Raw genomic sequence first — 115,343 nt, 5'->3', positions numbered from 1 at the left:
TGCAGCGTCTTCTCCTCGGAGCCGAAGGCGTCGAACAGGTCCAGCGCCATCTGCCGGTCGTTCCCTTCGTCGTCCCATTGCAGCAGGACTTGCAGCGGAATGGTGACCTGCCGGGCTTCCTCGAACATGCTGCGGGGCACGTAACTTCCGGCGAACAGAAGGGCGGCCGAGATGCGCGGCTCGACCACCGCCAGCCGGACGCCGATGGAGATCACCCCTCCCGAGTACCCCACCGGGCCGCCGATCTCGGGCAGTGAAAGAAGGGCGTCCAGGGCGGCCCGCCATTCCGGCACCGCCCTTTCGACCAGCGGGAGGACGAGCCGGTCGACTATCTCGTCGTCGACCGGCTCGCCGGCCGTCACCGCCCGGCGCAGGTCGGCGCGGGCCTGTTCGGCGGCGGCCGAACGGGGCCGGTCACCGTTGCCGGGGAGCTCGATGGTGGCCGCGGCGAAGCCCTCCGCCACGGCGTGCCGAGCCCGGCCCACCAGTCGGGGGTACATCTGGCGGAGTCCGCCGGGATGGCCGATCAGGATCAGCGGCGCCGGTGCGGATGCGGATCCGGGCGTCCACAGGATGCCGGGGATCTCGCCGAGGGTGAATTCGCGTTCGAGGACGCCGTCGTCGAGGCGCTGTTCGGAAGTGAATTGCATGGTCGTGCCTTTCGGGAGTGCTCTCGAGCGGCGCTCCCGGACGACCTATCGCCCGACCGTGACCCCAGAGGGGAGCACCCATGTAGATACTGCGTTCACGGGTACCACCTCCTCCTTCTCTGGCACGGCTTACGGAAAGGTAGCAGTGGTCGCCGATTGCCGCTAGCGAATTCCAGGTGTCGCCGGATGGGGGCCGACGCAGCCGAGGATGAAACAACCCGCCGGCCAATTCGCGAACGGCGCGGACATGGGCTTGCCCAGGCAGGACAGCGGGTTGCATCCCGGGTAGGCCATCGGGCCGATACCGAGTGCGGCGAGAGTCGCGTCCGGATTCGAGATCATCGGATCGGACAGCTGGACATCCGATTGCTGTTCGTACGGTGCCGCGGCGGGTATGCGGGGTTCCAGGAAGGCGGCGCCGACCGCACGCAGGACATCGTGTGGGAAGCTCAACGCGCTCCCCGGAACCGTCACACCGGTCCAACTGACCATCAAACCGAGGCTCGGCACGATGAAGTTGTCCTGGCGCATCATTCCCGACATCTGCATCGCATCCGGCGGCAGCCCGGGAAAGTAGTTCGCGCAGTCCGGCCCGTTCACCACGAACAGGAAGCCGTAGCACGGGTTCGTCGGCGTGGGACGGCCGGCCTGCGCGAGATAATCCGCCGAAATGATCCGGTGACCGTCCCACTGGCCGCGATTGGTGAGCAGCAGACCCAGCTTGGCGAAATCGTCGGGCGGCAGCAGCAGATGCGCGTAACCGTAGGTGTTTCCACTGCGGTCCCGCCCCCAGAAGTAGTCGGTCGGCGGAATTCCCAACGGATCGAGCAGCTTTCGCTGCGTGTAGGCCTGGAAGTCCTCGTCGACCGCACGCTGGATGACGTACACGAGCAGATCGACAGCGCGCTGGCTGTAGCGCCACTCGATGCCTTGCTGTTGATCGATCGGCATCGCCAGCGCCTGCGCGACCACATTCGGGTCGATCTGCGCCAGTCCGGTGATGCCCTCGGAGGCCACCGCCACCCGCATGCCGCTGGCTTCGATGAGCAGATTCCGCACGGTGATCGCGCGATGTGCGGAATCACCGAGTTCGGGCGGTAGATAGGCGCCGATCGGGTCGTCGAGCCGCAGTCGCTGCTCATCCACCGCGATCCCGGCCACCATCGAAACCACGCTCTTGGTGCTGCTCCAGAGATTCCACGGCACACCGGCGGCGCGCGCGTGGTTCGGGCCGGTCGCGATCAGGCAATTGTTCCGGAAGATCTGCAGCGTCGTGCGCGTCGAATCCGCCGCGAGCGCCACCGCCCGACGCAGCGCCGCCGAATCGAGTCCGACCTCCTCCGGCGTGGCCGTTTCGGGTACTCGTCCGCTGCTGACCGCGCAATGCTTCAGCCCGTCCGGCTCGGCATGCGCCAGCACAGGTGCACCGATCCCGAGCATCGACACGGCCACCGTAATGGTAGCCACCGCAATGCTTCTCATACCTCGACCCACGCAGGCCTCCGCTCTCGACGAACTCCACCTGGCTCATCGCGCCCACCTCACACCCGGTTACTTCTTCGGGTGCCCCTACTTGTAGGGGGCGGACCTGCACCGTCATCGCAGCTGCCTGCTCAGAGCGACGTAGGTCCGTTGCGATAGCAGCTTCGAAACGTGACGGCACGCCCAGCGTGCGTTCGAGGTCCCCCGGCGAAGACCGCGACCGAAACGGTGCGCGACCGCGCAGTACTGTGAATCGTTCACCTGCGGCGACGGGTGTCCGGCTGGACGAGAGAACTGATTAGACATGAGCGACGAGCGACAAATCCTCACCCCCGGCGACACCTGCTGGCAGATCGCGCGGGCCGATCGGCTGGCGTGCATTGTCGATGCGGCGGACTATTTCCGCCATGCCAAGTCCGCGATGTTGCAGGCCCGCAAGCGCATCGTGCTGATCGGCTGGGACTTCGATACCCGAATCAAGTTCGAACCGGGGGAGAAGACCCTCGAAGGGCCCGATCGGCTGGGTAAATTCCTGTCCTGGCTGCCGAAACAGCGACCAGATCTCGACATCTACCTGCTGAAATGGAATGTCGGTGCGTTCGCGGCGATCAGCCGCGGGATGACCCCGATCTTCGTCGTCAATTGGATAACCGATCGGCGGTTGCACCTCGAAATGGATGGTGCGCACCCGATCGGTTCGGCGCACCATCAGAAGATCGTGGTGATCGACGACACACTCGCGTTCTGCGGTGGTATCGACATGACCGTCGATCGCTGGGACACCAGCGACCATCGGGACGACAACCACTACCGAACCGAGCCCAACGGCCGCCGGTACGGACCATGGCACGACGCGACCACCGCCGTCGACGGTGATGCGGCTAAGGCGATCGGCGAATTGGCCCGAGCCCGGTGGAAGGCGGCGACGGGACAGCAATTGGCCGCGGTCGACGCGATCGCCGGTGACACGCCGTGGCCGGAGGGGCTGGAGCCGACGATGCGGTCGGTGGATGTGGGTATCGCGCGGACCTTCCCCGAACTCGCCGACCGCGCCGAAGTGCGGGAGATCGAGGCGTTGTATCTGGCGGCGATCGCGGGCGCCGAGCGGTCGCTGTACATCGAGAGTCAGTACCTGGCCTCGCGCACTCTCGCCGAGGCGATCGCCGCTCGGCTGCGTGAGCCGAATGGTCCGGAGATCGTGCTGGTGCTGCCGCGTCACGCCGACGGCTGGCTCGAGCAACAGGCGATGGACGGGGCGCGTCGCCGTTTACTGCAGCTGTTGTGGAAGGCCGATACCGAGAACCGGTTCGGCGTCTACTACCCCGTCACCGAGGCCGGTGCGCCGATCTACGTCCACGCCAAGGTATTGGTGATGGACGATCGGCTGCTGCGGGTGGGATCGTCGAACCTCAACAACCGTTCGATGGGCTTCGACACCGAATGCGATCTGGCCGTCGAGGTCACCCCCGCCACCGTGGACGGTGATCTGCTGCGGGAAACCATCCTCGGTATCCGCCGCCAGCTGATCTGCGAACATCTCGACGCCGAACCCGCGAAGTTCGACGCCACACTCGCCGAGACGTCGTCTCTTCTGCGCACCGTCGAGAGGTTGCGCGGCAACGGCCGGACCCTGGTGCGGTTCGAGCCGGGGACCGTCGAGGACGAGGACAGCCCGCTCGCGGAGAACGAACTGATGGATCCCGAACGCACGCCACCGAGCCTGCGCGACAACCCGTTGCTGATCCGGAGTATCCGCAGGCTGAAGACAGCGGTGGCGGTGCGCTGATCTACGTGCCGGACGCACGGGTCGAGTTCCTCCCGCCTGAGCGGACATCCACCGGGTGGGAAACGGAGCCGAGGGGCGGTCCGATTGGGCTGCCCCCTTTCGGTGCGCCTGGAAAGCGCGCCCATGGATAGCCGGTCCTCGGTGGACTCACAAGGCGTTCGTCGACCCTTCTTTCCCGCGGTTCTCTGGCGGGGTACCGGAAAGGGAGGCGAGCAGCTGCGTGAGTGCGTGGCGATCGTCGGCACATAGCCGGTCGGTGTAGGGGGCCAGGGCCGCGCGGATCTCTTCTTGCAGCCGTTCGACGAGTTCGCTGCCCGTTGGAGTGATGAACACATCGACCACCCGGCGATCCTCCGGCGATTTGCCTCGTGCCACGAGGCCTCGGCGCTCGGCCCGCTCGACGAGACCGGACATCGTCGACTTGTCCAGCCCGAGGAACACCGCCAGATCGGTCATCCGCGGCCGGCGGTCGCGCAGAAAGCCGAGTAGCCGCAACTGCGTGAGGGACAGGTCGTGCTCCGAACCGATGCGGGTGAGCACGGCCATCACCCGGAAGGACGTCCGAACGAGGGCATCCTCGAGCGCATCGTCAGGTCTCATGCCGTGATCGTACTTGACATAGTTTGCATTACCAATCAAACTCCAATTAGTTGGTAATACAAACAACCCTGGGAGTCGCCATGCACGCCGCCGTTGTCTCCAGCTTCGACGCTCCACCCCGATACGGCGAGTACCCCGCCCCGGTCGCCGAGGGGGAGAACGAGATGGTCGTGGACGTTCTCGCGGCCGGTTTGCACCACCTGGTCAGGGCTCGGGCGAACGGCACGCACTACAGCAGCACCGGCAGGCTCCCGTTCGTTCCCGGCGTCGACGGCGTCGTGCGCGACCGGCACGGAAACCTCAGGTACGCGGTGCTGGACGACAGTGACCTGGGCATGTTCGCCGAACAGACGGTGATCGATCCCCGTCGCAGCGTGGTACTACCGGGCGACGTCGACCCGGTGCACATCGCCGCCGCGATGAACCCGGCGATGTCGTCGTGGGTCGCCCTGCGCCGCCGCATCGCGTTCCAAGAGGGGCAGCGCGTCCTCGTTCTGGGTGCCACCGGTAGCGCTGGACGCATGGCCGTGCAGATAGCGAAGCAATTCGGTGCCGCATACGTGATCGCCGCCGGACGCAATGTTTCCCGGCTCGCCGCGCTGCACGATCTCGGCGCGGATGAGACGGTGACGTTCGAGCAGACCGACCGCGCCGCCGACGTCGACGTCGTCCTCGACTACGTGTGGGGAGAACCTTCGGCCCGTGCGATGACCGCGATGATCACCGCACGCCGCGACCGCTCCGCCCCGCTGGACTGGATTCAGATCGGATCCGTCGCCGGCCAGACGAGTCCCCTCCACTCCGCGCTGCTGCGCGCATCCCGGCTACAGATCTGCGGCAGCGGGATCGGCTCGGTCTCCTCCCGCGACATCCTCGCGGAGCTTCCGGAACTCGCCGTCGCGGTGCACACCGGTGCGATCGACGTGCAGGCGCGTCCTGTGCCCCTCGCTCGGATCACCGAGACGTGGAGCGCGGAGACGGAGGACCGCATCGTCTACCTCCCCTGACACGAGGTCAGCCCGTATCCACCGACGCACGGAGAGTCCGCCCCGAGGGCACATGGGTTGCCTCCGGAAGCCACGGTTGCGCGGGTTCTGGCCAGGCCTCGCATGGCGGCGTAGTTGGGCGTAGAAGTGCAGCCGGCCGGCATCCGAGCTGACACGGTGCTGCCTCGGGCAGTTCGCCCCGAGACAGCACGCGGTGTCCGCTGTCAGCGCTTTCGACCAATCCCATGCCCCGGTGGACAGCGATTGCCGCAAGGAGTGCATGGCCGGCTCCGCATCCGGGTTGCTACTGGCGCAGATTGCGGTCGAACAGGGCCAGTAGTTCGCGGTAGTGCCGTTCGGAAGCTTCGAGGTCGTGGGCAGAGGTGTCGGCCTGGGTGTAGCCGTGTTGTGCCCCTTCGTAGACCTCGGTGCGGTAGCGGACGCCAGCGGCGGCGAGTGCCTTGTCGAACTGCTCGATGTGTTCGGGAGTCATATGGTCGTCCTCGCCGGCGTGGGCGAAATACAGCTCCGCGCTGATGTTTCCGACGACAAGATGCGGACTGTCCGAGGTATCGGTGACGAGCGGGCCGCCATGGAAGCCGGCCACCGCCGCAACCCGATCGGGGAACATGGCAGCGACCAGCACCGCCAGCCGCGCCCCCATGCAGTAGCCGGTGACGCCGACCTTCCCCTCGGAGACACGCGGCGAGGCTGCCAGCCACTCGAGGTAAGCGCCGGCATCGGAACGCAGACGCTCCGGTGTCAGCTCGAGGATCATCGGGAAGACCTGCTGGAAGATCTCCGGCCGCTCCGCCGGGTCGATCAAGTCCGGCAACTCGATTACCGGTGCCCGCCCGTGCCGGTAATAGGCGTTCGGAAGCAGGACGGTGTAGCCGTGGGCGGCAATACGATCAGCCAGCCTCCGCAGGCTGGGCCGCAGTCCGAAACCGTCCTGAATCACCAGTACTCCCGGATGGGCGGCACCATCGTCGGGGTAAGCGAGATATGCGTCGGCGACGCCATCGGGTGTCTGCACTTCGACCGGCGCACCATGCGTTGCAGTCATCGTTGAATCCTTCTGTCGTGGTTGATGTCTTGTGATCAACACGACGAAGGCGGAGCCCGCGCAATACCGCAGAAGCCTCGATCGTCAAACCGGCCGACAGCGGCCCGCGCGGCGTTCAGAACAGCGCCGGGTAGCCAATCCGTGTGTGGCGCATCGCCGTCCCGGTAGTCATCGCCTCACACCGTAGCCGACCGGAGAGGGCATATGTCAACTCTGAGGTTCAGCGTGGCCCAGCCGGTCCGTCCACCCATGGAGAATCGGGATTCCCGCCGGGCTCACCTTCGGTGCCTGATCCCTCGCCCGCACTCTTCTCGATTCGCCGCGGTTTGACCATGCGCCGGGTGCCGGCGGCCGGCGCGTCGTCACCAGCTCGTTTCCGCCGCAGCGCGTCGAGATCGACGACATTCCCCTCGGGCTCGGCGCTGCCCGGATCATTCACGGGGGCGGGGTGCCGCCCCGCGCCTGGGTCGACCGGCCACCAGCCTGTCTCCCGCTGCAGTTCCGATCGCAGTACGGGCTTGGTCGGTGCGGGATCGTAGACGGAGCCACCTTCCGAGCGCCAAGTCTTCTGGAGACGCTCGCCGGCCTCTTCCGCCACGCGCCGCGGGCGACGCGGTAGTCGGGTGACGTTCGACGTGCCGTCTCCGGGGGTCTCCACAGCCTTGCTTCCTTCTTCCGACTTCCTGCGCAGCAGTTCCTCGTCGAAGCTCTGCCCGCCGGGACCTGTCGAGGATTCCCGTCCCGGCACTTCTCGCTCCGACATCGAACTAGCAGCCGACGAGTGCCACTGCACCCGTCGGTGCCATGACCGCTGGTAGTTCGAGCTGATGTTTCCACTTATCGCTGATTGCGTCGCTCACGTCCATATTCTCCCTCAATAGGAAACCACTGAGGGGCCTCGGGCACGCCGGGTGGCCCTGGCTGGGGGAGGGGGAGGAGTGCAGGGCTGCCGCAGGGGCCGTCCGGTTCAGCTTCGGGTGCCGAGCGCGCCGGTCCAGATGGCCGTGTCGAGACCGGCACGCGCGGCCAGGGCGAACATGGCGGTGAGGTCGTTGTCGGTGCGTGGTCGGGGATCGTCTTCGGGGTAGTGCTGTACTTTCAACCGCACCATCGTCTCGGCGAAGGATCGAAGCACGGTCTCGGTGACAGCGCCGCGCTCGGCGTCGGCGAGCAGTTGATCACACAACTCCGGCATACCGGTGTCGGTGTTGTCGAACTCCAGCCGTTCGGCGATCTCGCCGACGGCGCCGGCCCGGGTCGTCAGGGCCGAGATGCCACAGTCGAGCCCGTCGTCGGCCAGATCGCCGGGGTAGGGGGCCCGGTTCCACGCCCCCTCGTCGAACCAGTAGATACAGCCGACCATGTAGTCATCGATCAGGTCCTGCAGGTAGCGCCGAGGTAACCATTCCGGTGCTCCGGCCAGCAGGTCGATGGCGGGCTCGTACCCCTTGACCCGGCTCGATTCGTCCTCTCCGACGAGCACGGCACGGCCGTCGCCGTACCACTTCAGCACCCACCAGGTACAACCGCAGTCGTCCCAGTGCAGGCCGTCATCGTCGATCCAATATCCCGCACGATGCTGCTGCGGCTCGAGCTCTTCGTCGCGATCGTAGGTAGCGACCGCTACCGCCGCCCACCGCGCCCACAGCAGCCGCGCCTCCGGCAGATCCTCGGGACGCCCTGGTCGGTGTAGCTTCGCCAATATCGTTCTCCTGGTCCGTGTTCGATGTCAGCTTCGACGCCGGGATGAGGCACATCACGACGATCGGCGTCTACTTTCACGGCCGGAGCGCTCATCGGGAAGCTCCCCGACGGTACCGCAAGGGGCTGCTCGACCTGCGTCAGCGCTGCGGCGTTCGGACCCTGACCACTCCTGGGGCGAACTCGGCGCGCCTCCGATGCGCGCTCGCTGCGGCGGACATCGGCTGCCGGCCCGCGTGCGTCCTCAGGTCGGGCTGATCGGCAGTCCGGGGCAGAGTTCGATGTAGGGCTGGTTCGGTATGCGCACCCGGTCACTCCAACTCCGAACGCTCATATTGAAAGTGAGCTTGGCGCACAGCTTCTCGGGATCGCCTTCGTAGGCAGGCCATACTCGCACCATCGTGTCCCAACTTCCGGAGGCGACCAGCGTCCCGTCCGGGCTGAACGCCACGCTGGCTATGTCGCTGGTATGGCCGATCATCGGATTGCCGAGCAGTTGTCCGGACTCGGTGTCCCACAACCGCACCGTCCTGTCGCGGCTGCCGGAGACGATTCGCTTACCGTCTGGGCTGAAGGCCACGCTCTTCACGATGTCGTTGTGGCCGATCGTCGGTTGGCCGAGCGGTTGTGCGGACTCGATATCCCACGACCGCACCATCCCGTCGTGGCCACCGGTGGCGAACCGCTTCCCGTCGGGACTGAATGCCATGCTGCCCACAGGGGCGCTGCCGCTGCCCGGCAGTTCTTCGATCTCGCGCCCGGATTCGACATCCCATAACCGCACGGTTCCGCCCCAGTCGGTCGCGACTCGCGTGCCGTCCGAACTGAAGACCGCATTCGCCGTGCCGACCTCGTCTTCGATCGGCAGTTCCCGAATCCTCCTGCCGGACTCGGCATCCCAGAACAGCAACTTCTTGTCGGAAGCGGAGATGACGCGTTTACCGTCCGGAGTGAAAACTGCGTTCGGCACGGCGTTGTCGATGCCGGTGAGCGGTTCCCCGATCGGCCGCCCCGCGTCGACATCCCACAATCGCATCGTCTTGTCGAAACTGACCGAGACGATTTTCCTGCCGTCGGGACTGAAGACCACGCGTTCGACGGCACCGGTATGGCCGATCAGCGGCTCTCCCAGCGATTGCCCGGATTCGATATCCCACAGCCGTACTGTCCCGTCGGAGCTGCCCGAGGCGATACGTCTACCATCCGGACTGAAGGCCACACTCTTCACCATGTCGCTGTGGCCGGTCATCGGCTGCCCGATCAGATACCACGCCCCGACGTCCCATATCCGGACCGTTTTATCGAGGCTGCCGGAAACGATTCGCCTGCCATCCGGGCTGAACGCGATATTCATGACGCCTCCGGTGTGGCCGAGCAGAGGCTCCCCGATCAATCGCCCTGTCCCGACATCCCACAAACGCATGATCCCGCCGTAATCACCGGTTACAACCCACCGCCCATCAGGACTGAACGCCAGACTCGACACATAGTCGGCATGACCGCTCAGCGGTCGCCCGATCGATCGGCTCGACTCGACATCCCACAAACGCGCCGTCCCATCGGAGCCCCCAGAAACGACGCGACGCCCATCCGGACTGAATGCCACGCTCTGCACGATGTCGGTGTGGCCGGTCATCGGCTGCCCGATCGGGAGGCGGGACTCGGCGTCCCACAGCCGCACGGTCCTGTCGAGACTGCCGGAGACCACCCGATGCCCGTCCGGGCTGAACATCACGCTGGCTACCGCGTTGGTGTGGCCGGTCATCGGCTGCCCGATCGGCCGGCCGGACTCGGCGTCCCACAACCGCACGGCGCCGTCCTGATCGCCGGTGACGACTCGCCGCCCGTCCGGGCTGACAGCCACATCGCCCAATATGCCGATATCGACATTCAGCGGCTGCCCGGCCGGTTGTCCGGATTCGACATCCCACAATCGCATCGGCCCGCCCAACTGGCCGGTGACGGCCCGGCGCCCGTCGGGGCTGAGCCGTTTGAATTGAACCACGAGGGGACGTGTGAGGATCTGCCGCGGCTCCCCGACCAGTTCACCGGAACGGGCATCCCACGACCGCAATCGTAAATCGAGATCGCCTGTGACCACCCGGCGCCCATCAGGACTGAACACCACATCCCAGACTTCCGACCCGGTGTCGACGATTTTGGCCGTCTGTCGCCGCTCATAGAGCGCACCGACGATAGCGCCCGCTGTCTCGGGGCTCGGTGCCAGGGCGTGTGCCGCGAGAATTTGTTGAACAGCTCGAATATCGCCACCGGACCGGCTCTGCTCGAACATGGCCTGCGCTTCCGCGATCAACTGTCGCCCGACCGCCTCGCGGGCGCGCGCCTCGGCCCGGGTGCTCGCGGCCTCCGCCCGTTTACTCTCGGTATCGGCTTGCCAGAACCCCGCTCCGGCCAATCCCGCCACCACGATGGCGACGACCAGCAACGCCGCCAGCGCTCGAGCCCGGCGCCGCAATGCCGTGAGGCGATCTTGTTGCCGACGGCGCGACGCGAGAAGAAATTCACGGGCGGGCTGGAGGCGTCGCTGATACTCCGTTTTGGCCGAGAGCGTTTCGGCTTCGGCCAGCCGGGTCCCTTCCAGCAGCCAGGACTGGTCACGACCGTTGCGCTTCCAGCCTTCGAGAGCACGTTCGAGGCGGTCGGCGGCCTTGAGGTCATCGGCCTGCGCACGGAGCCATCCGGCCAACGAATCCCACTGCCGCAGTAAACTTTCCAGTGCAACCTCGACGACTACCTCGCCGTCGCGGCGGTCCTTGACCAGCAACCGTTTGTCCACGAACCCCTCGATCAGCTCGTGCGCCTCCTCGGGGAGTTCGTCCCAGCGAGCGATGCGACGCATCGGCTGATCGTTGTCGGGATCTATGGTCGCCAACGCGGGGATGAACGCCGAGCGCAACACCTCCAACTGCCGCTGTCGTATCCGCGGGTCGGTGGACAGCAGCGATTCGACCTCGGTGTGGACGACCCGGTCGATACCGCCCATCGCGTTGTAATTCTCGACAGTCAGCGTTCCGCTCGCGGCATAGTCGTCGTAGAGTCGCGACAGCGTCAGTGCCAGCAGCGGCAGGGTGTCGGCGCCGTGATCACCGTCGGCCAGGAGCCGATCCACCAAGTCCGGTTCGACGCGCAGTGCCGCACTGTCGTCGGCACGAGCCGCCGGCCCGGTGATGACCTCCTTGAACTGGGTCCGCGGCAACGGCTCGAGCGCGTCGAAGACGAATCGCGGCACCGTCTTCATCTGCACGGCATTCTGTAGCTGCTCATAGCGATCGGTACGGATGGTGACCGCCGCCTTCATCGACACGTGCGGTGTGCCCACCTCGTCCGGTACGGCGAGCAGCGTGCCCAGTAGCGTCAAGAATTGCTCGCCCTGCGCCCCGGCGTCGGCGACGAACAGCTCTTCGGCTTGATCGACGGGTAGCAACAACGTCGGCAGGGGTGTATCGACGTCGTCGGACGGCCACCTGTCTCGCGCCGCATGCTGCATCTGGACGAGCCACTCACGTGCGCGATCGACATCGGGCAACGCGGATTTGATCTCCCCGAGTGTCGGAGTGGTCAACCCGAGACGAGTTCGGGTGGCGTAGATGACCGCGGCCAGGCCGTGAGCACCGGTGAGCGCTCGACGTTCCGGCCGCATGATGTCCAGTACGAGAAAGTGCCGATCCTCCCGAGCCAGCCGCGGCAACAATCCCGCGCGCAGAAACGACGATTTCCCCGTCCCCGACGCTCCCAGCACCACGAACATCGACTCGGCGCCGATCGACCGCATCCGCCGCAGATGTTCCAGACCCGCCATGACCTGCACCTCGCGTCCGAAGTACACGGCGGCGTCCACGGCATCGAAGGGGCGCCAGCCCCGGTATGGCGACCGGTCCGGCTCGCCGGCGGGCGGCCACGGAAAGTTTTCGGCACCGATCCCTGCGTCGCCCAGGCCGTCCAACAATCGGCGCAAGCCTTCGGTGCGCATTCGCACCGGCTCGAGTTGCCCATCGACCGGGATCTCGGTGACCGGACCGTCGCCGAACAGGTCGCACCGTTGCCATTCACGGGTCGGATCCGGATCGGTGAACGGTTCCAGCCGGGCGCAGTAGATCCGCTTGCCGAGATTCACCGCCGTCAGGTACTCGGCAACGCATTCGGTCGAGGTGTGCCAATCCCGCGAGGTCAAGCAGATCACCGCTTCGCAGCGTGCCAATCCCCTGCGGAGGGCATCTCGCCAACGGACACCCTGAGCGATCCCGGATTGCTCGTCGAGATCCAAAAAGATGTTGCCCGCCAACGCGGGGCGTTGCTCGACCAGCCATCGCAACAGCGCGACAGCCTGCACACTGTTCCGACTCGAATGACTCAGGAACAGCCGCGTCATCACGCCCCCCTTGATGGACAGACCATCTCGCGCTGGTCAACGTTACCGCACGCCGAATCGGAGCACCTTCCGCGCCGAAGGTACCGATGTCACGCAATCGGCTCCCCGGCAGGGGGTTTCGTCGTCGATTGATAATATTCGAGCCGCTGTCGGGTCACTGGATCGGCGGCGGGAATGGGGCGTTGATGGAGGTGGAGGACGTCCACTACTCATACGGCAGACGGTCGGTGCTGCGTGGCATCGACATTGTGTTGCCTGCGGGGACGCTGGTGGGCATCGTCGGGGAGAACGGGGCCGGTAAGTCGACGCTGTTGAAGGTTTTGTCCGGAGGGCTGCGACCGGACCGGGGGATGGTCCGGCACCGTGGGCGGTTCGGTTACTGCCCTCAGCAGGTAATCCTGAACGACGCCTTCACGGTGCGTCAGCACCTGAACTTCTTCGCCGCGGCCTATGCGATCCCGGACCTGCGACGCGCCGAGGAGACCATGGAGATCTTGCGTTTCTCCGAGTATGCCGGTGAGCGGGTCGGGACGCTCAGCGGCGGCACGCGGCAAAAGCTCAATTTGACGCTCGCGGTGATGCATGATCCGCAGGTCTTGCTGCTGGATGAGCCGTATCAGGGTTTCGACTGGGAGACGTATCTGCGTTTCTGGGATCTGGTCGCGGAGTTCCGTGACACCGGACGGTCGGTTCTGGTTGTCTCGCATCTGGCTCACGACACCGGCAAGCTCGATAAGGTGTGGCGGTTGCGCGACGGCGTCTTACGAGACGGACAGGAGCAGGCCGAATGAATGATGGTGTGCGGCTGTTCGTGATCGCCACGCGCTTCGCTCTCATCGAGCATGCTCGCAACCGGTTCGCCATGCTGTTGGTGGCCGTCTTCCTCCCCATATTGATCACCGTGGTCCGCGTGGCCGTCACGGACATCGAGGTGCCGTTCCGGCTTCGAGACACCGGTCTGGTTCTGCGCGCCAACGGTAATGAACTCGCTCAGGTCAGCGGCGCCCTGATGGCGGTCTCGCTGATCATAGGTTTCATGATGTTCGCGGCCACTTTCAGCAGTGGCGCATTCGACCGGCGTCTGTCGATGGCCGGGTACCCCCGAGCGGCGCTGGGTTCGGCGAAGATCGCCTGCCTGGTGGTGGCCTCGGTGGTGGTTTGCGGGTACGCCACCGCGGTCATTTGCTGCTACTGGTCGCCGCGGCAGCCAGTCCTGCTCGCTGCGGCGCTTTTCGGCTCGGCGATGACTTATGGGGCGTTGGGTGTGGCCCTCGGCGCACTGCTGCGCCGCGAGGTGGAGGGGATGTTCGCCATCGCGATGATCAGCTGTTTCGATATGGCCGTGCAGAACCCCATCGCCAGTGCTGGGGCCGACAGCGAGTTCGTGCGCTGGCTGCCCTCTTATGGGGCAATGCAGGCTTCGACCACGGCCGGTTTCTCCGACGCCACGCCGATGACGGGTTTCGCCGTGCAACTGGCCTGGTTCATCGCGAGCGCCCTCGTCGGACTGATCGCTTTCCATCGGCGCACCCGCTCCTCTCTTCGACCCACGATGTGGATGCGCATCCCCGGCCCGATGGGGTCCGGGCAATCTGCGAAGCACTGAGGAGGCGTCCCGCGCGACCACACGGTGGAGGCGCGGGACATCACTCTGTTCGGCCGGGTGCGGGGCTTACGACGCGGTAGGCGCCGGTTCGGCGGCCGGGAGGTAGACCTCGCGGCGCAATCGTTCGAGATCCGGCGCTGTGGTAGCGGAGGTGTGCGTGTACCGATCGCTCTCACGCCCCCAGAGCCCCACGCTCGTGATGTTCACATACATCTCCGCGTATTCCTTCCCCTGACCCGATAGGCCGGGAAGAACACGCAGGAGCGCGGGGACGTAGTGGATCACCGCCTCGAGCTGAGCGCGCTGATCCGCTACTTGGCGCCGCACCTGGTCCACGGCTTCGTCGCGAGTGCAGCCGGTTTCGTGATGGACCGCCCGCACCAGGTTGTAGGGAACTCGGTCTGCCTCGTCCTGATCCAGTCCCACCAGGTCGTTCTCCACGAAGGTGACCCAGAAGGCGAGTTCCTCGAGACGGCGGATGACGGGGTGTTCGCGCAGCGACGGCGGTAGTTCCCGGTCGTGGTACACCTCCATGCAGGCGATGGCGGTTTCGATCCCACTGGTCGACATCCGCATCGGCAGGTAGTCGGCCGTGGAAGGGATGTAGCCACTGATGCGATGGTGCGCTTCGCGTTCGGCGGCTTCGAACCACTCCTCGATGCCGTCGAGGAACCGCTTCTGCCAGCGGATGGTCCGGCCCTCGCGCAGCCGCGGCCATATGCTCGCCCACGCCGTCGGAATCGCGCCGGGCCGCCACGGTTTCTCCGGGTCCTGGCGCAGCGTTGCCACCATGCCACGTCGCAACGCGGTCACGGCTTCCGGGTCCGTCAGCTGCGGATCCTCGAAAAGGTCATCCCATGCGAGGACCAGCACGGCCATCGCGTAGGCGGTCTGTTCACGGACCGCATTCGCTGCTGGGGCCAACGTGTGCGCAGGGATCCGGATCGCCCCTGTCCACCGGTGGTAGTCCGCCTCGGCGGAGGAGACGGCAAGGCCGGTGTCCACCAGCCAGTTCCGCAACCATCGCGCGAGTTGCGGCGAAAGCCCATTGCCATGAGTTCGAGGTGGCTGCGTCGACCGCTGGGGGACCGAGGGACCGGAAGCTCGCCGGTCGAGGATGGACCGGGCGTAGCCGGTTAGCGCGCGGCGAGCGCGCGGGTCGACGGGCAGAGTGGCGAGCTGACCGGCGGCCCGGTCCATGAACTCGTCGGCCACCGCCTGTGCTTCGTCCACGGCGCCGCAGGCGATGACGAGCTCGCGGGCACGCGCAGCTTGCTCGAGCGTCATTCTGCTCTGCAACAGGCGAGCAAGACTTCGGTCGCGGGCGGCCGCGCGGATCACGGGCAGTGTGTAAATGCCCGCGGACAGGTCCGCGTTGACGGGCTTGCCCATTTCCTCGGCGGTGGAGGTCAGATCGAGGATGTCGTCATACAGCTGGTAGGCCAGCCCGAAGTACCGGCCGAACTGGGCCGCCGCCTCGTGCTGATCGTCGGGCCGGCCGGCCTGCATCGCGCCCACCCGGCATGCCAGCGAGAGCACCGCCGCCGTCTTGCCGTCGATCGCGTCCAGGTAGGACTGCTCGCTGCGGGAGGCCACGTAGAGGTCGGCGGCCTCGATCACCATGCCCGCGCACATCTGCTCACCGGCGATTGCCCCCGCGAGGACCTCGCGCCGACCGAGTTCGGCCAGCATGCGCACACTCGTGAGCATGACGGAGTCCCCACCCAGCACAGCCATATGCGAACCCCACACCACATTGGCACTGGGACGGCCTCGACGCTCGTATGCGTGATCGATGACGTCGTCGTGGTAGAGCGAGCCCAGATGCAGCAGCTCGACGGCAGCGGCGGCCCGCACCACCCGGTCGTCGGCCGGGGCCGCGGGATCGGTGAGCAGGTAGTACGACAACAGGGTCAACGTGGGGCGGACCAGGCGGCGAGAGGTGTCCGGCCCTTCGTCTGTGAGCGCGGCCAGTTCAGGCCTACCCTCCAGCCGAACGGGTCCGAGTACGTCACGGACACGGTCCAGGTCCGCGTCCAGATGGGGGAAGACAGCCGAATCAATTTCACGTGGCACGCGGGCACTCCTGACTGGTTGCATCGGTCATCCAGAACACCGCCGATCAATGGCAATTCGACACCACTCGACGCGAAAGATGTTGGGATCGGCCAAAATTGATGCCTGCTCCGCAGTCGCGGTACGGCTCGGCCGGACATCGGCAGTGTGCGCGCGACCGCCTCGATGCCGCCAGCGCCGCGGCGGACCGTGCCGCTCGATGGCCGGAGCTCACCGGCACCTGCCCGAATCCACTCGATCGAAGACTCCGTCGATGGCGAATCGTTCTGCCGCGGTGCGGGTCTGATCAGCGGGGATGCAGGGTGATCCGGGCGTTGTCGGCGGGGCTGAGGCCGGTGTGATAGCGACGTGGGGGTTCGACGGGACCGGTGGCCGCGCCGATGCGACGATGCTCGAGGATGGTGCGGAACAGGATGCGCGCTTCGGTCAAGGCGAATTGGGCGCCCAGACAGCGATGCGCGCCGGCGCCGAAGGTCAGCCAGGTGCGGCCGTTCGGTGGCTCGTCGAGGAAACGTTCAGGGCGGAAGACCATCGGGTCCGAATAATGCCGTGGCGATTCGTGAATGAGGAGAATCGGGACTATGACGATGGCCCCCTTGGGGACGTGGACGCCGTTGACCACGGTGTCGCGCAGCGCGCGCCGACCGGTGAACGGAGACACCGGGCGGATTCGCATCGTTTCGGCGACCACGGCGTCGAGGTATGTGTCGAGCCGGGCGCGGTCGCCCGCGTCGACCGCCGTGTCGAGCTCGGCCATGGCTGCCGGGTGGGCGGCCAGCATGGCGGCAATCCAGCCGAGCGTGATCGCGGTGGTCTCGTAGGCGCCCAGCAGGATGCCACGCATATTGCGGGCCAACGCGGCGTCGTCGTGCTGATCCAGTTCGGTGCCGACATACCGCGAGAGCACATCTTTCCGGCCGTTCCCGTCACCGGGTGTGGACCGGCGCGCGACGATTTCCTCGATGATGAGGGCGTCGACCTCGGACTGTCGGCGGCTGAGCGGCGGGTAGGGCAACGTGTAGCCACCGATCAGTGGAGTGAGCAAGGTGACGGCGAGAAAACCGCGACTTTCGATTTCCCCGAACCACCGGATGACCGCCTGCTTCAGCCGGTCCCTGCGGGGCGGAGCCACGTCGCCGAAGACGACGCCGAGCAGCACGCCGATGGCCAAATCGTAGCCGACCTTCAGAAACTCGAACGGTTCACCAACAGGCCAGCTCGGCAGTTCGCGCTGGACCACCTCCACCATGAGATCCTCGTAGGACCGGAGTGCCTTGCTCTGGAACGGCGGCGCGAACAGTTGACGTTCGCGGCGATGTTCGTCACCGTCGAGGAAGATCAACGTCTGCTTGCCGAACATCATGTCGTGGCTGGAGAAGCGGCTCAGCACCTGCCCGACCGAGAAGTCGTCGTGGTTGGCGAACAGTCCTCGCACATCGTCCATGTCGTAGGTGACCAGCATGGTCGGAAATCCCGGCGGCGAGACGACGAACCGTTCGCCGAATTCCAGCAAGGGGGATCGGTGCGTACCGGGGCGCATCAGTCCACCGATTTGCGCGAGGTGGCGGGTGCGTAGCCGAGGGAGTTCACGCAGAGATATCGGGGCATGCGACATGTAGCCATCCTCAACCCCTTGCTCGGCGACTCGCAAACCTGAAATCCCCCCAGTGGCAATAGATACCGCTGACCCCGCGCGGCGGCACCTTCCTTACGCCGCGAAGCCCAGACCGAGCGCGACCGCGACCGGAATCAGGTACAACATCGGAAACGCCACGGTCTTGTACGAGCGGGCCCGCAGCACGGTGATCACCGCGCCTGCGAAGTACAGGATCAGGCCGACGGCCGCGGCGACTCCGATCGCGGGAACGAAGAGGCCGGCGATCAACCCGAGCGCTCCAGCCGCCTTGGCCGAACCCAGTGGCGTCCACCACGATTGCGGCACGCCGTATTCCACCAGCGGGTCCACGACGAACGCGGCCCGGCGCAGCAGCGAGACCGCCGAGAAGCCGACCCAGGCGGCAGCGACGATGGTGACGACGATGTAGGCAGTGTTCATGGGAATCTTCTCGGTTTCTCTTCGGTAAGTCCTGGTCCGGATGGGTTCGCCTGGATGACGACGCAGCGCGCCGGGGTGTGACATCCGGCAGCGCTCGTCGGAGGTCTCCGATCGCGGTGTCGGTCGCGCGTAGCCGAACAGCACACGCCGCTCCTCGAGACCGAACCCGGTTCGGCGATTGTCCGGTGGCCGCCGATTCGGTCGCGTGTTCGGGTGTGGCGACGTGGTGGTAGCCGAGCGCGCCGCCAGTCGGTGGCGGAAACGGCGCAGTCGGTGCAGATCGGCTCGTACGACTCCGGCTCAGTAAGGGCCGATGGCGAAGAAAACCGCATTCGGTCTGCGGAATTCGAACGGCAGTTCGTCATCCGACCAGTCCTGCTCGATGCCCCCATCGAGCTGTCCGACGCCCTCACCCACGATTACACGCCATGTCAGCGGCTGCAGTTTTGCGATCACCCGACAGGGAAGACTTCCGGGCACCCGGGTCCGGTGGACTTCGTAACGCACGGCCGTCGGATCACCGAAATTTCGCCGTTCGCTGCGGACCTCTTCCCTCGGCTGCCCGCCGCCGCGGCGGTTGACTCTGACATCGTGTGAGCCTGCAGACTCACTGGCGTGACCGACCCCTCGAAGCTGATGTCCATCGGCCGCTTTTCCTCGTTGAGCAGGATCAGCGTGCGGATGCTGCGGCACTACGACTCGAGCGGTGTGCTGACTCCCGCCGTGGTCGATGCCAGCGGATATCGCCGGTATTCGCCGGAGCAGCTGGATGATGCCGCCCGGATTCGGCAGCTGCGTGACGTCGGGTTCGGCGTGTCCGCCATCGGAGCCCTGCTCGCCGTGTTCGGCACTCCCGCGTATGCCGATGCGCTGCGATTGCAGCGCCGGACACTCGTGGACGAGGCCGCCTCGGCCAGGCATCGGCTGGCCCTCATCGAGCGCATGCTCGACCGTAACGAACTGGAGAACGTCTTGTCCGACATCGAGGTCGAATTGATCGACATCCCCGCGCAGACGCTGGTGACGCTGCGAGGGACAGTGGAAAACTATGCCGCCGAGGGGGAACTATGGGAGCGATTCGTGCCCGAGCTCCAGCGGCAGAACATCGCGATCACCGGTGCGGGCGGTTGCATAGAACACGATGGGGAATTCCGGGAGACCGATGTCGACGAATCGGTGTTCGTGGAGACCGCCGCAGGTGTCGAAGCCCGAAGCCCGCTCGTGGCGCTGCACTTCCCGGTTCGCCGCGCGGTGTGCGCGACAGTGACCGGACCGTTCGCCGAGATGATCCCGCAAGCACACGATCGAATCGCGGCCTTCATCAATGACAACGGTCTGCGGATCGCTCGTATCGACGACGACGTCTCGACCCACCACTTCAACATCTATCGCAACGACCCCAGCCAGGTGCCCGAGTCGGAGGCGATGATCTCGGTGACCGTCCCGGTCCGGTGAGCACATCCTCGCCTCACCGCCGTTGGTCGACTGTGGCGGCACGGGTGGCTCGGCGGGTGCGACAGTGCCGGTGACCGGCGGTGTCCGCGGACTGGTCGACGCGGTGGCGTAGAAAGCGCCTTCCCGCTGTTCGGTCGGCGCACGGGGCATGCGTGTGGATGCGGTAAGGCGGGGGTGCTGGGTCGGGCGGTGGTGCCACCCATTGGCCGCGGCAGCCGAACAAAAGACGGCCCACCTCATCAGGGCCTCGGGATATTGCCCTACGGGCTAGGCGTGTACTCAGACGTGGGCACCGAGTTGGCGGCGGCGCCACCGGAGGATGTGGGTGGGCGCATACCATGCGATTGCGTCGAGCGCGGGGAAGGGCGCTCGATCGGGGATATGAGGGAACCGCGCAGCGCAGCCCGGAAAAGCGAGAAACCCGCGCCGTAGCGCGGGTTTCCGGTCTGTCAGCTCTCAGATGGCGCGGACGCTCTGAGCCTGCGGGCCCTTCTGGCCCTGCCCGATCTCGAACTCGACACGCTGCCCCTCATCGAGGGACTTGAATCCGGAGCCGGAAATCTCGGAGTAGTGAACGAAAACGTCGGGACCGCCACCGTCTTGCGCGATGAACCCGAAGCCCTTTTCGCCGTTAAACCACTTCACACTGCCTTGCGTCATGTACTTTGTATTACTTCCTGTAGTAAGCCGAGCGATCACTTCGACAGCCCGTGCTCGTCATCAAGCATGCCACACCCCCGGCTCCCCATCACCACGACCACGGCCTTACACGCCAACACCCCGGGCCGGACACCGCTCCAGGTCGGCCCACACCGGCACCTCGACCGACCGCCGAGCATGCCGTGCCGTGCGATCACTGGAGACGGAACTCGCGCTCAGCTCAGTGTGAACGTCGCCGTACCCGAGATCTGTTCCATCTCCCTGTTGTTCGAGTCCAGCGCGACGATTCGAGCCTCCACCCGGCCGACGCCCGGCGCCGTGCCGAAACCGACGATCACGCCGTCCACTGTGTCTTGGACGACACCGTTCACGACGCGGTGCTGCTGGCCGTCCGCGTACCCGGTATCGAGGTTCTTGAAGCGCACAGCGACCTTCCAGTCCGAGCAGCCCTCCCCGGTCTGGGTGATGTTCACCCGCACGCCGAATGTGCCGGCCTTCTCCTGCTGCACGGTGGCCGCGTCGATGATCGCGGAGCAGCTGGTCGGCACCAGGCGCGTCAGGGTCGGTGTGAACGGAAAGCCCGGGTCATGCGGTATGGCGGTAGACGGCGCTGCGAACCCGGCCATCCCGGCGGCGGTCACCGCTGCGACGACACCTGCGCGAGCCAAAACCCGTTGCGGCTGCTTGTAATTCAGAGACATGCCCGGTTTGTCGGGTCACCGGCAGCCGGTGTTACCGCAGTCGTCGCGTTAGTAGAATCACTGTAACGCGGGACCGAAATCCGTTCCGACTCGCGATATCTCAGCTCCATCGCTTATCCGACGGGGGAACGCGGTGGACCGGCGAGCGGTGGAGACACGCGCGGCTCGCGCGCGATCGCCGGGTGTCCATGAACCGAACGATTCTCGACACCCTTGTTCGCTTGGTCGGTGGGGGCTGGTCAGCGGCGTGTCCGGAAGGCCCGGAAGGTGCCGATGACGAAGCCGGTCGCGGCGGTGAGGATGGTGGCGCTGGCGTTGCCGACGACCACGAGAACGATCACCGTGGCCACGATCAGGGCGAAGGCCGCCAGTTCGATCGTGCCCAGCCGCCGCGCCGGTCCAGGCTCGTCGGGGTGTGCGACTTCCGGGAGGTTGGTGAGACGCGAGACCATGAGGGTCGGGCTCCTGTCGTGTGGTTCCTGCCCCGGGGACTCCCATCCTGCTGTACAGGTTCGGGTGCGAGTCCTGCTGGGGGCGTCCCGGTTTCGAAGGGGTCGCACACTCCGCCGGCGCGCTGATCTGCGGCGGCATCCTGGTCGCTCTGCTGAGCACGCGTGATCCCGAATATTTCCCCGAGAACGTGCCGCTGGGGCGCACCACCATAGCGATTGTCGTCGCTGCCGCGGCGGGCGTGGCGATCGGCTTCGACTCCACGCTATGGCCGGCCGGGATCTTCGCCGCGGTGCTGATCCTTCCGATCACCTGGCTATTGCTGGCCGACCTCGGCCCAGCCGACCTTCGTAACCTGAGGGCCCTACCTGGCCTGCTCGTCGGCCACGGTATCGCCGTCTTCTACGTGTTCGCCCCCGCAGAACAACAGCCCCGCCCCGGCACGGGCATTCTCGTGGTGCTGGTCGCGGTCAACCTCGCGCTGGTCACACTGCTGGGCCGCATACTGGCCCTGCGCCCAGCACCCGAGAACACCGCCAACCTCCCCACAGTGCCCGGCCCGGACTCCCTCACCCGGTAGCGAGACGAGATTTATTTGTCCCTGCGCCCCTGGTTACAAAGGCGCTAGGCACGTGTGGCCGGAGGCCGGAATGGTCACAGGCGCGTCCGACCGTGGTCAATGGCACCCGGCTGTGACCGTCGGCGGCAGCGACGCCCTCGGAGCTGTGCCGCAGCCGATCGGACCTTCGAAGAATGCGGTGGTTACTTCTTCCTCAGTCCATCCAGGGCCTGCTGGGCTTGGTTTCTGGCGATCGTGCCGAGCTCATCGAGGTTTACCGAGGGCTCGCCGTGCTGGCGCAGGATGGGGATTCGTACTCGCACCGAGACGTTGCTGTCCTGCACGCCGACGACGTAGTCCATTCCAGTGGTGTAGCTGGAATCCGATACCGCGGTGTGCCAGTAACCCTGGGCGCCGATTCCGGTGACCTCGCCGGAACCCGCCCCGGACCCGGCAGTGGTGTCCTGGCGTTTCCAGTCGTCATAAGCGGGTGCGGTTCCGGCCGTTGTGAACTCGACACGGAGGTCGATGGCCGCTTGATTCCAGTGGACACCGTCGCTGGCGAGGCTCTTGTAGCTGAATTGGCATGACAGGCGGCCGGTGTCATAAGCGCTCGGCGGGGTTTCGTGATGATAGGGCGGCTGGTCCGGTGTGGACGACCACTTGTGCAGTGGGGCAGGGTCGACCAGATCGCACGCATCGGCGATTCCGTTCATCGAATAGATTCCCGGCTCCGGTTCCGGACGCGGAGTAGTCGTGGCGGTAGATGTAGTCGGCGGCGCTCCGGCGGGCGCCTCGACAGCGGCGGACCGACTGCCACTGTCGCCGTCGGCGATGATGATGCCGATCACCACACCGGCGCCCAGCGCCGCCACCAACGCCACGACACCGGCGGCGATCAGGCCTGGCTTACGATGACCGGCAGGCGAGGACGGGCCCTGCGGAACCGGCGGCTGATATCCCTGACCAGGTCGGCTGTAGTCGATGTCGGGCCGTGTCCAGTCGCCGCTCGACAAATGTGGTTGCCGCGCAGTGATATCGGAGTCGTCCGGAACGGGGTGGCCGGGTGTGTGCCGCGGGTCTGTCATCTCTCGCAGCCCTTCGATTCCTCGACGTACTCCCCGTCGAGACTCCTCGACTCAGCGCAGATCGTACTTCGCCGGTGGCCGTGTAGTCACCCGACCGTCCTCATCGGCCCGTTCGATTCGATGGTTGCTAGTTCTGTCGCAGTCCGGCCAGCACCTTGCGGGCTTGGGATCTGGCGGCCGAATCGAGTTCGTCCCTGTCCACCACCGGGGATTCCTTCTCGCGCGAGAGGTCGATCTCCACCCGCACCGCGACACCGCCGTCCCATACGCACATCACGAATTCGGCGTCCACGATGCCACCGAAGTTGTCGGCTTCGAACTGCCAGTAACCTTGGGTGCCGATGCCGGTGAACTCCCCGGATGTCACCACCGATCCGTCATCGGCGAGGTCGGCGGCGCTGCGTTTCCAATGGTCGTACGTTCGCGAAGCCGAGCCGTCCATGACATCAGCCCGGACCCTGACCGCCGCGGTGTTCATCGGAAAGGTGTCGTCGGTGGAATTGCCATAGTTGATCCGGCAATTCAGGATGCCGAAGTTGCCGGACGACGCAGTTTCCTCATGTTCGGGATCGCCGAGCGGCGCGGAGGCCCACCTGGTCAATGGGGTGCGATCGACAAGGTCGCATGCATTGGTGATCGCCTTCATCGAATAGGTCGCCGGTCCCGGCGGCGCGGTGGCCGAGGAACCGGCGGGAACGGTATCGCTGTCTCGATCACGCACGACGACGCCGATCACCACCCCGATCGCCAGCACCATCGCTCCCAGCCCGGCAACACCGGCAACAACCAACCCCGGCTTGCGGCGACCGGCCTGCTGCGTCGGATACGCCTGTGGCAAAGATTGTTGCGGCGGCCACTGCCCCCACCCGGCGTGCTGGTGCCCGACGACCGGCTGACCGGAGGGCGAAGCCGCCATGTGGGAGTAGACGCCCGAATCCGGAACCGGCCGACCATCTGGCGGCGAATCCGGTTGCCGCGCAATGAAATCGGGGTCGCCCGCCCGCACGTGATCACCCGAATCGTACGGAGCACCAGTCATTCCCGTAGCCCCTCCGGTCCTGGACGAACCCCGCCACGTCGTCGAGTCGGCCCTGATCATAACTGTTCGATCGAAACCGGTCGAACACGCTACCGCTCCTACGAGCAGGCCACCACCGCCCCGAACGGCAACGGCGTGTATTCAGCCCGGCCCAAGGCGGGGCGGAACACGTCGGTCTCGACAACCTGCCCTACGCCAGCGAGTTCGGTCGTCCCGACGATCCGTCATTTCGTGAGTCCGAGTAGTGCGGCGGTCAGGCCGTAGTCGGGACCGAAGTCCTGCATGTTCCCGGTGCGGCAACCGTCGGCTTTCATCTGCATGCGCTCGCAGAACAGGCTGACGATTTCACCGTTGAGGGCGGTGGGAATGATGAAATGGACTCGCGCTCGCTGGTTCTCGCGGTCGACGAGGTTGTCGATGTTCTGGAACACCAATGGCGCGAGGTCGGCGACTTCGGTGAGGCCGGAGGCGTTGTCGCGAAGCTGGCGGGTCACGGTCGTGAGTCCGGTCAAGGTGCCCGCGAGCTGGTCCTGGTACTGCCCGAGGGTGCCGGAGGTGTTGGCGAGAAAGGTGGTGAGCTGGTCGAGTGTGGCCTGTAGACCGGGGGATTGCTCGGCGAGCAGGCCGGACATCTGGGTCATCCGGTCGCTGAAATCGCGAACCGATCGATCGTTCTCGGCGAGCATAGTGGTGAGCTCGTTGAGCCTGATGATGATGTTCGCCACCGCGTCCTTGTTGTCGACGCCGACTTTCAGTGCGTCCGACAGCGCTTGGAGGGTGTCGCGGATCTTCGCTCCGTTGCCGTCGAGCATGGGAGAGAGCACGCGGCCCGACATCGGACCGAGGCCTTCGGTGCCGTCCTGCGGCTTCAGCGCGGCTGCGAACTTATCGATGGTCTTGATCATCGTGTCGAGCTCGACCGGGGTCTTGGTCTGTGACTTCGGCAGGTGGGCGCCGTCGGCGAGGGTCTCGCCCTGGGTGTAGACGGGGGTGAGCTCGATGTGGCGATCGGTGACGATAGAAGGCGAGATTATCGCGGCCACCGCATTTTTCGGGATCTTCACGCCGGATTCGATCGTCAGATGCACCTCGACGAGCGTGCCCTTCGGCGTGATCCTCTCCACCTTGCCGACCTCGAGCCCGAGCACTGTGACGGGGTTGCCTTCGTAGATACCGGCGATGTTGTCGAAGTCAGCGGTGATGTGCGTTGGATCCCGCAACGCTTCGTTCGCCGAATTCGGCAGCAGGGCGCAGCTGCCCACCGCGAGCGCTGCTGCGCTGATGACGAAAGCTTTGACCGGGCTGAATGTGGTCGCCGGACGGAATCTCAGCACGGGCATGCCTCGCTGTCTTGCCTGCCGCTCCATCGTGTGCCGGATGAAGATGCTCGGGTTGTCGGATATGGAAAACGGGGTAGTCCTGCGACTTTCCGCTGCGGTGTCTGCGATTGCGGACAGTGCTGGAGCGTGGGTTGGCGGCACACCCACGGTGATCACCAATACGGCGTGCATCCAAGGGAGCTTGCTTCCGGCTGCTCGGATTGGAGACCGCTTGCCCGTTCTCGACGCCGAGGATACATATCGGAAACGGTGTTGCTAATATGGCGGCGCGGATCTGCCGATGCGCGACCGAGGGTGTCCGCCGAACATCGCCCACGGAGCGGGCCGGGGTCTGCGGGATTCGTCGGCGACGGATTCGTTCGATCCCCGCCGTGGCTGTCAGGCGATGAGGCCCTGAACCTTCTTCAGCGACTTGTCCAGTGCGCCGACCAGGGAGTTCTTGAATACCCCGCCCATGGGGCCGTCGATCATGCCGCCGTCGATACTCGCTGTCACGTCGACTGCGGTGGTCTCGGCTTCGTCTCGCAGGCTGATGGCCAGTGCCAGTTTGACGCCTGCCCTGGTGGTCCCGCCCATGCTGATCGAGCGCGGCGCGTCGACGTGCTCGAAAGTCCAATCGATGGTCACCGGCATATTCATGACGCTGGCACCCGCCGTAGCGGTAGCGCCGCTGGCGATCTCGGTGGGGATGCCACTCTTCCACGACTTGTGAATCACCAGCCACTCGCCCCAGCGGGACAGGTCGCCCATGACCTTCCAGATCTCCTCTGGACGCGCCTTGTAGGTGGCGCTGGCCTGAACGGTGCGCATGCATTCTCCTGTTCTCGAAACATCTCGCGGCCCCGCTCGCGACAGGGCTGCCGTTTCCTCGGCAAGCTAATTCGGATACAACGTATCCGAATTATGCCGCTTCGCCAAGGCCGGCGGAAGGTCGCGGAGCCGCCCGCACTCCGCAGTGAGGAGTCGCAACCCGGCTCGAAGAGGGACGGGGAGCTGATGTCGGGGCGCATGCGGGGTATAGCGGCCACCGCGAGCCCGCCGCGTCGCCGCGAGGGCGAATGCTGTCCAGGCGATTGACCGCGATGCTAATATCGGAGACACTGTTACCATTATGAGTGGACGAGTTGCTGCCGATGGGGAGACCGACCCGGCCTCCATCGTTCGTGACACGAGCGGCGGCGGGGGTCCGAGTGTGACGCTGCCGCGGGGCGCGGATCGGTTGAGCGCGCGGGCACACGGCGTCATGCGGACCCGTGCGGCACTGATGCAGTCCGGACGGTTGGCCCTGGGTAGTGGCCTGGCCGGGAGACTCGGCATCGCCGATCTGACACGGGACGCCGGTATCGCGACCGGATCGTTTTACAACCACTTCGGTAGCAAAGACGAATTGTTCGACGCCGTCATCGCCGAGGTTATCGAGGACCTTGTGCGAATCCTCGACACAGCTGCCGCGGGCATCGACGATCCAACCGGCATCGTCCGGGCGCACTTGCGTGCGCTCGGCGAGGTCGGCATCGGACATCCTGATATCGCCGCGATTGTGCTCACGGTGCGATACCGAATCCTGGAAGACCCTGCGATCAGCTCGCGCCTGTCGGCGGGAATCCACGCCGGCGTGTCGACGGGATGCTTCCGGACGCACGACCTCGGCGCCGCTCTCGATCTGGTGGGTGGAGTCGTCCTGGCCATTCTGCGAACATCGCAGCGTGATCCGGCGGCGGTGACGGCGGCGTGGATCGAGAGCCTCACCGATCAGGTGCTGGTGGCACTGGGGCACCGTTGAAGCGCTGGTCCTGCAAACGTCGCGTCCCGAGCGACGAGGTGGACCTCGAGCTTGTGCGCCTCTAAAATAGAGGCATGAATGAAAGCTTGGTTCTTCCCAGCTGGCGGAGTGGCGACATGAAGCGGGTAACGAGTCTGTTGCGCACGGACTCGACGTTCTCCAGCCCAGTCGCCGACTACCGCGGACGCGCGGATGTGGCGCACATGCTGGGGTTGATCGCGACAGTTCTGGAAGGAGTGGAACAGACCGGTAGGTGGGGTGGCGAGCGGGATCGCTTGTTCGCGTTCACCGCTCGAGTGGACGGCCACGAGCTGCAGGGCATATTGCGAGAAGAGTTCGCCATAGAGGGTGGGCTCGAACACGTGACGCTGTTATTGCGGCCCTATCGCGTGCTGCGCACCGCGATCGCGAAAATGGCACAGCAGCTGAAGGTTTCGCCGCTGACCGGGCAATCGGCATAGTGGTGGAGGCCAAGGCTCCGCGCCCGGGGCGTCCGGTTCGAGGGTCGACGTCCGGGCGCCCGATCATGGCCCTGTTCGACCTGATCGGGCGGCGGTGGGTGTTGCGGATCATTTGGGAACTCGATCGAGCCGATCATCCTCCGACCTTCCGGGAGCTGCGCACGGCGTGCGGCGACATCTCGTCGAGTGTGCTCACCCGGCGGCTGCACGAGCTCGTCGAAGCACGCATCGTCGAACACGTCACCGGTTACGCGCTGACACCGCTCGGCCGCGGGCTCGTCCGCCATCTCGAACCGGTCACCGAGTGGGCGGAAACCTGGGCAGAGCAGATCCATTGATACCGCCGTACCGCATGGAAACTTCAACCGCGGCGTACCCGGGGACTGCATGGCTCGTGCTTGCGCACTCCTTCGCGGTTTGAGCGTGAGTGAGTTCATAGAGCACGCGCCACATTCGCAAGTAGGTTCTGGAATATGGATAACGACGGCCCCAGCCGGACAGCGCTCATCACCGCGTATGCCCGCGCCTATCATCAGATCGCCGACCGACCACAGATCTTCACCGACCCCTTGGCGGCCCGTCTGCTCGGCGTCACCGCAGAGGACCTGGCCGAATTCAGCACGCCCACAACCGGTCACCTCGGTGACCGGGTCAGCGAGCGGCCCCGCCGACTGTTTTTCGCCGCACGCGCGCGCTTCGCCGAGGACGCCGTGGCCACGGCCATCGCCGCTGGGGTGCGGCAGGTCGTGATCCTCGGCGCAGGCCTGGACACCTTCGCCTATCGCAATCCGCTCCCGGACGTGCGCGTCTTCGAGGTCGACCACCCGGCCACCCAAGCGTGGAAACGCGAACGCCTCATTGCCGCCGGAATCGACCTCCCTGAGACGTTGACCTTCGTGCCGGTCGATTTCGAAACCGACACGCTGGCAGCAGGATTGGAATCCGCGGGTTTCAAACGGACGGACCCGGCCGTATTCGTGTGGCTCGGCGTCGTCTTCTATCTGACTCCGAACGCCGCCCACGCCACTCTCGAATACATCGCTGGTCAAGCCCAGCCGGTCGAGGTGGTCTTCGACTACCTGCGGCCCGCCGACAGCGACGAGGACCGTGCGCACCAGCAGGCCCGTGCCGATCGGCTGGCCGGCGTCGGCGAACCCGTCTTCAGCTATTTCACGCCCGACGACATCGCCGCACAGCTGCGCGCCCTCGGCTTCACCGACCTCGAAGACCACTCCGCCCCCGACCTCCTCACCCGCTACCTCGACGGATCCGAAGAATTCGGAGGCGAACCGCCCAGCGCACTACGCGCGATCCGCATACTGCGCGCGAGCCGCTGAGCATTGCCCGCCACGTCGGCCGGCACTACATCTGTCGCGACGGCCAGCATCTCCGTGAACTGCACAACTCAGAGAAATGCGGGGACCGACGTGGGCGGAGCCCTAACAAATGGCGTCAATGGATTTCGCGCAATTACACACGCCAATCCGAATGCTGGTGCCGCGTCGAGCTACGGTAGGCAGGCCGACTGCCTAGAGACACCTCGAGTGGCTCGTGCAGCCGCTCACCGCAGCAGGCGCACGACGAAACCCTCGCGCAGCTGAGTCATCTGATCGGAGTCACACAACTCATCGACGCCGGTCAAGCCCACGCTCGGCTTGCCGATAATGCGCAGCGGATCGCACGGTCCCCTGAACACAGCGAGTATCGGCCAGGAGCTTCCCTGAGGCGTGGTCCGGCTGCTAAGCCGGGAGCAGCCGGCCGGTGAAGCCGGCGTCGACGAGCCTGGTGTAGGCCGCCGTCACACCGGTAGGTACGTCCTGCTCGATGGCACGTCCCTGCTGCGGGTAGACCCAGATGCGCTGGGTGTCTCCCACCAGCATGGTGATCACCCGGTCGACGTCGCCGATGCTGTCGATGTACTCCTGCAGCGGCATCGGCTGTGATCCACAGATCACGTCGAGCTCGGGCCACTGCTTGCGGCAGATGGCGTAGCTTCGCCGCTGTTGGTAGGGGCGGGAAATCAGCATCGCGGAGGCGATCGCTATCCCGCGGTCGGCCAGGAGGGCGCGGGTGAATCCGATGTTGTCGGGTGTGTGCCTCGCCGCGGTTTCGACCAGAATCGCCGAGTCGGGGACACCGAGGCGAAGGGCGTGCTCGCGGAAGTGCACCGCTTCACCGCGGGGAAAACGTTCGACAGTAGTCGGTGCGTTCGCGCCGGTGAACACGATCAGAGGAAACATGCCTCGGTGGTAGAGGTGCGCGGCGTAGGTGGCTACGCCCGGGTCGTGTCCGCCGAGACCGATTCCGACGTCGACGGGGCGTACCGGGTGGTCCATCTGGTTGTAGCGCCACAACGTTTCCACGTCGGCGCGCAGCTCCTCGGGCAAAGTCGTTGCAGGCATGGGTGCGTGTCCTCGGGGTGGATGGACCGTAAGGTCTGTCGTGTGACCGCGATTCGACGACTGTAGGTGAGGATCGATGTGGCCGGGCGCATTCATGCGCGACGTATCCGGGGTCGCGGACGAGACGTCGCTGACCGAGATTCTTTCGCAGATCATCGTCACCGACAGCGCTGGAACGGTGCAGACCTGGCGGATATTCACCCGCGGCGGCTGAGAGTGTTGGTGTCGCTGCCGTAGTGCACAATCGGGCGCATGGCACGATCTCTGCCCGAGGGCGAATCGCTTCTGGTGCGTACCGACTTCACCGACGACGTGGCGTGGGCCCAAACCCTCGCGGCGGTCATCGCGTCCTACGACGAAGACACGATGACGGAGCTGACACCCGTCGACGACGTTTCCTTCGACGGCCTGACACCCGCCGACCTGGCTGATCTGGTCGATGGCCGGACCTATGTGTTCCTCGCCGACGCCACCACGATGACCGACCCCGAGCATCCACTGCTGGCGGTCGATACCAGCGACGAGGATGCCCGAGGGGACGGCGACCCGGTGTTCCGGATCGCGCCGACCGCGATGGCCGAGGTCGAGGTCAACTTCTTGCTCGCCAATATGGACTTCGAGGACTACGCCGACGGCGTCGACGACGACGGTGTTTTCCGCGGCTTCGATCGGTGAACGCGGCCGGCTTCATGGCCGGCCACGTGGAGAGATGGACGGACGACTTGCCCCTTGCTGAACGACAGTGCGCCGGTACGGCCGCTCACAGCCGCACATAGTTCCAGCGTTGGGCATGACGAAAAGGAACTGCTCGCGCGGCGCAGACCGTCGAATCCCATTCGAGCCGAAAGCCTGAATGTCAGGGGGCATTCAATCGGTCCGCTCGACCGGGTCCGTGCCCGAGTCGCCGGGTACGCGGGGACCGGCGGTCGCGAAGGAGGCACCTGGATGACCGCATCCCCGCGGCGCCCACTCGCTTACCTCAGTGTCTTCAGTGCCGCCGCGTCGTAGGGCTTCAGCTCGTCGATCCGCCCTGCCAGCAGCTTGGAAGCCCACTCCGGGTCCTGGAGCAGGGCGCGACCGACGGCGACCAAGTCGAATTCCTCGCGCTCCAGGCGATCGAGGAGGTTGTCGATGCTGCCGAGTTCGGCGCCCTCGCCGGTGAACGCGCGGAGGAAGTCGCCGTCGAGGCCGACCGAGCCGACGGTGATGGTGGGCTTGCCGGTGAGCTTTTTGGTCCAGCCTGCCAGGTTCAGGTCGGAGCCGTCGAACTCCGGGAGCCAGTAGCGGCGGGTGGAGGCGTGGAAGGCGTCTACGCCGGCTGCGGCGAGCGGAGCAAGGATCGCCTCCAGCTCCTGCGGGGTCTCGGCGAGCCGCGCGTGGTAGGCCTCCTGCTTCCACTGCGAGTAGCGGAAGATCACCGGGAAGCCGGGCGAGACGGCGGCACGCACCGCGGCCACGATCTCGGCGGCGAACCGTGTGCGGGCCCCGGTGTCGCCGCCGTAGACATCGTTGCGGCGGTTGGTTCGCGCCCACAGGAATTGGTCGAGGAGATAGCCGTGCGCACCGTGCAGTTCGACGCCGTCGAAGCCGATACGCTCGGCGTCCGCGGCGGCCTCGGCGAAGGCGCCGATGACGTCGTCCAGGTCACCCTGGGACATCGCTTTACCGAGACCCTCGGTGCCGTCGAGGCGAATACCGGAGGGGCCAACGGCGGGCGCATCGGGGTAGGGTGCGTCGCCCTGGTTGCGGACCATGCCGATGTGCCACAGCTGCGGCATGATCGTGCCGCCTGCCGCGTGTACGTCCTCGGCGACCTTCGCCCACCCCGCCAACTGTTCTTCGCCGTGGAACCGCGGCACCCGATCACTCTGGCCGGCGGACTCGTGGCCGACGTAGGTGCCCTCGGTGATGATCAGGCCGACGCCGGCGGCGGCGCGGCGGCCGTAGTACGACCGCACGTCGTCACCGGGAACGCCGTCGGGGGAGAACATGCGCGTCATCGGCGCCATCACGATGCGGTTGGGGACGGTCAGGCCGTTCAGCGCGACGGGACGGGACAGGATCTCGGCTGTGCGAGAGGCGTCGGACGCGGTGACGATCACTGGATACTCCTCGGGGGTACGACTGCGATGGTTGAGAACTTCAAGCAATGGCCCCACGCTAGGGGTAGATATTTGAGATAGTCAAGTTTCTACGGATAGGCTGGCTGTCATGGCAGAAGCTCCCCGCGTCGACACGGCCCAGCTGATGGAGCTGCTCTCGGTGTCGCTCGGCGTCTACTACGGCGACTTCACCGTCGCGGCGGCGAGTGAGAACCTGACAGCGAGCCAGGGCAAGGCGCTGACCGTGCTGCGCCGGGGGCCCGTCGCGATGCGCGCCCTGGCCGAGACCTTGGCCTGCGACGCCTCCAATGTGACCGGGATCATCAACCGGCTGGAGAAACGTGGCCTCGTGCGACGTGAGGCCAGCGAATCCGACCGGCGCGTCACCAACCTCGTCATCACGCCCGAGGGAGAGCAGGTAACCGACACGATCCGGGCGAAAATGCGCGTCACCCGAGACGGCCTGAACAGGCTCGGTGACCAGGAACGGGACTGTCTGTACGCACTGCTGGAACGGGTTTTCGTCGCCCGATCGGACTCACCTACGCCGGCCGCGGATCACCGCTGCCCAGCAGTCCCTCCGCGCCGGTGACCACCAGCCTGTTCGCCGCTTGTCCCCGGGCGAGGCCTTCACGAGCCGAACGAGGCGACCATACGTACGTCATCGGGGACCTGCGGTTCGACCCAGACGCTCGGCACCGCTCAGGGATCGAGTTGCGGGGGCGATGTGAAGGACACCTTGGTCGAGGTCGAGCATCAGCGCCCCGGAGGTCGCTTGCAGTTTTCCGCGTAACCGATCGGGGATGTAGTCCATGGTCGCGATTCGATTGCGGTAGTTGAGAAAACTGTGGCATCCGATCGCCTTGACTCCCGACCGGCGGACGCTGGCCACAGCGTCGCTCAGGGTCCACAAGGCCTGTTCGGCCGGCTGGATGATATCGATGGCGTCGAGGTGCCGCGACCGGATCCGCTCCGCAAAGAATCTCGCAGCGAAGTGGCGGTAGAGCACATACTCCGAAGCGCCGGTCCACTTCTCGTGCTCTATCGTCGCCAGGAATGCTTCCCAGAACGGTCTCTCGTGCTGATCCTCGACCCGCCGCATCAGGTCGGCGAGTATCTGCCTGTCGAACACCATGTGATGCTGCATCCCGCTGTAGGGGTCGACCGGCCGCCACTCGGCAAGTAGCCGAGTCGATGCGGTGATCGCGGAGTGGCGGTCGGGGATCGCGTGCCGACGGGTGTCGAGGCGCCATCGCAGCGGGTATCCGAACGCCAGACAGGATTTGCCATCGTTTTCGACGAACACGACATCGTCGACGATCGCGTAGTCCGCATCGAGCACCAGGAGGTGCCGGCCTGCGCTCGGCAGGACACGGAAGCAGTGCAGTTTGAGCAGCTGCTGGAAATACCACGACGAATTGCGGTGATGGCCACCCGATCTGCGCAGGATCGCCTCGATGGCGGCCGGTGTCGGCGAGACCGCTTCCTCATCGATCCACTGCACCACGTGCTCGGTCCGCATCCGTGCGAACAGTCGCGCGGACCCGACGATATTCACCGATCGGATCGGGTTACGACAGTGTGCCCTCAATCCGGTGATACAGGCGTCGAGGCTGAGCAGGTCCTTGGTCGCTACCGGGATCATGACGTCGATTGCCGGTAGGCGTGCAGTGTCGGTGGCCACGTTCACACTCCGTAGGCTGGGTCGGCACTGGTAACCATAGCCAGGATTCGTGCTCGGAAAGCGCCGGAAAGCGCCGGAACTTCGGCATTTTCATCGCTGGCAGGCAGTGAGGGCTTTTCCTGCGCCTGGTCCCGCTCCGATGACGATGCTGCGGCCCTGATCGCAACATGCTCAGCCGAAAGCAGTTCGATCTGCCCGGTGGCTCGATCTGCCAGCCTGCCGAAAGCGCCTGCCCACCCGGGCTCTCGGATGGGCAGGCACGGCCCGACGGTTCGCAGCGCTACTTCGCCGGAGCGGGCGCCGGGACCGCGATTGCCCAGCACACACCGGGACACATGAACGATGCCACAAACGGTTTCGTGGTCTTCATGATCGGAGTCGGCATCGCGCTGGTGGGCCAATACGTGCGAGCACGTCGACACCTCGACGGCGACGATGATCCTGACGGTTCGAATCGACTGGACGGTTTTATCTACATCGCGGCGCGCGGCGAGATCGCGAATTGTGTGATCGCGTCGAGGTCCGGCTGGTAGCCGTCGCTGGTGTCGACGGTCAGTGCCGGTACGTCGAGCCGGACCGGGTCGAAGGCTTCGATGGGTGATCGGCCTGCGGCGGTGATCGAGGTGAGGAGGTCGCTGTCGTTGTGGGCGCGCCGGTGCGGGTCGGCGGCGGCGCGGGCGGTGATGCGCTGGTGGATCAGTGCTGTGGGGGCGGTGCAGTGGATGATGCGGATGTCGGCGATCTCGGCCAGTGGCAGCAGGTTCGGCCGCCAGAGTTTGTCCTGGAACGCGGCCTCGGCGACCACAGTGACCCCGGCGCGGGCGAGGGTGGACAGGACGGCGAAGAACACCTCCAGGGTGGGGATGTCGAGGTCGCCGTATCCATCGGCGGGATCGCGGTGCCCGGAAAGCAGCATGCCTTGTTTGATCTCGTCACGGATTATGGCCGGCACACCGATGCGGGTGGCCAGGGCGTGGGCGAGGGTCGACTTTCCGCTGCCCGGGGGACCGCTGACGATGACGACGGTGGACTGCGCCATGCCGCATTCTGGCATCTCGTTCACCGGTGACGTCCGCTGCGGTGGTTCTGTCTGCCGATACGCGCCGGCTGCTCGACGCTGACGAGAGCGCGTAGGCGGGCGGGAGCAGGCCGTCGGCCGCGCAGCTGACGTCAGCGACAGAGCTACCCGACAGGCGTGGCTCATTAGGCTGACTGTGTGGAGTTCACAACGGATTTGGAGCGTGGTGGGTGGCTGCTGGCGCGCGTCGGCGAACACGGGGTCGGCGGTGTCGCTGGTACCGGCTTCGCGGCTTATGCGCGAATCCTGCACCCGGTCGGGGCGACCCGCCGCGACGTCACGGTCACCGACGAGTGGGGTGGTCCCGAGATCGTGGAGGAGGCGATGTGGCCGTGGGCCGAGGTCGCCGTGCGTAACGGCAGAGTGATGCATCCGCTGGTGCAGTGGCGCAACCTCACCGATGGTGAGGACGAAGCGGCGATGTCGTTCGATGACGGCTGGAGAGTCGACCAGACTGTCGAGGGGTGGTTCGACCCGAGCCTGCTGGCCGCGCTCACTGTCCACCTTCGCGCCGCCACCGAGGCACCGGAAGAGGTGACGGCCGGAGTATGGAATGGATTCGGCGAGCTGAACACATCCTCGGGTGCGGTGTTCGTCGCGTCCACCGACGGCGATTCGCAGACCGTCGAGCGCGAGCGAGTTCGAATCGACGCCGAACTGGCTGCGTCTGTCGCGCCGCAGGTCGGACGGGCAGTCGAGGCAGGGCCTTTCCTGCAGTGGCCGGGACGCGACTTCATACTGTTCGACACCAGTCTCTCCGAACTGGCCGATCCCGGCTGGGTATATGCGGCGGGTTTGGGATGGACGACCGACTTCCCCGGAGTGACGCCCCAGCTGCTCTGGCCCGCCGACCACGCATGGGTCATAGCCAGCGAGATCGACTTCGACTCCACGATCGTCGCCGGCTCACGGGCTCTGATCGACGCGGTTCTGGCCGACGACCGTTTCGAGGCCTTCGAGATCGCCGAAGATTCAGATCTGAGCTGGTACGGCGACACAATCAACCCCGCGCCGAAGCACTGAGATGTCGGCGAGAGCTCGACCAGGGCGCGCAACCGAGGTCCACGACGATCTCGCGAACAGGGGGTAAACGGGACCGGTATCGAGGTAGTCGGTATTCGATCCGGTGATGTGCCCTGTCTCATCGGGTTGAGCTGGTCACGGTGCCGGTGGGGTGCGCGCGTGGGAACGACGCATCCGGATATTCGGACTCGCCGTGCAGGCCGTACTTCCCACGGTGATCGGGTGCGGACTCCTGTTCACCGCCGTAGCGGAGTGGGCCGGTCTCGGCGTCGTCCAGCGCGCGGCGATCGGCTACGCGCTGGTCGTGCAGGTGGTGGCGATCGCGGTGATCCGCGGCGAACTGTTGCCGAGTGCGCCATTCAGGAGGAACACCGCCGCGGAGGCACCCGCTTCCTCGGGGTACCGCGAGGGCACCGCGCAGCGGCGGCGCGCGGCGAACACCCGCCGAGCGGCGCGCGATGCAGCGCGCGATCGGGTGGAGCGCGCGGGCATGCTCGAGCTGGCGTGTCCGCACGCTGGCCTTCGACGCGGCCTACCAAGGCGAGAGCGAGGGTGAACCGCGTGGTCTGGAGGACCCCTTCCAGCGCGCCGAGGATGTCCGGGCCGCGGTGACCTACCTGAGCACCCGTGACGATGTCGATCCCGAGCGGATCGGTGTCCTGGGCATCTGCGCTTCGGGCGGCTACGTTCCCTTCGCCGCGCAGACCGACCACCGGATGAAGGCGGTGGCCACTGTCAGCGGCGCCGACGCGACTTGCTTCTTTCGGATGCCCGGCCCCGCCGGTTTCGCCGAGATGGTGAAACAGGCCGGTGCCGCGCGCATCGCCGAGGCACAAGGCGAACCGGTACCGATGGTTCCGGTGCTGCCGGATTCGATCGACGAGTCGACCCCGAAGGCGATACGCGAGAGATCCGGTACCGTCTTGCGATGCTGCTGAAGCACACGAGGAAGGTGGGCTGCATGGGCACTGTGCGGGATCTGCTGTATGCGACGAAACGACGGATGTATCAGGGCAACCGGCCGGGCACGCTGGCCCGGGTGCTGAACCGGGCCTCGGAATGGATGTATTCGACGGGTGTGCTGTCCCCGGGCTATGCGATGACCCTGGAAGTGCTCGGTCGGCGCACCGGGCGCCCGGTGAAGCTGCCGATCGTGGTGGCCGAGTACGAGGGACAGCGATACCTGGTGTCGATGCTCGGCCGCGACGCCGGGTGGGTGCGCAACGTCTACGCGGCTCAGGGCCGCGCGTTCCTGCACCGGCGCGGTCGCGAAGCGGTGCAGCTCACCGAGGTGGAGGCGGGGGAGCGGGCGCCGATCCTGCGCCGTTACCTCGCTGTGGCTCCCGGCGCCCGTCCGCACTTTCCGATCGATCGCTCCGCCGGACTCGGTGAGTTCGCGCGGATCGCGGACCAATACCCCGTCTTCCGGATCGACCCCGCAGGCTAGCTCGGGCCGACGCCGGCTGGCGAAACTCCAGCGCGACTTCGGGAGGCTTTCGCGGGCCCAGAGGCGAGTCGCCGGGGGCGGCCGAAGGGGGCCACCGGTCGAGAAAGGAGGACATGGTGCGAGAGGCTTTGTGGCGGCAACCGATCCCGGCCCGTACGGCGCAGTTCTTCGTCCTGGCGTATGCGCTGACGTGGCTCGTGTGGTTGCCTATGCTCTTCGCGCCGGACCGACTGCAGATTCTGCACTACCTGGGCAGCCTGGGGCCTCTGGTCGCGGCGTTCGTCATGCGGTCGCGCACCGGTGGCGCACCGGCGGTACGTGAGCTGCTGAGCCAGATGGGCCGCTGGCGGGTGCCGTGGCGCTGGTGGCTGTTCGCGATCGGGTTCCCGCTCGCCTTGTTCGCGGCCGGGGCGCTGGTTTCGGCGTTGATCGGCGATCCGGTCGACTGGTCGCAGTTCCTCGGGTCCAAGGAGTACGCCGACGTCGGGATCTGGCTCATCGCAACTGAGATCTTGTTCTTCGGCTACGGCGAGGAAACAGGATGGCGCGGCTATGCCATCCCCAGCCTCGAACGGGCCGGTTGGACCTCGTATGCGGCGACCACCCTGTTCGCAGTCGCGTGGGCGGGTTGGCATGCGCCGCTGTTCTTCTACCCGCACGGGCTGGCCACGATGCCGCTGCTGATGATCCCCGGCTGGCTGGTCAGCATCCTGTTCGGTGCCTACCTGACCACCTTCCTGTTCAACAACGCCCGCGCCAGCATCCTGATCGTCGCGGTTTTCCACGGTATGGTCGACATCGTCTCCATCTCCCGCGCCGCTACCGATGTCACTCTCATCGTCGTCAACGCCGGGCTCATCGCCGCCGCGGTACTGGTGGCCATCCGCTGGTCTCCGACCCTGCGCACCTCTGCGGCCGGGGCGGGACCATCATCTGCGGTCCATGACAGCCAGGACCCGCGCCTGGGTAGGTAACCATTTCCGCCGCGCCGACTCCCGCTGGACCCACCTGGCGTGATGTGAAGGGAAGAGCTCGCACACTTGCGAGGCCTCGCGGCTTGGCGGGACGTTTCCAGGTTCCAATAGTCGATCCGCGACCGGCTCGGGGGCTCGCCAAACCATTTCATCAGCGTCGTCCCGGCGGCCGTGGGTTCGCGTCAAGTCCGATGACCCTGGCAGGAGGCGGCCGAGAGCCCTCACCAATAGTGCTTCATGCGGTTACGGCCGAGTCTGTGGAACTTGTCCTTCTGGCTGTTTCAGCCTGGAGGCGAGTACCGCGGCTTGAGTGCGGCGTTCGACTCCGAGTTTGGTCAGCAGTCTCGAGACGTAGTTCTTGACGGTCTTTTCTGCCAGGAACATTCGGCCGGCGATCTGCCGGTTGGTCAATCCTTCTGCGAGTAACGCGAGAAGGGTGCGTTCCTGGTCGGTGAGGCCGGCGAGCGGGCCGGTCTCCGCTTCGGCACGGAGCTTGGCCGTGAGCGTGGCGGTCGCACGGTTGTCCAGCAGCGATCGACCGTCTCCGACGACACGGATGGCATCGATGAGTTCGAGGCTCTTGATGTCTTTGACGACGTACCCGCTTGCCCCGGCCAGGATGGCATCGAGCTTGGCCTGTTCGTCGGTGAAGGAGGTGAGCATCAGGCAGCGCAGGCCCGGATCGACCGCGAGTAGTTCGCGGCACAGTTCGATGCCGTTGCCGTCGGGTAATCGCACGTCCAGCACGGCAACGTCGGGGCGGAGCGCGGGAATGCGGGCCAATGCTTGCGAGTAGCTGCCCGCTTCGCCGACGACATCCAGGTCGGGCTCGAGGTCGACGAGATCCGCAACGCCGCGGCGGACGATCTCGTGGTCGTCGACCAGGAACACCTCGAGCATGGACAACCCCTTCGTATGGTCACCCACAGATTACGGAGTCCCTGGCCGGCGTATCCGGAAGTTGGTACCTCGGATTGAGGACCGAGGTCTCTTGACAGAGTTTGCCGCGCCCCTCCGCGTCCGCGAATCCGCCGGACAGGGACGGTCCTCCGCTATAGGTCAGGAACGGTGGCGACTGCCAGGACCCGACATTGCCAACCGTGACCAGCGGCTGATGGATGCCGATACAAGCCCGCGGTGCACGCAGCGGGTGGCTCCATCGGTAGAATTCGAATTCTGCTGAACCACAACTCATTCCAACGCTTACAGCTCATTTGAAAGTGCCCGTCTGGTCCGAATTCGGGGATATGTGCCTCGGCGTCATGGACTTTTGGCCCTATGTGCCGATCGGTTGCCTTGGTGGCATGAGAACTCAGTTCGTTCACCCGAGAAAGTGAGGCCGGTCCGTGTCAGTGATCGAGCGGCTGTCGCCCCCGGTGGATCCGGTGATAGCGATCGAGACGCGTGGTATGGCGGTGAATTGCGAAACGGCTCGGTTGTCACGCGTGCTGTCCGGGGTGCTGCGCCGCCACCACATCACCGCAACGGCGCGAGTTCGTCTGTCCGTGCAAGGCGCAGACGGGCTGGCTCTGGTGCAGGCCAACGTTCGGTTTCGCGATGCGCCGACCCGGGTTCAGATCAGCGGCCCGCGCGGATTCGTCGCCGGTTTCGCGGCGGAGCGACTCGATCGGCAGTTGACCCGGCTGGCCGGGCGAGGAGAACCGCGCTGCTGGCCCGATCCCGCTCGTCCGCCGTTGGGGTGGGTGTCGCACGAGCGGCCGATCGTGCGGCGCAAGGTATGCGACCCGAGTGTCACCAACCCGGCCGAGGCCGCACGGATCATGGACGCGATGGACTACGACGCTCATCTGTTCGTGGACGACCACACCGGCGAGGACGCCATCGTGTTCTGGGCGGGGCCGTTCGGAGTACGGCTGGCCCGGCAACATCAGGTGTTGCCCCAAGCGCCCACATCAGCAGCGACGTTCACCGTGCAGCCGCGACCAGCACCATGCCTGGCCGATCATGAAGCCGCCGCTCGGCTCTGCCGATACGGTCTTCCGTTTCTCTTCTACACCGATCCTCGTGGCCGCCGTGGGCGGCTGATGTACCGCAGGTACGACGGGGACCTGGCGGTTGTGATACCTGCGGCGTCGGAATCACGCGGTGCGGCGAAAGGACTATCGTGATCGAACAGGAGACCGAAGGCGACACGTTGCGTGATGTCGTGGATCTCAGCCGCGCCGAGGCGCTACGGCTGTTGGCGTCCGCTCCGCTCGGTCGAGTCGTCTACACGCGCAACGCATTGCCCGCGATACGTCCGGTGAATCACCTGGTCGACGGCGGGCTGATCGTGATACGTACTCGTCTGACCTCCCGGCTGGCGGGCGCCGTGCGCGGCAACTCTCCGGTGGTCGTCACATACGCCGCCGACGACATCGACCCCATCCGACACGTCGGCTGGTCGGTCTCGGTGACGGGGTTGGCGCATACGGTGATTGACGTGGAGCGCATCGCGCGATACGAGCAGTTGCTTCGGCCGTGGGTCGAAGGGGTGATGGACAGCGTCATCACGATCGAGCCCGATATCGTCTCCGGCATCAGACTCGTCGAAAAACGATCCACCGCGATCGACGTCTCTTCATCTGATTGCACCACGTGACCCAGGCCCGTAGCCCGAGGGAGCAGTTCAGTCGCCTGATGACTTCATGGCAGTGGCGCCGACCAGCGCAGCACGGTGCCGCCCCCGGGCCGGTTGGCGATGCTGAAGCTGCCGCCGGCGTTCTGTGCCCGCGCCGCGAGGTTCGCCAGTCCGCTACGACGTGCGTTGTCTTCCGGAACGCCCTCGCCGTCGTCCGTCACTTCGATCGTGACGTCGTCCTTGATCTGTAATTCGACCGCCACGGTATTCGCGCCCGCGTGCCGGACCACGTTGCTCACCGCCTCGCGGAGTACTGCCTCGACGTCGTCGGACAGGGGTGGCGCCAGCACGGTGACCGGCCCGGCGAGCCGGATGGTGGTCCGAAGGCCGGTATCGGCGGTCATGTCGACCACGATGCCGTGCAGGTATTTCCGATACTTGGTCGAGTCCGCCGCCGAATTACTCTGCAGATCGAAGATCGAGTGGCGGATGTCCTGAACGATGCTTTGCACGTCGTCGATGGTGTCCATCAGCCGGGATTTGACCTCGGGGGTGCGTGCTCGCTGCGCTGTGCCCTGCAAGGAGAGGCCCACCGCGAACAGCCGCTGAATCACGTGGTCGTGCAGGCCGCGGGCGATGCGGTCGCGGTCGGCGAGGACGTCGAGTTCCCGCATCCGGCGCTGGGTGTCGGCCAATTGCAGCGCCACGGCCGCCTGATCGGCGAAGGCCGCCATCATCGTCTGAGTGGCGGTATCGAGCGGGGGCGCTCCCGCCGGCCGCAACGAGGCGAGTACCCCGATCACCGAACCACGCGCACGCAGCGGCAGGATCAAGACCGGTCCTGTTTCGGCCGCCGTCTCGGCGAACGTCTCATCGAGCAGTTCGTCGGCAGAGACGGGCTGTCCTGTTCGGAATGCGTTGCCCGCATGCGACCCGTCGACATCGACGAATAGGCCGTTCAGCGCTTCCGAACTCGGCCCGGCGGCGGCGGTGACCAAGAGTTCGGTCACTTCGTCGTGGGGGATGTCCGGGTCCTCGGGCAGAGCGAGGAATGTGATCGCGGAGTCGGTCAGTGTCAGTGCGCGTTCGGCGACGAGCCGCAGGACCTCCTCGGGTTCGCCCCCGGCCAGGAGTTCGGTCGCTACGTCGCGAATGGCTTCGAGCCATTGTTGCCGGATTCGGGATTGTTCGTAGAGACGGGCGTTTTCGATGGCGATACCCGCCGCGGCGGCCAATGCCTGGACCACGACCTCGTCGTCATCGGTGAACTCCTGTCCGTCCGCCTTTTCGGTCAGGTAGAGGTTGCCGAAGACCTCCTCGCGCACTTTGACCGGTACACCGAGGAAGGTGTGCATGGGCGGGTGGTGTGCGGGAAAGCCGACCGAGGCGGGGTGGTCGGCGATTCTGGTCAGTCGTAGGGGTTTGGGTTCTTCGATGAGCAGTCCGAGTACGCCGTGCCCGCGTGGGAGGTCGCCGATCATGACGCGGGTGCGGTCATCGATCCCTTCGTAGACGAATTCGGCGAGCTGATTGCTTGTTTCGTCGGTTTCGCGGACACCGAGGGCGCCGTACCCGGCGTCGACGAGTTCGATCGCACTGTGCACGATGGTGCGCAAGGTGTTGTCGAGGTCGAGGCCTGCGGTGATCACCAGCATGGCTTCGATGAGCCGGTCCATGCGGTCGCGGACATCGACGATCTGGGCGATCCGGTCCTGCACCTCGATGAGCAGTTCACGAAGCCGCAACTGCGACAGAGTCTCCGTCACCGAAGCCCGGCCGTTCGATCCGGGCGTATACCGCTGGCCCTCCATGGACTGCATCCTTCCATGATCGAGCCACCCGTTCCCGCTGCGGGCGATCGTCGAACCCGGCCGTTCTATCGAGCGTTCCCGGGGGCGCTGACTGACCTTCGACGCCCGATTTCGACCGCAAACCCGAACTTGCTGTCATCTCGAATTACGCCGTGCCCGTCAACGGCTCCTCGGAGTCGGACCTCGGATCGGTGACCGAGGTCCCTCGACCAGGCCCGTTCCTTGCTAGTCGGCCTGCAGTTTCGCGATACGGGCGCCGACGATGAGCGCGGTCACGGCTGCCAGGGTGCCTCGATGACCTGGCCATGTGTAGAAAAGGCTCCGTTTCGAGCGCAGTGCGAGTAATGAGCTGGAGAAGCTGCGCGTCCGCGATCGATTCGCCGACCAGGTTCCGCTTCGACCAGGCCGGTCATGTAGACGCCTGCGTCGCGTCGCGGAGACTGTCCAAGGCAACGGTGAGGCGCTGCCGCAGCTCATCGGCGACCGAGCGCAGCCCCACTCGGCCGACGGCCCCCACCAGCACGTCGGGATCGATCACCTCGACCGCCGTGCCGCTCTCGATCGCTCGCACCACCACCCTCGACGACATCACCAGGCCGGCCTGCCGGTCGGTGAGCAGTGCCCGATACGCGAGGCTGGGATCGCAGACGTCCACGACCAGGTAATCCTCGATGTCTCGACCGGCGTTCGCCTTCAGAGTGGCCTGGATGTCGACCTCGGCTGTCACCATGAGCCCATGGTGTTGCAGTGCTTCCTTGGTGCGTTCGACCGCGACGCCGAACGGTGCGTCGAGATGCACCGCGATAGTCGTGGCCGGGGTGACCGGCACGCGGATCTCGGTCAGTAGGCGCCGAGGATCGGTGACCTCCTCCGGGCCGATCAGGTAAGCCTCGGTCGGCGGCCCGATCGGCCGGTAGCCGCCCTCGTGCATCCACTGCCGTAACGCCTGGTAAGCCGCACCGAGGTCGTGATAGCTACCACGGTGGCAGGTGCGGGCGACCAAAGTACCGGCCATCACCACAACCTGCGCGCCGGAACTCGGCCCGAGGTTGGGCGCGGGCTCGACCGGGACGCCGAATTCCACTGCGATCGCCTCGTCGGCGGGCATGTCGTCGTGGAAGGTGATCGTCGGCGCGCCACTGGCGGTCAACCCAGCGCGCTGCACGATCCGGGTCACCTCTCGCATGCCTTCCGCGATGTCCTGGCCCAGGAGATTTGGGCGGACCTCGCGTGGCACCCGCAGCACTGCCTCCGGCGCCGACTCGACCAGGGCCACCTGATACTCCACTGAATCCTCCTCAGCCTTCTGGTTTGTCCTGCCACGAGCGTGCGCTCCCGGCGACGTGGCCGAACAGGGGCGAAGGTCCTGCCCTGGTGGGGTAGTGCGACAGCGCTTGACGACCTCGTGTGACCCGGTTCGAGCCCGGCGGGAAGTGATTCCCGGCCGGATTCTGTTCAGTCGCAAGCCCGGTGACGGGACAATGCGAATGCACTTCGATCTACATCCGCTGACTCCGCGTAAGTCGAGAAGCCCGATGACGCGTCGGGCGGCAGGGGCGCCGCGATGAGCGAGCCAGCGATCTCGGCCGTTGGTGGATTCGGCCTGGCGCTCGGTTTCGCCGGCTTTCGCCGCCGCGACGCCGGGTACTGAGCGACACTTCGTCCACTCGCGCGCCGGGTCAGCGGAACCAGATGCGGCGAGGACGTCGCACCGGTTCCCGCTGGACGGTGTCGTCGTGACCGGCGCACCACTCGTCCGGCGGGGTGGCGGCGCGGACGGCATCGATGTGCGCGCCGCAGCCGGCCCAGGTGGTCTTGCCGCAGACGCGGCAGGTGACGGGGGAGCACATCAGGGCTGTTCCTCGTTGCCGACGAAGGTGGGCGGGCCTTGGTAGGGACGCTGCAGCGCGGCGAATCCTGGAGTGGTGGCCGCGGTGACGATGGCATCCAGCAGTTCGGGGGCATGTCGTGCCGGGGGAGGCTCGGTCAAGACGGGGCCACCGAAGGCGTGGCCATCGATGCTGATGATGGGGCTGCCGCCACTCCCGCCGAGCGCGGTCTGGCTGGCGTGATGGGCGCGGGCCACTGCGGCGTCGTAACGAGCGTCATCGAGCGATTCGAGCAGCGTGCGATCACGTCCGGTCGCGTCCAGAGCTGTGGCGACCGCGTCGTCGACGTGCTGAGCGCGCACATGCAATCGCAGACCCAGCGCCAGGTAGAGCGGCGCGAAGGCGGCCTGGCCGTCCTGCTCGACAGCGGCGGCGAACACCCGGCCGATCCGGCGCGATCGGGTCATCATCGGCGCGTGGTCGGCATCGACGTCGCGATCGCCGTTCAGTACCGCCAGACTCATCTGGCGCAAAGTCACCACGTGGTCGGCGCCGGCGCTGTCGAGCAGCCACTGCGCGGCAACCCAGGCGAATGGGCACACCGGATCCACGTAGAGGTCGATATCGGCCATGGAAATCCTCCTGTCGCCGGTAAAAGGAGATATACGGGTGGGGGTATATTCGAACCCACTATACCCCCAGGGGTATGTTGCATTATCCTAGTAGGTGTCATACCCCCAGGGGTATCATGGGATGCTGACGGAGCAGGAAGGCGCAATCATGGTCGGCGACGAAACCGCCCTCACCGAAACACTCAACAGGCTGCGGCGCGCGCACGGTCAGCTCGCCGGCGTTATCGCCATGATCGAGCAGGGCCGGGACTGCAAAGATGTGGTCACCCAGCTCGCCGCGGTTTCCCGCGCACTCGATCGCGCGGGGTTCAAGATCGTCGCGACCGGACTGCGCGAATGCCTCACCGGCCAAGCCGTCGACGGACGGAACCCGATGACCGTCGAGGAGCTCGAGAGGCTTTTCCTAGCTCTCGCCTGACTCACAACCCCCTCTACGGAAGGACCGCACCATGAATCTGGGACTGTCCACCACGTTGCGCACCGGCTTCGACGACGCCGTCGCCCGGACCCGGACCGCCTTGAGCGAGCAGGGATTCGGCGTCCTCACCGAGATCGACGTCCGAGCCACCCTGAAGGCCAAACTCGACGAGAACATCGAGGACTACCTGATCCTCGGTGCCTGCAATCCATCCCTGGCCCATGAGGCGGTCGGTATCGACCGGCAGATCGGGCTCCTGCTGCCCTGCAACGTCGTCGTGCGCCGGAACCCCGACTCGGACGCCGAGATTCTCGTGGAAGCGATGAATCCGCAACTCATGGTCCAGGTCACCGACGAACCTGCCCTGCAGTCGGTAGCCACGCGGGCGGGCGCCAAGTTACAGGCTGCCATCGACTCCTTGAGCACCATGAGCAGCAGCCTCTGACGGGCCTCGCGCGGGTGTCTGCGGTGGCGTGGGCGCTTTCGATGTCTCGGATGGCCGGTGCGCGGGTCCGAGCCGCTCTGCTCGCTGTTTGATACCGCGCAGCATCTTTCGTTCCATGATGAGACTGCCCGGTTCCATCACGAGCACGGTGAACAGGCGCTTGAACGGGGACGCTCCGGTCAGTGCGATGCGGTTGCGGCTCACGAGCCGGGTCGCCGCACCCAGGGGATAAAGGCCGAAGGACCAGACCCAGCGGCCGTCTTCGGACGCGAAGGTGAGATTGTGCTCGCTTTCGACAATCGCGACCCTCATGCGCGGACCGGACTTGCCGATCGGGAAGCTGTCGCCGACCGCGAGGTTCTGGAACTGCGGCAGGATCTCTCGGGCGCTGTGCATATCGAGGCCGAGCAGGTTCTCGATCCAATCGTAGGTGTACGCGCCGCCGCGGCCTGGGCCCAGTTGAATCAGCCACGGCCAGATCTTGTCGGCGCCTGTGTCGATCGTGATCGCGCGCGTCGAGACGATATCGGCGTCCACCAGCAGATCATCACCGGGCATGACTCGCGCGATCTCTTCCCCGCAGGCTCCCCAGGTCAGCCATCTGGTGCGTAACCGGCTTCCGGTGAGCCTTCCGATCGCCGATCCGAAAGTGGCATGCATCGTCGTGTTCATGACGTCCGACTTCTCCTGATTCGGGTGTCGGCACCCTGCGGCCTCACTGCGTCTCGCGGGTGGACTCGGGCAGGTCGAGGATCTCGCTGAGCGGGCGGCGTGGCGTCGCCGGACCGTTGGGCTCCGCTTCGGGCGCGATACCCACCCGGATCAGGACCTGCGGCAGGCCGGAGTTTCCGGTCAGCTCGCGGACCACGGCGCGGCTGCGCGGTATTTCGGTCAGATGAGTCAGCGGGCAGGTCGCGTACCCGGCGAGGGTGCATTCCAGGAGCACCGTGGACAACACCTCACCACAGCGCACCAGGTCCTCGGCTGTGTCGCGGTCGGTGGACAGCACGAGGATCAACGAATGGTCCTCGGCCTCGCCGCGTCGTTCGCCGGTGGCGGCGGTCGGGAATTTGCGGGCCACGGCTACTCGCGACCGTTCCTCCTGGGATATCAAGGCTTCGCTGGGCACGCCCGCGTCGGCGATCGCGTGTCCTGTCCACCATTGCATTTCGGCGTGGTATCCGGCGTCGTAGCGGCGCAGGGCCGCGCTCATCTCCGAGGCGCGGGCCAAGGTGGGGCGGCTGTCGTCTCCCAGGACGTCGAGCGTGGCGTCGGAGGGATCGAAGGTCGCCCGTAGGACCTCTTCGAAGTCGGGCCATCCGGTGGGCGCTCGGAACGGGAGCCGGTCGGTATGCCGCCGCAAGATGGCGTCGGCGCGGGCACGGTCGCCCTCGGTGACGATCCGCGCCGGTTCGAAGGTGATGTTGGCCAGGTGCTCGCGGCGGTTCGGGTCGGGGAAGCGGGCGAGGTGGATCCGCCATCCCGCGGCGGCCATCGCGGCGCGCAGATGGTCCAGTGCGATACCGCAGCTGAGCAGCATCTGCCTGCCGGAGGTGTCCGTCGCCGAAAGCATGCGTTCTGGCACGGCGAACAGCCGCAGGGCGTGGCCGTCGAAGCTCCAGTGCCAGGGTTGGCTGTTGTGCAGGGACGGCGCCCGGCCGGCGAGCAGGACGGCCTTCTCGATGGTCTCTCCGGTCGGTAGCTGGTTCATAGTGTCACGGTAGGGATCGAGAGCCGATGCCCGGAGGAGTCGTAGGTCCCGAATTCCACCGCAGGTGGTCCTTTGTAGGACTGCCGCGTGACCTCGGCCTCTGGACGGCCGGCTTCGGTCCGTTCAGGCTGGAGGGATGGGACATGGTGGCACGGCTCTACCGGTGATCGATGCGCGCAGGCACGATGCGGTGATCTTCGATATGGACGGTGTGGTCACCGATAGCGCGTCGATGCACGCCGCGGCCTGGACGGAATTGTTCGACGTCTTCTTGGATCACCGTCCGGCCGGCGCCGGACAGGACCGCTCCCCGTTCACCGAGGACGACTATCTGCGTTTTGTCGACGGCAAACCCCGCTATCGGGGTGTCGCGGATTTTCTCGCCGCACGGGGGATCGACCTGCCGTGGGGGAACTCTTCCGATCCGGAAACGGCCGAAACGGTCTGCGGGCTGGGCAACCGGAAGGACCTCCTGTTCCTGGAGAAGGTCGCCCGCGAGGGTGTGCGAGTGTTCGGATCCACGGTCACGCTGATCCGGCGGCTCGGCGACGCGGGTGTGCGCACAGGGGTGTTCTCCGCGAGCCGCCACTGCGCGGACGTGCTCACTGCCGCTGGTGTCGCCGATCTGTTTGCGGTGCGGGTGGACGGCATCGTCGCCGAGAAGCTGGGCCTGCCGGGGAAGCCGGATCCGGCGATGCTGCTCGAGGCCGCCCGGCGGCTGGGTGCCGAGCCGGATCGGACGGTGGTCGTCGAGGATGCCGAGGCGGGTGTGGCGGCCGGACGCGGCGGCGGTTTCGCCCTGGTCATCGGCGTCGACCGGCACGCGAACGCCGACCGGTTGCTCGCGCATGGCGCCGACTTCGTGGTCTCCGACCTGGCGAAGGTAGGACTGCGCGGCGGATTCCGGCGGATGTCGGAACTTCCGGACGCCCTGAAATGCTGGTCACGCATCGCCGATCTGTTGGGCACCGAAAAGCCAGCCGTCCTCCTGGATTTCGACGGCACCGTGGCCGATATCGTCGCCGACCCCGCCGACGCCGAACCGATCGACGGTGTCGCGGCGGTGCTGGCAGAACTGGCCGGACAATGCCCGGTCGCGGTCATCAGCGGCCGCGACCTGACCGATCTCCGGGAGCGCGTCGGGGTCGACGGAATCTGGTACGCGGGCAGCCACGGCTTCGAACTCATGGCCCCGGACGGCACCCGGCATGTCCACGACGCCGCACCGGGTGCGGAGCGGGTACTCGCCGAGGTGGCCGGTGACCTGAGTCGGAGATTGCGCGACGTAGCGGGGGTCCTGGTCGAGCCGAAGCGCTTCGCTGTCGCCGTCCACCACCGTAATGTCGCGGCCGACGAAGTCGTGCGGGTGGTCGCAGCCGTCCACGAGACCGGTCAGGCCGCCGGCTTGCGGGTCACGCATGGCCGGCGGGTCACCGAATTGCGACCGGATGTGGATTGGGACAAGGGCACCGCGTTGCGGTGGATCCTTCAGCACCTCACCACCCCGGTGTTGCCGATCTACCTGGGCGACGACCTGACCGACGAGGATGCCTTCGACGCCGTCGGATCCGATGGGGTCGCGATCGTGGTGCGTGCCGAAGAGACCGGCGACCGGCACACCGCTGCCCGGTTCTCGGTCGCCGGAACCCGGCAGGTGCGTGCCTTCCTGCATCGGCTGGCGGAGTTGTTGCGCGGCGGGGCGACTGCCGTCGCCCCGGAGGCGTGGACGCTGACCTTCGACGGTTACGACCCGGCGCAGGAGAAGCTTCGCGAGGCGCTGTGCACGCTCGGCAACGGCTACTTCGCCACCCGCGGCGCGGCGCCGGAGTCTCCGGCCGGAGGGGTCCACTATCCGGGCACTTATGCCGCCGGGGTGTACAACCGGCTCACCGACCGGATCGGCGGGCACGTCATCGACAACGAGAGTCTGGTGAATCTGCCGAACTGGCTTTCCGTGACCTTCCGGATCGACGGCGGCGACCGGTTCGCCCTCGAGTCGGCGACCTTGCTGGATTACCGGCAGCAGTTGGATCTTCGCCACGCCGAACTCGTACGGAGGTTCCGCTTCCGCGATCGTGCCGGGCGGATCACCGCGGTGTCGCAACGCCGCTTCGTCGCCATGCATCGCCCACACCTGGGCGCACTGGAAACGACGATCACCGCCGAGAACTGGTCGGGCACGCTGCGAATCCGCTCGGCGATCGACGGCAGGGTGCGCAATCGGCTGGTGCAGCGCTATCACGATTTGTCGGACAACCATCTGGTAACGGAACGCGCTGTGGAGCTGTCCGGCGATTCGGTGCTGCTCGCCGTGCGCACCAATGGATCCGGCCTGCCGGTGGCGATGGCGACGCGTAGCACGCTGCGACGCGGCGGTGAACCGGTTGACCAGGTTCGGGATTCGATCGATCGAGACGGACTGATCGGCCACGAGTACACCGTTGACGTCGCCGCCGGAGACTCGGCCACTGTGGAGAAGGTCGTCAGCGTCTGCACCGGACGGGATCACGCGAACGCGGGAACCGAAGAGGAGGCTGTCCGCTGGCTCGAGAGCGTCGGCGGCTATGCGGAGTTGTTCGAGGGACATGCCGTCGCTTGGGAGCATCTGTGGGCGCGGCTGCGCATCGACCTCGACGGCCGGGAACAGCCGGCCCGGGTCGTGCGCCTACACCTGTTGCACCTGGTACAGACATTGTCGCCGAACACCGTCGATCTCGATGTGGGCGTGCCTGCGCGCGGTCTGCACGGTGAGGCCTATCGCGGTCACGTGTTCTGGGACGAGCTCTTCGTCTTTCCCGTGCTGAATACCCGTTTCCCCCATTCGACTCGATCCTTGCTGCGGTACCGCTATCGCCGGTTGCCCGAGGCGCGCCGGGCGGCCGCTGCGGCGGGACTGGCCGGAGCGATGTTCCCGTGGCAGTCCGGCAGCGACGGCCGCGAAGAAAGCCAGCGATTGCATCTGAACCCGCTGTCGGGACGGTGGAATCCGGATCCCAGCCGCCGCGCGCACCACATCGGGATCGCGATCGCCTACAACGTCTGGCAGTACTATCAGGCCACCGGCGACCTGGAGTTCCTCATCGATTCCGGCGCGGAACTGCTAGTGGAAATCGCTCGCTTCTGGGCAAGCCTGGCGACCTACGACACCGAGCGCGACCGCTACACGATCCGCGGTGTCATCGGTCCCGACGAATTCCATTCCGGCTATCCGGACGCGCCCGGGACCGGTATCGACAACAACGCCTACACCAATGTCATGGCGGCTTGGGTGATCTTGCGGGCGATCGACGCGCTCGCACTGCTCGCCCCGCGCGAACGGTCGGAATTGCTGGAGACGCTGTCGGTGCGCCCGTCGGAACAGCGGCATTGGCACGAGGTATCCCGGCGGATGTACGTGCCGTTCCATGACGGGGTCATCAGCCAGTTCGAGGGATACGAGCAGCTGGCCGAGCTGGATTGGGACGATTACCGTCGTCGTTACGGCAACATTCAGCGGTTGGACCGGATACTCGAAGCCGAGGGCGACGACGTCAACCGCTATCGGGCCGCCAAGCAAGCCGATGTGCTGATGCTGTTCTATCTCCTGTCGGCCGACGAACTGCGTGAACTGCTGGGGTATCTCGGGTACCAGCTGCCCGGGGAGATGATTCCGCGGACCATCGACTACTACGTGGCGCGGACATCGCACGGCTCGACGCTCAGCGCGCTGGTGCATTCGTGGGTGCTGGCGCGGGCCAACCGTGATCGCGCCGTGGAGTTCTTCGATCTGGTGCTGGGCTCCGACGTCGCCGACATCCAGGGCGGCACCACGGCGGAAGGCATTCACCTCGCCGCGATGGCAGGCAGCGTCGACCTGCTGCAACGGTGCTTCACCGGCATGGAACTGCGCCAAGACCGCCTGGTCTTCTGCCCGTACTGGCCCGCCTCGCTCGGCGCCCTGTCGTTCCCGATGATCTATCGCGGCCACCGGCTGACGGTGCGCGTCAGCGGCGATGGCGTCGAGATCAGCTCGGATCCGGGCGCGTCGCCGCCGATCGAGATCACCTGCCGGGAACGGACCGCGCGGCTGGCGCCGGGCGACACGGTCCGGCTGGTGAACACGATCCCTGCCCGCGCGGGATGACCCGGTTCGGGTGGAACGAGGCGGTCAGCTCTGCGATCTGGCGATGAGCACGGGCGCCGAGGCCCCGTGCGGCGGTGTTTCGGCCGGCTCGGTGGTGATGTCGAGTTCGCCGAGCGGGGCGGCGCTGTCGCGGCGGCTTCGAGTGCAGCGGTTGCCTGCGCACGGTCACTGTCGAAGTCGATCTGCTCGAGTGCGACGCCCGGTCCGAAATCGGCCGGCACGGGAATCGAGTCGATGATGTGCCGCGGTGCGCGGCGGTGGGCCGCTGCGAGTGGTCGATCTTGCGGCGCAGCAGGATGTCGTGCGGCTGCGTTGGTCCCTCCGGGCGAGAGTCCTTGGGCCGGACGTCGAGGGACTTGCGTGTCGCCTTCCTCTGTTCGCTCAGTGGCCTTTCGTCCCTGTCCTCGAGGCCGATAAGCCGCATTCATGGCCGCGGTGAGGCTCATACCGTTGAAGTGGGTGCCCGGTCGGGCACTACACGATCACATGGGCTCAGGAGGCATGCCATGACAGAGCGGCGATTCGACGATCCGCATCACCTCGCCACTGCGAAGGTCATCGTCGGTGTGGACGGTTCGGACGGGTCGTGGGCCGCTGTCCGGTGGGCGGCGCAGTTCGCGGCCGAACGTGGACGTGAACTCGAGATCCTGCACGGCATGGATCTGGTGGGCACCGGTTGGGTGCTGGGTGACTACGAAGTCGTCATTCCCTCGGTGATCGATGCTGTACGCGAACAAGGCAAAGACGTGGTTACGCGGGCCGAACGGCTGGCCTGCTCGACCGCGCCCGAACTGCGCGTCTCGACTCGCGTGTCCTCCGACACCGGTAGGGACCTGTTGATCGAGCACAGCGCGGAGGCGTATGCGGTCGTGATCGGGGCGACCGGCAACGCAGGCACGTTCACTCATCTGGGATCCACACTGCTGGCCGTGACCGCTCACGCGCGCGGCACGGTGGTGGTCGTTCGCACCGGCCCCGACGCTGGCGACGCGATCCAGGTCTCGGGGCCGGTGGTCGTGGGCGTGGACGGCAGCGCGGTCGGTGATGCGGCGATCGCCGCGGCGTTCGCCGAAGCGGCCGAGCGTGGGGCCGAGTTGGTCGCCGTGCATGTCTGGAGCGACTGGGATTTCGGCCGGTTCGCCGGTCACACCAGCTTGGGTGAGCTCGACCTGGACAATGTGGAACGGGCGATTCTCGCCGAGCGTCTTGCGGGTTGGCAGGAGAAGTTCCCGGACGTCCGGGTCGCCCGGAAGGTCGAGGTGTCCGCGCCGGCTCCGCATCTGCTGGACTGGTCGAAGGTGGCGCAGTTGCTGGTCGTGGGCAGTCGCGGACGTGGCGGGTTCGCGGGCATGCTGCTGGGGTCGACAGCCAACACTCTGGTGCAGCACGCGTCGTGTCCGGTGATGGTCGTCCACTCGCGGGAGGACCGGCGGGGCAGTGGAGACCGCCGCTGAAGTCGGCGCGACCCGACCTGCTCGCCGCCGCCGCGGCGGCGGGCTGCGGCCCAGTCGGTCTCGAATACGTTGCGCTGCTCGCGGTTGCGTATGCCTCGTCATCAGGAAGGGTTCTCCGCCAAGCCGAGTAGGCGGCCGCGGGCGTGGGCGATGGCATCGGGGGTGTGTTCGAAGATCTGGCTGTCACCGCCCGCGGGGAGAGCGCCGATCGCGGCCAGCCGTCGCTTATGGTCGTCGCGCAGACCGGACATGAGCACGGTGATGCGGCGGTGTTCGAGCTTCGCCATGGCGTCTTTGAGCACGAGGGCGCCGGTGGTGTCGAGGGCGGTGATATGGGACATACGCAAGATGACGATGTGGACGTCGGACACCTCGGCCAGCTCGAGGAGGAATCGGTGGGCGGCGGCGAAGAACAAGGGCCCGTCGATGCGGTAGGCCACGATGTGATCGTCCAGCAGCTCATGTTCTTCGGCCAGGTGGTCGAAGTCGTCCGCGGGGTCTTCGAGCGAGATCTGCTGTAGCCGGGCCTCTTTCGCGACCGCCCGCAAGGCGAACACGACAGCGATGCCGACACCGACCGCGACCGCGGTGACCAGATCCATGGCGACGGTGACGCCGAAGGTGATGGCCATGATCGCCGCGTCGGCTTTCGAGGCGCGGGCGATGGCCATCAAGGACGCTGCCTCGATCATCCGCACCGTGGTGGCCAGCAGGACCCCCGCCAGCGCCGCCAGCGGGATGTCGGCGACCAAGGGCGCGGCCAGGTAGACGATCGCGGCCAGCACGACAGCATGGGTCAGCGCGGCGAGACGTGTGCGGGCGCCGGAACGGACATTGACCGCGGTGCGGGCGATCGCACCCGTGGCCGGGACGCCGCCGAACATCGGAGCGGTGAGGTTGGCCAGTCCTTGCCCGAGCAGTTCTCGGTCGGGATTGTGACGGGTGCCGACGGCCATCGCGTCCGCCGCTGTGGCCGACAGCAGCGATTCCAGCGCGGCGAGCGCGGCCACCGCGAGCGCGGGTCCGATCAGGGCGCCGATCTGGTCGAGTTGCACGAAGCCTAGTGTGGGAGCGGCCAATCCGGCGGGGATCTCACCGATCGGGGTGAGCTCCAGGTGGAATGTGTGCGCCGCGGCGGTAGCGGCGGCCACCGTGATCAGCGCGAGAGGCAGTTTCGCCAGGTACCGGCCACCGGCAAGCACGGCCACCGCGACCAACAGGGTCGTTGCGAGCGCCGGATGGTTTGGATGCGCGATGAATTGCCGCACCGCGTCGAGGGCCGATTGCCACACCTTCTCGCCTTCGGCGTGGGCGATGCCGAGGGCGGACGGAAACTGTTGCAGGGCGATGACGACGGCGATCCCGGCGGTGAATCCCTCGATGACCGGGGCAGGCATGTACCGCACCGCCCGGCCGACCCCGGCGAGTGCGAGAGCTACCAGCACGAGACCGGCCATCATCCCCACGGCCAGTACCCCGCCGCCACCGTGCTGATGAAAGATCGGCACCAAGACCACGGTCATAGCGCCGGTCGGTCCGGAAACCTGGAAGCGGGATCCGCCGAATACCGCCGCCACCGCGCCCGCGATCACCGCGGTCGCGAGACCGGCGGCGGCACCCAGGCCGGAGCTGATGCCGAACCCGAGCGCCAGCGGCAGTGCGACCAGCGCGACCATGAGCCCCGACAGCAGGTCCGCGCCGGGTGCGCGCACGGCGGAGTTCCAGTCCGACCACGACGGCAGGAGCGCGCGCGTGGTCATCGGGCCTCCGCGTTCGCCGCGTACCACCGGCCGTCGGCCCCGAACCGCCTCCACGCGGTGTTGTCGTCCACCTGCGCCGGCGCAGACACCGTACCGGTGGTGACGGGGTGAGTCACGAGAGATCCTTCCTTCATGAAGACGCAATATTGTTAGTTTAGAAAATATGCAATCAGCTGGCGCATGCGGCCCCTGCAATGCGGTGCGATCCGGTTACACGGGGTGCTCGAGGGCTTCGGCCTGGCCCGCGACCACGCCGGTGAGGATGGCGCGGGCGGTGGCGAGCAGTTCCGCGATCGCGGGGGTGGCGAGTTCGTAGGTGACCGACAAGCCCTCACGGCGGGCGGTCACCAGGCCGGCGCGCCGCAGAATGGACAGTTGCTGCGACAGGTTCGCCGCCTCTACGCCGATCTCGGTCAGCATCTCCGACACCGTGTGCTCGCGCTGGCTGAGCAACTCCAGAACGCGGATACGCACAGGGTGGCCGAGGGTTTTGAAGAAGTCTGCCTTCATCTGATACAGCGGCCTGCTCAGTCCTGGCATGGTAGCCACTCCCTTCCGCCGGCAGGCCGTTCGGGAACGGTCATCCGCCTACTGATTGCGAACTTTAGCAAACAGCATAACTCCGGCGACGGCACCAATCCGCAGACGCCGGATAGCGTGCTCATGTTCGTAGCGCCTCTGCTTGCGGCGTGTCCGCTGCGTGCATATCCCGGCCGGTGCCCCACGAGTCGGTGAGCGGGTGCAGGGCGCGTCATAGGGATTCGTACTCGCCGAGAGCAGGAGCCGTGGTCTGCGGGGGCAGGCGGAGCTATCCCGTCCGGCGATCTCGCGGTCGGCTCAGGGCGATCGCCAGCAGCGGGCAAGCCGCGGCGACCTGAAGTACCAGAAGTGTGACGACCGGCAGGCCGGCCAAGACCAGCGCGGCGATTCCGACAGCCGCCGCTAGCACATACAGCGGTGCGTGGCGGACGTTGAACACTCCTTGCCGTGATTGGGTTCTCATTGCTGTCTGGCACTGCTCGGGCACAGCCGAGAGGGCTGAAAGTCCCGTGCGATGGCATCGGCGCTCGCCGCGGTATTGCCGAACATCGATTCGTAGATCGCGCGCCGAGGTGACAGATCCTCACGCGTCCTCGGTGGTGGGCAGATTGGCGGCGCAGACCGCTTCTACGAATTCACCGACGGCGGTCTCGGTCAAATGGCGGGCCAGATCGGCTTCGGTGATGATGCCGGCCAGGACTCCGTTGTCGGTGACCGGGAGCCGCCGGACCCGGTGCTGCCGCATGAGCGTCAGCGCGTCGTCCACCTCGGTGCCGATCTCGACGGTGTGCAGCCGTTCGGCGCCCTGTGCCAACTCTCCGGCGGTGGTCTTCTTCGGATTCGCGCCGATACCGACGACCTTCACGACGATATCGCGATCGGTGACAATGCCGACGGGATGACCTTCGCCGTCGCAGATCGGCAGCGCGCCGATATCGAGTTGGCGCATCCTCTGGGCGGCTGCTTCCATAGTCTCTCGAACACTGATGTGCCGTACATCGGGCCGCATGATGGCCTGCACCGTTGTCATGAGGCAACTCCTTCTATTCCGGACGGCCTACTCACTACTCATCATCATTCGACGTCGGCGGACGTATCGACAGGGCAGAAGGTCATCTGGCGGCGGCCCGTATCGAGAGCTGACCACCCGGTGCGCTCGGATGCGGGCCGGCGCGGCGGCGGTGACCGGTCTGCTGAATACCGAGCAGATGACTCATTGCAGCCTGGCCGGTACGGCATGGTCGGGTCGCCGATACAGAGCCGAAATACGCGCCGGTCGACGCCATCGAGTGCGCCCGGCCCGCCGGCTCGGCGCCGCGCTCTGAAGCTTCGGAACCGTCGGCGCCGACGACCACCGGTGCGGTCGCCAGCAGATGCGGGTTCTCGCGGTATGGCAGGTCCATGTCTGTCGCTTTCCGGATTCGGAAATCAGCTGTCCTTCGTAGCGTAAGAATTCGCAAATCGTTGGACTGCCGTCGTTGGTCCTCGCAGGCCGAAGGGCCGCAAATGTCGCCGCGCCGGAATCGTCCGGGCGCCACCGGGTATCTGCCGTTCGGGACTATCGGCACTGTCGTCCGGCTGACCGGGAGGAGGGAGGTGAAACAGCCGAAATCAGGACAGGGGAGAAGCGACCCGGCGCTGTCGCAGTCATCGGATGAACGGGTACTCGGTCCCTGGTTCTCGGGGCGTTCGACCCTGTGCGCCGCCTGAGGGGCAGTGGTGCTGTGTATGCCGACCGATTCGAAGCACCGGAAAAGAGAGGCAGGCAACAGCATTGGCACGGGACCTGACGCAGCGCGAGATTCTGGCCGAACTGGAACCGATCGCCGAGGACTGCGTGCACCGGCACCTGTCGATGGCCAAGGACTGGAACCCGCACGACTACGTGCCATGGGACGAGGGGCGAAACTTCGCCATGCTCGGTGGCGCCGACTGGTCTCCCGAGCAGTCCTCCCTCACCGACGTGGCGAAAGCCGCGATGATCACCAATCTGCTCACCGAGGACAATCTGCCTTCCTACCATCGCGAGATCTCCGAGAACTTCTCCCGTGACGGTGCCTGGGGTACCTGGGTCGGCCGCTGGACGGCCGAGGAGATGCGGCACAGCACGGTGATCCGTGACTATCTGGTGGTCACCCGCAGCGTGGACCCGGTTGCTCTCGAAGCGGCCAGGATGGCCCACATGACCAATGGATTCTCCTCCGGCGCAAGTGAAAACGACGTCGCCAGCGGCGCCGGATTCCTGCACTCGGTCGCCTACGTCAGCTTCCAGGAACTGGCCACGCGGGTCACCCACCGCAACACCGGCCGGGTGTGCGACGACCCGATCGCCGACCGAATGCTGCAGCGCATCGCCGCCGACGAGAACCTGCACATGATCTTCTACCGCACCATCTGCGGTGCCGCCCTGGACTTGGCACCCGATCAGGCGATGGAGGCTATCGACACCATCGTGGAGAACTTCCGGATGCCAGGGGCGGGCATGGCCGACTTCCGCCGCAACGGCGTGCTGATGGCCAAACACGGCGTCTACGACCTGCGCCAGCACTTGGAGGAAGTGCTGCTTCCGGTGGTCAGGCAGTGGAACATCATGGACCGCGACGACTTCGGAGCACGCGGCGAGCAAGCGCGCGACAGACTCGCCGCATTCCTCGACGACCTGCAACAGGTACGAATCCCGCGCTTCGAACAACAGCGCGCCCGTGCCTTGGAGCGTGAACGTAGCCGCGTGGCACAGTAACGCCAGAGGAGATCATCACCAGCAGAACTCCGACCCTGTGGCCGGCCCCGAAGTGGGTTGTCGGAGGCCGTCATGCGGGATCGAATCCCTCGGTGTGCGTTGCGCCTACTGCCGTTGAAGAGGTCGTTGAAACGATGGTGGCCGTGATCTTCGCGGGACAGCGGCTTGTGTGCTTCCCTCCGACCCGGATCCCTTTGGGCACCGGTCAGGTCGGGACGCTCCGGTGCCGGTGATGGTCGCCTCGTTCTCGAGGTTCATCACTGCGATAATGATTCCGACCCCGACACTGCGGATCTCGCCGAACCGTGTGATCCGACCACCCCTGAACGCGTCGCGGCTGCGGAGGGGACGCGAGAATACGTCAAATCGCTTGTGCGGAAGGCTGGGTCAACGTGGCGGCTTCGATGCCGAGGACGCGCACTACTCGCCTGGTGGCAGCTGGCCGCCCGGGATCGCAGAAGGGTATCGCTCATGTCCGTGAACATTCACCTCTCGCTGTATGTCGAAAAGCTCTCCTCTCCAGCGGAAGCCGACAACATCGAGGTGGCGGTGGAGAGGGTGTTGAAGGAGCACGGGATCGACTCGTGGATGCTGGTGAGCGTCTTTCACAACCCGCCCTGGGTGAAGGCATCCAGCGAGAACGGCCCGATCATCGTCCGCGGGTTCGGCGAGTGGAGCAAGATCTTCGAACGCGACGTCACAGATGTTATTCGCGGTATCGCGCCCGAGGCGGACATCGATCTGGAATGGGGATATCCGGACCAGGACTGAACCGCTGAACCGCACCCACCGGCTCGCGCGGCATTCATCGCCGAGAGAGCGCTTGCACGGCGGGAGCGTCGCGGTGGGTGCGATCTTCGCAGCCGGGTGGGTTGGTCTCGTGTGGTGTCGTTACGGGGTGCATGAGCTGGTGGCCGGATGATTCGTGGAGGTTGGACATGGTGAAGTGGAGCCCGGATGACCTCCGTCGTCCGACGTGGTGGGAACGGACGTTCGGTCCCAAGGCGTATATGGAGATGATCAAACACTTGCGTGATGAGTTCGACGCCGCCGGAGCCGAGAGGTTCATGTGGGTTGCCATCAGGTTGAGCCACTCGGAGCATCTCGTCACGGATAGTGACAATCCGATTATTCGATTGTGCTTCGAGAAGCAGAACCTCTATCTGCGGGGCTGGACGATCGATCGAGCCTGGTCGTTCATGGCGGCGTGGTCGGGGGAAGAGAGGGCCCCTTGGACAGCGGCTCGGCTGAGTGAGCTGCCCGCTCTCAGCATGTACCTGGGGGGCCGGGAGAGAGGTCCTCATATCCCGTCGGAGTACGGTGGCGCCGCCGCCGAGCCCATGCTGAATCGCCGGCAATTCTTCCGAAGCCTCGATGTTCTCTACACCTACTTGTTCCCTCTGACGAGGGGCCAGGGCGGACCCGATGTCGGCATCGACAATGCGACGGCCGCTTTCCACCTTGTTGCCAGGATGACCTCGGAGATGGCGCGGTTCGACTCGTTCTGTCGGAAGTTTCGCGGCAACTTGGAAGGTGGGATAGCACAAACCCTCCGTCTCGACTCAGGGTTCGAATGGGGTGACGGGCAATGGAAGACCCCGCCGTTCGCCGATGTGGTCACCGATTGGCAGAACTACACCAAGAAGGCCGCTGGAGGCGTCGACTCACTGCAATGGGAGAACGCGCAAGTCTCCGCGGGGCAGGCCGCCGAGGTCTTGGGCGTCGACGGTGCCAGGTGGCGGTCCTAGCAACCTTCGATCCCACGGTCGGAATTCAGGGCGATCCGGCTGTCACGGTGTGATCGCCCGGTACCGCGACGGCCGTTCCTCCTGGGATCCGCGAAGTCGGTGGTGGGTCGGGTGACGGGATCTGGGCCTGAAGTCAGGAATCGGGTTCGATCTTCCAAGTGGCCAGTGATGCGCCGTAGCCCCGACGCATGACGTACACGTGGCGGCTGTACTGGTCCGGGTGGGCATCGTTGTCGTTCACATACAGATGCTCTCCACCGTATCCGCCGGTGATGGCGACGTCATCGCTGTAGCGGACCACTCCCTTCCCGTCGGAGGTCAGTTCGCCGTCGACCTGGAGACCGTTGGTGCCGCTGGTGGTCAGTTTCTCGGTACCGCCGTTGGAGACGCGGATGTCTCCGCCGGCGGACAGGAATCCTTCGACGTCGCAGTCGGAGTTCAGGGTGGTGCGGCCGTTGACGGTGAGTCCGTTGCGCACGGCGAGGGCGTTGTAACCACCGGAGATTCCTCCGGCGGCGGTGAGTTGCTGATCGACCGTGGCCGTCCGGTGGACTTGCAGATCACCTTGGACGACGAGGCCGTCGGAGACGTTGAGATCGCTTCTGGCGGAGAGAGTTCCGCTGACCGTCAGCGCGGCGACGGTCGGGTTGGTGACGGTGATGGGTACCAGGGCATTCAGGTAGGTGGGTTCGAAACCGTGGGCGGTGTATTCGGCGACGAGCGTGAACGTCGTGTCGCAGGCGAGGGCGAATGCGCGCCCGGCGTCGGTGGTGCCGCCGTCGGGGAGGATGACGCGGGTGTCCGTGCCCGAGTAGAGCACGGTGCCGTCGCCGTCGTAGAGCGTGAAGGACGTGCCGTTGCTTTCCCAGGTGAAATCGACCGGGTCTCCCGCCGTGAATCTGGTTTGGGGAACGGAGGTTCTGCTCGGGCTGTGGGTGATGAAGTTGCGCAGGTAGAAAGGCTGCGGTTCCACAAGCATGTCCACTTTGCTCTGTCGGAGCTTGTGGCGCATCTCGTTGTCGGTGGTGGATTTTTCGCCGATGGCGCAGGTCAGTGTGCCGGTGGGGGTTCCGAGGGGGCCGGTGAGGATGATGCTCATCGGGTAGTCGATGAGATCGGTATCGTCATCATCGTCTGTGGCTGTGTTCTTGAAGGTGAACTGATAAGGACCCCTGGCGCTGTCGCCGGTGGTCTCCTCCTCCGCCGCGGCGGTGAAGACCTCCCATTTGCCCTCGGGGGTGCACGAACAGGCCGGTTTGGCCGTGAAATAGGGAGCGCCGCCCTCGGACTCGCTGGCAACGGCGATCTGGATCTCTTCGCAGTAGACCGGTTGGCTGCGGGGCGTGACAGCGATGACGATGCGGGCGTGACCGGGAGTGTCCTTGGTTCCGGCCTGTAGTGGTGACGGGCTGGTCGAGGGCTGATAGTTCAACAATGGCTGCTCGGTCATGTGTGTGCCCTTCTTCTCAGGTGGGGTCGGGGTAGTCGTCGAGGTGGGTGGTGAACCGGAGCAGGCCGTCTTGGAGGGTCGTGGGGTCGTCCGGGAATTGGGCGTTCGGTGTCGTCGGAGCCAGCGTGTAGGGGGTCCAGGGGGTGTTCCCGAGTGCGGGATGCAACCAGGTCCAGTTGCCATGCTTTTCGGCGGGCCGCGGGAAGGTGATGGATCCGTCACCTGTGCCTTGACCGTGGCAGGTGGTGAGGATGGGCCCGAAGCGGAACAGGGCCTCGATATGAGCGAGCGGCGTATCTCGATGGTCGGCCGCGACGGCGACCTCGGCGGTGGGCGTGATGCCGGCGACGGCGTGCACGCTGGCATGCGGGTCCATCAGCAGCAGGAGCGCGGTCGGAGCCGGGTCGCCGAAGGTCAGTTGAAGGTAGTTGGCGTCCGATGGCGCCTCGCAGGGCCCCAGTGGGCCGATCTGGGTGAGGAAGTCCTGCCGGTCGTCGGGCTCGGTCACGCTGTTGAACCGGTCGAATTGATAAGCGCCGTGCCGGTCGGCCGTGAAATAGCCGATGAGGCCGTCGTCACGGGCGTGCCGGTCGCCCAGCCGCACCGCGAACTGGTAATCGGTGAATTGCGGTTGTGGCGGTTCGAGGGTTGCGGCCCAGCCGGTGTCGAACAGCGGTGGACCGTCCAGGCACAGTCGAAGTTGCGCGGGTACGAGCGCCAGCGGCCGTCCGATGAGGACCGACAGGTTCTTGTCGGCGCGGGCGCCGAGCGGGTCGGTGGTCCACAAGGTGGAGTCGATCGCATCGAGGAAGGCCGTGAAGTTCGCCGCGGAGGCGAGCCGTGAGGAGCCGAGGAGCCCGGCTACGACCGGTGCCCGCGCGGCTACCTGGTCGAGACCGGTGATCGTGCCGTCGGGTGGCGGTTCCCACTGTCCGATCTGTCCGTCGCGGGTGCTGACCAGCCGGTAGGTGCCCAAAAGTAAGCCTGCCGGGTCGTAGAGCAACAAGCTGCGGTCGAGGTGGTTGGGTAGCAGCCACCCGCCGATCGGGCTGGCCTCGGCCCCGGTGCCGACGATGCGGCGGGCGGTCATGCCGTCGAGCAGATCGAAGTCCAGCCGCGCCGGTTGCAGGGGACGCGGCGGCAACTGGGCCACGGCCGCGACCTTCGGGGCGAGCGAGGTCGCGGTGGCGAAGGCATCGTCGACGACCAGCGGAAAGTTCCGGTGATCGTGCAGCCCACCGTATTCGGTGTCGGAGTTGACGACGTCCAGCACCCGGCCGAACTTGTCGTAGAGGAACAGTTGCGACAGGTAGATCTGCCCTTGCCGGATCTCCTGGAACTGCGGGTCGCTTCCGGCGGGCAGGTACGGGACGCTGTGGACCCGGTCGAGGTAGCGGGCGGGCAGGCCGTCCTCGGTCGCGGCGTCCGAATATCCGGCGAGCCCGGCGATGTGGGGGAAGTCCTCGTCGTTGGGTGTCGGACGGCGGGAGGCGCGGATGTCGCGGGCGGCGAGGCGTTCGTTGAACCCGGTCAATTCCTGGGCGAGGAAATTCCATTCGCCGATATCGGCCAGCCACCCGTCCAACCGGTCGGCCTGATCGGGAGTGCCGTGGTCGGCCACGTACTTCTCGAGACGGGCGGCGAAGAGGGACCGGGGGTGCGGGCTCAGGCCCGAGATCCCGCCGATCTCGACGATGTCGTCCAGGGAGTACCGCAACTGGGCGGCGCCGGGGGTGAAGCGGTAGTCGGTGCCGTCGAAACTCCAACAGCGCTGGGCGCCGACGCTGTAGGGGATGGGGAGATAGGCCGCCTTCCATTCCATGAACACCGGCTGCCAGGGCTGACTCCAGGGCGTCAGGCCCAGGGCGGGCAGGGTGCCGGTGTAGTCGTCGGGCCGGTGCGCGGTGAGGGTCGCGGTCACGTCGTCGGCGGGCAGGCCCGTGGCGGTCGCCAAGGCGGCGGCATTATCTGCATCCAGCAGGAAGAACTCGGCGAGCAACGCACCCAGCAGGTCCGGAAGAGAGGCGCTGCTGGGGATTTCGGGCATCGGTGCGTGACCGGGGGTGACGGTGACCGGTGTTCCGTTGATCGTCACGGCGGCGATCAGGCTGGAGGTGTCAGCGGTGACCGGCCGCACCGGCAGCGGCTGGTCGGCGTCGGCGGTGTCCGGGGGTGGCAGCACTCCCGACACTGTGACGACCGGATTGTTGCTCTGCCAGAAGGGAGTTCGAGGTATTGCCTTCAGGGTGGCGCCTTGCGGCAGACCCTTGGCCGTGGCGAAGGCGGTGATCGAGGTCCGTAGCGCGTCCTGGGCTTCGGCATGCGAGCCGCCCGGGTCGGGCTGGGGCACCTTGGCGGCCTGGTCGCGGACCATGGCGGTCTTGCGGCGAACCCGCTGGGCCAGGGAACCGTCGATGCCGGGGTCGAGATGATCCTGCATCTGCTGCTGGCCGGGTGCGTCGGCAGGCGGGACGAGCAGATTGGCGAAGATGCCGTTCTTGAGCCACAGCGCGTTCAATCGCCATTGCAGCGAGGCCAATTCGCCGAGCTGCGTGTCCAGGTCGCGCTGATCGTCGTTGAGAGTGTCGAGCCACACCGGTGCGGCGAACGACTGCGGGGTGTCGTCCGCGGCAGGCGGGGGTGTCACGGTCCAACGGTGGCCGCCCGCGGAGGCGGCGAACCATCCGCCGTGGATGCGGCGTCGAATCCGGGCGTCACCGCCCTTCTCGTCGGCCAGCGGCAGCAGACCGTGCAGGAAGGCCCGCAGCAACTGCATGTCGGCGGCGGTGGGCGGGTGACCGGCGACCTCCAGCGCACGACCGGATAGTGCCGCGAAGGCGTCTTCGGTGGTGTTGGCGATGGCGACGTCGATCCTGCCGTCATCGCGGATTCGGCGCAGCGGGTCGTCGGACGGGGCGGTGGTGGCGTCGGGGGCCCAGGCGACGGACAGCACCTGGCCGGTGCAAATGCTGCGGGTGGCCGGCTCGACCGCACCGTCGTGGCGGGGGTCTCCGGTCAGCCGCGGATCCTGCCAGCCCAGCTGCGCGAGCACTTCGGCGTAGGAGGTGCCGGAAGGCGGGGCGAGCACATCGTCGTCGGGGTGGGAGTACCAGCCGACGAGGTGATAGCCGAGGGTGTCCGCGCCGCCGAGGTCGGTGAGGTCATCGATGAAGGAGAAGACGTTGTTGTTGTGCGGGACATAGGTGGGGAAATACGGATCAGCGGGACCCATGGCGGTCAGGAACAGTCGATCATCACCCGCGCGTTCGAACCACTCCCCGGGGGTGTCTGCGGGAAAGGCGAGCCCGATGGGCAGTTGGTAGAAGCCCGGTTCCGGCTTGCGTGGTTTGACCTGATTGCGGTACGGGTCGGCGCTGGCCTTCCAGGTGTCGATGGTGTTCTGGTCGACCAGGAAGTCGCTGGAGTGCACCGCGTCGTGGCCTTGCCGGCGGGCGTATGTGCTGTGCGGGCAGTCGCTTTCGATCACCCATGCCTTGACCCGGCGGTCGGTGGTCCCGCTGAAACGGGTGAGCAGCCAGCGGTTGGGGACCACCGGGTACCGCAGCCGCCCGGTGTTCGGGTCCTGCGTTCCGTGACGCAGTCCGCGTGGCAGTGTCCAGTGCAGATGGACTCCCGGGGCGGCGAATTGCGAATCCTCGATCTGCCGGTCGCCTTCGTCGGGTTCGGGACTGGCGTAGTCTTCCAGAGCTCGGTAGGTCCGCGGCCAGATGCGAAAGGTGTTCTCGCCCACGACGGCCGAGGTGATCACCAGGGCGTCGAGGGACATCGGGACGACGAGGGTAGGGCGCATGGTCACCGGCCTTTCGTCTGATCGGCGGGGCCGGTGAAGCGGATCGCCTCGGGAACCCTGACCATCTGCAGGGCCAGATCGGCCGGGGTGATCGGGCCGACGGAGGTCCCGTGCGCGGTGTCGAGGGCCCGGCCGAGTGCGGCCACCAGCGAAGTCGGCGCGAGCACGCGGCAGCCGTCGTCGCCACGCAGGTGGTCGAGCACCGGGAAGGTGATCTCCGGGTCGAACGGCGCCCCTAGCTCCAGGCCGTGCGAGGAGTCGTGCGGCCGTAGGTTGCGCAGCGGAATGAGGCCGTCGTCATCGACGCCGAACCGGAATCCTTCCTGCGGTTCGGCCAGCTCGACCGTGTGCGGGATCCCGTCGAACAGGCACAGCAGCACGGTCGGTGACAGATGATCCAGCCGCAGTATCCGCAGCAGGCTGCCCGCCGGATCGTAGCCTCGCACAGCGAGATTCGGCCATCCGGACACGATCGCCGATCGCAGCAGCAAGCCCGAGATCTGTGGTGCCGCCGCTGTTTCTTCGTCCGTACCGGTACGTGGATCGGCGGCTCGCAGCGTCTCGCGATGGGTGGTGGCCTGCGTAGCTGCCGCAGCACGGACCGCGGCGCCGATGATCTGGTCTTGGACGGTGTCACGGCTCGACTGCGCACCGAGGCTCAACGCCCCCGACACCAGCGCGTCCAGCCACGTGTGATCGATGTGGAAGAAGCGCAACGACTCCGGCGGCAGCATCCGCTCATCGGGCACCAGATGGGTGAACGGAATGCCTTGCAGTAGTAGTCGTTGCGCGAGCCAGGACACGATCGGGGCGAGTTCGTCGGCGAGCGGGGCCTCGCGCAGCGCTTGCTCCAGCGCGGCCCGGGTGTCGGCGGAGCGGAGGAATTCCGCCAGGGCTTGTGCCGGATCGCTCGGCGGCGCATCGGGGGTGGGCGGCGACCACGGCTGGGTCGGCGCGGGTGCCGGAGCACCCAGCACGGCGAGCAGCCGGCCGTCGAGCATGGCGCCGAACGCCGCGCGCGCGGACGTGACCTCCGAGCGTCTGTCACCCGCGTCCGGGAGGTGGGCGCTGATCTCCCGGTGGTGCAGGGTGTCGACCAGCGTCCGCGCCGCACGTTTGAAACTCGTCAGCTGCTGGGCGAACGCCGAATCGGCGACAGCGAGCGCTCGGCCGGTCTCGAACGCGGTCGCGAGCGACAGATCGAAACTCCCCCAGACCGGGTCGTAGCCGATGAGGGCGTCCGCTGTGGTGGCGGTGCTCGCCTGCGGCGTGACGACCGGCACGACCGGCGTGCAGGGGCCGCGGTACCAGCCGTAGGTGCTCTCACCGGACCGGGTCACATACGGCAGCGGGGCGTAGCCGTCATCGATCCGGCGAGCCACCTGACCTCGCGCATCGGTGGAATTCGTCCGCGCATAGGGGTTGGGCAGCCGCAACCACATCTGCTCGCGCGCAGCCGGTGCGCCCGAGCGCGGGTCGTGGGCGAGCCCCTCGGCGAGTTCGCGGAAGTCGATCCTCCGGTCGGCCTGACACCAGAACGTCCAACTGCACAACGACAGCAGCGCCACCGACGTGTGACCACCGAAGTCGGGATCCTCGGTCAGGATCTGCTGGTGGCCTTCCAATGAGACCAGGTGCGCGATGTTCTTGACCGCGTCGGCGGACCCCGGCGGGCCCACAGCCGGGAAACGGCCCGCGACGACCACGGAGAACAATCCGTCCTCTTGGATACCCAGAATGGGTCGGTCGCCGGTATTGGCGCCACGGCAGTGGGTCAGCCAGCGCGCCTCGTCCAGCCGGGGCGCGACCGTCCGGAACGCCTCCGCCGTGACCTGGATGTAGCGGCACGGCGCGTCCGGCGCGATGTCGGCCTCCAGGACCACAGCCGGCTTGCGCACCGCCGGGTCAGGGGCCAGAAAATCCTGCACGATCCCGGAGCGCGCCCGGGTCGGGTCCGCGGTGGCACCGACGAGCTGGTCGTCGGTGAACACGAGCAGCGCCAGCCACGGAGTGCCCGGCGCGGCGTTCATGTCGCGTTCCCACGGCAGCATGGGGTCACCGAGCACCACATGGGGCAGGACCTCGGCGAATCGCCCGGTGCCGCCGTCCGGCGGCTGGGTAGCGAGCACCGCGCCGGTGTCGATCGCTATCTGGGGACCGCGGATGGTGAACCGCTGCACCGTTCGCAACGCCCCGTCCGTGATCGACCGCCCGTCCGGACCCGCTTTCAGGTCGTGGGTGACCTCAACGGTGTAATCGCCGGCCGTCACGCCGGGCAGGTAGTTGTCGTGCAGTTCGATATCGCCGATCGGGATGGTGTCGCGCGCGGGATGGGCCGGGCTCGAACTCATGTCGGGTTACTCGCTTTCCGGATCATCGGCGCCTGGCTGTAGAGGTGACCCACGCCAGAGGCCAATTCCGTCAGTCCGTCGCTGGGACCGGTGAACAGTCCGGCGTCGGCGAGCGCCGCGTACACCTGATCGCGTCGGCTTCGCACCGGATCGGTGCCGACGTCGGCGACCAACCGCACGGCGGCCGGATCGGGTGCGAAGACGTGGTCGCCGTTCGGTTCGGGATGCAGTGGCAACGGCGACAGACCGGGTGGGATCTCCTCGGCGTCGTACTCGCTCAGCGGGAAGACCCCGCGCGAGTCCGCCAGCACCGGCCGTGGCGCCTGCACCGCGCATCCGACCAGCAGATCCGCGACGGTGTCAGCGCTGGGTTCCGTGGGCCGGTGGCTGAACGGAACCGGCGGGGCACCCCACAGCGCCGCGGCCAGATTCTGTCTTCGGGCGGTGACCGTCCAGCCCTCGACGGGCCGGTCCTCATGCCGCACGCTCAGCCGGTGCATCCCCGTCAGGCCGGTCTGATTCATGGGCCGCACGTCGATGTCGGCGCCGGTCTCCACCAGTTCGTCGCCCATCCGCAGCCGGCTGGCGGGAATCGCGGATCCGGTGACGAAACGCAGGTCGCGGGCACGCATCAGCCACCGCCGCCCGCCGCTGCTCGGCTCACCCGCGCCGGTGTCCGGCACCGTGGTATCCAGACCGCTCACCGGGGTGAGGGTGACCACCTCCTCGCGCTCGGGCAGCATGCCCGCGAGTTGCGCCCAGTCCAGCGGTGTGACCTGACCCTGGTCGGGATCGGCGCCGAAACCGATGGTGACGGTGAAGGCAACCAGGTGCGCGGTCACCGAACCGCCGGTCGGCGGCCCCCACAGGGTGAGCCGGGCCCCGACCGAGACGCTGAGCGTCCCATGGAAGAACAACGCGTCGATGCGGACCGACGCACCGATGGACACCCCGATCTCGGCGGCGAAACCGAACGGGTGCCAGGACACCACGAGATCGGCGTGGGCGGTGAACCAGGCCCGGACCGGACCCTCGTGGAACACGACATCCAGCCTGGCGCCTGCCATCGCGCACGACGGTGTCACGGCCAGATAGGCTTCGGCGGCGACCGACACCGCGGTGCTCGGGGCCCATCTGATACCCAGCCGGGGCACGACGGGGTAGTAGGACGGGCGGTCGAATCTCGGGTGGTAGCCGCCGAGCGTGACGACGAACTGCCCGGCGTTCGGATTGGGCCCGAACCACACCGCGGCGGCGAATCCGCCGGTCAGATGGCAGTCTTTCACCAGCACATAGGAGGCGTCGGAAAGCTGGGCCTGCGCCGTGAGGGTGCCCTGGGCCGGACGTAGAGACGCCTGCAGCCCCAGCTCGGCGTAGACGTAGGGGTGTGGTGACCGGCCGGCCAGCGGAAGTTGCAGCGTCGCGGTGCCCAGCAGGGTGAAGATCAGTTCGTGGCCGAACTCCGCCACGAGCATCAGTTTGGTCTTCACCACCTCGAACAGCGTGAGCTCCGCCCCGACGCCCAGCCAGTAACTGCCTTGGCTCGGCGGAATCCATTGCCGTGCCGGGAGTCCCGGCGCGGACTGGGCGCGGCCCTCCAGCACGTCGAGGACGTGGGTGGGTTCCTGACCCTGACCGTTGAGGGCGAGCAGCGGGAAGTTCGGCACTTCTCGCGCGGTGGGAACCACCAGCTCGCGGTTGAACCCGAAACCAGCCATCAGCGCGCTGACCACCACCGGCGGCTCGCCCAGCTCGGCGTTCAGTTGAGCGAAGATGAACAGCGAAGGATCCCCGCCGATCAACTGTGCGTACGAGCCGATCGCGGCCAGAGCGAAGGACTCGCTCGCGATGACTGCCGTGCCGTCGTACTGGAACTCGATCCCGGCGGCCGGATTCGGAACATGCAGCAGGCCACCGGAAATCGTTACCGAGGGAGTGTCGACGGCCACGCCCAGCCCGGACAGGCTGAAGGTCGGGACGAACTCGTCCAGCGGTGAGCCGACCGCCAGGCCGTCGAACGACAACTTCAGCGGCCCCAGAGTGACCGCGGCGTCGAGCGCGAACATCAGCGCATTGTCCTGATAGAGCACGCCCACGCGGTTCACGTGCAGGACCCCGAGCTGCTTCTGTACCTGTAGCCACACGCTGGTCGTGCCCCGCGGTGCAGGGCTATTCGGGATAGCCGGAACCGATCCGGGCGGATCGGTGGGTATATCGGGCGCCGGTGCATCGGACGAGGGTGTATTGGAGGGCGAGCGTTGGGACGATGCGGCGGGTAAGCCGAGCGCCACCGGTGTCGAGTTCGCACCGATCCGCAACACCGCCTGCACGGCGAGGCCCTTGGTCAGGCCCACGCTCGGCAGCGGCACCACCTTCGCGCGAGCGAGCAGGGCATCGAGCGCCGCACTGGTCGTGGCATCGATGGCCGCGGTGCTGTAAAGGATCTGGAGGTTGTCCACACCGAGAGCGCCCACCTCGGACAGGAACCCACCGATCAGTGGCAGCCTGCCGAGATCGATACCGGCCGACAGATCGAAACCTACCGCGAACACCGCAGGTCCGGCGGCCGGTTTCACCCGCACGAACTTGGCATCGGTCAACCCGACCCGCAAGCTCTCCGGAATATCCGCCGCCAGATCGGTGGACACGGCGGCCACCCACTCCCGCAACGCGACTGCGCCGCCGTCGGCGTTGCGATAGGTGGCGACGAAGGCGTCCATGCCGCGCTCGGCATCGAAGAAGAGGTCCAACTCCAGCTCGCCCACCGACAGCGTTCCCTCATACCGCGTACCGGTCTCGTCGCGAGTGATGGCGATGCCGACCGATGCCGTGATGCCGTCGGCGATCTCCAGTTCGCCCCGGCAACTCGCGGCGAATCGGCCGCTGCCGGTGGTGTAGGAAAACCAAAGACTGCTCAGCGCGAGGGTTTCCACCGGCTTGGGCGCTCCGGTCAGACCCATGTGCTCGAGTAGCGCCCCCATCGTGAGTTCGTCGTCGGCCGGTATCCCACCTTCGAAGGTCCAGCCGCCGTCGGCACCGGAGGGCTTCGCCGCGCTGATGGCGACGGGAACCGATCCGAGCCTCGCGGTGCCCGAAAACCGGGCCACGAACTTCTCGAAGGTGTTGTAGGCGATCGAAGCCGACACATCCTTCAGAGTGAAGTGGCCGATAGACCAATCGCCGGTGAGCGTCGTCGTGATCCGATAGGTGTCGCCGAGGCCGACGGCGATGTCCAACTCGGCGACGGTCAGGTCGGTCGGCACGTGGGTGACCGGGAGGCCGAAGGAGCCCAGCAACTGCGCGACGCCGATCGGTTCGTGCTCGCGCAGGCCGCCGGTGAGGTAGAGGTCGGGCAACCACAATTCGACGTCCAAGACGAAATCGCCCAACGCGAATGCGGTGGCCACCGCCGCGGACGTCACCACATAGCCGACCGGATCGGCCGACAGGTCCTTCCCGAGGCGATAGTCGAAACCTGAGACCTGTCCGAGTGCGCGCTCCAGCCCGAGGTCCGTAAGTCCGCTCTCGACCGCGCGCCACACATCGTTCCCGGCCAGCGTTCCCACGAGCGTGTCCACCGTGAACGCGCCGGCATTCTGTGACCGCACCGCTGCGGTCAGCCCGCCGGACCTGTCCGTGCTCAGCGCGACCACGACCACGATTTCCTCGAATCGACCGTCGAGTGTGACCGTCACCTCGCCCCGGCGAGAAACGGTCACAGTCGCAGCGTGCACAGTGGTGGCCACCATGGCCTCGGCGGGCCAAGCCTGCGCGGCGCAGGTGAGGGCCAGCGTCAACTCGGCACGCCCCTGGTCGATCTGTGGTCGCCCCGAGCCGGCGATGCCCTCCAGCTTGCGCCCGGGAAAAGTGGCGAGCGTATTCCGCAACCGGTCGGGCAACGCGGCGTCTGCCCAGTCGAGAACCGGTGGGTCGCCGAGACTGGCCAGATGGGCTGCCAGCACGTCCAGATCGATCGAGCTCTGGTCGTCCAGCTCCGACTCACTACTCACCACTTCTTCGCCCGACACTCGAGCCCGCGAACTTGTCGTTGCCCAACCTGCGCGATCACGTTTTGACAGACCATCGGGCCGCCGGAATCCGTCTCCTCAGGGCGAGGCGAGCGGACGCCCGGATCGGGAGTGCCGGGGAGAGTCTGTTTGTCGCCGCTGCCCACAGGTAAGTCCTCCCCCTCACGTGTGGTGTCGCCTGTCTTTCCGAGGTCTGGAGGCGACACGGCTCGTGTCGGTGTGGTGGTGCACTCGGTTACCGTCGGCGCCGCGCAGACGGGGACCGTAGCTGCTACGAAGTGAAAGAGCTTGCCGGAGAATGCATTACACCTGCGATGCCGGTGTGCTAACCAGTTTGCGCGGTCCTGGGCAGTCCGTCAAGCTGCCTGGAAGACCGAGGTGTCCTACGCGCTCGCCCGTACCGCTACACCCGGTGTTCCGGCAATCTGGACGCCCGCCGCACCGGCATCGGCATGGGATTTCCCAGCCCGTTCCAGAGCCAGAGCTGCTGCAGGTAGTCGGCGGCAGTAGGCGACAGCCAAGTCGAAGTGCCGCCGATGGTTGCCGAGCCGTTCTACCGACGGGGCCGGATGATTATCGCCGCGCGCCTATACCAGAAATTGGCCGTGTTTCCTTGATTGCCCATGTAGCCCTCGATTTCCGACGCGAACGGCTCCAACGTCGACTTCGATCCGCCCGTACACAACTCCTCATCCCGGACCTCCCGCGCAGCGGGCTCACCGGCGGCCCCTGACCGGTCGATCAGCCACGTCAACGTGATGGTCGACCAGCGCAGGTCGCCGAGATCTTCCGATCCCGGGACCAAAGGAAGGCTCGAAAGCACCGGAAGGGTCGCGGGGTCATCGGGCACAGGCTCCACCATTTCCCCGTCGTCATCGAACTCCACATCAGCGCTTTCGACGCATTTCCACCCGTCCTCGACGCGCTCCCAACGCTGACGGTTAATCATCATCCACGAGGTGTAGTCCTCCTCGTAGGAGTCCTCTACCTCCGCGAGCGCCAGCGACGTGTCGTATCCCGCGATGTCGGCTGCCGCGAGCATCAGCCCAGCACGTGCAGCATCGCCGCCCTTGAGCTGATCCCACCCGAATCCGTTCTGGGAATACTGGTGATCCAACAGGTAGACGAGTTGACGAGGTGGGCGTTTCGCCGGCTCGTGGTGCGGAGGCCACGTCGACAGCTCCATCGGCGTGGTGAAATGCGCGCTCAACTGCTCGGCCAGTAACGCGACCGACGGATGCTTGGCGAAAGCGGCTGCGTCCGGGCCGGTGCGCCCCTTCGCCACCAGGTTGTAGGTCAACGTGATCCGGAAACCGTCGGTGACCGGCAGCACCTCGTGCTCGCAGTCGCCATAGAACGCGACGAAGGACAGCTCCTCCCGCGAACCCTGGTCGGTGACCTTCGTCCCCTGCTGCTCGATTACCAGCTCACCGCCGGTGAACGCCGAAGGCAGAGTCACCACCAACGTGCCGATCATGCCGTCGGCCTTCTCCGAATCCTGATGGCGCCGAAAGAATTGTCCCGGCTCATACACGAGCATCGAATGCAGCTCCGCCGACAACTCGCAGTCCGGCGCCAGACCCAGCTCGGCCCGCAGGATGTCCAGCATGGGCAGCAACGTCTCGCGCCACTGCCGCTCGTCGACCGCTACCCGGTCCGGCGGAACCTCCCATGTGTCGCGCACGTTCGCGTCCAACAGTGTTTGCTCGCGCAATCCATACCGCGCCGGCCGCGCGACCTCGCACAGTTGCCGCGCCTGAGCCGGCGCGACCGGCAACCGGATCGGCCCCACCCCATCCACCTCGATCACCAGGTTCTCCGCCGCCCCCGTCCGACGCGCAGCAAATGAACCCGCCGCCGGCACCGAACTCATGAGCTCGCCGATCACCCGTAAAGTCTTGTCTGTCATGCACTTCTCCCGTATTCGACAACGTTCGCGGGCATCCTGTCAGGACCCACCGACGATCCAGCCCCGATGCCGCACCTTCGGAACATTCGCGACTGTGCGTCAGCCGAGTCCCGGGAGCCGGGTCTGCACCGTAGGCGGGTAAGCCACTACCGCAGAACGGCGGCAGCATCCGCTACGCGCACCCGCTGGTCAGCACGAATATCACTGCCGTGAACACCGCCCGATCTTCGGCCGGAGCAGTACCCCCACCCGGATGGCAATCGCCGCGCTTCGCTCCAGGAGTGGTCTGCGGGGTAGGGGAGCCGAACATGCTGGACATGTTCGCGATCGCGGTGCGGCCGAGCGCCGCAGCAGCGGTAGCACCGCGTTGGTGCCGCCGATGACGCCGACCACATCGGGTGTCATCTGTCGCTCGTCGACCTCGGAGACAACGGGATCGCTCGGCGGTGCGTCAGCGGCGTCACGGCTCCCCGATGGATTATCGTCAGGCTCCCTGAGGGACATGGGCGTTCAGTACTGACCTGAAATACATATCAGGGAGGAATTGTGGACATTACCGAGCTGATCCTCGATGACCACCATGAGCAGCGGCGGCTGTTCGCGATCCTGGAGCAGATCGACCCCGCGGAGACCGACGCGCTCGCCGCGGTCTGGAGCAGGCTGGCGGCCTTCCTCGAGCTGCACGCGCAGGCGGAGGAGGAGATCTTCTACCCAGCACTGCTGCAGGCGGGCATCGCCGCCCGGCGCGCGGGCGGGGTGGAAGACGAGACGCTCGACGCTATCGGAGACCACAACGAGATCAGGGACGCGATCGCCGAAGTGGCGCGTCATCAGGCCGGCACCGCCGACTGGTACGCGGCCGTCGCGGCAGCGAACTCGGCCAACAGCGATCACATGGCCGAGGAAGAACGCGAGGGACTCACCGACTTCCGCAGGCTGGCCGGATTGTCGAGCCGCCATCGGCTGGCCGTCGCCTTCGCCGCTTACGAAGCGCGGAACTACGCAGGCGTCGAGCCCGTCGACAAAGATCCCGTCAGCTATGTCAGGGCGGCGGAGAGGAAGCTGCCGACTACTGCGAGCGGGTCACTGAATGTCGGCACCCTGAAGCGGAACTGACGTCGCGCCGCGGCAGTCGATGGCGCCCGCACCTCCAGCGCCGTACCCCTCGGCCGAAGGGGTGTGAATCCGCCGCAGAACGCGTACTCGAGCGGCGAGGACGTCTAGTTCTCGGTGCGGCGATAGGGCGGAACGACCCGTTGCCGATCGGCGGCGATCTGCCGCCGCCGGGCCGCCATCGCATCCGCGGGGGAGGAGCCGGTGGACAGTGCGCGAAAGATGGCTGCCGCGTCCTCGATCGCGTCCCGCGCCCCGACTCCTTCAGCGGGTGTGATGGCGTGATCCGCGTCGCCGCACAGGATCACCGGCAGCCGAGGAGTAGCGGCGGCGGCGAAGGGGACGTTGCGCGCGTTGGAGACATGCACGGTCTCCGTCTCGGCCAACAGAAGATCTACCACGTCGGAGACGCCCGGGGCGACCGTTCGAATGAGTTCCGCCCACTCCGCTACCGGATGGAAGCCGATGTTCTCGACGGGAAGAGGCGGGCGGGTGACTCTGGCGAACCAGACGGAAAGTCCTTCGTCCCAAAAATGGCCGAACGCGCCCGCCGGGCGGCCGTCCGCATCGATCCGGCCGTCGAAATGCAGCACCGTGCTCTTGGTGCGCAACGCTTGGGCTCGCTCGGTACGGCCGTAGAACACAATCTGCCCGGCGTACTCGGGTGTTCGCTCCGGCTCGATCCGGCGGCGGGCGAGGGAGTCGATGCCGTCGGCCGCGATGACGACGTCGTCGGTAGGCAGCCGGGTAGCGCCGCTGTAGAGCACACCCTGGTCGACATCGGTGACCGCGGTGCCGTAATGGAATTCCGCCGCTGTAGCGGCGGCGAATTCGGTCAGCACCGACATGAGTTCGGCGCGCAGGTACAGCCGATGACCGCGGCTCGGCCCGAAACGCGCTTCGCGCGGCTGGTATTCGACCCGGAGGGCATCCACTGGATGAGCGACCTCGTCCAGCCGGTCGGCGGGGACGCCGAGGCCGGTGAGCGCGGCGTGCGCACGGTCGTCGAGCACCAGGAACGCACCGGCGCCGACCGATGGCTGAGATTCGTACACCCGGGTCGGAATGCCCTCGCCCCCGAGGGCTCCGGCGAGAGCCGTCCCTGCGATTCCTCCGCCGATGATGGTGACCATGTACTCAGCGTAGAGCGACATCTGCTGCGCCACTGCCGATCACCGCATCGGCAGCGCAGGGCCTCGGCAGGGACTGCCAGGTCGAAATGTGGCTCTGCCGCGACCAGGTTCAGTGACGCAGCGACTGCCGCGCGGGTGAGCTGGTGGCGCTCAGGCGCGACGGTGGTGGCGCGGGACGCCTCGGCGTACAGGACGGCGGCCTGCTCGAGGTCGTCCGCCCGCATCAGTCGCGGGACGCTGTCGCCGACGCCACGATTCTCGAGCCGACCGCCGTCACGGAGGGGGCGGACACGGCGGCACCTTCGCGGAGCCGAGCCGGGCTACATCCGGAGGGCGGCGTCATGCGGCACTGCGCCGTCAGCCTCGTGCTCATGCCGCCGCTGTCCGGGCTGCTACCGAGCGAACCGCGCGATGTCTTCCGCGACGCGCTCTGGTGCTTCGAAGGGGAACGCGTGACTGAGCCCGGGGTAGATCAGCAATTCCGAACCGTTGATGTAGCTGTGTAGCACGCTGGAGTTGGCAGCGGGTTCTTGCTCGTCGTTTTCAGCGCCCAAGACGAGGGTGGGCAGCCGCAGGGCGGGCAGGCTGCTGACGACGTTGGTCGTGGGGTCGACGAGCCAGCCGGTCATCGCGGCGCGTTGACGGTTGAGGCCGGTCAGGTCCACCCCGACCCGATCGGGGCGCAGAGCTGTTCGTCGACTCCACGCAGCCAGGGCATCGGGGTGGCCGCTGAAGTACAGCGGGATGACCTGGTCGGCAGGCACAAGCGGGTCGAATGCCGGCATGCCCCGGACCAGAGCAGGCAGGTCGGGCAGCACCTGCTGTACTCCACCGGGGCCGGTACCCATCAGGATCAGCGCGCCGACGTCATCGGGATGGTCCACGGCCATGCGTTGCGCAACGAATCCTCCTAGGGAGTAGCCGACAACGGTGGGGCGGTTCAGGTGCAGAGCCCGGATCAGGCCGGTGGCCTGATCCGAGAGTTGCGGGACGGTCGAAACGACCGAGGACCCGGCTGGGGTCCGTCCGACGCCGTCGGAGTCGAAGATGACGACGTGATTGGTCGCGGCCAGTCGGTCGAGCAGCGCCGGGTCCCAGTCGTCCATGCTGAATCCGAGACATGGGGTCAGCAGGAGAGTCGGTCCGTGCCCGAAGCTGCGGTAGGCGATCGGCAACCCGGCCACGGTGACGACGTGGGTGGGTGCGGTCAACGACGGTGACCGATCGAGGTGATCAGCCGTTGTCGAGTCGATGTCGGTGTGGGCGGGCCGACCGGCCGTGGGGGCGGCGCCGGCAGCGGCGGGAGCGATCAGCAGCATGCCGCTGGCCAGGGCCGTCACGAGGGCCAGGGTCGGTGTCGGGTGTCGCCAGGCGAGCCGGCCTCGGCGGGGCGTCGGCCCGCGGTCGGGTGTTGCCGTTGTCGGCTGCGACGGGTGAAAAGCGGACATGTCGGCTCCCTTATGGTTTCGGACGGGCGGGGTCGAGGGGGGACCAGCCGGATGCCTTGAACTGCGTTCTGCGTGCTGCTCACCCGGCTGAGTGGTCGTTCGGGCTATAAGAGATGCCGACGACCCGAAAGGATTCACCGCGGCTTTCCGCTGTCTGCTGCCATGCGGAAGCAATCCGGCGCAGACAGTGATCATTCCGCCGGGTCATATCGAGAGACGGCCGAAACCGATTGATGTTCACGGGGTTTCGTCGTTCATTGGTAGCATTCGGACAGCTGCCGGGCCGCTGTGTCGGCGAAGGGCAAGGATGCCCCCGTCGAGGACGGCGTCCTGGTTCGCCCCGAGCGGAACCGCAACGGAGCCCAGGTCGATGCCAGACGTACCGACCTCCTTCCTCGGCGCCGGACTCGAAGCCTGCCCGGCCGCCCCGCGCGCATCGGCCGAAGGCCAGGACCCGACTCACCACCTCTTCGGCCGCGCTGCGCGGATCGCGCCGACCGACAACGAAGAAAGGGCACGACATGCCGCACTACCGGGTACAGTCCACAACCCCCGCCCTCGTCGGCACGGTGTGGAAGCTTCTGATCGACGGTCGCAGCTGGCCCCGGTGGTCCGCGGGGCTCGACGAATTGGTCGAAGAACGCTCCAGCGGTCTCGATCCGCGCGGCCACGACGACATCGGAGCGGTTCGGGCGTTTCGCACCGGCCGCGTCGTCACCGGCGAAAGACTCACAGAGTTGGTGACGGAGCGTCGCATGGCGTACGAGGACGCCTTCAACTTCGCGATGAAGGACTACCGAGCTGTCATCGAACTCGAGCCGACCGCTGCGGGCGGCACGAACATCGTCTGGCACGGCCGCTGGCGTATGCGGCCCGGTGTCGGCTGGATCATGCCCTTCGTGCTTCCCCGCGTGATGCAGCGCATGGCCGACGACCTCGCAGCCTATGCGGCCAACGTGACGGAATAGAACGACGGCTGATCGAGGCGTTTGCACCACCGATAGGAATGCAGGCGCGACCCGGCACGCTAGCTTCGGTCGGGCGTGTGCTCGCAATCGGCGCCGAGGGGGTTCGCGGCCATCCTGGTGGCGAGGCCGGACCGCATCGCGCGTGCGGCGGAGCTGCCGGTCTTCCGGTCGGCCTGCGCCTGGAAGCAGGTAAGGAACTCGTCGGCGAACTCGCCCCGGGGGTACTGCCGGAGTATTTCGGTACGGAAGGCGTGGCCGAAATCGTCGATATTCTGTCCCACGACGTCCAACGCCGCCGCTCGCGACAGCAAGTGGCTTTCAGGATCGTCGCCCACATCCACGTCAGGCCCCATATGCCGGGCGATGACTTCGCCGAGGCGTTCGCGGCGTTCGCTCGGCCAGCCGGCGCCTGCGGCGAACACCCGGGCGACATGGCCGCCTGCCTCCTCGAAGGAGACGGTGTAGCTGTCGAATTCCGGCACCAGACCGATGTCGTGGAACATCGCAGCCGTGAACAGCAGTTCAGCGTCGTACCGGATGCCCTGCTGTCTGCCGTAGGCAGCCGCCCAGACGTAGACGCGGCGCGAGTGGTTCAGCAGGGCGGCGGACAGGTAGGCGGAGGCCACCTCCAAGGCAGCCGACGACGCGGCCGTGTGAGGACTCACGAGGTGGTCCAAATCGCTCATACGTCGACAGTACGGCGCGGCAGGCCCGTGCCGGAGGTTCCTTCCGCTGGCACGGCCGTGGACCCTGGATCGGCCGAATCCATCCGCTACCGCTCCGGCAACCTTTTCGCGGCCTACCACCCGACGAGCGTCGGACCCGGACCATCTCGATGTGGGTGTGGGTCGGTGACTACCCCTCGGTCACTTCGGTCCGGGTGTCGGGATACTCGCGGTCGATAGAACGGCGCCCGCGGCGGCGAGGGCGGCCAGGAGCAGGAAGGTGGTGGCGTAGCCGAAGAGGGATGCCAGGGCGGTGGCGGCGAACGGTGCCGAGGCCATGGTAATCATCAGCGGTGCCGCGAGCAGGCCGGTGAGGCGCCCGTAGTGCCCGGTTCCCCAGCGGTCGCTGACGGCGGTGGCTTGCAACAGGGTGAACACTCCGCGCGACATGCCGGCGGCGACCGCGGCTGGAATCAACGTCCACGCGGTGGTGAAGACCCCCAGTAGGGCGGTGGTCGCGGCGATGGCGAGCAGTATCACCACGGTGCGGGTGCGGATGCTGGTGCGCGCGGCGAACGCGGAGTAACCGATGCGGCTGGCGACCTGCCCGGCGCCGCCGAGCCCGAGCGCGACCGCCGCCAGGCCGTTGTCCAGACCGCGTTCGGTCAGCAGCGGAACCAGGGTGACCACCACCGCGAACGACGCGAATCCCGCTGCGCTCAACGCGACCGCCAGCGTCAGGAAGGAGCGGCTGCGCGCGATCGGCCCGGGGTCGGTGAGATTCGCGTGCTCGGGTTCGGCGACCGGTCGGGGCGGCCACGGCAGCCGCAGCCCGAACCAGTGCCCCGGCACGGTCACCACGGCCAGAATCACCATGAGCACCAAATACGTTGCTCGCCAATCCAAGTGCGTGGAGATCGCGGCGGTCAACGGGGCGAAGACCGTCGAAGCCATGCCCCCGGACAACGTGAGCACCGTGAGAGCGCGAACCCGGTTGGGGCCGTGCCAGCGGGTCAGCGCGGCGAAGGCGGGCGGATACAGCACCGCTGCCATGGCGATCCCGGTCAAAAGCCATCCGGCGAAGAAGCAGACCGGGTGCGATGCGGTCGCGATCAGGATCAGCGCCGGGATCGTCAGTGTCGACCCCGCGGTCATCACTCCACGGGGGCCGTGGCGGTCGATCCAGCGCCCGATCGGGATTCCAGCGAGTGCGGCCATGAGTTGTCCGGCGGAGAAGGCGGCGGTCAGGGTGGTGGCCGACCAGCCGGTGTCGGTGCTGATGTGCCCGAGCAGCACGGGGAAGGCGTAGAACAGGATTCCCCAGCTGGTGATCTCGGTGACACACAGCACCACCAACACCCGGCGCAGCCCGGCCGAGGTGACCACCGCCTGCGGTGGGGCGGAAACAGCCTCCATCACAACGGCCGCTCAGCGCGCGGGCACGATCAACCGCAACTGCCGCGGCGCGGTCGGCGACACCTCCGCTGCCCCGCCACAGCAGCTACCACCACCATCGGCGGTCTGCTGAGCTTCGAGCCGAAGCGGAAGACCGATCGAACGAGACTTCTCCCCGGCTCGCGCGCAGCCGAGAGCGATGCCGTGTTCGAGCATTCCATGTCGGTACGTCACGCCACGCCTCTCGATCCGAGATCTCCAGTGATTGCGCCCCGCGGGTCGCACGGCACGAGTCGCTTGCCGTCGACCTTCAGCGGATGGCGGGATCGCGACTTTCGGATGGTCCGTCAAGTCAGTCCGCCATCCGCACGGATGTTCTGACCGGTGACCCATCGGTTGTCCGGATGGACCAGCAGGGCCACGAGATCTGCGACGTCGGCGGGTCGGCCGATGCGTCCGAGTGCTGTCATTGCTGCGGCTCCCTCCACGGCGCCCGGCTGAGCGCTGGAACGGAGTAGGTCGGTGTCGGTCGGACCGAGAGAGATGGTATTGGCCGTGATGCCTCGGTGTCCGAATTCGCGTGAGGCGACGCGGGTGAGCTGTTCGACTGCCGCCTTGCTCGCCGCGTAGATGGCTTCCCCGGGGCTGGGCCAATGGGTGCCGACCGTGGAGAGGGTGACGACCCGTGCACCGTCGCGCAGTCGCGGCGCTGCCTGCTGGAGGGTGAGGAATGTACCGCGGGCGTTCACGGCCATCACCCGATCCCACTCCGCGATGCGCGCCTCGGCCAGGGGCGCACTGGCGAACACGCCCGCGTTCGCCACCAGGATGTCGAGCCCGACACCGGCTTGCTGGAACACGGTGTCCGCGGCGGCGAACGCCGCGGTGACCTGGTCGGGATCACCGAGATCCAGCCGCACCGCCGACGCGTGTCCGTCGCGTTCGGCGATCTCGGCGACCAACGTCTCGGCAGCTTCCGACCGCGTGTGATAGGTGAACACCACAGTGGCACCCGAGGCCGCCAACCTGGCGGTGATGGCGCGGCCGATACCGCGCGAACCCCCGGTGATCAGGGCGCCGCGACCGGCCAGCGACCGGGAGGGAGGGGCACCGGAACTCATCGAAGTGGTCATGCCGGTAACAGTGGCATCTATCGCGGCACGAACCGCTCCTCGATTGATGAGAGGCTGATCGGCATGGTCGATACCAGTGTCCGGCTTTTGCGGCTGCTCAATTTGCTGCAGACCCAGCGTTGGTGGACCGGGGCCGAGTTGGCTACTCGTCTGGGCGTGAACACCCGCACGATCCGTGTCGATATCGCCCGGCTGCGTCGGCTGGACTATGAGATCGACGCCGCGCCCGGTGTGGCCGGCGGGTATCGGCTCCGTGCCGGCGCCAGGCTGCCGCCCCTTCAGTTCGACGACGACGAGGCCGTCGCAGTCGCGGTGGCGCTACGCACCGCGGCGCGCGCGGGCGTGGCCGGTATCGGTGACGCCGCCGCCCGGGCGGCCGCCAAACTGGAACAACTGCTCCCGCCTCGGCTGCGTCACCGTCTGCACACGGTGCACGCGGCAACCGAACCAGTTCCTGATGGCGGCAACCCGTTGGACGCCAGCGTTTTTCGTGCTGTCGCCACGGCGATTGAGCGCAACGAGATACTCCGATTCGACTACTGCGATCGCCACGCGGCGACCAGTTGTCGTCGAGTCGAACCACACCGGATGGTGCACAGCAGCGGACGCTGGTACCTCGTCGGCTTCGACCTCGATCGCCACGACTGGCGTAGCTATCGCGTCGATCGCATCGATCCGAAGACACCGACCGGGCCCGGCTTCACGATCAGAGAGCTTCCTGGACCGGATCTGGCGACCTTCGTGACCCGCGGGCGGATGGCAGCCCTGTGGAACTACACCGCACGAGTGACAGTTCACGCGCCCGCCGAGACCGTCGCAGCCCGCATCCCCACCGGCATCTGGACCGTCGAACCGATCGATGCGCACACCAGCACGCTGGACGCCGGAGCGCAAAGCCCCCAGCTGCTCGCGGCATACCTCGCCGCGATGGACCTCGACTTCCACCTCGACACCGAACAAGCACCGGAACTCGCGGCCGCCGTCACCAGAATCGCCGTCCGCTACACAACAGCCACGCGCGAGACCTGAGCGACCTGCCGTCGGCTCAGTCCGACATCTCGAAATCCGGCGCGAAGGGGAGTTGCCGCACATAACCGCTCTATGTACGGCAACTCGGGGTTCCGGTAGTAACCGCCGGGACTGTCTCGCTAAGGGCTCCTCTCTGTGTCAAGCCTCGATAAGCAGAGAGGTACCAACTTGTTGAATCGGAGCCCTTAGATCCACAGTCCCTAACCGCCGAAAAACAACGGATATGACGTAGCCGCAGCTGGCTGCCGGTGATATCCGGTTCGGCGGGCGGTGATGACCGGTTGCTGGTTGGCTTGGCTCCCAACGCTATTGGTTGGTGTGGGAAGTCGGTTCGTGGCGACGCGGGTGTTCGCGGATGAGGAATTGGCGCGTCTGCGGGAGTTCCCGGAAATCGGGCGTGAGAAGTTGTTCCGGTTCTTCATGCTCTCGTCGGCGGATCTGCGTTCGTCGATCCCGGGCGCGGGCGCGGTCCGGCCGATCGGCTCGGTATCGCGATCGGGTTGTGCACGCTGCCGTGGCTGGGGTTCGTGCCTGATCGCGTGGTGACCGCCCCGCCGGTCGCGGTAGCCAGGTTGGCCGAGCAGCTGCGGGTCGACGGTACCGAGATCTGTTCCTACGGCCGCTGCGCCCAGACCCGCACCGACAATCTGCGGCTGGTCGCACAGTATCTGGGCTGGCGGGCGGCTGGTGCGCTCGAACTCAAGGAGCTCGACGAGTTCCTGCTCGCGCGGGCGATGGAGCACGATTCCCCGACCTTACTGTTCCGGTTGGGGTGTGAGTATCTGATCTCGGCACGGGTGATCCGCCCTGGCCCGGTGAGCATGGTCGAACGCATCGCCCATGCCCGCGAGCAGGCCCAGCGCGAGACCTACGACCGCCTGGCTCACGAGTTCACCCCGGCACGGTGCGCGGAGCTGGACGCGCTGCTGGCCGTCGATGCCTCGTTGGGGATTTCGCGGTTGCGGTGGCTGTCGACCGGGCCTGTGGAGGCGTCGGCGGCCGCGGTGCGCGCCGAGGTCGATAAGCTGGCGTTCCTGCGCGGTCTGGGCGCGGATCGCCTGGAGCTGTCGGTGCTGCCCGCCGAGCGGCGCGGGTTCCTGGCCACGATGGGCCGCCGGTTGACTCCGCAGGCGCTGGAACGCCGAGACCCACAGCGGCGGTATCCGATCCTGCTCACCGTGTTGGCACAGTCCGGTACCGACGTGCTCGACGAGGTCGTGGCCTTGTTCGATCAGGCGATCTCGGCGAAATTCGGGGCCGCCGAACGCCGGATGCAGCAGGAACTGGCCGAACGCGGCAAGACGGGCGAAGACCGCCAAGCCCTGCTCGACGACCTTCTCGCGATTGTCACCGATCCGACGGTGCCCGATGAGGAGATCGGCGCGCTGATCCGCGGGGAGAAGATCGGCTGGGAAACGCCTGCGCGGCGCGGTCGCCTACGCCAAACCCCGGTTGCCGCGTGATCACGGCCATCTGGCGGATATGCCTGGGTAGGCTCCTGAGCTGGGAATTTTGAGATTCTGGCTGGAGGTGCCGATTGGCCACGCGGGTGTTCCCGGACGAGGAGCTGGAGGCGCTAACGGATTGCTCCGGTTGGCCGGGTCGCTGAAGTTCGGGCACGCGAGCCTGTCGCTGCTAGTCGGCAAGCTCTCCGCGTCGAACCGACAGAACACCCTGGCCGCGGCGCTGAAAGAGTATGGGGCGCTGCATCGTACGATCTACGCCGTCGGTATTTGTCCGATCCGGCGTATCGCCGCACGATCTCGCGTCAGCTCAACAAGGGCGAGTCGTTGCACGCCTTGAAGCGGGGCCTGCTCTACGCGCACGAGGGCACCATCCGCGCCCGTCACCTCGAACAACAAACCGAGCAGGCCTGGTGCCTGACGCTGGTCACCAACACCGTGGTGGCCTGGACCACCGAGTACTACGGCCTGGCCGTGGCATCGACGCGCGCGGCCGGGCGGCGTGTCGATGACGAGGTCCTGGCCCACATCTCGCCGGCGCACAGCGCGAACATCAACTTCTTCGGCTCCATCGACGTCGACGTCGACGTCGACGTCGACATCGAGAGCGAACTCGCCCAGTTCGGCCCCACCGGCTACCGGCCGCCGCGGGTCCGCGACACACTCTTCTGACCTACCCGCCGCACGGCCACGCCTCCGCAGCCGAAGCGAGGCGGACGCGGTGGACTCACATGCACCATGTGCTCATGCAGGTCGAAATCTACGACGAGCACGAGCACGACCGCACGTCCGATGGCCGATCGGCCATCGGTGATCGGTGATCGGTGATCGGTGAATGACCCTTTGCGGTGTCCGGCCCCTCGCCCTGCCCTGATGTGGGCGCGGAGCCCATTTGTGCGCGGTGGTTCGTGGTGGGATTGGACCTCCATCACTCGGCCGGCCGCAGCAACTGTGCGGCCATGCCGCGGTAGATGAACTCGGCGTACTGTTCCACGCTCCAACCGCGGGCAAGGACGAGCAGCTCGTAGATCTCGGGCGCGGTGTAGGTGAACAGCACGTCGCGAGTATGTTCGACGGAGATCGTCGACGGCAGGTGGCTGATGAGGCGTCGTGCGTTGTGCGTCATCCGGGCGAGGCGTTGGGCGTCGATGTCGTCGAGCAGTGTCGCCATATCCGGGTCGGTCGCGGCGGCATCGCGAACGAGCCGGATGATCGGCGTCACCGCGGGCGCAACCTCGGTCGCCAGCGTTGCCCAATTCCGAAGCACGGCAGCGGGATCGGTCTCGGAGGCGGACATGTGGTCCGAACGCTGCGGAGCCGGCACCGGCCCGGTCCCGCCCAGCGCCGCGGCCTGGATCTCGCGGATCAGGCCGGCTTTGCCGCCGAACGTCTTGTAGATCGTCTCGACCGACACGTCCGCCGCGGTGGCAATCGCCGCCACGGTCGTGGCGGCGTAACCGTCCCGCAGGAATATCTCCCGCGCGACGCCGAGCACCTTCTGCCGGCGGTGTCGCGCCTGGCTGCGGCGACGGCTGGCGTCGTAGCGTCGCGGACTCTTGACTGGGTCGGTCATCGGGGCGGATACTCCTCATATTGGATACATCACACTGTATCTAAATATTGACGGAGCACGAAATGACGACACCCGAACCCGACCCGACCCCGGCGGCCATGCTCCGCCGACTCGAAAACGCGGTCAACACACACAATCTCGACGCAGTCGTGGACTGCTTCGTGCCGGACTACCTCAACGAGACGCCGGCGCATCCGGCGCGCGGGTTCACCGGCAGCGAGCAGGTGCGACGCAACTGGGCACAGATCTTCGGCGGCGTTCCCGACCTGCAGGCCCGGGTGCTGCGCTCGGCGGTCGACGACACCACGGTGTGGGGTGAGTGGGAGATGGCCGGCACCCGCCGCGACGGACACCCGCACCTGATCCGCGGAGTGATCGTGTTCGGTGTCCGCGACGGTCGCGCGCAGTGGAGCCGCTTCTACCTCGAACCGGTCGACGACTCGCCCGTCGGAGTCGAACCCGCCGTCCACGCCCAGGTCGGTCCCCGATGATCATCCTCGTCGCCGGCGGCACCGGCCGCCTCGGCTCGCGGATCGTGCACCGGCTCGTCGGGCGTGGACACCAGGTCCGCGTCCTGACCCGGACTCCCGCGAGCGCTGCCGCGGCCAGCCTGGCCGCCGACCATGTCCAGACCGTGTCCGGTGATGTCCGTGATGCCGCATCAATGTGGCCCGCGGTGGTCGGTGTGGACGTCGTCATTTCGGCGGTGCACGGCCTGGCGGGTCCGGGCCGCGTGAACCCGGCGTCGGTGGACCGCGACGGCACCGTCAACCTCGTCGACGCCGCACACGCCGCCGGCGCCGAGGTTGTGCTCGTCTCCGCCGTCGGCACGAGAGCCGACCATCCGATCGGCCTGTTCCGAATGAAGGCGGTCGCCGAGCAATACCTGCAAGCCAGCGGCGTCCCGTGGACGATCGTCCGGTCTACCGCCTTCGCCGAGCTGTACCTCGACCTTCTCGCGCAGTCCGCCGGCCGCACCGGACGGCCGGTCATCTTCGGTCGCGGTGACAACCCGATCAACTTCGTCGCCACCGACGACGTCGCCGCGCTGGTCGAACTGGCCGCGCTGGACGCTGGCACCCGCGGCCAACTGCTCGAGATCGGCGGGCCTCGAAACCTCACCTTCGGCGAACTCACGGACATCCTCCGAACCCGGCTCGGGACACAAGATCTCCGCGCCCGCCATGTTCCCTGGCTCATCTTGCGGGGGCTCGCTGCGACCGGCCACCTCTGGCCGACTGCACCTGCCCGCCTAGCCGAACTCGCCCTCTACATGGACACGACCGACATGACATTCGACCCGTCGCCGCTGCGCGACCGATACCCGCAACTCCCGGTCACGAACGTTGCAGAAGCACTCAACCCACGGCCTCGATGACTGAGACCGATAACCGAACCCCCACCGCACACCCCCGCAGCGACCGAGCACTGGCGCGTTTCCGCAGCTCACGCCTGACCTGCGGATTCCCGTAAGACCCGCCCGCGAAAATGCCCGGTCAAGGGGGGCTAAACGCTTCGCACGCTCTACCGTCTACCGTGCCATCCGCCGCGCCGGAACCGGTCCGGCGAACACCCGCCGTGCCTACAGCATCGCCATCGTCAAGACCGTCGACGCGATCGACGGACGAGGTCATCACGGGTTGATCGGCGCCAGCCGTGCCCTGGATTCAGTCACCGACGCCGAAGTCGGCGCGGCGCTGGAAACCCTATGGGGCAACGCGGCGGTGAACACCTGGAACGCGCGCCGCGCCGCCGTCGGTAAATGGCTCTCGTGGTGCGCCGAACAGGGCTGGACCGCGCCGGAGGTTCCTGCCTCGGCCGCGCGCTCGACCCCTCCGGACTCCGACACCCCGTCCGTTCGCGCACCGCGATCGACCGGCTTATCGCCCGTCGGGAGATCCACGCGCGGGAGAAGACGCTGTGGCGGATGCTGTATGAAACCTGCACCCGCGCAGAAGAACTGCTCCAGCTCAACATCGAAGACCTCGACCTCGCGAGCCGCAACGCGCCGGTGAAATCCAAGGGCGCCAAACCCCGCACCCGCCGCCGCGGCGCCGCCCACCACGAACACGTCCTCGAAAACGTGTACTGGAACACGGGCACCGCCCGCCTGCTGCCCCGACTGATCAGCGACCGCACCCGCGGCCCCGTGTTCGTGACCCACCGCCGACCGGGGCCCGGCAAGTACTTCGCCGACCGCGACATCTGCCCCAACACAGGCCTTGCCCGGCTGTTCTACGACCAAGCCCGCGACCTGCTCGACGCCGCAACCTCCGTCGACGGGCCCGGAACCGGCTGGGTCCTCCACGAACTGCGTCACTCCGGCCTGACCCACCTCGGAGAGTCCGGGGCCAGCCTGCTGGAACTGATGGCCAAGTCCCACCACCGCAAGGCCGAGAACCTGCGCCGCTACTTCAAACCGTCGCCACAGGCGATGCGCGACCTCACCGCGCTACTCGGCCCGGACACCCACCGCCGCTGACCAGCAGCAACGCCATATCCGTTGGTTTTTCGGCGGTTACTACCGGAACCCCAACTCGAAGAGCGACCGACGAACGGGCCCTATGCGGCCGTTCCGCGCGCGGAGTGACCGCGCGGCTTCCCGCGCGAACGACTTTGCGTCGCACTGCCGTTGCGACGGCCACTGCCCCTGCGCGGTCCGCCACTGCTACGGTCCGGTCCGCTGTTGCTGCGGCGATCGTCTTCCCGTGCCGCCCGCTCGCTGTAGGAGGGCGCGACGAATGGGGCGACCGTGCCGACGAGCTCGGCCACCACGGGCGAATCGGCGGTGACTCGTTGCGGGGTCACAGTGATCTTGGCCTTGCGCATGAGGTCGGCCAGGTCGCGTCGTTCGCCGGGCAGCACGAGGGTGATCACTTCACCGGAGTTGCCGGCCCGCGCCGTACGGCCCGAACGGTGCAGGTACGCCTTGTGTTCGGCGGGCGGATCAACATGCACGACCAGTTCGACACCGTCGACGTGCACGCCGCGCGCGGCGACATCGGTCGCCACCAGCACCCGGGCATCACCGGCGGCGAAGACCGCGAGGTTGCGGTCGCGGGCGCCCTGCGAGAGGTTGCCGTGCAGATCGACGGCCGGGATTCCGGCGAGGGTCAGCTGCTTGGCCAGTTTGCGAGCCTGATGTTTGGTGCGCATGAACAGGATTCGCCGACCCGAGCCCGAGGCGAGCCGGTGTACGACCTCGCGCTTGGCTTCGACGCTCGCGGTTTCGAAAACGTGATGGGTCATCGCGGCGACCGGGGAGTTCGCCTCATCGACGGAATGCAGCACGGCATCCGGCAGGAAGCGGCTGACCAGCTTGTTGACGCCGTTATCCAGGGTGGCCGAGAACAGCAGGCGCTGACCGTCATTCGGGGTGGCCGCGAGAATGCGGGTCACGCCCGGCAGGAACCCGAGGTCGGCCATGTGGTCGGCCTCGTCGATCACGGTGACCTCGACGGCATCCAGGGAGATCAGACGTTGATTCATCAGATCCTCGAGCCGGCCGGGGCAGGCGACGACAATGTCGACACCAGCGCGCAGCGCCCGGACCTGCCGGTTCTGCGGGACCCCACCGAAAATCGTGGTGACCGTCATGCGGTAGGCCGCGGCGAGGGGTTCCAGCGCGGCCGTGATCTGGCTGGCCAATTCCCGAGTCGGCGCCAGCACCAGGCCGGTCGGGCGGCTCGGTGCGCGCCTACCGGCGAGACCGCCGCCGAGACGGTCGATCATCGGGATGGCGAAGGCGAGCGTCTTGCCGCTGCCGGTCCGGCCACGGCCCAGCACATCGCGTCCGGCCAGCGAATCGGGCAGGGTGTCGGTCTGGATCGGAAAAGGTTCGGTGATCCCGGCGCGAGTCAACGCCTTCACCAGCGGTGCGCTCACACCGAGCGCGGCGAAAGAGATGTCAGCAGAACTCATAGATGTTGCGGTGCCTTTCGGACATCGGGTGGTGCCCGAGCCGTCCGTGGACCCTTCCGGGTCCGCGCCGGGGGCACGAAATGGCGAGATTGCCGATGGGCAAAATCGATCGCCGTAAGAAGAGCGGATGCGGCAAGCGCTGGTTGCGAAGCGAATGCGATCTACGACGCTTGGCGTGACATGTCACGCACTCGATCGACAATAGCCTGTGCTGGGCGGTTCGTACTCATCGGGTGAGGTTTCTCGCAGGTCCTGAGTCGTATTCCGATCTTCAACACCATCGAGCGGTGATACAGAAGCGCGCGGAACCGGTCACTCCGAACCCATCCAGCCCGCGAGCGGAGTGCGGCCGGGATCGAGCCAACCGGCCACTGCCCTCCAATCGGCCGGGGTCAGCCGGCTGCTCGAGTCCCGGACCGGATCCAACGGAGTGGATTCGGGGTACGGGCGGAGCGCGGCTTCCGAACGTGCCGCGGGGGCGGGCTCCGGCGCTGCGGGCGACCGGCAGGTCGATCCCGCCGAAGCGGAGCGGCGGATCGTATCGAGTCTGTTCGGCATCAGGAGCCGACCTCGTGCACGACCAACTCGCAACGCGCTAGCAGGGCCGTCTGCAGGATGGTTCGGGATACTGTCTCCGACAGGTGGCCGTGCGGTGTGATCACCGCCTCCGCGGCTGCCCGCCGACATTCCGTGAGCAGATCCGCGAACGCGGGTGGAAGCCCCTCGCTCCCGCACCGTGGCTCGTGGAACACCGTTCCCAGCTCGTAGCCGAGCGCGCTCGCGGCAGATCGTAATGTGTCTTCCGCTGCGTCGCGTTCGCCGAGCAGATCGTCGCGCAGGTACCCGTAGGCGAGGGGCAGTACTTCGGTCATCGCAGACACCATTTCTCTTCGTGTCGACCGGCTCGGACACGCGTCCGCCTCGGCCGACGGCAACCCTTTCCGCCGACCTCCCTCGAGCGCGGAGGCCGGCCTTCGAACCTCCGAACCCGGCGGTGGACCGCCGACCGGGGTTTCGCCGTTATCACCGCGCGTCCCGCGGTGCGGTTCGCGACCACACCCGGCGAGACCCCTCGATCCCGCCGACCGCAGCCGCTGACCACCGACAAACCGAGGATTGCGGGATAGGTAGAAAGGGCACATCGGTAGCCGGAGCGCCTGCACTAGGTATGGCCGCCCCGTACTCGGACTGCGGTGACCGTTTCACCACCGAACGGCCACCCCACGCCGCCGCAGCCTGTTGCTCGCCGGCCACTGCTGCGGTGTCGATGTCACCGGCCGCTGGACTTGCCATGGCTGGTGAATGCGCCGCGGACGACGCCATGGTCGCGGCTCTCGGACGGTGACGCCCGCGATGATGTCGGCGACCTGACCGAGGAGATCGAGGCCGATAATTGATGATCGACTCCCGCGCGGCTATCCGCTCTCTGGTACTCGGGCATGGCGAACCTGCGCCTGCGTCGACCGACGGGAGGTCTCGACAGGTTCGACGACCCACCAGGCGATCGCTGTCCATATCGAAGCCAGTAGGACCGCGCCGATGATGTCGGTGGGGTAGTGCGCACCGGCGTAGATTCGCTGCACGCCCACCAGCACGGGGATCGAAAGGATGGCGGCGGACAGAAGCCGATGCCGTCGTCGGCGGGTGGTAGCCCACAGGAGCGCGGCGGTGGCCGAGTAAAGCGTCAGCGAGGCGGCGACGTGTCCGGAAGGGAAGCTGGCGGTGGGTGGCAGGTCGGGATTGAGATGCGGAACCCGGGGGCGGTCGCGGTCGACGATCGCGGCGGTGGTGAGAAACAGCGTGATCTCACCCAGCAGCGCGCTGCCGAGGAACAACACCGGGCGCCAGCTGCGCAGAACGCCCACCGCGAGCGCGGCGACGATCGGGGCGACCGTGATGACCGCGGTGGTATTGCCGAGTTCGCCGAACGCGCCGAGCACGGAGGTGAGCGTCGGGTCACGGTGCTCGGCAAACGTTGCCACGACGCTGTGATCCCAGCGCAGGACGGGGTTTTCGGCTTGCGGGGCGCGCACCAGCATGCCGATCCCGACGAGCCCTCCGACGAGCAGCACCCACGCGACCGCGAGTTCGCCGATTCCTCGCCATGGGTGGGGGAGGGTAGGCGCATGCCGAAGCGGGACCGGCCGCAAGTCGTCTTCGTCGGCCGGTGGCACATCACCGGGCAGCGGGCCCGCGTCGCCGACTCGGGCGTCGCCCCGCCATCGGTGGAACGCGACGGTCACCAGCACGAGCCACAGCGACCCGAGCAGCCAGCCCGCGAGCACGTCGGTGAGGTAATGCGCGCCCAGCGCTATCCGGCTGAGGCCGACGGCCGCCACGATCAGGACCGCGAACACGGCCACCGCGCGGCGCGGGCCCGCTGGCAGGATCGGTGCGAAAACCAGCAGGACACCGCCGTAGCACACCAGTGAACCCATCGCGTGTCCGCTGGGGAAGCTCCACCCGTCGGCGCTGTAGAGGGGAGTCTCCACCACCGGACGTAGCCGGGCGACAAGCTCTTTGACGATCGGGTTGAGGATCAACCCACCGGTGCCTGTGATCACCACGTAGACAGCAAGGCGCGGTAGACGACGAATGAGCAGCCAGAGCCCGCAGACGGCGAGCACCAGGACCAGCGTGCCGGTCCCGCCGAGATCGGTGATGCCGGTGAGGATGTTCCGCAGAATCCTGTGCTCCGCCACCACGGAGACCAGGCTGTCGGTGACCGCCTGATCCGCTGTCTGCATCGGTTCCCATCGCGCCCGGACCAGCGCTGTGAGCACACCGAACCCGATACCGACTGCCACAGCGCCCACCATCGCAGCGGCGCTGCGGACAGCGAATCGTTCGGCGGCCGCGGCCTCACTCCGAGGGGCCGGGCCGCCAGGGCGGTCGGCACCCGCTCCGGCATCCCCGTCGTGGCGGTCGGCAGACAACACAACACCTCCTGCGATCGTGCGACCCCGCCGGGCAGCGAAGACCCCGCGAAGGTCACCGAAAAACGTCCGGGTCCGGATCGTTCGTTGTCCACGGTTTCCCGAAACGAGCGGCCGCAATCAATCCGGACCTCGACTGACTTCCTCGGGCGCCGGTGATGCGAAGACGGTGATGCCCGGTGGCACCGTCCTGGGAAACAGGACGCTGGTACCGGAAATCGGGACTCGATCGGAGAATGTCGCTCGGGTGCGCGCACCGCCGCCACATCCGAACGAGAACCGAGGACTTCTATGATCACGCTGAACGACTTCGACCCCCGAACGCCATTCCTGGGACAACTCGCCGAAGAAGGGAAGCGGCCGGTGCTGATTGTCAATACCTTTGTCGCGCCCCCGGACGGCGTCGATGCGGTGATCGAGGTATGGCGAAGGGATTCGGAAGTGATGAAGATGCACTCCGGTCTTGTCTCCGCGCAACTGTACCGGGGCACCGGTGGCAGCCGGGTGCTGACGAACGTCGCGGTATGGGAGTCCGCTGAACGCCTCGAGCATGCTTTCGCCAGCCCGGAATTCCAACAACTTCTCCCGCTGTATCCGGAGGGGTCCGCGGCGTATCCGCACCTCGTTCGACCGGTTGCCGTGCCGGGGATCTGTGCGGGTGCTCCTTGGGGGTATTCGTTCGATGCCACGACCGGTCATGCCGCGGGCGGCGTATCGACGATCGACTTCTTCGAACTCTGCCCGGAGTTGACTTTCGAGTCGCAGCTTGCGGCAACCGACGGCCCGTTCACGCTGCTCGATATCGTCATCGCCCCGGAAGGTGGTGTGGACACTGCCATAGCTGCCTGGGGCGAGACCACTCAGTTCATGCGACAGCGCTCCGGACTCCTCCGCGCGGACCTCTACCGTGGGTCCGCCGGAAGCAACGTCTTGATCAACCTCGCCGTGTGGGAGTCCGCTACAGCGCTGCTCGAGGCGGTGGAGGATCCCGGGTTCACCGCGGTGACGGGTGGCTACCCGCCGGGGTGCAGGTGCACGCGCCAAGCGATAGCTCCTGTCGCAGTCGCCGGAATCTGCGTGGCCTGACATTCGTCAGCGGCGCCAACTGGGCACATCAGACGATGCCACGTGCCCAGTTGCCGCCGGTCGGTGCGCGTGAGGTGAAGCGTGAAGTCAGCGCTTGCGGCCCATTACCGCGTTGTAATCCTGCGCGTCGACGATCTCGCGCCCGTCCGCGCTGAATTCGAGGAGTACGCGCCACAGCATGCGGACCTGGTGATCGGCCCACAACGCTCTGGTCGGTGTGATGCGATAGAAGACCTGTTGGCCTTGGTCGGGCAACTTGACGTTGTTGTACATCGATGAGTCGGCGAGCCAGGGGAACTGGGCGAGACTCAATTGCACGGCGTGCTGGATCTCGTCGGCATCGGTGACCAGTGTGGCGCGGCCCTGCATTTGCAACGAGCGGGTCAGGCGGCGCCCGGCGTAACCGTCATCCGGCAGATCGCTCACGACGTAGCCGACCTTCGAATCGGCCTGCAAATGGGCGTGCTTGCGGTTGTACTGGAAGGTGTGAATGTAGGCGATGAGCCCGTCGCCGGCGATATGCATGGCCGCGGCCGAGGGGAAACCGTCGGCATCGATCGTGGCCAGTGTGGTGAGCTCCTCGGTCCGCAGCAGCTCGGCGATCGTGTCCCGGATCTGCTCGAGGTTGGGTTCGGTCTTCATGCGACGCGAACCTCCGTCGCGGCGGGACCGGCGATGCGGGTCCTCGGGTCGGAGTCGTGCAGCGCGATCATTCAGGTCTCCTCTTCGATGGGGTGATCGAAATTCTGCCCATCGTAGGAACGCATTCCTGGATATCGGTATGCACGTCCTGGTATTCAGGAGTCGCGAAGTTCGAGTTGGCGTGAGATCGCCGCGGCCGCCTCTTTAACCGCGGACTCGACATCGCGAAGCTGGGTGCGGGGCACGCGGGCGGCGAGGGCCGCGACACTGACCGCGGCGCAGACCGAACCCGCGGCATTCCGTACTGGTGCGGCCACGCCGAGGATGTGGGGGTCGAGCTCGCCCTGCGATACCGCGATTCCGGCTTTGCGGATGCGAGACAGCCGCGTGCGCAGCGCTGCGGGATCGGTGAGAGTTTTGGGGGTAAAACGTTCGAGCGGGGCTTGTTCCAGTACCGAGGTGACCTCGTCGGGGTCGGCCCAGGCAAGCAGGACTTCGGCCGCCGCGCCCGCGTTGATCGGCAGAACCTGGCCGCGCTCGTAGGAGAGTCGAACCGCGTGCTGGGCTTCGACGAGATCGAGGCAGACCACCGAGCGACCGGAGCGGCGGGTCAGTAGCACCGTTTCGTCGACTTGCGCGGCCAGTGCCCGCATCACCGGCAGTGCGGCCTCGGACAGTCCGAGGCCGGCGCGGGCGAGGCGAGCGAGCTGAAAGATCCTGGGCCCGAGACGAAATCCGCCGGGGGTTTCCTCGATGAACCCATTGCTGGACAGACTCTGCAGGTACCGATAGCCGGTCGAGCGGGCGACGCCGAGCCCGGCGGCGACTTCGGCGCCGGTCCATACCGGCTTATCGGCGGAGAACAGCAGCAGGATGTCGAGTGCGCGATCGGCCGTGGAGTTGCGTTCCCGGTAGGTGCTCGATGTGGCGTTTCGTTCGGTCATATACCCACGCTAGTCACCGACCGATGTCCTGTAAAGCAGGATGCATGTGCCGTTATATAGGATGCCAAACCTACGGTGGGTTGTGTAGCAGCGGCGATGGATCTCCCATACGCTCGGCATGGTCGAAGGAGGCACATGGAAGACCCTAGGTACGCGGTGGTCCAAGCCAGTCACGCGTTGGCCGCCGCGGGGCTCGGCGACATGGTCTGGGGTCACGCCTCGGTGCGTGACCCCGACGGGGCCGGGGTATGGATGAAGGCATCCGGGTGGGGGTTCGAGGAAATCGATCTCGACACGGTCGTCTTGGTCTCGCCGACCGGTGAGGTACTGGCGGGGTCGAGGCGGCGGCATCTGGAGTTCCCGATCCACACCGAGATCATGGCTGCCCGCCCCGATGTCGGTGCGGTCGTGCACACGCACGCACCCGCCCTAGCGGCCTTCGCTTCCCTAGGGTGTGAGCTGTTGCCGATTTCGCACGACGCGGTGCCCTTCGCGTATCCGCAGTTGCCGCGATTCGAGGAAACCGGAGCGCTGATCGCGACAACGGAGTTGGGGCGCGCACTTGCCCGAGCGCTGTCCGGTGCCAATGCGATCCTGATACCCAACCACGGCGCGGTGACGGTGGGATCCGATATCGGCTCCGCCGTCATGTACGCCGTGCTTCTCGAGCGCGCCTGTCGGACACAGCTTCTCGCCGCCGCCGCGGGTGGACCGGCGGTGTGGTCGGGCCGGGTGGAGACGGAATTCAAGCGCGAGCAGGTCTGGAACCCTGCCCAGCTCGATGCTGGATGGCGATACCTGATCAGGCGGAGCGGGATGGGGCGGCCGGAATCAGGGCTGTGAGCCGAGCGCTTCGGCGAGTGCGCGCAGGTCCGGCAGTGCCGCCGCGATACGGGCCCGGGACTGCTCGCTCAGCGTCGCCAGCGCATCGGAAACCCCGGCGTCGAGACGGTCGGCGAGTTCGGCGCTGGCGGCTCGCATCTTGGCGGTGGGATGGAGTTGGATCACCCGGCCGTCCGCGGGGTCGGCGCGGCGTTCGAGGAATCCGTCCTTCGTCAGGTTCGAGACGAGCGTGCTGACATTGTTGGCCTGCATGCGAAGCGCTTCGGCGATTTCTCGGACGGTGATGCCGGGGCGGCCGTCGACCAGTTTGAGGACTTCTACCTGGGCGAGCGGTCGTGGATTTTCGCCGCGGGGCGTTCCCTGACTCTGCCGAAGGGCCCGATGCAGCGTCCAGCTCGTTCGGGTGATTTCGGCGGGCAGGTCGCCGTGGTCGGTGGGAGGCACGCCCTAGTTTACCTCTAGTGGTAGATCATCCCTCTTGTCGTTGTGTCCTGCATTACAGGATGGTGCTTTTGTCATGCAGGACACACTCGTAGCGTGGCGTTCATGCCGATCGATTCCATTGCCGCTGTCGCCCGTGCAGCCGCGGACAATCTCTCCTGGGAGACCGTCCTCGTCGAGGACCCCGGTCCCGGTGAGGTGCTGGTCCGCCTGGTCGCCACCGGGATCTGCCACACCGATCTGTCGGTCCTGGCGGGCCGGTTGCCGACGCCCCTGCCCGCCGTTCTCGGACACGAGGGCGCCGGGGTGGTCGAAGCGGTGGGAGTCGGTGTCACCACAGCGGCGGTCGGTAACCGTGTGGTGTTGTCGTTCGCGTCCTGCGGTGCGTGCGCTCGCTGCCGGACCGGCCGCCCCACGCAGTGCCCCACCTACTTTCCGCTCAATTTCATGACCCGCAGGCCCGATGGGACGACTCCGCTGCGGAACCGGTCGGGACAGCCGATCGGCGGATTGTTCTTCGGTCAGTCATCGTTGGCGCAGTACGCGGTGGCGTCGCAGCACAGTGTCGTGCCGGTAGACGTCGAGGACGACGACGAACTGGCCATGCTGGCCCCGATCGGGTGTGGCATCCAAACCGGTGCCGGCGCGGTGCTCAATCTTCTCCGCCCGCCCCCGGGGTCCCGTGTCGCCGTGCTCGGGGCCGGGGCGGTCGGCTTGTCGGCGGTGATGGCCGCACGGCTGTGCGGTGCGAGTGAGATCGTGGCCGTGGACCGGGTCCCGGCCCGGCTCGGCCTGGCTCGCGAGCTCGGCGCCACCGCGATGACAGCGGACGCGGGCGGACTACGCGAGTTCGACTTCATCATCGAGACGACCGGCGTGCCGAGCTTGCTCGAAGGGGCACTCGAACAGATCCGAGCAGGCGGCACCGTCGCCATCATCGGCGCACCCGCCGCGGGAACCAGCATCGCTGTGGACGTCAACGCCATGATCGACGGCCGGACCCTGCTCGGTGTCACCGAAGGCGGCAGCGACCGGGTCACCTTCATCCCCGCACTGATCGAGCTGTACCGCGGTGGACGGCTGCCGCTGGACCGCCTCGTGCGCTTCTATCCACCGGCGGAACTGCAACGCGCTGTAGACGACGCGCGCTCCGGTATCACTGTCAAACCCGTCATCCGATTCGAGGCCCCATGACACTTCCACACGCCCGCAACCTCATCGACGGCCGATGGCGCGACGGCCACGCCGTCGGCACCAGCCTCGACCCGGCCACCGGCCGGCCGTTGGGCACCTTCGCCGACGCGGGCGCGGTCACCGCACGGGCCGCGATCGACGCGGCGCGCCGGGTGTTCGACACCACGACGTGGTCGCAGGACCGGCACGCTCGGGCAACGGCGCTGTTCGGGCTCGCCGATGCGATGACCGTTCGCCGCGACGAACTCGTCGAGCTGTTGTCTCGGGAAAATGGGAAGAAGCTTGCTGATGCCGCCATGGAGGTCGACGGCACCATCCCCAAGCTCCGATACAACGCCGCCCTCGCCCTGACCGACAGCGGCCGGGCCGCGCAGCTGGCGCCGGGGATGTATTCGATGGCGTTGCCCCAGCCCATCGGTGTAGCCGCAGTGATCGTGCCCTGGAACTCGCCGATCATCCTGGCGGTGCGCTCGTTCGCGCCCGCGTTGGCCGCGGGGTGCACCGTGGCGATGAAGATGCCCGCGCAGACCGCGCTGACCAACGGGCTGCTCTACGAACTGATCGCCGAGGCGATACCCGCCGGTGTCGTCAACGCGTTCACCGAGTCGGGCAACACCGGTGCGCCAGTGCTGGTTTCGGACCCGAACACCGATGTGATCAGCTACACCGGCTCCACCGCGGTTGGGCGCGCCATCATGGCGGCCGCGGCGCCCGGCCTCAAACCGGTCTCACTCGAGCTCGGTGGCAAGTCGCCCATGATCGTGTTCGACGACGCCGACCTCGACGTGGTCGTGCCGACCCTCACCGCCGCGATCATCACCTTCGGTGGTCAGTTCTGTATGGCAGGCAGCCGAATTCTGGTGCAGCGGGGTATTGCCGACGAACTGCGTGCGTTGATGGTCGAGGCGCTGTCACGGGTCGAGGTCGGTCCCGGTACCGATCCGGAGACCGACATGGGCCCGCTGATCGACCGGGCCGCGGCCGAGCGCGTAGACCGGCTCGTCGACGACGCGGCCGGATACGCGAAGGTACTGGTCCGTGGCGGGCTGGTGGAGCCTACCGGCACGGGCGCCTTCCTCCGTCCCGCGCTGATCGAAGTGACCGACGTGACGACACCGGTCGTGCAGGACGAGATCTTCGGTCCCGTAGCGACCTTCGAGGTCTTCGATACCGAGCTCGACGCGGTCGAGCGCGCCAACGCCACCCAATACGGGCTGGCCGCCTCGATCTGGACTCGGGACGTCGATCGCCCGATGCGGGTCGGACGCCGGATCGACGCGGGCACCGTGTGGACGAATACCTGGGGCGTCATCCACGACCAGATGGAGGAAGGCGGCTTCAAGCACAGCGGTGTGGGCAGGCTGAACGGCCACCGAGCGATCGAGGAGTTCCAAGAGATCAAACACATTGTCCACCAAGGCAACTGAGAACCATTCAAGCGAGGATCGATGCTCAATCCAGATCACGACGTGGTGATCGTAGGCGCGGGACCGGTCGGGCTGGCCACCGCGCGCATGCTCGCGCTCCGCGGCCATGATGTCGTCATCGTGGAACGCTGGCCGCAACCGTATCCGCTGCCACGCGCGGTGCATTTCGATGACGAGATCGGCCGGGTATTCGGATCGATGGACCTGACCCAGCAGGTCCAGGCCATCTCGGATCCAGTCCCCGACCATTACGAATGGCGTAACGCAGACGGCGAGGCGTTGCTGCGCATCGACTGGTCGGGGATCGGGCCCAACGGCTGGCCCACGGCCAACTTCTTCTCTCAGCCGCAACTCGAACAGGTACTGGCCGACGCTGTCGAGGCGATGCCCAACGTGACGCTGATCCGCGGCGCCGAGGTCGTAGCCGTCGACGAGCATCCCGGGCAGGTCGTCGTCGGCGTGGCCGATACCGTCATCGACTCCGGCCATGCCGCGCCCTCGTCGACCGGCGCCCGAACAATGAGTGCCCGCTATGTCGTCGGCTGCGACGGAGCCAACAGCCTGGTGCGCAAGCGTATGGGCGCGACGATGCACGATCAGGGCTTCTTCTTCGATTGGCTGATCGTCGACACGATCCCGACCGACGACATCGTCTGGTCGCCGCAGAACTGGCAGCTGTGCGATCCGGCACGCCCGACCACGATAGTTTCCGGTGGACCGGGTCGGCGCCGCTGGGAATTCATGCGGCTGCCCGGCGAGGATCCCACCGAACTCGGCACCGGGGATCGGGCATGGGAACTGTTGTCGTCGTGGGGCAGGACTCCGGCCAACACTCGGATGGAACGGCACGCGGTCTATACCTTCGCCGCCCGCTGGGCCGATCGCTGGCGCGACGGACGAATGATGATCGCCGGCGATGCAGCCCACCAGATGCCACCGTTCGCCGGCCAAGGCATGTGCTCAGGGCTGCGCGACGCAGCCAACCTGGCCTGGAAATTGGACCGAGTCCTGCGCCGGGTATCGCCGCCGGATCTGCTCGACACCTACACCAGTGAACGAAGCGTGCACCTGCAGCACGCGATCGCGATGTCGGTGGAGCTGGGAAAAGTGATCTGCGTGCTCGATCCGGCACAGGCGGCACAGCGCGACGCCCGCATGATCGCCGGAAACGCCGATCCCGCGGTGGTCCTGCCCGTCGGGGCACGTCCGGTACTCGGGCCGGGAGCGGTACGAGTGAATGGGGAACTCTCGGGGACAATGACCCCACAGTTCCCTGTCGATGTCGCCGGCACCGCGGTCCTGCTGGATGCTGCCACCGGTTACGGCGCGTTGTTGCTCCTCGCCGCGGGACGACCAGCCGCCGACCTACTCGACGAGTCGCTGCGCGCGTCGCTGGCCACGGCAGAGGTGACCGTACTTTCGCTGGCAACCGGCGGCAACCCCGACCTGCGCGATCACGACGGAGCCTGGACCGCATGGCTGGCTGCCAATTCCTTTGCCGCCGTTCTGATCAGGCCTGACCACTACATCTTCGGCACCGCCGAGGTCATCGATGGGGCCGCGGCCCTGGCGGCCGAGTACATCGCCTGCCTGACAACCAGCGTCTCCTGACGCACAAACATCACACAGAGGAGAACAACTGTCATGCGTATCGCGAACTTGCGGGGCCGCGGAGCCCTGGTGTACGGCGAGCGGGGCCAGGAGCGCGCCGTGGAGATCGCCGCGGCGTCGGGTGGCCGGTTCAGTGGCGACTTCGCTGAGCTGTATGCCAACTGGGACAGTGTGCGGGAGTGGGCCGCTGCGCTGACATCCGAAGAGATCGACGGGCATTCGGTCGCGTTGGACCGCTCCGAGCTGGGCGCGCCGTCGCCGGCTCCGCGGCAGGTCTTCGCGGTCGGACTGAACTACCGGGCGCACGCGGCGGAATCCGGATTCGAGGTGCCCGAGCATCTGCCGCCGGTCTTCACCAAATACGTTTCCAGCTTCAGCGGCCCCGACACCACGGTGACGCTCCCCGACGAGGGAAATGTGGACTGGGAAGTCGAACTCGTGGTGGTCATCGGACAGACGCTGCGGTGCGTCGAGCCGTCGCGGGTGTGGGCCGCGGTGGCCGGGTTGACCGTCGGTCAGGACATCTCCGAACGGACTTCCCAGTTGCGTGGTCCCGCTCCGCAGTTCGGACTTGCCAAGTCCTTCCCCGGGTTCTCGCCCCAAGGCCCGTGGCTGGTGACACCGGATGAGTTCGCCGATCCCGACGATCTCGAACTCGGGTGCTCCATCGACGGTGAAGAAGTGCAGAAGGGCCGCACCAGGGACCTGATCTTCCCGATCCCTTCCCTGATAGCCGCCTTGTCACAGACGGTCACGTTGTTCCCCGGCGACGTGATCTTCACCGGTACACCGGCCGGAGTAGGTGTCGGCCGCGAGCCGAAACGGTTTTTGCGCTCTGGTGAACGTCTCGATTCCTGGATCGAGGGAATCGGCGCGTTGCGGCAGAACCTCGTCGGGACGCGGTAAGAGTCGACATGGCACTGCACGGACTGGGAAAAGTCACCATCGGGGTCCCGAACCCTGCCGAAACCATCTCCTACTACACCGATTTCGGTCTCGACCATCTCGGCGAGGGACGTTTCGCAACCCGCGACGGCGGTGAGCAGCTTCAGGTGGTGCACGCACCTGTGCGTAGGCTGCTCGACCTCACCGTCGCCGCGGACGACGGCGACGACATCGCCTCGGTTGCCGGCAAGCTCGCTGCGATCGGGGTGGCGAGCGAGAGCAATCCGACGTCGGTGCGTGCCGTCGAACCGGTCACCGGCACGGTGGTGCGCGTGCTGGTGCGACCGCGAATCATCACCGAGCCTGCCGTAGCGCCGACGCCGTACAACGGCCCCGGCCGCATCGACCGGTGGGGCCGGGCACCGTTCCTGTCGCGAGTGGAGCCGGTCCGGCCCCGCAAGCTCGGGCACGCGGTGTTGGGGAGCACGGACCTCGCCACGACCATGCGCTTCTTCGTCGACGGGCTGGGTTTCAAGGTCAGCGACTACATGGGCGACAAAGCCGCGTTCTTGCGTTGCTCGGTCGAGCACCACAATGTGCTGGTGCTGGCCGCGCCGGTCAACTTCATGCATCACACGAGTTGGCAGGTCGACGACATCGACGAGGTCGGCCGGGGCGCGCAGTCGATGCTCGAGGGCCATCCCGAGCGTCACATCTGGGGGCTGGGCCGCCATTTCGCCGGCGCCAATTTCTTCTGGTACCTGAAAGACCCCGCGGGCAACTTCTCGGAGTACTACTCCGATATGGACACCGTGCCCGAGGACGAGCTCTGGAGCCCTGCGGTACTCGAAGGCTTGCAAGGCTTGTACGCCTGGGGTCCACCGCCCCCACCGTCGTTCCTGGAGCCCGACGACCTTGCCGCACTGATGAGCGGCGCGCACTCCACCCGAGGGTGACATCCAGTGGGCCGCGACCGCAGGGAGGCGAACGCGACGAATCCTGCGCGAGGCGAACACTGCTGCCACGACGGACGGGGAGTCGGGCCCGGCCACCGCGGGGTCGCCTTCGACCGGTCCGCCGCTGATACGCGTCGCCGAGCCCTTCGAGGTGATGGGCTCGGCGACGCGTATCAAGAAGCCGGGGTCGTCGCGGGCGGGCCGCCCGCCGTCGGGGTCTCGTCGGATCCTCGTGTTGTGGCAGGCGGTGCAGAAACTCCTGAATGTGCGCGATGGCCCGCGGATGAATCCGGTGCAGACCGCATCGGTCGTAGAACAGGTTGCCCAGCAGTCCGAGCGCGAGTCCGGCGACCAGGCCGATCGCCAGGAGCACGAGTGCGCGGCCGAGGCCCGCGTCGGTGTGGGCATCGAAATAGATGATGGCGCGGACACCGTCGGCGACAGCCGCATCGGCTCGAAGGATCCGAGGGGCCGGAATCGCGGTCGCCGCGGGCACCGAAGCGGTCGCCAAGGTGAGGCATTTGGCCGAGTAGGTGCCTACGCGGGTGATCCGGCGCGGCGGCAACATGCGCCGCTTGGGTCCCATCTCGGTCGGGCCGAAGCCCAGTTCGGCATCGACGTGGCCGTTGACCACATGGGAGTTTACTATAACGCTATAGGTTTATTACTAGAGTAATGTTCCTTGTGTGAGGTGACTCATGCACAACGAACCCGGCATTTGCGTCCTGTCATCTAGGACAGTGCTTTTGCAATGCAGGACACCATGCATAGGGTCGGACTATCGAGTTCGTCCGACAGCGGGAGAAGGTGAGGTGATGGCGCCGGTGAAGTCGCCAGACGAAACCGAGGTGGTCATCTGCGGTGCTGGGCCGGTCGGTCTGACGGCCGCGGCCCTGCTCGCCGCACGGGGAGTCGAGGTGGTCGTGGTCGAACAGAATCACTCGACCAGTGACGAGCCCAAGGCGATCAGCATCGACGACGAGTCCCTGCGCGTGTACCAGCGAGCGGGCATCGTCGAGCAGGTGCTGCCGATCGTGGTACCGGGCACGGGCACTCGCTACTACGACCGCCACGGGATGCCGCTGTTTCATGCGCGTGGTCCTCGGCCGTTCCGTTTGGGATACCCGTTCAAAAATCCCTTCGCTCAACCCGATCTCGAGCGCGTGTTGGTCGAGGCGCTGGCGCAGATGCCGAATGCGTCGTTGCGATTCGGTGTCGAAGTAACCGGATTCGACCAGCTTGCCGACTCGGTGCGAGTCCATGCGCGCACCGACAGTGGCCCGGTGACCCTCGACGCCGCCTACGTCCTCGGCTGTGACGGCGGTCGCTCGGTAACCCGGCTCAGCCAGGGCATCGAGATGACCGGACGTAGTTACCCCGATGTGTGGTTGGTCGCCGACACCCTCGACGATCCGCATACCGAACGCTTCGCCATGCATCACGGAGATCCGGCCCGTCCGCACGTCATCGTGCCCGGGCTCGACGGCCGCTGCCGCTACGAATTCCGGCTATTCGACGGTGAGGGGACACCCGGCGAGGCTCCGTCGTTCGAGCTGATCCGCGCGTTGGTCGCGCCCTATCGCGACTTGGCACCGACGCAGATCGAACGTGCGGTGAACTACCGGTTCAACGCGGTTGTCGCCGACGAGTGGATGGTCGGGCGTTCCTTCCTGCTCGGCGACGCGGCGCACATGATGCCGCCCTTCGCCGGACAGGGACTCAACTCCGGCATCCGTGACGCGGCGAACCTGACCTGGAAGATCGCCGACGTGCTCGCCGGCCGACTCGCACCGTCGCTGCTGGCCAGCTACCAGAGCGAACGCGCGGCCCAGGTACAGGCAACGGTGCGGATGTCGGAGCGCATGGGGCGTGTCGTGATGACCACCTCGGCGCGATTCGCGGATCGCCGTGACGCATTGATCGAGCAAGCACTGGGTACCGAGGAGGGCCGCGCGTACCTCGAGGAGATGCGGTACCGACCCTCGCAGCGATTCACCGAAGGTTTGGTCCTCGACGCCCACCGGCATGCCGGTGTCGGGGTCGCAGTGGGGCAACCCCTGGTCTTCGACACCGCCGACCATACTGTCGCCCGGCTCGACGACGTGCTCGGCATGGATTGGGCGCTGATCGGCGTGGACGTCGACGAGCCGGATTGGGCAGGGGTCGAGCCGGTAGTCCGGCAGCTCGGGACGACTACGGCCTTGCTTGCACTGGGGGAGTACCTCCCACGGACTCGACGTCGGATCCTGATCGATGTCGACGGGGCAGCCGCACGCGAATTCGAACCCTATGCCCATCAATTCGTGCTTCTCCGACCGGACCGGGTGGTCGCGGCCGCCTGGCATCCCGACCGGACCACCGACACGGTGACCACCATCTCGACCTGGACAGAAAGGGCGTTGAGCCATGGATAGACCACAGCGGATCGTCTTGCAGGAACGCGCGGCAGCAGGCACTCTGACCCGTACCACCGTGTCCCACATCGGGTTCCGCGTGCCCGATGTCGCCTCGACGGCCGCGTTCTACGGCCGGGTACTCGGACTGCAGATGCACGAGCAGCTGCCCGAGGGTGGACTTCGCCTGGGCTGGGGTTCCGGACATCACGTCATCGATCTCATCGCGGGCGAGAAGGGGCTGCACCATTACGGTTTCGAGGTCCGCGACCTCGACGGTGTCGAGGGCATCGCCAAGCGGCTGGCCGCCGCCGGGCACACCGTCTCGCCACTGGACTCGATCTATCTCGACGCGGGACTCGGGGACGCCACCGGCATCGTGGTCACCGACCCACACGGCACACCCGTCCATTTCCACACCGCGGTCGCACGCGAGGGTGAGAATGCCGCCGACACCGGTCGCCGACCGATCAAGTACCAGCACATCACCCTGGCCACCGACGATGTGGTGCCGATGGTGGAGTTCTTCGTCGACACCGTCGGATTCCGTATCTCCGACCAGCTCGAGGACGGCCGATTCGCGTGGCTGCGCAGTGACCGCGACCACCACACCCTGGCTGTGGTCAACGTCGGTGCGGGCGGCGACATCGACCACTACTCCTTCGACCTGGCCGAATGGGAGGACTTCAAGGCGTGGTGTGACCGGCTGACCGATGAGAACGTCGATGTCAGCTGGGGTCCCGGTCGCCACGGCCCGGGCAACAATCTGTTCATCTTCTTCGACGACCCGGCCGGCAACCACATCGAACTGTCCGCCGAGATGGAGAAGTTCCACGACGACCGCGTGGCCTATGTGCCGCGCCGGTGGAAGCCGATCCCCAATTCCGTGAACCTGTGGGGCGGCCAGCTCGCCTCTTGGCGTAAGACCAGCGAAGGACACTGATATGGCGTACGTGACCTACGAACATCGCGGCGTGCGCCGCGTCGGCGAAGTCCAGGGTTCGGCCCTGGTCCCGCTGGACGGCGTCACCGAGATCGGCTCCGAGACCACCTCGGAAGCTCTGGCCGACGCCGAACGCGACACTCGTGGCCGAGTCGAGATCGATGCGGTCCGGCTTCTGCCGGTGGTGCCCAACCCGTCGAAGGTGTTCTGCGTGGGGCTGAACTATCGCGAGCACGTCACCGAGACCAAACGTGAGCTGCCGACCTATCCGGTGCTGTTTCCCAAATTCGCCGACAGTCTCATCGGTCCCTACGACGACATCGTGCTGCCGCCGGAGTCGACCCAGGTCGACTACGAAGGCGAATTGGCGGTCATCATCGGCAGGCCCGGCCGTCGCATCGCCGAAGCCGACGCAGCCGAGCACGTTCTCGGCTACAGCACGGCAAACGACATCACCATGCGTGACTTCCAGTACAAGACCCACCAGTGGATGCAGGGAAAGGCTTGGCAAGCGAGCACGCCGCTGGGCCCCGCGTTGGTGACGCCGGCCGAGGTCGACCTGTCGACAGCGGGTATCCGCACCGTGCTCAACGGGGAGAAGGTACAGGAGTCGGATCTGTCGATGCTGATCTTCTCCATCCCGCGGCTGATCGCCGAGATCTCGACCTTCACCACCCTCGCCCCCGGTGACGTGATCTTGACCGGCACCCCCGGCGGCGTCGGCTATCGCCGCGACCCGCAGCTGTTCCTGCACGAGGGCGACCAAATCGTCGTCGAGATCGACGGTGTCGGTTCGGTCCGGAACTTGGTTCGCGGCGAGGTGGTTCCGGTATGAGCACTCGGCCCGCTGAACCCCGGATCGACCGATCGCTGCGACTGCAACTGCAAGGTGACTGGGGCACGGCCAATCTCCACCGGGTGTGTGGATGGATCTCTCAGGAACTGACCGACCGGGCGGGACCACATACGCGAGTCGGCATCTGGAACGGCCGCGGGTTTTCCGACAACGTGCGCGCGGTCGGCCGCGGTGAAGTCGATATCGCACTGACTACACCCGCCGCGTTCACCGCGGTCGCGCTCGACGGCCGCGGCACCTACCGCGACGAGCACTATCCCGATTTGCGCGCGCTCGGCGTCGTGCCTCAACGCGATCGGCTGGTCTTCGCCGTGCACGCCGACCTCGGGGTCACCTCGTTCGCCGAGCTGCGTGAGCTGAAACCGGCGCTGCGGGTGGCGACCTCGGTCAACGACGGGGTCAATGCCGTCGGCTTGGCCGCGCACGAACTGCTCGTACGGTCCGGCGTCGATGTCGATGGCTGGGGCGGGCAGTTCCTCGGCGACGAACGGCCCTTCGAGTCGCTCGATCACGTCCTCGCCGGCCGCGCCGACGCGATCGTGCACGAAGCCGTGATGTTGCCGCACTGGCAGCAGTTCGGCGCCGACTACCGCTTCCTCGAGGTCGAACCCGAGGTGCTCGCGTCGTTCGACCGAGACTTCGGGTGGCCCTCCGCCACCGTCGCCGACGAGTTCTTCCCCGGCCGCAGCGCATTCCAGACCCTCGACTTCTCCGATTTCCTGGTCGTGGCCCGCGCGGACATGGCAGAGGATCTCGCCTACACCGTCGCCTGGATTCTGGGGGAGACCCGCCACCTCATCGAGGCGCAATACCGGCACCTGCCGCCCGAGCGCAGCCCTATCACCTACCCTCTCGACCCACCGACCATGGGCATCGCCCCGATTCCGCTGCACCCCGGCGCGGCCGCCTACTACCAGGCACTGCCTGCCGCCGAATCCGATTCCTGACGAGACAAAGAGGTCTCTCCATGAGTGTTGTCATCGAAGACATCGTGACCATGACGTCCGAGGTTCCCCTGCGCAGCATCCACCGCGACGAACGGAACCTGCTCTCCCCACCACACCCGGGCAAGATGCCGATGAAGCTGTGGCGTGATCATCCGCCGCTGACGGTCGTCCACTTCCCCCAGCAGTACCAGGCACAGCCGTTCGCGCCACCGCGCGGCGTCTACGAGAACGACCAGATCCGCATCGAATGGCAAACGATGGACAATCGCCAGCCCTTCTATCACCGCAATTGCGATGTCGACGAGATCTCCTACCAGATCGACGGCGAACGTACCCTGATGACCGAACTCGGCACCATCGAACACCGACCCGGCGAGTTCTCCCGCATCCCTCGCGGCGTCGCCCACGACAACTACGGACGCAACGAAAGCCATCTGCTGTTCTACGTTCCGGCGCCGGTCACCGAAACGGGCGACGCCGTGCGCACATCGACGGCAGCGCTGCCACCGTTTCCCGGATGGCAGCCGGCACCGCTCAACGAGGCGGTCACCCAGTGCATGGGTTCACTGGGCCACGACATCACCGTTTTCCCCATCGACGAGCACGCGCTACTCGACCGAGTCGACGACGAACCGGACCGGATGTCGGTATTCGCTGTCGGCACGGGGTCGAATCCGCTCTTTGCGACCGCCCAATTCAAATTGGGCACAGAGACATTCACGCCCGAGCGGGGCGACGTGCGGCGCTACCGACGCACCCTCGACGCTGACGAGGTCCAGTACCAGATCAGCGGTGTACGCACACTGGTGACCCAACGCGGGATCATCGAACTCGGCCCGGGCGACTTCGTGCGAATCCCGCTCGGCGTCGCCCACGCGAGCGTCGGTCATGAGGACGGCGCCTACCTCAGCGTGCTCTCGAATCGCGAACTGCCCCAGGTTGCCGAGACCTCGCGCACCGCACAGCCCTGCACACCCGAACATCTCGATGCCCTCGCCGGGGAAAGTAGCTCGCGATGACCATGCTCGCCGCCCGTGCCACCCAAGGCTCGCACCTCTTGGCCCTCGAGCAGATCCCGATCCCTCAGCCAGGACCACTCGACGTCGTGGTCAAGGTCGTCTCCGCCGGGCTGGCGCCGGGCATGATCGCATTGCTGAAAATGGGCGCGTTCAAACACCTTCCGACAACTCTCGGTCACGAAGCCGCCGGCACCGTCGCCGCGGTGGGCGAGCAGGTCACCGACATCGCGGTCGGCGATCGAGTGCGGGTACACCCCAACCTCAACTGTCGCAGCTGCGACTACTGCCGCTCCGACCGCGACATGATGTGCCCGCAACAGGCGATGATCGGGCACGCGGGCTTCGGCACGGTGGCGATGCCTCTCTACGAGCGCTACCACGACGGCGGCCTCGCCGAATACGTCCGGGTACCGCACTGGCTGATCGACCAGCTCCCGGGCAATGTCAGCTTCGATGTTGCCGCCAAGGTGCACGATCTGGCGAATGTCGTACGGATTCTGAAATGCGCGCAGTTGCCGCTGGGCTCGACAGTTGTCACCACCGCCGCCACCGGGACGATGGGCACCGCGACGATCAAGCTCGCCGAGCACTTCGGCATCGCCCGACTGGTGCTGGTCGGCCGATCCGCCGAACGGCTGGCCGCGGTCACGCCGCTGGCCGGCAAGGTCGAGGTCGAGACCATCGCCCTGGATGAGCTGCCGGCCGATTGGGAGAGCACCGGCGGCCTCACCCGCCGGCTGCGCGAGCTGGCCCCGGCCGGCGTGCACGCCGTTGCCGACTATATCCCGGCAGGCGCGGCCACCGGCCAAGCGATGGCGGCGCTGCGCACCGGCGGCACCATCGCCCACATGGGCGGCAACACCACGCCGTTGTCGCTGCCGCCCTTGGCGTTGATGGTGAACTGCTGGCGCTTCGTCGGCACCCGCGCCTGCACCCGGTCCGATGCCGAACAGGTCCTGGCTCTACTCGGATCCGGCGTGCTGAACGTGGACGAACTGATCACCCAGCGCTTCCCCCTGGCCGACGCCGACACGGCGGTCGAAGCGATGGTGAACCGCAAAGAGCCGATGTGGATGACCGTGGTCAACCCCTGAGCAGTCGGTCTCCTACGGAAGGCGAAAAACTATGAATATCACACACTTCGGCCACGCCTGCGTTCTCGTGGAACTCCCGAGGGTGGGCGCCTCGACGCGAATCCTCTTCGATCCGGGTACCTATTCGCAGGGTTTCGAGGACTTGACCGACCTCGACCTGATCCTGATCACCCACGCCCACCCCGACCACCTCGACGCTCCCCGCCTCGCGGCGCTGCTGGCGGCCAACCCCGCCGCGCAGTTGATCGTCGGCGAGGGCACACTCGCGGCACTGGACAACCCCGACTACCCCGAACAGATGCGTCGACCCGCGCACGTGGCGCAGCCGGGCCAGAAACTGTCGGTGCTCGGCCACGACATCGTGGTCACCGGTGGTGAGCACGCCTGCGTCCACTCGGCGTTGCCCGCCTCGGAGAACCTCGGCTATCTGATCGACGACGCCGTCTTCCACCCGGGTGACGCTTTCGATGAGATCGCTGTCGCGGTCGACGTGTTGTTGCTGCCGATCGGTGGGCCGTGGATGAAGATCGGCGAGGGCATCGACTATCTTCGGTCGATCGCCCCGCGCGTCGTGGTGCCGATTCACCAGGCCGGTCTGGCGACCGCGCACCAGAACATGCATTGCCAGTTGCTGAAGAACCTCGCACCCGAGGGCACCGGAGTGCTGGTCCTCGAACACGCGACCTCGCACCCGATCTCGCCCTAGCGGTGCCCTGCCTCGCGGTCGGCTCGCCAACATCGGGGCCGGCCGCGAGCCGAAGCCAGGTCCCTCGGGCTATCGACCGTGCTGCGGTCCCCGCCCGGCAGCCGCAGCATGACGCGAGCCCGGCCTGGCTCGGCCGATGGCGAGTGGTCCGCCCTCCTCGCCCGGCCTCCGACCTTCCATGACCGGGTCCGGTCATGGACGGTCTTCCGGCTATTCCCTCTCATCAGGAGGCGCCCGATGTGGCCCACTGATGTCTCACGTGGACCACGGAACCGTCGAGGGCCTGTCCTGCAATAGGCTCGCCGGGTGCCCCTCGTGGAAGTGACCCATGCGCCCTCTGTCTCCGAAGACACGCTTCGCGAACTCGCGTCGGTTCTACCGCATCTCGTGTCTCTGGCCGTGGAATGCCCGGAGGAACCGTACGACGGTGCTCTGCAGCCGGGCGACGTCGAGATCCGCTTCCGTCGGCTCGGCCCTTTCGATCGCTGCGGCCTGCCGATCGTGATCGAGGTGCGCTCCAAATGGTTCGAGAGCCGGGCCGCCAACCGCCAGGACCGCGTGGACGGGTTGCACGAGGAGATCAGCAAGGCGACCGGTCTCAGCGACTTCGGTATCTACCTGTCCCTCCCGATCGCCGCGTGGTCGCAGAACGACTAGTGTTGTGTAGTTCATCGCAGCCAGAGCACGATCGCAGCGATGGTGAGTTCTGCCTGGTAGTAGGCGGCACGTTTGGCATACCGGGTAGCCAGGCCACGGAACTGTTTGAGCCGATTGAAACAGCGTTCGACCACGTTGCTTTGTTTGTAGACCTCGGGGTCGAACGTCGGTGGCCGACCACCGGCCGAGCCCTTCGCAGCACGGCAGGCGATCTGATCGTCGCGCTCAGGACTGACGAACCGCACCCGCCGTCGCCACAGCCCGGCCCGCGTCGAGGGATGGGAATAGCCTTTGTCCGCGATCACCACCTCCGGCCGCATTCGTGGCCGGCCGAGCCCGGCACGTGCCACGCTGATCCCGTCCAGCAGCGGCAGGATCTGCGGGTTGTCACCGGCCTGACCACCGGTGATCAACACCCGCATCGGCAGGCCACGGCCATCGACGGCGAGGTGGATCTTGGTACTCAGCCCGCCTCGGGACCGCCCGAGCGCTTCTCCGGCGACGCCGACAGCGCCCCCTTTTTCCGGGCTCCTGCGGCATGCTGGTGGGCCCGCACCACACTCGAATCGACCGAGATGGTCCACTCGACCTCGCCGATAGAGTCGTCCTTGACGATCACTTCGTCGAGGATCTTCTGCCAGGTCCCGTCAGCGGTCCATGTCCGCAGCCGCTCAATCGCGGTTTTCCACGGCCCATGCCTTATCGGTCAATTCACCGCGACCAACCACACCTGACAGCTAACACCAACCACCACAACGAATTACAGGACTGGCTCTAGCAGCCGTACGCAGCGATGGCAGTTCCAGCGCCCATGACCGTGAACCCTTCACGCTCGGTTGCCGCGTACCCACGCGGGGCCGGGGTCTTGCCGTCGCGATCCGAACGTCTCCGTCGCGAGACGACGTAGCTCACGACAGTGCCGATCCAGCCGCCCGGCCGTGGCTCGGGCGAACCACCGGATCGATCCTGTGCGTGTCCCGGGGCCAGGACAGGGGCGATTGTGGTCGGTCACAGCATTTACGCATACTACCGACTGGTAATGAGAGGCGTCACATGCCGACGGCGGTCCAGTAGTTAGCTGGTGTCCGGACAGGTGAAATACGTTGTCGCACAGCGAAAAAACGTCGTTACGTGACTTCATATTCTTGCCGGGATGGGGTAGGGCGAGAGGGCATGATAAATACCGATGGGTCGGTATTTATCATTGCCCGGCCGGCGGATGAATGCCGCATGAACAGCGCATTTTCCGACGGCGGAGATTTTACTGTGTCGCGCGGTGACAGTTGGAATAGGCCTACCGCGAACGTGGTTCTGTCAAATCGTCTCAGACGGCCTGTTTCTCGCCACACCTTCCGTGGTGCGCGGCTTTGTTTCCGGAAACATAGTCGATAAAGTTAGCCGAAAAATTGCCTTCTCGCGAAATGCCCTGTTCGGCAGTGGGTTTCGAATTGCAGCCCACATAGGGCGCGTGTACAGATGTGAGAACGCGGGGCGGTGTCGTGGCACGCCGGACGCGCATGGCGGGACAGCGAGATCCGACAGTCCCGTTCGCCGATTCGGAGGATGAGTGAACGCGGACTCGGCAGGTATAAAAACCTGCGCTGAACTGTGCATATGTGGTTCGAAACGGTCGGGTGGGCGTCGATCGGCGCAGATGTTCCGCGCCGGTGTAAAGGTTCGTCGCGCAGTGGAGGAGGCGCTGAATGAATGAATTCGATGCCGTGACCGAACGAGTTCTCACGATGTTCTCGCGCGGTCTGCATGCAGTCGAAATAGACCAGGACACACCGTTGCTGGATTATGGCTTGGACTCGGTGCGGTCGGTGGAGTTGGTGATCGAGCTCGAGCGCGAGTTCGGCATCACGATCGCCGACGAGGAGGCGGCGACGCTGCATACCGCGCGCGCGGTGATCGCATGCGTGACGTCGAAGACGATCCGTACCGGCCCCACCCGGGCCGAGGCGCGGGCGTGACCGCGCGCGCCGGGTGGCGGGAACATTCGCTGCCGCCCGATTCCGACTCGTTCGGTGACTTCACCGACTACAACCGACCCGGCTTGGCGGGACTGCTGCGAGCCTGTCACCTGGACGTGGTGTACACCGCCGCGGACGGCGACCATCTCGTCCGCGCGGACGGCACCCGGGTGCTGGATCTCGTCGGCGGTTTCGGCGCCGCGCTCTTCGGTCACAATCATCCGGCGCTGGTACGGGCCGCTACCGCGACGCTGAACCAGCAGGTGCCATTCGTTGCGCAGGGCAGCGTCCGGCCCGGCGCCGCGCGGTTGGCGCGGCGGCTGTCCGAGTCGGTCGGTGCGTGCACCGGCCGGGAGTACGTGGTGACATTCGGTTGCACCGGAGCCGACGCGGTCGAGGCGGCGATCCGGCACGCCACGGTCGCGCACGCACGCGCCCTGTCCGAACTGGACGCCGAGCTGCGGCGGACGCAGCGCCGGCTCCGCCGCGACCACCTGCACGATGTGCGCCCGTCCGCGCCTGCCGGGGACGCCGAAGCGCGGACCGCCGCGGCCGTGGTCACCGAATCGCTGGACCGGATCGCGCGGCTGCGTGAGCGCGGGCCGGTGTTCGTCTCCCTCGCGGGCGCGTTCCACGGAAAGAGCGCAGGCGCTTTCGCGCTCACCGAACAGGCCGATACCCCGGCGGACCTGGTGGTGCCGGGACCGCCGCGGCGCAGGCTCGACAGCTGGGTGCCGGACGAGGTGACCGGCGCGTTCGCGGACGAGCTGTGCACCGTCGGCGTCATCGGCTTCGGCGCCGACGGCGCGCCCGTGCGCACATGGCGGCGGCTGTCGTCCGTCGCGGCGGTGTTCGCCGAGCCCGTCCAGGGAGAAGGCGGTGTGCGGGAGATTCCCGCCGATACCCTGCGCGCTCTGCGCGCACTGGCGGATCGGCACGCCGCGGCGCTGGTCTTCGACGAGATCCAGTGCGGCATGGGTCGCACCGGCACGTTCCTGGCGTCGGCGCCATCGGGTGTGCGCGCGGACTACTACCTGATGTCGAAATCGCTCGGCGGCGGTTTGGTGAAGATCGCCGCGCTGCTGGTGGACCGTGCGCACGCCATCGCCGATTTCGGTCGCTACCACACCTCGACCTTCGCCGACGACGAGCTGTCGGCGACGGTCGCGGACGCCGCGCTGGACCTGTTGCGCGACAACCAGCTCCGGATCAGCGATGCGGGCGCGCGGTTGCGATCGCAGCTGGACGAGGTGGCCCGCCGCTGGCCGCGCGAGATCGTGGCGGTGCGTGGGCGCGGACTGTTGCAGGGCGTTGAACTGCGGGCACCGGAGCCGGAATCGGCGCTGCTGCGCGAGATCTGCGCGCCCGACATGTTCGGCTACGTGGTGGCCGGATTCCTTCTGCACCGGCACGCGATTCGCATGCTGCCCACCCTCTCGGCGCCGACCACCTTGCGCGTCCAGCCCTCCGCCTTCGTCACCGAATCCGACATGGCGCGGCTGGCGACGGCGTTGGACGACGTCGCGGCACTGCTGCACCGCGGCCGATACGACCTGCTGCTGGCGCACCTGGCCGCACCGGTCGCCACGAAGACCACTGTCACGGACCGGGCTCCGCTGCCCCGACGCGCCGACATGCCACCGGCGCGGGACCCGCACGCGCCGACGAGGGTGGCGTTCCTGGCGAACCTGCCCGAGACGGCGGACCTGCGCCGGTTGGCCCCCGAGCTGGAGGCGTGGACGGACGCCGAATTCGCCGCTTTGCTCGAACGCCTGCGCCCCGTCGCCGATCCCTTCGAGGTGACCAGGCGGTCGATCGTCTCGCCCACCGGCGCCGAGGTCGAGATGATGTTGTTCGCGCTGCCGCTGACGGCCGCGCAGATCGTCGCGCATCAGCGTGCCGGCGAGCGGACCTACGTGCGCGAATTGGTGTGGCACGCGGTGGAACAGGCGGTCGCGGCCGG

The 115,343-nt window shown here is 66.6% G+C and carries 102 protein-coding genes and 2 pseudogenes (2 of these 104 cut by a window edge); 53 read left to right on the top strand and 51 right to left on the bottom strand.

The window, feature by feature from the left end:
• Together ABZ803_RS14140 and ABZ803_RS14135 are read right to left on the bottom strand one after the other, a co-directional pair.
• Positions 1–650, bottom strand: the 5' portion of a protein-coding gene (locus ABZ803_RS14140) for an alpha/beta hydrolase (RefSeq protein ID WP_357036985.1). It extends 82 nt beyond the left edge of the window; only the first 650 of its 732 coding nucleotides appear in the window; the start codon lies at positions 648–650; the stop codon falls past the left edge of the window.
• 162 nt (positions 651–812) lie between these two features.
• Positions 813–2,117 carry a serine hydrolase gene (locus tag ABZ803_RS14135; protein ID WP_357036982.1) on the bottom strand — a complete coding sequence of 435 codons (1,305 nt, stop codon included), beginning with the start codon at positions 2,115–2,117 and terminating at the stop codon, positions 813–815.
• A gap of 319 nt (positions 2,118–2,436) precedes the next feature.
• On the opposite strand from ABZ803_RS14135, the gene ABZ803_RS14130 reads away from it, so the two are divergent.
• Positions 2,437–3,918, top strand: coding sequence for a phospholipase D-like domain-containing protein (locus ABZ803_RS14130; protein WP_357036979.1), 1,482 nt, complete (start codon positions 2,437–2,439; stop codon positions 3,916–3,918).
• A 147-nt stretch (positions 3,919–4,065) separates the two neighbouring features.
• Here the strand turns inward: ABZ803_RS14130 and ABZ803_RS14125 are convergent, their stop codons facing one another.
• Complete coding sequence (locus ABZ803_RS14125) at positions 4,066–4,518, bottom strand: MarR family transcriptional regulator (RefSeq protein WP_357036976.1); 453 nt, start codon at positions 4,516–4,518, stop codon at positions 4,066–4,068.
• Positions 4,519–4,598: 80 nt separating this feature from the next.
• Here ABZ803_RS14125 and ABZ803_RS14120 point away from each other — a divergent pair, with 80 nt between their 5' ends.
• Entirely contained in the window at positions 4,599–5,525 is a 927-nt protein-coding gene (locus ABZ803_RS14120) for a zinc-binding alcohol dehydrogenase family protein (protein ID WP_357036973.1), read from the top strand.
• Between the two features lie 283 nt (positions 5,526–5,808).
• Here ABZ803_RS14120 and ABZ803_RS14115 read toward each other — a convergent pair whose 3' ends face one another.
• The 3 genes from ABZ803_RS14115 to ABZ803_RS14105 form a co-directional block, all read right to left on the bottom strand.
• A complete protein-coding gene (locus ABZ803_RS14115) occupies positions 5,809–6,612 on the bottom strand; it encodes a dienelactone hydrolase family protein (protein WP_357036970.1) in 804 nt (267 codons plus the stop codon).
• 925 nt (positions 6,613–7,537) lie between these two features.
• Positions 7,538–8,272, bottom strand: coding sequence for a hypothetical protein (locus ABZ803_RS14110; RefSeq protein ID WP_357036967.1), 735 nt, complete (start codon positions 8,270–8,272; stop codon positions 7,538–7,540).
• Between the two features lie 243 nt (positions 8,273–8,515).
• Positions 8,516–12,661 carry a TIR domain-containing protein gene (locus tag ABZ803_RS14105; protein ID WP_357036964.1) on the bottom strand — a complete coding sequence of 1,382 codons (4,146 nt, stop codon included), beginning with the start codon at positions 12,659–12,661 and terminating at the stop codon, positions 8,516–8,518.
• Positions 12,662–12,846: 185 nt separating this feature from the next.
• Between ABZ803_RS14105 and ABZ803_RS14100 the strand changes: the two genes are divergently transcribed.
• Complete coding sequence (locus ABZ803_RS14100; protein ID WP_357036961.1) at positions 12,847–13,452, top strand: ABC transporter ATP-binding protein; 606 nt, start codon at positions 12,847–12,849, stop codon at positions 13,450–13,452.
• An 8-nt stretch (positions 13,453–13,460) separates the two neighbouring features.
• Positions 13,461–14,267, top strand: coding sequence for a hypothetical protein (locus tag ABZ803_RS14095; RefSeq protein ID WP_357036958.1), 807 nt, complete (start codon positions 13,461–13,463; stop codon positions 14,265–14,267).
• A gap of 66 nt (positions 14,268–14,333) precedes the next feature.
• Here ABZ803_RS14095 and ABZ803_RS14090 read toward each other — a convergent pair whose 3' ends face one another.
• The 4 genes from ABZ803_RS14090 to ABZ803_RS14075 form a co-directional block, all read right to left on the bottom strand.
• Positions 14,334–16,343 carry a polyprenyl synthetase family protein gene (locus ABZ803_RS14090; RefSeq protein WP_357036955.1) on the bottom strand — a complete coding sequence of 670 codons (2,010 nt, stop codon included), beginning with the start codon at positions 16,341–16,343 and terminating at the stop codon, positions 14,334–14,336.
• A 286-nt stretch (positions 16,344–16,629) separates the two neighbouring features.
• Entirely contained in the window at positions 16,630–17,958 is a 1,329-nt protein-coding gene (locus tag ABZ803_RS14085; protein WP_357036952.1) for a cytochrome P450, read from the bottom strand.
• A gap of 93 nt (positions 17,959–18,051) precedes the next feature.
• A complete protein-coding gene (locus ABZ803_RS14080; protein WP_357036949.1) occupies positions 18,052–18,399 on the bottom strand; it encodes a DoxX family protein in 348 nt (115 codons plus the stop codon).
• A 300-nt stretch (positions 18,400–18,699) separates the two neighbouring features.
• Positions 18,700–18,906, bottom strand: a complete 207-nt coding sequence (locus ABZ803_RS14075) for a hypothetical protein (RefSeq protein ID WP_357036946.1) — start codon at positions 18,904–18,906, stop codon at positions 18,700–18,702.
• Between the two features lie 108 nt (positions 18,907–19,014).
• On the opposite strand from ABZ803_RS14075, the gene ABZ803_RS14070 reads away from it, so the two are divergent.
• Positions 19,015–19,854, top strand: coding sequence for a MerR family transcriptional regulator (locus ABZ803_RS14070; RefSeq protein WP_357036943.1), 840 nt, complete (start codon positions 19,015–19,017; stop codon positions 19,852–19,854).
• Positions 19,855–20,310: 456 nt separating this feature from the next.
• Here the strand turns inward: ABZ803_RS14070 and ABZ803_RS14065 are convergent, their stop codons facing one another.
• The 3 genes from ABZ803_RS14065 to ABZ803_RS14055 form a co-directional block, all read right to left on the bottom strand.
• Entirely contained in the window at positions 20,311–20,514 is a 204-nt protein-coding gene (locus tag ABZ803_RS14065; protein WP_040871014.1) for a cold-shock protein, read from the bottom strand.
• Between the two features lie 215 nt (positions 20,515–20,729).
• Positions 20,730–21,215, bottom strand: coding sequence for a hypothetical protein (locus ABZ803_RS14060; protein ID WP_357036939.1), 486 nt, complete (start codon positions 21,213–21,215; stop codon positions 20,730–20,732).
• Between the two features lie 239 nt (positions 21,216–21,454).
• On the bottom strand, positions 21,455–21,667 hold the full coding sequence (locus ABZ803_RS14055; protein ID WP_357036936.1) for a hypothetical protein: 213 nt from the start codon (positions 21,665–21,667) through the stop codon (positions 21,455–21,457).
• A 20-nt stretch (positions 21,668–21,687) separates the two neighbouring features.
• On the opposite strand from ABZ803_RS14055, the gene ABZ803_RS14050 reads away from it, so the two are divergent.
• Positions 21,688–22,245: a hypothetical protein gene (locus ABZ803_RS14050; protein ID WP_357036933.1), complete on the top strand. Its 558-nt coding sequence runs from the start codon at positions 21,688–21,690 to the stop codon at positions 22,243–22,245.
• Positions 22,246–22,427: 182 nt separating this feature from the next.
• Here ABZ803_RS14050 and ABZ803_RS14045 read toward each other — a convergent pair whose 3' ends face one another.
• The 4 genes from ABZ803_RS14045 to ABZ803_RS14030 all read right to left on the bottom strand — a co-directional run bounded on the left by ABZ803_RS14045 (position 22,428) and on the right by ABZ803_RS14030 (position 26,501).
• On the bottom strand, positions 22,428–23,099 hold the full coding sequence (locus ABZ803_RS14045; protein WP_357036930.1) for a hypothetical protein: 672 nt from the start codon (positions 23,097–23,099) through the stop codon (positions 22,428–22,430).
• Positions 23,100–23,439: 340 nt separating this feature from the next.
• Complete coding sequence (locus tag ABZ803_RS14040) at positions 23,440–24,228, bottom strand: hypothetical protein (protein WP_357036927.1); 789 nt, start codon at positions 24,226–24,228, stop codon at positions 23,440–23,442.
• Between the two features lie 347 nt (positions 24,229–24,575).
• Entirely contained in the window at positions 24,576–25,691 is a 1,116-nt protein-coding gene (locus ABZ803_RS14035; protein ID WP_357036924.1) for an MlaD family protein, read from the bottom strand.
• A gap of 378 nt (positions 25,692–26,069) precedes the next feature.
• Entirely contained in the window at positions 26,070–26,501 is a 432-nt protein-coding gene (locus ABZ803_RS14030; protein ID WP_357036921.1) for an SRPBCC family protein, read from the bottom strand.
• Between the two features lie 301 nt (positions 26,502–26,802).
• On the opposite strand from ABZ803_RS14030, the gene ABZ803_RS14025 reads away from it, so the two are divergent.
• The 4 genes from ABZ803_RS14025 (at position 26,803) to ABZ803_RS14010 (ending at position 29,272) form a co-directional block, all read left to right on the top strand.
• A complete protein-coding gene (locus tag ABZ803_RS14025; RefSeq protein WP_357036918.1) occupies positions 26,803–27,474 on the top strand; it encodes a TetR/AcrR family transcriptional regulator in 672 nt (223 codons plus the stop codon).
• Between the two features lie 74 nt (positions 27,475–27,548).
• Positions 27,549–27,935: a hypothetical protein gene (locus ABZ803_RS14020; RefSeq protein WP_357036915.1), complete on the top strand. Its 387-nt coding sequence runs from the start codon at positions 27,549–27,551 to the stop codon at positions 27,933–27,935.
• Positions 27,936–28,000: 65 nt separating this feature from the next.
• Entirely contained in the window at positions 28,001–28,273 is a 273-nt protein-coding gene (locus tag ABZ803_RS14015; RefSeq protein WP_357036912.1) for a helix-turn-helix domain-containing protein, read from the top strand.
• Positions 28,274–28,408: 135 nt separating this feature from the next.
• Positions 28,409–29,272 (top strand): class I SAM-dependent methyltransferase, encoded by an 864-nt coding sequence (locus tag ABZ803_RS14010; RefSeq protein WP_357036909.1) that lies wholly within the window; start codon positions 28,409–28,411, stop codon positions 29,270–29,272.
• Between the two features lie 224 nt (positions 29,273–29,496).
• On the opposite strand, the gene ABZ803_RS14005 is transcribed toward ABZ803_RS14010, so the two are convergent.
• Both ABZ803_RS14005 and ABZ803_RS14000 read right to left on the bottom strand, forming a co-directional pair.
• Positions 29,497–29,631, bottom strand: coding sequence for a hypothetical protein (locus tag ABZ803_RS14005; RefSeq protein WP_357036907.1), 135 nt, complete (start codon positions 29,629–29,631; stop codon positions 29,497–29,499).
• Between the two features lie 43 nt (positions 29,632–29,674).
• A complete protein-coding gene (locus tag ABZ803_RS14000) occupies positions 29,675–30,337 on the bottom strand; it encodes a YdcF family protein (protein WP_357036904.1) in 663 nt (220 codons plus the stop codon).
• Between the two features lie 76 nt (positions 30,338–30,413).
• Here ABZ803_RS14000 and ABZ803_RS13995 point away from each other — a divergent pair, with 76 nt between their 5' ends.
• Positions 30,414–30,551, top strand: a complete 138-nt coding sequence (locus ABZ803_RS13995; protein WP_357036901.1) for a hypothetical protein — start codon at positions 30,414–30,416, stop codon at positions 30,549–30,551.
• A 38-nt stretch (positions 30,552–30,589) separates the two neighbouring features.
• Complete coding sequence (locus tag ABZ803_RS13990) at positions 30,590–31,012, top strand: hypothetical protein (RefSeq protein ID WP_357036898.1); 423 nt, start codon at positions 30,590–30,592, stop codon at positions 31,010–31,012.
• 299 nt (positions 31,013–31,311) lie between these two features.
• Here ABZ803_RS13990 and ABZ803_RS13985 read toward each other — a convergent pair whose 3' ends face one another.
• Entirely contained in the window at positions 31,312–32,439 is a 1,128-nt protein-coding gene (locus ABZ803_RS13985) for an NADH:flavin oxidoreductase (protein WP_357036893.1), read from the bottom strand.
• A 109-nt stretch (positions 32,440–32,548) separates the two neighbouring features.
• On the opposite strand from ABZ803_RS13985, the gene ABZ803_RS13980 reads away from it, so the two are divergent.
• The gene (locus ABZ803_RS13980; protein WP_357036890.1) at positions 32,549–33,031 is read left to right on the top strand and encodes a MarR family transcriptional regulator; all 483 of its coding nucleotides are present in this window, start codon (positions 32,549–32,551) and stop codon (positions 33,029–33,031) included.
• 69 nt (positions 33,032–33,100) lie between these two features.
• Here ABZ803_RS13980 and ABZ803_RS13975 read toward each other — a convergent pair whose 3' ends face one another.
• Positions 33,101–34,084, bottom strand: coding sequence for a DUF6492 family protein (locus tag ABZ803_RS13975; protein WP_357037192.1), 984 nt, complete (start codon positions 34,082–34,084; stop codon positions 33,101–33,103).
• 206 nt (positions 34,085–34,290) lie between these two features.
• Here ABZ803_RS13975 and ABZ803_RS13970 point away from each other — a divergent pair, with 206 nt between their 5' ends.
• The gene (locus ABZ803_RS13970) at positions 34,291–34,656 is read left to right on the top strand and encodes a hypothetical protein (RefSeq protein WP_357036887.1); all 366 of its coding nucleotides are present in this window, start codon (positions 34,291–34,293) and stop codon (positions 34,654–34,656) included.
• On the opposite strand, the gene ABZ803_RS13965 is transcribed toward ABZ803_RS13970, so the two are convergent.
• A complete protein-coding gene (locus ABZ803_RS13965) occupies positions 34,596–35,162 on the bottom strand; it encodes an ATP-binding protein (RefSeq protein WP_357036884.1) in 567 nt (188 codons plus the stop codon). The two genes, ABZ803_RS13970 and ABZ803_RS13965, sit on opposite strands and share 61 nt — an antisense overlap.
• A gap of 177 nt (positions 35,163–35,339) precedes the next feature.
• Here ABZ803_RS13965 and ABZ803_RS13960 point away from each other — a divergent pair, with 177 nt between their 5' ends.
• The 4 genes from ABZ803_RS13960 (at position 35,340) to ABZ803_RS13945 (ending at position 38,645) form a co-directional block, all read left to right on the top strand.
• Positions 35,340–36,224, top strand: coding sequence for a hypothetical protein (locus tag ABZ803_RS13960; protein ID WP_357036881.1), 885 nt, complete (start codon positions 35,340–35,342; stop codon positions 36,222–36,224).
• A 458-nt stretch (positions 36,225–36,682) separates the two neighbouring features.
• On the top strand, positions 36,683–37,162 hold the full coding sequence (locus tag ABZ803_RS13955) for an alpha/beta hydrolase (protein WP_357036878.1): 480 nt from the start codon (positions 36,683–36,685) through the stop codon (positions 37,160–37,162).
• Between the two features lie 23 nt (positions 37,163–37,185).
• A complete protein-coding gene (locus ABZ803_RS13950; protein ID WP_357036875.1) occupies positions 37,186–37,671 on the top strand; it encodes a nitroreductase/quinone reductase family protein in 486 nt (161 codons plus the stop codon).
• Between the two features lie 116 nt (positions 37,672–37,787).
• Positions 37,788–38,645: a CPBP family glutamic-type intramembrane protease gene (locus tag ABZ803_RS13945; RefSeq protein ID WP_357036872.1), complete on the top strand. Its 858-nt coding sequence runs from the start codon at positions 37,788–37,790 to the stop codon at positions 38,643–38,645.
• Positions 38,646–38,888: 243 nt separating this feature from the next.
• Here the strand turns inward: ABZ803_RS13945 and ABZ803_RS13940 are convergent, their stop codons facing one another.
• Complete coding sequence (locus ABZ803_RS13940) at positions 38,889–39,545, bottom strand: response regulator transcription factor (protein WP_357037189.1); 657 nt, start codon at positions 39,543–39,545, stop codon at positions 38,889–38,891.
• Between the two features lie 446 nt (positions 39,546–39,991).
• On the opposite strand from ABZ803_RS13940, the gene ABZ803_RS13935 reads away from it, so the two are divergent.
• Both ABZ803_RS13935 and ABZ803_RS13930 read left to right on the top strand, forming a co-directional pair.
• Complete coding sequence (locus tag ABZ803_RS13935; RefSeq protein ID WP_357036868.1) at positions 39,992–40,774, top strand: sigma 54 modulation/S30EA ribosomal C-terminal domain-containing protein; 783 nt, start codon at positions 39,992–39,994, stop codon at positions 40,772–40,774.
• Positions 40,771–41,247: a pyridoxamine 5'-phosphate oxidase family protein gene (locus ABZ803_RS13930; protein ID WP_357036865.1), complete on the top strand. Its 477-nt coding sequence runs from the start codon at positions 40,771–40,773 to the stop codon at positions 41,245–41,247. The genes ABZ803_RS13935 and ABZ803_RS13930 overlap by 4 nt, the downstream gene beginning before the upstream one ends.
• A 44-nt stretch (positions 41,248–41,291) precedes the next feature.
• On the opposite strand, the gene ABZ803_RS13925 is transcribed toward ABZ803_RS13930, so the two are convergent.
• The 4 genes from ABZ803_RS13925 to ABZ803_RS13910 all read right to left on the bottom strand — a co-directional run bounded on the left by ABZ803_RS13925 (position 41,292) and on the right by ABZ803_RS13910 (position 45,498).
• Entirely contained in the window at positions 41,292–43,037 is a 1,746-nt protein-coding gene (locus ABZ803_RS13925; protein WP_357037186.1) for a GAF domain-containing protein, read from the bottom strand.
• Positions 43,038–43,446: 409 nt separating this feature from the next.
• On the bottom strand, positions 43,447–44,325 hold the full coding sequence (locus tag ABZ803_RS13920; RefSeq protein WP_357036862.1) for a DUF302 domain-containing protein: 879 nt from the start codon (positions 44,323–44,325) through the stop codon (positions 43,447–43,449).
• A gap of 391 nt (positions 44,326–44,716) precedes the next feature.
• Entirely contained in the window at positions 44,717–44,887 is a 171-nt protein-coding gene (locus tag ABZ803_RS13915; protein ID WP_357036859.1) for a hypothetical protein, read from the bottom strand.
• Positions 44,887–45,498 (bottom strand): disulfide bond formation protein DsbA, encoded by a 612-nt coding sequence (locus ABZ803_RS13910; RefSeq protein WP_357036856.1) that lies wholly within the window; start codon positions 45,496–45,498, stop codon positions 44,887–44,889. The genes ABZ803_RS13915 and ABZ803_RS13910 overlap by 1 nt, the downstream gene beginning before the upstream one ends.
• A 148-nt stretch (positions 45,499–45,646) precedes the next feature.
• On the opposite strand from ABZ803_RS13910, the gene ABZ803_RS13905 reads away from it, so the two are divergent.
• Both ABZ803_RS13905 and ABZ803_RS13900 read left to right on the top strand, forming a co-directional pair.
• Positions 45,647–45,916: a metal-sensitive transcriptional regulator gene (locus tag ABZ803_RS13905; protein ID WP_357037183.1), complete on the top strand. Its 270-nt coding sequence runs from the start codon at positions 45,647–45,649 to the stop codon at positions 45,914–45,916.
• Positions 45,917–45,947: 31 nt separating this feature from the next.
• Positions 45,948–46,361, top strand: a complete 414-nt coding sequence (locus ABZ803_RS13900; protein ID WP_357036854.1) for a DUF302 domain-containing protein — start codon at positions 45,948–45,950, stop codon at positions 46,359–46,361.
• Here ABZ803_RS13900 and ABZ803_RS13895 read toward each other — a convergent pair.
• Both ABZ803_RS13895 and ABZ803_RS13890 read right to left on the bottom strand, forming a co-directional pair.
• On the bottom strand, positions 46,314–47,033 hold the full coding sequence (locus ABZ803_RS13895) for an SRPBCC family protein (RefSeq protein ID WP_357036851.1): 720 nt from the start codon (positions 47,031–47,033) through the stop codon (positions 46,314–46,316). The genes ABZ803_RS13900 and ABZ803_RS13895 overlap by 48 nt on opposite strands.
• A gap of 43 nt (positions 47,034–47,076) precedes the next feature.
• Complete coding sequence (locus ABZ803_RS13890) at positions 47,077–48,072, bottom strand: NAD(P)H nitroreductase (protein WP_357036848.1); 996 nt, start codon at positions 48,070–48,072, stop codon at positions 47,077–47,079.
• A 136-nt stretch (positions 48,073–48,208) separates the two neighbouring features.
• Here ABZ803_RS13890 and otsB point away from each other — a divergent pair, with 136 nt between their 5' ends.
• Entirely contained in the window at positions 48,209–52,195 is a 3,987-nt protein-coding gene (otsB, locus tag ABZ803_RS13885) for a trehalose-phosphatase (RefSeq protein ID WP_357036845.1), read from the top strand.
• A 506-nt stretch (positions 52,196–52,701) separates the two neighbouring features.
• On the top strand, positions 52,702–53,649 hold the full coding sequence (locus ABZ803_RS13880) for a universal stress protein (protein ID WP_357036841.1): 948 nt from the start codon (positions 52,702–52,704) through the stop codon (positions 53,647–53,649).
• Positions 53,650–53,750: 101 nt separating this feature from the next.
• On the opposite strand, the gene ABZ803_RS13875 is transcribed toward ABZ803_RS13880, so the two are convergent.
• The 3 genes from ABZ803_RS13875 to ABZ803_RS13865 form a co-directional block, all read right to left on the bottom strand.
• On the bottom strand, positions 53,751–55,409 hold the full coding sequence (locus ABZ803_RS13875) for a SulP family inorganic anion transporter (RefSeq protein ID WP_357036838.1): 1,659 nt from the start codon (positions 55,407–55,409) through the stop codon (positions 53,751–53,753).
• Positions 55,410–55,619: 210 nt separating this feature from the next.
• The gene (locus tag ABZ803_RS13870; RefSeq protein WP_357036835.1) at positions 55,620–55,949 is read right to left on the bottom strand and encodes a metalloregulator ArsR/SmtB family transcription factor; all 330 of its coding nucleotides are present in this window, start codon (positions 55,947–55,949) and stop codon (positions 55,620–55,622) included.
• A gap of 583 nt (positions 55,950–56,532) precedes the next feature.
• Complete coding sequence (locus ABZ803_RS13865; protein ID WP_357036832.1) at positions 56,533–56,979, bottom strand: CBS domain-containing protein; 447 nt, start codon at positions 56,977–56,979, stop codon at positions 56,533–56,535.
• A 744-nt stretch (positions 56,980–57,723) separates the two neighbouring features.
• Here ABZ803_RS13865 and ABZ803_RS13860 point away from each other — a divergent pair.
• The 3 genes from ABZ803_RS13860 to ABZ803_RS13850 all read left to right on the top strand — a co-directional run bounded on the left by ABZ803_RS13860 (position 57,724) and on the right by ABZ803_RS13850 (position 60,437).
• Positions 57,724–58,689 carry an acyl-ACP desaturase gene (locus ABZ803_RS13860; RefSeq protein ID WP_357036829.1) on the top strand — a complete coding sequence of 322 codons (966 nt, stop codon included), beginning with the start codon at positions 57,724–57,726 and terminating at the stop codon, positions 58,687–58,689.
• A 471-nt stretch (positions 58,690–59,160) separates the two neighbouring features.
• Positions 59,161–59,460 (top strand): hypothetical protein, encoded by a 300-nt coding sequence (locus ABZ803_RS13855; protein ID WP_357036826.1) that lies wholly within the window; start codon positions 59,161–59,163, stop codon positions 59,458–59,460.
• A gap of 167 nt (positions 59,461–59,627) precedes the next feature.
• Positions 59,628–60,437 (top strand): hypothetical protein, encoded by an 810-nt coding sequence (locus ABZ803_RS13850; protein WP_357036823.1) that lies wholly within the window; start codon positions 59,628–59,630, stop codon positions 60,435–60,437.
• A 133-nt stretch (positions 60,438–60,570) separates the two neighbouring features.
• Here ABZ803_RS13850 and ABZ803_RS13845 read toward each other — a convergent pair whose 3' ends face one another.
• The 5 genes from ABZ803_RS13845 to ABZ803_RS13825 form a co-directional block, all read right to left on the bottom strand.
• The gene (locus ABZ803_RS13845; protein ID WP_357036820.1) at positions 60,571–61,887 is read right to left on the bottom strand and encodes a hypothetical protein; all 1,317 of its coding nucleotides are present in this window, start codon (positions 61,885–61,887) and stop codon (positions 60,571–60,573) included.
• 16 nt (positions 61,888–61,903) lie between these two features.
• Complete coding sequence (locus tag ABZ803_RS13840; protein ID WP_357036817.1) at positions 61,904–65,704, bottom strand: hypothetical protein; 3,801 nt, start codon at positions 65,702–65,704, stop codon at positions 61,904–61,906.
• A complete protein-coding gene (locus ABZ803_RS13835) occupies positions 65,701–68,049 on the bottom strand; it encodes a hypothetical protein (protein WP_357036814.1) in 2,349 nt (782 codons plus the stop codon). The genes ABZ803_RS13840 and ABZ803_RS13835 overlap by 4 nt, the downstream gene beginning before the upstream one ends.
• A complete protein-coding gene (locus ABZ803_RS13830; RefSeq protein WP_357036811.1) occupies positions 68,046–72,059 on the bottom strand; it encodes a DUF6603 domain-containing protein in 4,014 nt (1,337 codons plus the stop codon). The genes ABZ803_RS13835 and ABZ803_RS13830 overlap by 4 nt, the downstream gene beginning before the upstream one ends.
• Before the next feature lie 571 nt (positions 72,060–72,630).
• Complete coding sequence (locus ABZ803_RS13825; RefSeq protein WP_357036808.1) at positions 72,631–73,986, bottom strand: 2OG-Fe(II) oxygenase; 1,356 nt, start codon at positions 73,984–73,986, stop codon at positions 72,631–72,633.
• A 546-nt stretch (positions 73,987–74,532) separates the two neighbouring features.
• On the opposite strand from ABZ803_RS13825, the gene ABZ803_RS13820 reads away from it, so the two are divergent.
• Positions 74,533–75,102, top strand: a complete 570-nt coding sequence (locus tag ABZ803_RS13820; RefSeq protein ID WP_357036805.1) for a hemerythrin domain-containing protein — start codon at positions 74,533–74,535, stop codon at positions 75,100–75,102.
• Positions 75,103–75,206: 104 nt separating this feature from the next.
• On the opposite strand, the gene ABZ803_RS13815 is transcribed toward ABZ803_RS13820, so the two are convergent.
• Together ABZ803_RS13815 and ABZ803_RS13810 are read right to left on the bottom strand one after the other, a co-directional pair.
• Positions 75,207–76,232 carry a hypothetical protein gene (locus ABZ803_RS13815; protein WP_357036802.1) on the bottom strand — a complete coding sequence of 342 codons (1,026 nt, stop codon included), beginning with the start codon at positions 76,230–76,232 and terminating at the stop codon, positions 75,207–75,209.
• Positions 76,233–76,624: 392 nt separating this feature from the next.
• Positions 76,625–77,572, bottom strand: a complete 948-nt coding sequence (locus ABZ803_RS13810) for an alpha/beta hydrolase (protein ID WP_357036799.1) — start codon at positions 77,570–77,572, stop codon at positions 76,625–76,627.
• A 629-nt stretch (positions 77,573–78,201) separates the two neighbouring features.
• Between ABZ803_RS13810 and ABZ803_RS13805 the strand changes: the two genes are divergently transcribed.
• Positions 78,202–78,648 carry an SRPBCC family protein gene (locus ABZ803_RS13805; RefSeq protein ID WP_357036796.1) on the top strand — a complete coding sequence of 149 codons (447 nt, stop codon included), beginning with the start codon at positions 78,202–78,204 and terminating at the stop codon, positions 78,646–78,648.
• A 59-nt stretch (positions 78,649–78,707) separates the two neighbouring features.
• Here ABZ803_RS13805 and ABZ803_RS13800 read toward each other — a convergent pair whose 3' ends face one another.
• The 3 genes from ABZ803_RS13800 to ABZ803_RS13790 all read right to left on the bottom strand — a co-directional run bounded on the left by ABZ803_RS13800 (position 78,708) and on the right by ABZ803_RS13790 (position 81,841).
• Positions 78,708–79,334, bottom strand: coding sequence for an HD domain-containing protein (locus tag ABZ803_RS13800; protein WP_357036793.1), 627 nt, complete (start codon positions 79,332–79,334; stop codon positions 78,708–78,710).
• Positions 79,335–79,514: 180 nt separating this feature from the next.
• Entirely contained in the window at positions 79,515–80,729 is a 1,215-nt protein-coding gene (locus ABZ803_RS13795) for an MFS transporter (protein ID WP_357036790.1), read from the bottom strand.
• 326 nt (positions 80,730–81,055) lie between these two features.
• Complete coding sequence (locus tag ABZ803_RS13790) at positions 81,056–81,841, bottom strand: SDR family oxidoreductase (protein WP_357036787.1); 786 nt, start codon at positions 81,839–81,841, stop codon at positions 81,056–81,058.
• A gap of 63 nt (positions 81,842–81,904) precedes the next feature.
• On the opposite strand from ABZ803_RS13790, the gene ABZ803_RS13785 reads away from it, so the two are divergent.
• The 3 genes and pseudogenes from ABZ803_RS13785 to ABZ803_RS13775 form a co-directional block, all read left to right on the top strand.
• Positions 81,905–82,870, top strand: a complete 966-nt coding sequence (locus tag ABZ803_RS13785) for a WYL domain-containing protein (protein WP_357036784.1) — start codon at positions 81,905–81,907, stop codon at positions 82,868–82,870.
• Between the two features lie 333 nt (positions 82,871–83,203).
• A pseudogene (locus ABZ803_RS13780) lies at positions 83,204–84,349 on the top strand (DUF4158 domain-containing protein); the annotation flags it as partial.
• Between the two features lie 105 nt (positions 84,350–84,454).
• Positions 84,455–85,005 (top strand): annotated as a pseudogene (locus ABZ803_RS13775) (Tn3 family transposase); the annotation flags it as partial.
• A 256-nt stretch (positions 85,006–85,261) separates the two neighbouring features.
• Here the strand turns inward: ABZ803_RS13775 and ABZ803_RS13770 are convergent.
• Positions 85,262–85,906 carry a TetR family transcriptional regulator gene (locus ABZ803_RS13770; RefSeq protein ID WP_357036781.1) on the bottom strand — a complete coding sequence of 215 codons (645 nt, stop codon included), beginning with the start codon at positions 85,904–85,906 and terminating at the stop codon, positions 85,262–85,264.
• Between the two features lie 62 nt (positions 85,907–85,968).
• On the opposite strand from ABZ803_RS13770, the gene ABZ803_RS13765 reads away from it, so the two are divergent.
• The 3 genes from ABZ803_RS13765 (at position 85,969) to ABZ803_RS13755 (ending at position 88,388) form a co-directional block, all read left to right on the top strand.
• Positions 85,969–86,397, top strand: coding sequence for a nuclear transport factor 2 family protein (locus ABZ803_RS13765; protein ID WP_357036778.1), 429 nt, complete (start codon positions 85,969–85,971; stop codon positions 86,395–86,397).
• Positions 86,394–87,284 carry an SDR family oxidoreductase gene (locus ABZ803_RS13760; RefSeq protein WP_357036775.1) on the top strand — a complete coding sequence of 297 codons (891 nt, stop codon included), beginning with the start codon at positions 86,394–86,396 and terminating at the stop codon, positions 87,282–87,284. The genes ABZ803_RS13765 and ABZ803_RS13760 overlap by 4 nt, the downstream gene beginning before the upstream one ends.
• A 549-nt stretch (positions 87,285–87,833) precedes the next feature.
• The gene (locus ABZ803_RS13755) at positions 87,834–88,388 is read left to right on the top strand and encodes a site-specific integrase (RefSeq protein ID WP_357036772.1); all 555 of its coding nucleotides are present in this window, start codon (positions 87,834–87,836) and stop codon (positions 88,386–88,388) included.
• A gap of 80 nt (positions 88,389–88,468) precedes the next feature.
• On the opposite strand, the gene ABZ803_RS13750 is transcribed toward ABZ803_RS13755, so the two are convergent.
• The 3 genes from ABZ803_RS13750 to ABZ803_RS13740 all read right to left on the bottom strand — a co-directional run bounded on the left by ABZ803_RS13750 (position 88,469) and on the right by ABZ803_RS13740 (position 92,634).
• A complete protein-coding gene (locus ABZ803_RS13750) occupies positions 88,469–89,827 on the bottom strand; it encodes a DEAD/DEAH box helicase (RefSeq protein ID WP_357036769.1) in 1,359 nt (452 codons plus the stop codon).
• 557 nt (positions 89,828–90,384) lie between these two features.
• A complete protein-coding gene (locus ABZ803_RS13745) occupies positions 90,385–90,699 on the bottom strand; it encodes a hypothetical protein (protein ID WP_357036766.1) in 315 nt (104 codons plus the stop codon).
• Positions 90,700–91,242: 543 nt separating this feature from the next.
• Positions 91,243–92,634: a phosphatase PAP2 family protein gene (locus ABZ803_RS13740; protein WP_357036762.1), complete on the bottom strand. Its 1,392-nt coding sequence runs from the start codon at positions 92,632–92,634 to the stop codon at positions 91,243–91,245.
• A 420-nt stretch (positions 92,635–93,054) separates the two neighbouring features.
• Here ABZ803_RS13740 and ABZ803_RS13735 point away from each other — a divergent pair, with 420 nt between their 5' ends.
• Positions 93,055–93,849: an antibiotic biosynthesis monooxygenase gene (locus tag ABZ803_RS13735; RefSeq protein WP_357036759.1), complete on the top strand. Its 795-nt coding sequence runs from the start codon at positions 93,055–93,057 to the stop codon at positions 93,847–93,849.
• 87 nt (positions 93,850–93,936) lie between these two features.
• Here the strand turns inward: ABZ803_RS13735 and ABZ803_RS13730 are convergent, their stop codons facing one another.
• Together ABZ803_RS13730 and ABZ803_RS13725 are read right to left on the bottom strand one after the other, a co-directional pair.
• A complete protein-coding gene (locus ABZ803_RS13730) occupies positions 93,937–94,491 on the bottom strand; it encodes a pyridoxamine 5'-phosphate oxidase family protein (RefSeq protein ID WP_357036756.1) in 555 nt (184 codons plus the stop codon).
• 155 nt (positions 94,492–94,646) lie between these two features.
• Positions 94,647–95,435: an IclR family transcriptional regulator gene (locus ABZ803_RS13725; protein WP_357036753.1), complete on the bottom strand. Its 789-nt coding sequence runs from the start codon at positions 95,433–95,435 to the stop codon at positions 94,647–94,649.
• Positions 95,436–95,570: 135 nt separating this feature from the next.
• Between ABZ803_RS13725 and ABZ803_RS13720 the strand changes: the two genes are divergently transcribed.
• Positions 95,571–96,278: a class II aldolase/adducin family protein gene (locus ABZ803_RS13720; protein ID WP_357036750.1), complete on the top strand. Its 708-nt coding sequence runs from the start codon at positions 95,571–95,573 to the stop codon at positions 96,276–96,278.
• Here ABZ803_RS13720 and ABZ803_RS13715 read toward each other — a convergent pair.
• Positions 96,267–96,722: a MarR family transcriptional regulator gene (locus tag ABZ803_RS13715; RefSeq protein ID WP_357036747.1), complete on the bottom strand. Its 456-nt coding sequence runs from the start codon at positions 96,720–96,722 to the stop codon at positions 96,267–96,269. The genes ABZ803_RS13720 and ABZ803_RS13715 overlap by 12 nt on opposite strands.
• A 102-nt stretch (positions 96,723–96,824) precedes the next feature.
• On the opposite strand from ABZ803_RS13715, the gene ABZ803_RS13710 reads away from it, so the two are divergent.
• The 14 genes from ABZ803_RS13710 (at position 96,825) to ABZ803_RS13645 (ending at position 111,407) form a co-directional block, all read left to right on the top strand.
• Positions 96,825–97,913 (top strand): NAD(P)-dependent alcohol dehydrogenase, encoded by a 1,089-nt coding sequence (locus ABZ803_RS13710; RefSeq protein ID WP_357036744.1) that lies wholly within the window; start codon positions 96,825–96,827, stop codon positions 97,911–97,913.
• Positions 97,910–99,340, top strand: coding sequence for an aldehyde dehydrogenase family protein (locus ABZ803_RS13705; RefSeq protein WP_357036741.1), 1,431 nt, complete (start codon positions 97,910–97,912; stop codon positions 99,338–99,340). Before ABZ803_RS13710 ends, ABZ803_RS13705 begins: the two co-directional genes overlap by 4 nt.
• A 21-nt stretch (positions 99,341–99,361) precedes the next feature.
• Complete coding sequence (locus ABZ803_RS13700; RefSeq protein WP_357036738.1) at positions 99,362–100,951, top strand: bifunctional 3-(3-hydroxy-phenyl)propionate/3-hydroxycinnamic acid hydroxylase; 1,590 nt, start codon at positions 99,362–99,364, stop codon at positions 100,949–100,951.
• A 33-nt stretch (positions 100,952–100,984) separates the two neighbouring features.
• Positions 100,985–101,857, top strand: a complete 873-nt coding sequence (locus tag ABZ803_RS13695; RefSeq protein WP_357036735.1) for a fumarylacetoacetate hydrolase family protein — start codon at positions 100,985–100,987, stop codon at positions 101,855–101,857.
• A gap of 8 nt (positions 101,858–101,865) precedes the next feature.
• Entirely contained in the window at positions 101,866–102,792 is a 927-nt protein-coding gene (locus tag ABZ803_RS13690; protein ID WP_357036732.1) for a VOC family protein, read from the top strand.
• A 232-nt stretch (positions 102,793–103,024) separates the two neighbouring features.
• The gene (locus ABZ803_RS13685; RefSeq protein ID WP_357036729.1) at positions 103,025–103,468 is read left to right on the top strand and encodes a hypothetical protein; all 444 of its coding nucleotides are present in this window, start codon (positions 103,025–103,027) and stop codon (positions 103,466–103,468) included.
• A 148-nt stretch (positions 103,469–103,616) separates the two neighbouring features.
• Positions 103,617–105,206: a bifunctional 3-(3-hydroxy-phenyl)propionate/3-hydroxycinnamic acid hydroxylase gene (locus ABZ803_RS13680; RefSeq protein ID WP_357036726.1), complete on the top strand. Its 1,590-nt coding sequence runs from the start codon at positions 103,617–103,619 to the stop codon at positions 105,204–105,206.
• Positions 105,199–106,128, top strand: a complete 930-nt coding sequence (locus ABZ803_RS13675) for a VOC family protein (protein ID WP_357036723.1) — start codon at positions 105,199–105,201, stop codon at positions 106,126–106,128. The genes ABZ803_RS13680 and ABZ803_RS13675 overlap by 8 nt, the downstream gene beginning before the upstream one ends.
• A gap of 1 nt (position 106,129) precedes the next feature.
• Positions 106,130–106,963 (top strand): fumarylacetoacetate hydrolase family protein, encoded by an 834-nt coding sequence (locus tag ABZ803_RS13670; RefSeq protein ID WP_357036720.1) that lies wholly within the window; start codon positions 106,130–106,132, stop codon positions 106,961–106,963.
• Positions 106,960–107,931, top strand: a complete 972-nt coding sequence (locus ABZ803_RS13665) for a TAXI family TRAP transporter solute-binding subunit (protein WP_357036717.1) — start codon at positions 106,960–106,962, stop codon at positions 107,929–107,931. The genes ABZ803_RS13670 and ABZ803_RS13665 overlap by 4 nt, the downstream gene beginning before the upstream one ends.
• Positions 107,932–107,951: 20 nt before the next feature.
• Positions 107,952–108,950: a hypothetical protein gene (locus tag ABZ803_RS13660; RefSeq protein ID WP_357036714.1), complete on the top strand. Its 999-nt coding sequence runs from the start codon at positions 107,952–107,954 to the stop codon at positions 108,948–108,950.
• Positions 108,947–110,044 carry an alcohol dehydrogenase catalytic domain-containing protein gene (locus ABZ803_RS13655; protein ID WP_357036711.1) on the top strand — a complete coding sequence of 366 codons (1,098 nt, stop codon included), beginning with the start codon at positions 108,947–108,949 and terminating at the stop codon, positions 110,042–110,044. Before ABZ803_RS13660 ends, ABZ803_RS13655 begins: the two co-directional genes overlap by 4 nt.
• A 31-nt stretch (positions 110,045–110,075) precedes the next feature.
• Positions 110,076–110,750, top strand: coding sequence for an MBL fold metallo-hydrolase (locus tag ABZ803_RS13650; protein WP_357036708.1), 675 nt, complete (start codon positions 110,076–110,078; stop codon positions 110,748–110,750).
• A 306-nt stretch (positions 110,751–111,056) separates the two neighbouring features.
• The gene (locus ABZ803_RS13645; RefSeq protein WP_357036705.1) at positions 111,057–111,407 is read left to right on the top strand and encodes a hypothetical protein; all 351 of its coding nucleotides are present in this window, start codon (positions 111,057–111,059) and stop codon (positions 111,405–111,407) included.
• 11 nt (positions 111,408–111,418) lie between these two features.
• Here ABZ803_RS13645 and ABZ803_RS13640 read toward each other — a convergent pair whose 3' ends face one another.
• Both ABZ803_RS13640 and ABZ803_RS13635 read right to left on the bottom strand, forming a co-directional pair.
• Positions 111,419–111,862, bottom strand: a complete 444-nt coding sequence (locus ABZ803_RS13640) for an IS5 family transposase (protein WP_357037180.1) — start codon at positions 111,860–111,862, stop codon at positions 111,419–111,421.
• 8 nt (positions 111,863–111,870) lie between these two features.
• Positions 111,871–112,026: a hypothetical protein gene (locus ABZ803_RS13635; RefSeq protein WP_357037201.1), complete on the bottom strand. Its 156-nt coding sequence runs from the start codon at positions 112,024–112,026 to the stop codon at positions 111,871–111,873.
• A 1,084-nt stretch (positions 112,027–113,110) separates the two neighbouring features.
• On the opposite strand from ABZ803_RS13635, the gene ABZ803_RS13630 reads away from it, so the two are divergent.
• Both ABZ803_RS13630 and ABZ803_RS13625 read left to right on the top strand, forming a co-directional pair.
• Positions 113,111–113,380: an acyl carrier protein gene (locus tag ABZ803_RS13630; RefSeq protein ID WP_357036702.1), complete on the top strand. Its 270-nt coding sequence runs from the start codon at positions 113,111–113,113 to the stop codon at positions 113,378–113,380.
• A protein-coding gene (locus tag ABZ803_RS13625) for an aminotransferase class III-fold pyridoxal phosphate-dependent enzyme (RefSeq protein ID WP_357036699.1) crosses the window boundary here: on the top strand, positions 113,323–115,343 show its 5' portion. It continues 3,949 nt past the right edge of the window; 2,021 of the gene's 5,970 nt are visible here — the first part of the coding sequence; the start codon lies at positions 113,323–113,325; its stop codon lies off the right edge, out of view. The genes ABZ803_RS13630 and ABZ803_RS13625 overlap by 58 nt, the downstream gene beginning before the upstream one ends.

The organism is Nocardia sp. NPDC047648, from assembly GCF_040642815.1.
Lineage (GTDB): Bacteria > Actinomycetota > Actinomycetes > Mycobacteriales > Mycobacteriaceae > Nocardia > Nocardia gamkensis.
This window is presented reverse-complemented; position numbering and strand designations above follow the sequence as displayed.

Excerpts from the sequence above, each read along its gene's own strand:
- ABZ803_RS14130 (WP_357036979.1), top strand. The coding sequence starts at position 2,437 with ATGAGCGACGAGCGACAAATCCTCACCCCCGGCGACACCTGCTGGCAG.
- ABZ803_RS14125 (WP_357036976.1), bottom strand. The coding sequence starts at position 4,518 with ATGAGACCTGACGATGCGCTCGAGGATGCCCTCGTTCGGACGTCCTTC.
- ABZ803_RS14120 (WP_357036973.1), top strand. The coding sequence starts at position 4,599 with ATGCACGCCGCCGTTGTCTCCAGCTTCGACGCTCCACCCCGATACGGC.
- ABZ803_RS14105 (WP_357036964.1), bottom strand. The coding sequence starts at position 12,661 with ATGACGCGGCTGTTCCTGAGTCATTCGAGTCGGAACAGTGTGCAGGCT.
- ABZ803_RS14100 (WP_357036961.1), top strand. The coding sequence starts at position 12,847 with ATGGAGGTGGAGGACGTCCACTACTCATACGGCAGACGGTCGGTGCTG.
- ABZ803_RS14085 (WP_357036952.1), bottom strand. The coding sequence starts at position 17,958 with ATGTCGCATGCCCCGATATCTCTGCGTGAACTCCCTCGGCTACGCACC.
- ABZ803_RS14080 (WP_357036949.1), bottom strand. The coding sequence starts at position 18,399 with ATGAACACTGCCTACATCGTCGTCACCATCGTCGCTGCCGCCTGGGTC.
- ABZ803_RS14065 (WP_040871014.1), bottom strand. The coding sequence starts at position 20,514 with ATGACGCAAGGCAGTGTGAAGTGGTTTAACGGCGAAAAGGGCTTCGGG.
- ABZ803_RS14060 (WP_357036939.1), bottom strand. The coding sequence starts at position 21,215 with ATGTCTCTGAATTACAAGCAGCCGCAACGGGTTTTGGCTCGCGCAGGT.
- ABZ803_RS14055 (WP_357036936.1), bottom strand. The coding sequence starts at position 21,667 with ATGGTCTCGCGTCTCACCAACCTCCCGGAAGTCGCACACCCCGACGAG.
- ABZ803_RS14040 (WP_357036927.1), bottom strand. The coding sequence starts at position 24,228 with ATGGCGGCTTCGCCCTCCGGTCAGCCGGTCGTCGGGCACCAGCACGCC.
- ABZ803_RS14035 (WP_357036924.1), bottom strand. The coding sequence starts at position 25,691 with ATGCCCGTGCTGAGATTCCGTCCGGCGACCACATTCAGCCCGGTCAAA.
- ABZ803_RS14030 (WP_357036921.1), bottom strand. The coding sequence starts at position 26,501 with ATGCGCACCGTTCAGGCCAGCGCCACCTACAAGGCGCGTCCAGAGGAG.
- ABZ803_RS14025 (WP_357036918.1), top strand. The coding sequence starts at position 26,803 with ATGAGTGGACGAGTTGCTGCCGATGGGGAGACCGACCCGGCCTCCATC.
- ABZ803_RS14020 (WP_357036915.1), top strand. The coding sequence starts at position 27,549 with ATGAATGAAAGCTTGGTTCTTCCCAGCTGGCGGAGTGGCGACATGAAG.
- ABZ803_RS14015 (WP_357036912.1), top strand. The coding sequence starts at position 28,001 with ATGGCCCTGTTCGACCTGATCGGGCGGCGGTGGGTGTTGCGGATCATT.
- ABZ803_RS14010 (WP_357036909.1), top strand. The coding sequence starts at position 28,409 with ATGGATAACGACGGCCCCAGCCGGACAGCGCTCATCACCGCGTATGCC.
- ABZ803_RS14000 (WP_357036904.1), bottom strand. The coding sequence starts at position 30,337 with ATGCCTGCAACGACTTTGCCCGAGGAGCTGCGCGCCGACGTGGAAACG.
- ABZ803_RS13995 (WP_357036901.1), top strand. The coding sequence starts at position 30,414 with ATGTGGCCGGGCGCATTCATGCGCGACGTATCCGGGGTCGCGGACGAG.
- ABZ803_RS13990 (WP_357036898.1), top strand. The coding sequence starts at position 30,590 with ATGGCACGATCTCTGCCCGAGGGCGAATCGCTTCTGGTGCGTACCGAC.
- ABZ803_RS13980 (WP_357036890.1), top strand. The coding sequence starts at position 32,549 with ATGGCAGAAGCTCCCCGCGTCGACACGGCCCAGCTGATGGAGCTGCTC.
- ABZ803_RS13975 (WP_357037192.1), bottom strand. The coding sequence starts at position 34,084 with ATGATCCCGGTAGCGACCAAGGACCTGCTCAGCCTCGACGCCTGTATC.
- ABZ803_RS13970 (WP_357036887.1), top strand. The coding sequence starts at position 34,291 with ATGCTCAGCCGAAAGCAGTTCGATCTGCCCGGTGGCTCGATCTGCCAG.
- ABZ803_RS13965 (WP_357036884.1), bottom strand. The coding sequence starts at position 35,162 with ATGGCGCAGTCCACCGTCGTCATCGTCAGCGGTCCCCCGGGCAGCGGA.
- ABZ803_RS13955 (WP_357036878.1), top strand. The coding sequence starts at position 36,683 with ATGCAGCGCGCGATCGGGTGGAGCGCGCGGGCATGCTCGAGCTGGCGT.
- ABZ803_RS13950 (WP_357036875.1), top strand. The coding sequence starts at position 37,186 with ATGGGCACTGTGCGGGATCTGCTGTATGCGACGAAACGACGGATGTAT.
- ABZ803_RS13940 (WP_357037189.1), bottom strand. The coding sequence starts at position 39,545 with ATGCTCGAGGTGTTCCTGGTCGACGACCACGAGATCGTCCGCCGCGGC.
- ABZ803_RS13925 (WP_357037186.1), bottom strand. The coding sequence starts at position 43,037 with ATGGAGGGCCAGCGGTATACGCCCGGATCGAACGGCCGGGCTTCGGTG.
- ABZ803_RS13915 (WP_357036859.1), bottom strand. The coding sequence starts at position 44,887 with ATGTGCTCCCCCGTCACCTGCCGCGTCTGCGGCAAGACCACCTGGGCC.
- ABZ803_RS13910 (WP_357036856.1), bottom strand. The coding sequence starts at position 45,498 with ATGGCCGATATCGACCTCTACGTGGATCCGGTGTGCCCATTCGCCTGG.
- ABZ803_RS13905 (WP_357037183.1), top strand. The coding sequence starts at position 45,647 with ATGGTCGGCGACGAAACCGCCCTCACCGAAACACTCAACAGGCTGCGG.
- ABZ803_RS13900 (WP_357036854.1), top strand. The coding sequence starts at position 45,948 with ATGAATCTGGGACTGTCCACCACGTTGCGCACCGGCTTCGACGACGCC.
- ABZ803_RS13895 (WP_357036851.1), bottom strand. The coding sequence starts at position 47,033 with ATGAACACGACGATGCATGCCACTTTCGGATCGGCGATCGGAAGGCTC.
- ABZ803_RS13890 (WP_357036848.1), bottom strand. The coding sequence starts at position 48,072 with ATGAACCAGCTACCGACCGGAGAGACCATCGAGAAGGCCGTCCTGCTC.
- otsB (WP_357036845.1), top strand. The coding sequence starts at position 48,209 with ATGGGACATGGTGGCACGGCTCTACCGGTGATCGATGCGCGCAGGCAC.
- ABZ803_RS13880 (WP_357036841.1), top strand. The coding sequence starts at position 52,702 with ATGACAGAGCGGCGATTCGACGATCCGCATCACCTCGCCACTGCGAAG.
- ABZ803_RS13875 (WP_357036838.1), bottom strand. The coding sequence starts at position 55,409 with ATGACCACGCGCGCGCTCCTGCCGTCGTGGTCGGACTGGAACTCCGCC.
- ABZ803_RS13870 (WP_357036835.1), bottom strand. The coding sequence starts at position 55,949 with ATGCCAGGACTGAGCAGGCCGCTGTATCAGATGAAGGCAGACTTCTTC.
- ABZ803_RS13865 (WP_357036832.1), bottom strand. The coding sequence starts at position 56,979 with ATGACAACGGTGCAGGCCATCATGCGGCCCGATGTACGGCACATCAGT.
- ABZ803_RS13855 (WP_357036826.1), top strand. The coding sequence starts at position 59,161 with ATGTCCGTGAACATTCACCTCTCGCTGTATGTCGAAAAGCTCTCCTCT.
- ABZ803_RS13850 (WP_357036823.1), top strand. The coding sequence starts at position 59,628 with ATGGTGAAGTGGAGCCCGGATGACCTCCGTCGTCCGACGTGGTGGGAA.
- ABZ803_RS13845 (WP_357036820.1), bottom strand. The coding sequence starts at position 61,887 with ATGACCGAGCAGCCATTGTTGAACTATCAGCCCTCGACCAGCCCGTCA.
- ABZ803_RS13835 (WP_357036814.1), bottom strand. The coding sequence starts at position 68,049 with ATGAGTTCGAGCCCGGCCCATCCCGCGCGCGACACCATCCCGATCGGC.
- ABZ803_RS13825 (WP_357036808.1), bottom strand. The coding sequence starts at position 73,986 with ATGACAGACAAGACTTTACGGGTGATCGGCGAGCTCATGAGTTCGGTG.
- ABZ803_RS13815 (WP_357036802.1), bottom strand. The coding sequence starts at position 76,232 with ATGGTCACCATCATCGGCGGAGGAATCGCAGGGACGGCTCTCGCCGGA.
- ABZ803_RS13805 (WP_357036796.1), top strand. The coding sequence starts at position 78,202 with ATGCCGCACTACCGGGTACAGTCCACAACCCCCGCCCTCGTCGGCACG.
- ABZ803_RS13800 (WP_357036793.1), bottom strand. The coding sequence starts at position 79,334 with ATGAGCGATTTGGACCACCTCGTGAGTCCTCACACGGCCGCGTCGTCG.
- ABZ803_RS13795 (WP_357036790.1), bottom strand. The coding sequence starts at position 80,729 with ATGGAGGCTGTTTCCGCCCCACCGCAGGCGGTGGTCACCTCGGCCGGG.
- ABZ803_RS13790 (WP_357036787.1), bottom strand. The coding sequence starts at position 81,841 with ATGACCACTTCGATGAGTTCCGGTGCCCCTCCCTCCCGGTCGCTGGCC.
- ABZ803_RS13785 (WP_357036784.1), top strand. The coding sequence starts at position 81,905 with ATGGTCGATACCAGTGTCCGGCTTTTGCGGCTGCTCAATTTGCTGCAG.
- ABZ803_RS13770 (WP_357036781.1), bottom strand. The coding sequence starts at position 85,906 with ATGACCGACCCAGTCAAGAGTCCGCGACGCTACGACGCCAGCCGTCGC.
- ABZ803_RS13765 (WP_357036778.1), top strand. The coding sequence starts at position 85,969 with ATGACGACACCCGAACCCGACCCGACCCCGGCGGCCATGCTCCGCCGA.
- ABZ803_RS13760 (WP_357036775.1), top strand. The coding sequence starts at position 86,394 with ATGATCATCCTCGTCGCCGGCGGCACCGGCCGCCTCGGCTCGCGGATC.
- ABZ803_RS13755 (WP_357036772.1), top strand. The coding sequence starts at position 87,834 with ATGCTGTATGAAACCTGCACCCGCGCAGAAGAACTGCTCCAGCTCAAC.
- ABZ803_RS13750 (WP_357036769.1), bottom strand. The coding sequence starts at position 89,827 with ATGAGTTCTGCTGACATCTCTTTCGCCGCGCTCGGTGTGAGCGCACCG.
- ABZ803_RS13745 (WP_357036766.1), bottom strand. The coding sequence starts at position 90,699 with ATGACCGAAGTACTGCCCCTCGCCTACGGGTACCTGCGCGACGATCTG.
- ABZ803_RS13735 (WP_357036759.1), top strand. The coding sequence starts at position 93,055 with ATGATCACGCTGAACGACTTCGACCCCCGAACGCCATTCCTGGGACAA.
- ABZ803_RS13730 (WP_357036756.1), bottom strand. The coding sequence starts at position 94,491 with ATGAAGACCGAACCCAACCTCGAGCAGATCCGGGACACGATCGCCGAG.
- ABZ803_RS13725 (WP_357036753.1), bottom strand. The coding sequence starts at position 95,435 with ATGACCGAACGAAACGCCACATCGAGCACCTACCGGGAACGCAACTCC.
- ABZ803_RS13720 (WP_357036750.1), top strand. The coding sequence starts at position 95,571 with ATGGAAGACCCTAGGTACGCGGTGGTCCAAGCCAGTCACGCGTTGGCC.
- ABZ803_RS13710 (WP_357036744.1), top strand. The coding sequence starts at position 96,825 with ATGCCGATCGATTCCATTGCCGCTGTCGCCCGTGCAGCCGCGGACAAT.
- ABZ803_RS13705 (WP_357036741.1), top strand. The coding sequence starts at position 97,910 with ATGACACTTCCACACGCCCGCAACCTCATCGACGGCCGATGGCGCGAC.
- ABZ803_RS13700 (WP_357036738.1), top strand. The coding sequence starts at position 99,362 with ATGCTCAATCCAGATCACGACGTGGTGATCGTAGGCGCGGGACCGGTC.
- ABZ803_RS13695 (WP_357036735.1), top strand. The coding sequence starts at position 100,985 with ATGCGTATCGCGAACTTGCGGGGCCGCGGAGCCCTGGTGTACGGCGAG.
- ABZ803_RS13690 (WP_357036732.1), top strand. The coding sequence starts at position 101,866 with ATGGCACTGCACGGACTGGGAAAAGTCACCATCGGGGTCCCGAACCCT.
- ABZ803_RS13675 (WP_357036723.1), top strand. The coding sequence starts at position 105,199 with ATGGATAGACCACAGCGGATCGTCTTGCAGGAACGCGCGGCAGCAGGC.
- ABZ803_RS13670 (WP_357036720.1), top strand. The coding sequence starts at position 106,130 with ATGGCGTACGTGACCTACGAACATCGCGGCGTGCGCCGCGTCGGCGAA.
- ABZ803_RS13665 (WP_357036717.1), top strand. The coding sequence starts at position 106,960 with ATGAGCACTCGGCCCGCTGAACCCCGGATCGACCGATCGCTGCGACTG.
- ABZ803_RS13660 (WP_357036714.1), top strand. The coding sequence starts at position 107,952 with ATGAGTGTTGTCATCGAAGACATCGTGACCATGACGTCCGAGGTTCCC.
- ABZ803_RS13655 (WP_357036711.1), top strand. The coding sequence starts at position 108,947 with ATGACCATGCTCGCCGCCCGTGCCACCCAAGGCTCGCACCTCTTGGCC.
- ABZ803_RS13650 (WP_357036708.1), top strand. The coding sequence starts at position 110,076 with ATGAATATCACACACTTCGGCCACGCCTGCGTTCTCGTGGAACTCCCG.
- ABZ803_RS13630 (WP_357036702.1), top strand. The coding sequence starts at position 113,111 with ATGAATGAATTCGATGCCGTGACCGAACGAGTTCTCACGATGTTCTCG.